The 113,179-nt window shown below is 55.5% G+C and carries 118 protein-coding genes, 1 tRNA gene, 1 other RNA gene and 1 pseudogene (2 of these 121 only partly in view); 76 read left to right on the top strand and 45 right to left on the bottom strand.

Annotated features, from left to right (window positions below; translation table 11 throughout):
- The 3 genes in view from citF to citG are tightly spaced (each overlapping or abutting the next) and all read left to right on the top strand, a layout consistent with a single transcriptional unit that may run on beyond the window.
- Positions 1-1,201: the 3' portion of a citrate lyase subunit alpha gene (citF, locus tag INF61_RS14355; RefSeq protein ID WP_163371320.1), read on the top strand. It extends 323 nt beyond the left edge of the window; 1,201 of the gene's 1,524 nt are visible here — the last part of the coding sequence; its start codon lies beyond the left edge, outside the window; its stop codon occupies positions 1,199-1,201.
- Positions 1,198-1,737 carry a citrate lyase holo-[acyl-carrier protein] synthase gene (gene citX, locus INF61_RS14350; protein WP_032649492.1) on the top strand — a complete coding sequence of 180 codons (540 nt, stop codon included), beginning with the start codon at positions 1,198-1,200 and terminating at the stop codon, positions 1,735-1,737. Before citF ends, citX begins: the two co-directional genes overlap by 4 nt.
- Positions 1,715-2,518 carry a triphosphoribosyl-dephospho-CoA synthase CitG gene (citG, locus tag INF61_RS14345; protein WP_032649490.1) on the top strand — a complete coding sequence of 268 codons (804 nt, stop codon included), beginning with the start codon at positions 1,715-1,717 and terminating at the stop codon, positions 2,516-2,518. The genes citX and citG overlap by 23 nt, the downstream gene beginning before the upstream one ends.
- A gap of 81 nt (positions 2,519-2,599) precedes the next feature.
- On the opposite strand, the gene INF61_RS14340 is transcribed toward citG, so the two are convergent.
- From INF61_RS14340 to mutY, 4 genes are all read right to left on the bottom strand, one after another.
- Positions 2,600-3,856 carry a nucleoside permease gene (locus tag INF61_RS14340; protein ID WP_015571846.1) on the bottom strand — a complete coding sequence of 419 codons (1,257 nt, stop codon included), beginning with the start codon at positions 3,854-3,856 and terminating at the stop codon, positions 2,600-2,602.
- A 272-nt stretch (positions 3,857-4,128) separates the two neighbouring features.
- Entirely contained in the window at positions 4,129-5,205 is a 1,077-nt protein-coding gene (gene mltC / locus INF61_RS14335; protein ID WP_017382930.1) for a membrane-bound lytic murein transglycosylase MltC, read from the bottom strand.
- Positions 5,206-5,329: 124 nt separating this feature from the next.
- Positions 5,330-5,602, bottom strand: a complete 273-nt coding sequence (locus tag INF61_RS14330; protein ID WP_003862425.1) for an oxidative damage protection protein — start codon at positions 5,600-5,602, stop codon at positions 5,330-5,332.
- A 26-nt stretch (positions 5,603-5,628) separates the two neighbouring features.
- Positions 5,629-6,681, bottom strand: coding sequence for an A/G-specific adenine glycosylase (gene mutY / locus INF61_RS14325; protein WP_169810064.1), 1,053 nt, complete (start codon positions 6,679-6,681; stop codon positions 5,629-5,631).
- Between the two features lie 144 nt (positions 6,682-6,825).
- On the opposite strand from mutY, the gene trmB reads away from it, so the two are divergent.
- Genes trmB through INF61_RS14310 form a run of 3 tightly spaced genes read left to right on the top strand, consistent with a single transcriptional unit; the run spans position 6,826 to position 8,644 of the window.
- Positions 6,826-7,545, top strand: a complete 720-nt coding sequence (gene trmB, locus INF61_RS14320; RefSeq protein ID WP_015571843.1) for a tRNA (guanosine(46)-N7)-methyltransferase TrmB — start codon at positions 6,826-6,828, stop codon at positions 7,543-7,545.
- Entirely contained in the window at positions 7,545-7,871 is a 327-nt protein-coding gene (locus INF61_RS14315) for a YggL family protein (RefSeq protein WP_003862421.1), read from the top strand. Before trmB ends, INF61_RS14315 begins: the two co-directional genes overlap by 1 nt.
- 56 nt (positions 7,872-7,927) lie before the next feature.
- The gene (locus tag INF61_RS14310) at positions 7,928-8,644 is read left to right on the top strand and encodes a DUF2884 domain-containing protein (RefSeq protein WP_015571842.1); all 717 of its coding nucleotides are present in this window, start codon (positions 7,928-7,930) and stop codon (positions 8,642-8,644) included.
- 81 nt (positions 8,645-8,725) lie between these two features.
- Here the strand turns inward: INF61_RS14310 and INF61_RS14305 are convergent, their stop codons facing one another.
- The 6 genes from INF61_RS14305 to INF61_RS14280 are packed head-to-tail and all read right to left on the bottom strand — an operon-like array spanning position 8,726 to position 12,441.
- The gene (locus INF61_RS14305) at positions 8,726-9,064 is read right to left on the bottom strand and encodes an endonuclease domain-containing protein (protein WP_047726774.1); all 339 of its coding nucleotides are present in this window, start codon (positions 9,062-9,064) and stop codon (positions 8,726-8,728) included.
- 56 nt (positions 9,065-9,120) lie between these two features.
- Positions 9,121-10,269 (bottom strand): radical SAM family heme chaperone HemW, encoded by a 1,149-nt coding sequence (gene hemW, locus INF61_RS14300; protein ID WP_017382926.1) that lies wholly within the window; start codon positions 10,267-10,269, stop codon positions 9,121-9,123.
- Entirely contained in the window at positions 10,262-10,855 is a 594-nt protein-coding gene (locus tag INF61_RS14295) for an XTP/dITP diphosphatase (protein ID WP_015571839.1), read from the bottom strand. Before INF61_RS14295 ends, hemW begins: the two co-directional genes overlap by 8 nt.
- Before the next feature lie 3 nt (positions 10,856-10,858).
- On the bottom strand, positions 10,859-11,155 hold the full coding sequence (gene yggU / locus INF61_RS14290) for a DUF167 family protein YggU (RefSeq protein WP_003860023.1): 297 nt from the start codon (positions 11,153-11,155) through the stop codon (positions 10,859-10,861).
- Complete coding sequence (locus INF61_RS14285) at positions 11,152-11,718, bottom strand: YggT family protein (protein ID WP_015571838.1); 567 nt, start codon at positions 11,716-11,718, stop codon at positions 11,152-11,154. Before INF61_RS14285 ends, yggU begins: the two co-directional genes overlap by 4 nt.
- Before the next feature lie 21 nt (positions 11,719-11,739).
- Complete coding sequence (locus tag INF61_RS14280; protein ID WP_017382925.1) at positions 11,740-12,441, bottom strand: YggS family pyridoxal phosphate-dependent enzyme; 702 nt, start codon at positions 12,439-12,441, stop codon at positions 11,740-11,742.
- Positions 12,442-12,458: 17 nt separating this feature from the next.
- On the opposite strand from INF61_RS14280, the gene INF61_RS14275 reads away from it, so the two are divergent.
- Positions 12,459-13,439, top strand: a complete 981-nt coding sequence (locus INF61_RS14275; RefSeq protein ID WP_032669250.1) for a type IV pilus twitching motility protein PilT — start codon at positions 12,459-12,461, stop codon at positions 13,437-13,439.
- 9 nt (positions 13,440-13,448) lie between these two features.
- Here the strand turns inward: INF61_RS14275 and ruvX are convergent, their stop codons facing one another.
- The 8 genes from ruvX to metK all read right to left on the bottom strand — a co-directional run bounded on the left by ruvX (position 13,449) and on the right by metK (position 20,588).
- Complete coding sequence (ruvX, locus tag INF61_RS14270) at positions 13,449-13,865, bottom strand: Holliday junction resolvase RuvX (RefSeq protein WP_006811925.1); 417 nt, start codon at positions 13,863-13,865, stop codon at positions 13,449-13,451.
- On the bottom strand, positions 13,865-14,425 hold the full coding sequence (locus INF61_RS14265) for a YqgE/AlgH family protein (protein WP_006811924.1): 561 nt from the start codon (positions 14,423-14,425) through the stop codon (positions 13,865-13,867). The genes ruvX and INF61_RS14265 overlap by 1 nt, the downstream gene beginning before the upstream one ends.
- Positions 14,426-14,499: 74 nt before the next feature.
- Entirely contained in the window at positions 14,500-15,447 is a 948-nt protein-coding gene (gshB, locus tag INF61_RS14260; RefSeq protein ID WP_015571835.1) for a glutathione synthase, read from the bottom strand.
- 31 nt (positions 15,448-15,478) lie between these two features.
- Positions 15,479-16,210 (bottom strand): 16S rRNA (uracil(1498)-N(3))-methyltransferase, encoded by a 732-nt coding sequence (gene rsmE / locus INF61_RS14255; protein WP_017382923.1) that lies wholly within the window; start codon positions 16,208-16,210, stop codon positions 15,479-15,481.
- Between the two features lie 51 nt (positions 16,211-16,261).
- Complete coding sequence (endA, locus tag INF61_RS14250) at positions 16,262-16,969, bottom strand: deoxyribonuclease I (RefSeq protein ID WP_193547869.1); 708 nt, start codon at positions 16,967-16,969, stop codon at positions 16,262-16,264.
- 94 nt (positions 16,970-17,063) lie between these two features.
- On the bottom strand, positions 17,064-17,561 hold the full coding sequence (locus INF61_RS14245) for a SprT family zinc-dependent metalloprotease (protein WP_032649479.1): 498 nt from the start codon (positions 17,559-17,561) through the stop codon (positions 17,064-17,066).
- A 58-nt stretch (positions 17,562-17,619) separates the two neighbouring features.
- On the bottom strand, positions 17,620-19,017 hold the full coding sequence (gene galP / locus INF61_RS14240) for a galactose/proton symporter (protein WP_193547868.1): 1,398 nt from the start codon (positions 19,015-19,017) through the stop codon (positions 17,620-17,622).
- Positions 19,018-19,433: 416 nt separating this feature from the next.
- Positions 19,434-20,588: a methionine adenosyltransferase gene (gene metK, locus INF61_RS14235; protein WP_003860037.1), complete on the bottom strand. Its 1,155-nt coding sequence runs from the start codon at positions 20,586-20,588 to the stop codon at positions 19,434-19,436.
- Between the two features lie 660 nt (positions 20,589-21,248).
- Here metK and yqgB point away from each other — a divergent pair.
- From yqgB to speB, 3 genes are all read left to right on the top strand, one after another.
- Positions 21,249-21,380: an acid stress response protein YqgB gene (gene yqgB, locus INF61_RS14225; RefSeq protein ID WP_057979949.1), complete on the top strand. Its 132-nt coding sequence runs from the start codon at positions 21,249-21,251 to the stop codon at positions 21,378-21,380.
- 8 nt (positions 21,381-21,388) lie between these two features.
- Positions 21,389-23,365 (top strand): biosynthetic arginine decarboxylase, encoded by a 1,977-nt coding sequence (speA, locus tag INF61_RS14220; protein WP_017382922.1) that lies wholly within the window; start codon positions 21,389-21,391, stop codon positions 23,363-23,365.
- Positions 23,366-23,651: 286 nt separating this feature from the next.
- A complete protein-coding gene (gene speB / locus INF61_RS14215) occupies positions 23,652-24,572 on the top strand; it encodes an agmatinase (protein WP_003860040.1) in 921 nt (306 codons plus the stop codon).
- Positions 24,573-24,575: 3 nt separating this feature from the next.
- Here speB and INF61_RS14210 read toward each other — a convergent pair whose 3' ends face one another.
- A complete protein-coding gene (locus INF61_RS14210; protein WP_047638184.1) occupies positions 24,576-25,787 on the bottom strand; it encodes an MFS transporter in 1,212 nt (403 codons plus the stop codon).
- A 415-nt stretch (positions 25,788-26,202) separates the two neighbouring features.
- Here INF61_RS14210 and INF61_RS14205 point away from each other — a divergent pair, with 415 nt between their 5' ends.
- From INF61_RS14205 to INF61_RS14140, 14 genes are all read left to right on the top strand, one after another.
- Positions 26,203-26,526, top strand: coding sequence for a non-heme iron oxygenase ferredoxin subunit (locus INF61_RS14205; RefSeq protein ID WP_003860044.1), 324 nt, complete (start codon positions 26,203-26,205; stop codon positions 26,524-26,526).
- A complete protein-coding gene (locus INF61_RS14200) occupies positions 26,523-26,831 on the top strand; it encodes a recombinase-like helix-turn-helix domain-containing protein (RefSeq protein WP_017382919.1) in 309 nt (102 codons plus the stop codon). Before INF61_RS14205 ends, INF61_RS14200 begins: the two co-directional genes overlap by 4 nt.
- Positions 26,832-26,841: 10 nt before the next feature.
- Positions 26,842-27,864, top strand: coding sequence for an aromatic ring-hydroxylating dioxygenase subunit alpha (locus INF61_RS14195; RefSeq protein WP_193547867.1), 1,023 nt, complete (start codon positions 26,842-26,844; stop codon positions 27,862-27,864).
- Positions 27,864-28,613 (top strand): SDR family oxidoreductase, encoded by a 750-nt coding sequence (locus tag INF61_RS14190; protein WP_045347328.1) that lies wholly within the window; start codon positions 27,864-27,866, stop codon positions 28,611-28,613. The genes INF61_RS14195 and INF61_RS14190 overlap by 1 nt, the downstream gene beginning before the upstream one ends.
- A 12-nt stretch (positions 28,614-28,625) precedes the next feature.
- On the top strand, positions 28,626-29,414 hold the full coding sequence (locus INF61_RS14185; protein WP_062938607.1) for an IclR family transcriptional regulator: 789 nt from the start codon (positions 28,626-28,628) through the stop codon (positions 29,412-29,414).
- A gap of 78 nt (positions 29,415-29,492) precedes the next feature.
- Entirely contained in the window at positions 29,493-30,419 is a 927-nt protein-coding gene (locus INF61_RS14180; RefSeq protein ID WP_015571827.1) for a VOC family protein, read from the top strand.
- Positions 30,416-31,603 (top strand): NAD(P)/FAD-dependent oxidoreductase, encoded by a 1,188-nt coding sequence (locus INF61_RS14175; protein ID WP_045349713.1) that lies wholly within the window; start codon positions 30,416-30,418, stop codon positions 31,601-31,603. Before INF61_RS14180 ends, INF61_RS14175 begins: the two co-directional genes overlap by 4 nt.
- Before the next feature lie 25 nt (positions 31,604-31,628).
- Positions 31,629-32,885 carry an MFS transporter gene (locus INF61_RS14170; RefSeq protein WP_015571825.1) on the top strand — a complete coding sequence of 419 codons (1,257 nt, stop codon included), beginning with the start codon at positions 31,629-31,631 and terminating at the stop codon, positions 32,883-32,885.
- 10 nt (positions 32,886-32,895) lie between these two features.
- A complete protein-coding gene (locus INF61_RS14165) occupies positions 32,896-33,426 on the top strand; it encodes a cupin domain-containing protein (RefSeq protein ID WP_017382915.1) in 531 nt (176 codons plus the stop codon).
- A gap of 10 nt (positions 33,427-33,436) precedes the next feature.
- On the top strand, positions 33,437-34,207 hold the full coding sequence (locus INF61_RS14160) for an alpha/beta fold hydrolase (RefSeq protein ID WP_032669256.1): 771 nt from the start codon (positions 33,437-33,439) through the stop codon (positions 34,205-34,207).
- Entirely contained in the window at positions 34,191-34,985 is a 795-nt protein-coding gene (locus INF61_RS14155; RefSeq protein ID WP_032649463.1) for an SDR family oxidoreductase, read from the top strand. Before INF61_RS14160 ends, INF61_RS14155 begins: the two co-directional genes overlap by 17 nt.
- 9 nt (positions 34,986-34,994) lie before the next feature.
- Positions 34,995-35,765 (top strand): aspartate dehydrogenase, encoded by a 771-nt coding sequence (locus INF61_RS14150; RefSeq protein WP_047741534.1) that lies wholly within the window; start codon positions 34,995-34,997, stop codon positions 35,763-35,765.
- A gap of 9 nt (positions 35,766-35,774) precedes the next feature.
- Positions 35,775-37,244 carry an aldehyde dehydrogenase gene (locus INF61_RS14145; RefSeq protein WP_059294884.1) on the top strand — a complete coding sequence of 490 codons (1,470 nt, stop codon included), beginning with the start codon at positions 35,775-35,777 and terminating at the stop codon, positions 37,242-37,244.
- A 13-nt stretch (positions 37,245-37,257) separates the two neighbouring features.
- Entirely contained in the window at positions 37,258-38,898 is a 1,641-nt protein-coding gene (locus tag INF61_RS14140; protein WP_160176771.1) for a thiamine pyrophosphate-binding protein, read from the top strand.
- Positions 38,899-39,000: 102 nt separating this feature from the next.
- Here the strand turns inward: INF61_RS14140 and INF61_RS14135 are convergent, their stop codons facing one another.
- Both INF61_RS14135 and INF61_RS14130 read right to left on the bottom strand, forming a co-directional pair.
- A complete protein-coding gene (locus INF61_RS14135) occupies positions 39,001-40,269 on the bottom strand; it encodes an OprD family outer membrane porin (RefSeq protein ID WP_193547866.1) in 1,269 nt (422 codons plus the stop codon).
- A 210-nt stretch (positions 40,270-40,479) separates the two neighbouring features.
- Positions 40,480-41,238, bottom strand: a complete 759-nt coding sequence (locus tag INF61_RS14130) for a M48 family metallopeptidase (protein WP_017382909.1) — start codon at positions 41,236-41,238, stop codon at positions 40,480-40,482.
- Between the two features lie 272 nt (positions 41,239-41,510).
- Between INF61_RS14130 and tkt the strand changes: the two genes are divergently transcribed.
- The 5 genes from tkt (at position 41,511) to INF61_RS14105 (ending at position 48,305) form a co-directional block, all read left to right on the top strand.
- Positions 41,511-43,502 carry a transketolase gene (gene tkt / locus INF61_RS14125; RefSeq protein WP_193547865.1) on the top strand — a complete coding sequence of 664 codons (1,992 nt, stop codon included), beginning with the start codon at positions 41,511-41,513 and terminating at the stop codon, positions 43,500-43,502.
- A 356-nt stretch (positions 43,503-43,858) separates the two neighbouring features.
- A complete protein-coding gene (gene epd, locus INF61_RS14120; RefSeq protein ID WP_015571810.1) occupies positions 43,859-44,878 on the top strand; it encodes an erythrose-4-phosphate dehydrogenase in 1,020 nt (339 codons plus the stop codon).
- 49 nt (positions 44,879-44,927) lie between these two features.
- Positions 44,928-46,091 (top strand): phosphoglycerate kinase, encoded by a 1,164-nt coding sequence (pgk, locus tag INF61_RS14115; protein ID WP_015571809.1) that lies wholly within the window; start codon positions 44,928-44,930, stop codon positions 46,089-46,091.
- Positions 46,092-46,183: 92 nt separating this feature from the next.
- Positions 46,184-47,263 (top strand): class II fructose-bisphosphate aldolase, encoded by a 1,080-nt coding sequence (gene fbaA / locus INF61_RS14110; protein ID WP_017692704.1) that lies wholly within the window; start codon positions 46,184-46,186, stop codon positions 47,261-47,263.
- A gap of 187 nt (positions 47,264-47,450) precedes the next feature.
- Entirely contained in the window at positions 47,451-48,305 is an 855-nt protein-coding gene (locus INF61_RS14105) for a small-conductance mechanosensitive channel MscS (RefSeq protein WP_017382907.1), read from the top strand.
- 46 nt (positions 48,306-48,351) lie between these two features.
- Here INF61_RS14105 and INF61_RS14100 read toward each other — a convergent pair whose 3' ends face one another.
- Entirely contained in the window at positions 48,352-49,410 is a 1,059-nt protein-coding gene (locus tag INF61_RS14100) for an ABC transporter substrate-binding protein (RefSeq protein WP_053087139.1), read from the bottom strand.
- A gap of 200 nt (positions 49,411-49,610) precedes the next feature.
- On the opposite strand from INF61_RS14100, the gene argO reads away from it, so the two are divergent.
- Positions 49,611-50,246: an arginine exporter ArgO gene (gene argO, locus INF61_RS14095; protein WP_017382905.1), complete on the top strand. Its 636-nt coding sequence runs from the start codon at positions 49,611-49,613 to the stop codon at positions 50,244-50,246.
- Between the two features lie 92 nt (positions 50,247-50,338).
- A complete protein-coding gene (locus tag INF61_RS14090; protein WP_032654935.1) occupies positions 50,339-51,061 on the top strand; it encodes an oxidative stress defense protein in 723 nt (240 codons plus the stop codon).
- 42 nt (positions 51,062-51,103) lie between these two features.
- Here the strand turns inward: INF61_RS14090 and argP are convergent, their stop codons facing one another.
- The gene (gene argP, locus INF61_RS14085; protein ID WP_003860089.1) at positions 51,104-51,997 is read right to left on the bottom strand and encodes a DNA-binding transcriptional regulator ArgP; all 894 of its coding nucleotides are present in this window, start codon (positions 51,995-51,997) and stop codon (positions 51,104-51,106) included.
- A gap of 127 nt (positions 51,998-52,124) precedes the next feature.
- Here argP and rpiA point away from each other — a divergent pair, with 127 nt between their 5' ends.
- Both rpiA and serA read left to right on the top strand, forming a co-directional pair.
- Positions 52,125-52,784, top strand: a complete 660-nt coding sequence (gene rpiA, locus INF61_RS14080) for a ribose-5-phosphate isomerase RpiA (RefSeq protein ID WP_003860091.1) — start codon at positions 52,125-52,127, stop codon at positions 52,782-52,784.
- Positions 52,785-53,050: 266 nt separating this feature from the next.
- Entirely contained in the window at positions 53,051-54,283 is a 1,233-nt protein-coding gene (gene serA, locus INF61_RS14075; protein ID WP_015571805.1) for a phosphoglycerate dehydrogenase, read from the top strand.
- 154 nt (positions 54,284-54,437) lie between these two features.
- Here serA and INF61_RS14070 read toward each other — a convergent pair whose 3' ends face one another.
- From INF61_RS14070 to zapA, 3 genes are all read right to left on the bottom strand, one after another.
- Positions 54,438-55,034: a 5-formyltetrahydrofolate cyclo-ligase gene (locus tag INF61_RS14070; RefSeq protein WP_017692706.1), complete on the bottom strand. Its 597-nt coding sequence runs from the start codon at positions 55,032-55,034 to the stop codon at positions 54,438-54,440.
- Positions 55,035-55,058: 24 nt separating this feature from the next.
- Positions 55,059-55,242, bottom strand: a non-coding RNA gene (ssrS, locus tag INF61_RS14065) — 6S RNA.
- Positions 55,243-55,283: 41 nt separating this feature from the next.
- A complete protein-coding gene (zapA, locus tag INF61_RS14060; protein WP_003860096.1) occupies positions 55,284-55,613 on the bottom strand; it encodes a cell division protein ZapA in 330 nt (109 codons plus the stop codon).
- Positions 55,614-55,780: 167 nt separating this feature from the next.
- On the opposite strand from zapA, the gene INF61_RS14055 reads away from it, so the two are divergent.
- From INF61_RS14055 to INF61_RS14020, 8 genes are all read left to right on the top strand, one after another.
- On the top strand, positions 55,781-56,359 hold the full coding sequence (locus tag INF61_RS14055; RefSeq protein WP_072253007.1) for a YecA family protein: 579 nt from the start codon (positions 55,781-55,783) through the stop codon (positions 56,357-56,359).
- A gap of 31 nt (positions 56,360-56,390) precedes the next feature.
- Positions 56,391-57,704 (top strand): Xaa-Pro aminopeptidase, encoded by a 1,314-nt coding sequence (pepP, locus tag INF61_RS14050; protein ID WP_026080576.1) that lies wholly within the window; start codon positions 56,391-56,393, stop codon positions 57,702-57,704.
- Entirely contained in the window at positions 57,701-58,879 is a 1,179-nt protein-coding gene (gene ubiH / locus INF61_RS14045; RefSeq protein WP_193547864.1) for a 2-octaprenyl-6-methoxyphenyl hydroxylase, read from the top strand. The genes pepP and ubiH overlap by 4 nt, the downstream gene beginning before the upstream one ends.
- Before the next feature lie 12 nt (positions 58,880-58,891).
- A complete protein-coding gene (gene ubiI, locus INF61_RS14040) occupies positions 58,892-60,094 on the top strand; it encodes an FAD-dependent 2-octaprenylphenol hydroxylase (protein WP_023295388.1) in 1,203 nt (400 codons plus the stop codon).
- Positions 60,095-60,491: 397 nt separating this feature from the next.
- A complete protein-coding gene (gcvT, locus tag INF61_RS14035; RefSeq protein ID WP_017382898.1) occupies positions 60,492-61,586 on the top strand; it encodes a glycine cleavage system aminomethyltransferase GcvT in 1,095 nt (364 codons plus the stop codon).
- Positions 61,587-61,609: 23 nt separating this feature from the next.
- A complete protein-coding gene (gcvH, locus tag INF61_RS14030; protein WP_006811885.1) occupies positions 61,610-61,999 on the top strand; it encodes a glycine cleavage system protein GcvH in 390 nt (129 codons plus the stop codon).
- Positions 62,000-62,126: 127 nt separating this feature from the next.
- Entirely contained in the window at positions 62,127-65,000 is a 2,874-nt protein-coding gene (gene gcvP, locus INF61_RS14025; RefSeq protein ID WP_193547863.1) for an aminomethyl-transferring glycine dehydrogenase, read from the top strand.
- Between the two features lie 70 nt (positions 65,001-65,070).
- Positions 65,071-65,814, top strand: a complete 744-nt coding sequence (locus INF61_RS14020; RefSeq protein ID WP_150325973.1) for an SDR family oxidoreductase — start codon at positions 65,071-65,073, stop codon at positions 65,812-65,814.
- Between the two features lie 2 nt (positions 65,815-65,816).
- Here INF61_RS14020 and INF61_RS14015 read toward each other — a convergent pair whose 3' ends face one another.
- The 6 genes from INF61_RS14015 to INF61_RS13990 all read right to left on the bottom strand — a co-directional run bounded on the left by INF61_RS14015 (position 65,817) and on the right by INF61_RS13990 (position 71,734).
- Positions 65,817-66,317 (bottom strand): protein disulfide oxidoreductase, encoded by a 501-nt coding sequence (locus INF61_RS14015; RefSeq protein ID WP_193547862.1) that lies wholly within the window; start codon positions 66,315-66,317, stop codon positions 65,817-65,819.
- Positions 66,307-66,909 (bottom strand): DsbA family protein, encoded by a 603-nt coding sequence (locus INF61_RS14010; protein WP_045141943.1) that lies wholly within the window; start codon positions 66,907-66,909, stop codon positions 66,307-66,309. Before INF61_RS14010 ends, INF61_RS14015 begins: the two co-directional genes overlap by 11 nt.
- 1 nt (position 66,910) lies before the next feature.
- Complete coding sequence (locus tag INF61_RS14005) at positions 66,911-68,920, bottom strand: protein-disulfide reductase DsbD domain-containing protein (protein WP_193547861.1); 2,010 nt, start codon at positions 68,918-68,920, stop codon at positions 66,911-66,913.
- 48 nt (positions 68,921-68,968) lie between these two features.
- Positions 68,969-69,328 (bottom strand): hypothetical protein, encoded by a 360-nt coding sequence (locus INF61_RS14000; protein WP_032660255.1) that lies wholly within the window; start codon positions 69,326-69,328, stop codon positions 68,969-68,971.
- Between the two features lie 124 nt (positions 69,329-69,452).
- Positions 69,453-70,886, bottom strand: coding sequence for a 6-phospho-beta-glucosidase (locus tag INF61_RS13995; RefSeq protein WP_193547860.1), 1,434 nt, complete (start codon positions 70,884-70,886; stop codon positions 69,453-69,455).
- A 116-nt stretch (positions 70,887-71,002) separates the two neighbouring features.
- Positions 71,003-71,734 (bottom strand): MurR/RpiR family transcriptional regulator, encoded by a 732-nt coding sequence (locus tag INF61_RS13990; RefSeq protein WP_015571796.1) that lies wholly within the window; start codon positions 71,732-71,734, stop codon positions 71,003-71,005.
- Between the two features lie 266 nt (positions 71,735-72,000).
- On the opposite strand from INF61_RS13990, the gene INF61_RS13985 reads away from it, so the two are divergent.
- Positions 72,001-72,660: a hemolysin III family protein gene (locus tag INF61_RS13985; protein ID WP_003863433.1), complete on the top strand. Its 660-nt coding sequence runs from the start codon at positions 72,001-72,003 to the stop codon at positions 72,658-72,660.
- Between the two features lie 111 nt (positions 72,661-72,771).
- Here the strand turns inward: INF61_RS13985 and ygfZ are convergent, their stop codons facing one another.
- On the bottom strand, positions 72,772-73,752 hold the full coding sequence (ygfZ, locus tag INF61_RS13980) for a tRNA-modifying protein YgfZ (RefSeq protein WP_017692714.1): 981 nt from the start codon (positions 73,750-73,752) through the stop codon (positions 72,772-72,774).
- A gap of 294 nt (positions 73,753-74,046) precedes the next feature.
- Here ygfZ and sdhE point away from each other — a divergent pair, with 294 nt between their 5' ends.
- Positions 74,047-74,313 carry an FAD assembly factor SdhE gene (sdhE, locus tag INF61_RS13975; RefSeq protein ID WP_003863437.1) on the top strand — a complete coding sequence of 89 codons (267 nt, stop codon included), beginning with the start codon at positions 74,047-74,049 and terminating at the stop codon, positions 74,311-74,313.
- Positions 74,294-74,704 carry a protein YgfX gene (locus INF61_RS13970; RefSeq protein ID WP_017382887.1) on the top strand — a complete coding sequence of 137 codons (411 nt, stop codon included), beginning with the start codon at positions 74,294-74,296 and terminating at the stop codon, positions 74,702-74,704. Before sdhE ends, INF61_RS13970 begins: the two co-directional genes overlap by 20 nt.
- 1 nt (position 74,705) lies before the next feature.
- Here INF61_RS13970 and fldB read toward each other — a convergent pair whose 3' ends face one another.
- The gene (gene fldB, locus INF61_RS13965) at positions 74,706-75,227 is read right to left on the bottom strand and encodes a flavodoxin FldB (protein ID WP_015571793.1); all 522 of its coding nucleotides are present in this window, start codon (positions 75,225-75,227) and stop codon (positions 74,706-74,708) included.
- A 101-nt stretch (positions 75,228-75,328) separates the two neighbouring features.
- Here fldB and xerD point away from each other — a divergent pair, with 101 nt between their 5' ends.
- The 5 genes from xerD (at position 75,329) to lysS (ending at position 81,422) form a co-directional block, all read left to right on the top strand.
- A complete protein-coding gene (gene xerD / locus INF61_RS13960; RefSeq protein ID WP_003863442.1) occupies positions 75,329-76,225 on the top strand; it encodes a site-specific tyrosine recombinase XerD in 897 nt (298 codons plus the stop codon).
- A gap of 28 nt (positions 76,226-76,253) precedes the next feature.
- On the top strand, positions 76,254-76,967 hold the full coding sequence (gene dsbC, locus INF61_RS13955; protein WP_023295380.1) for a bifunctional protein-disulfide isomerase/oxidoreductase DsbC: 714 nt from the start codon (positions 76,254-76,256) through the stop codon (positions 76,965-76,967).
- A 5-nt stretch (positions 76,968-76,972) separates the two neighbouring features.
- Entirely contained in the window at positions 76,973-78,706 is a 1,734-nt protein-coding gene (recJ, locus tag INF61_RS13950) for a single-stranded-DNA-specific exonuclease RecJ (RefSeq protein ID WP_017382886.1), read from the top strand.
- A 90-nt stretch (positions 78,707-78,796) separates the two neighbouring features.
- Positions 78,797-79,895 (top strand): peptide chain release factor 2 gene (gene prfB, locus INF61_RS13945; protein ID WP_096147815.1). Its coding sequence is split into 2 segments (ribosomal slippage): positions 78,797-78,871 and positions 78,873-79,895, totalling 1,098 coding nucleotides; the frame shifts between segments, so codons are not numbered across the junction.
- Between the two features lie 9 nt (positions 79,896-79,904).
- The gene (gene lysS / locus INF61_RS13940; protein ID WP_003863452.1) at positions 79,905-81,422 is read left to right on the top strand and encodes a lysine--tRNA ligase; all 1,518 of its coding nucleotides are present in this window, start codon (positions 79,905-79,907) and stop codon (positions 81,420-81,422) included.
- 48 nt (positions 81,423-81,470) lie between these two features.
- On the opposite strand, the gene idi is transcribed toward lysS, so the two are convergent.
- Positions 81,471-82,013, bottom strand: a complete 543-nt coding sequence (gene idi, locus INF61_RS13935) for an isopentenyl-diphosphate Delta-isomerase (RefSeq protein WP_003863454.1) — start codon at positions 82,011-82,013, stop codon at positions 81,471-81,473.
- Between the two features lie 163 nt (positions 82,014-82,176).
- On the opposite strand from idi, the gene actS reads away from it, so the two are divergent.
- The 3 genes from actS (at position 82,177) to INF61_RS13920 (ending at position 84,198) form a co-directional block, all read left to right on the top strand.
- A complete protein-coding gene (gene actS, locus INF61_RS13930) occupies positions 82,177-82,917 on the top strand; it encodes an amidase activator ActS (protein WP_022651807.1) in 741 nt (246 codons plus the stop codon).
- Positions 82,918-82,997: 80 nt separating this feature from the next.
- Positions 82,998-83,071, top strand: a tRNA-Gly gene (locus tag INF61_RS13925).
- Between the two features lie 500 nt (positions 83,072-83,571).
- Entirely contained in the window at positions 83,572-84,198 is a 627-nt protein-coding gene (locus INF61_RS13920) for a hypothetical protein (protein WP_193547859.1), read from the top strand.
- Between the two features lie 23 nt (positions 84,199-84,221).
- On the opposite strand, the gene INF61_RS13915 is transcribed toward INF61_RS13920, so the two are convergent.
- Positions 84,222-84,431 carry a hypothetical protein gene (locus tag INF61_RS13915; RefSeq protein WP_193547858.1) on the bottom strand — a complete coding sequence of 70 codons (210 nt, stop codon included), beginning with the start codon at positions 84,429-84,431 and terminating at the stop codon, positions 84,222-84,224.
- A 75-nt stretch (positions 84,432-84,506) separates the two neighbouring features.
- On the bottom strand, positions 84,507-85,328 hold the full coding sequence (locus tag INF61_RS13910) for an HNH endonuclease signature motif containing protein (protein WP_193547857.1): 822 nt from the start codon (positions 85,326-85,328) through the stop codon (positions 84,507-84,509).
- 1,943 nt (positions 85,329-87,271) lie between these two features.
- Here INF61_RS13910 and INF61_RS13905 point away from each other — a divergent pair.
- From INF61_RS13905 to INF61_RS13855, 12 genes are all read left to right on the top strand, one after another.
- Entirely contained in the window at positions 87,272-87,718 is a 447-nt protein-coding gene (locus INF61_RS13905) for a hypothetical protein (RefSeq protein WP_193547856.1), read from the top strand.
- 88 nt (positions 87,719-87,806) lie between these two features.
- Positions 87,807-88,004 (top strand): hypothetical protein, encoded by a 198-nt coding sequence (locus INF61_RS13900; protein ID WP_105572468.1) that lies wholly within the window; start codon positions 87,807-87,809, stop codon positions 88,002-88,004.
- On the top strand, positions 87,985-88,896 hold the full coding sequence (locus tag INF61_RS13895) for a hypothetical protein (protein WP_193547855.1): 912 nt from the start codon (positions 87,985-87,987) through the stop codon (positions 88,894-88,896). The genes INF61_RS13900 and INF61_RS13895 overlap by 20 nt, the downstream gene beginning before the upstream one ends.
- 15 nt (positions 88,897-88,911) lie before the next feature.
- Positions 88,912-89,385, top strand: coding sequence for a hypothetical protein (locus INF61_RS13890; protein WP_193547854.1), 474 nt, complete (start codon positions 88,912-88,914; stop codon positions 89,383-89,385).
- 164 nt (positions 89,386-89,549) lie between these two features.
- The gene (locus INF61_RS13885; RefSeq protein WP_193547853.1) at positions 89,550-89,930 is read left to right on the top strand and encodes a hypothetical protein; all 381 of its coding nucleotides are present in this window, start codon (positions 89,550-89,552) and stop codon (positions 89,928-89,930) included.
- Positions 89,930-92,080, top strand: coding sequence for a chemotaxis protein (locus tag INF61_RS13880; RefSeq protein WP_193547852.1), 2,151 nt, complete (start codon positions 89,930-89,932; stop codon positions 92,078-92,080). The genes INF61_RS13885 and INF61_RS13880 overlap by 1 nt, the downstream gene beginning before the upstream one ends.
- Before the next feature lie 590 nt (positions 92,081-92,670).
- Complete coding sequence (locus tag INF61_RS13875; protein WP_047039314.1) at positions 92,671-93,012, top strand: hypothetical protein; 342 nt, start codon at positions 92,671-92,673, stop codon at positions 93,010-93,012.
- 18 nt (positions 93,013-93,030) lie between these two features.
- Positions 93,031-93,624 carry a major capsid protein gene (locus tag INF61_RS22915; RefSeq protein WP_227413494.1) on the top strand — a complete coding sequence of 198 codons (594 nt, stop codon included), beginning with the start codon at positions 93,031-93,033 and terminating at the stop codon, positions 93,622-93,624.
- Between the two features lie 58 nt (positions 93,625-93,682).
- Positions 93,683-94,066 carry a hypothetical protein gene (locus INF61_RS22910; RefSeq protein WP_227413493.1) on the top strand — a complete coding sequence of 128 codons (384 nt, stop codon included), beginning with the start codon at positions 93,683-93,685 and terminating at the stop codon, positions 94,064-94,066.
- A gap of 81 nt (positions 94,067-94,147) precedes the next feature.
- A complete protein-coding gene (locus INF61_RS13865) occupies positions 94,148-94,351 on the top strand; it encodes a hypothetical protein (protein ID WP_032639582.1) in 204 nt (67 codons plus the stop codon).
- Positions 94,352-94,496: 145 nt separating this feature from the next.
- Positions 94,497-94,652, top strand: coding sequence for a hypothetical protein (locus tag INF61_RS13860; protein WP_193547851.1), 156 nt, complete (start codon positions 94,497-94,499; stop codon positions 94,650-94,652).
- Positions 94,636-95,115, top strand: coding sequence for a type II toxin-antitoxin system YafO family toxin (locus INF61_RS13855; RefSeq protein WP_193547850.1), 480 nt, complete (start codon positions 94,636-94,638; stop codon positions 95,113-95,115). Before INF61_RS13860 ends, INF61_RS13855 begins: the two co-directional genes overlap by 17 nt.
- A gap of 37 nt (positions 95,116-95,152) precedes the next feature.
- Here INF61_RS13855 and INF61_RS13850 read toward each other — a convergent pair whose 3' ends face one another.
- Positions 95,153-96,349 (bottom strand): tyrosine-type recombinase/integrase, encoded by a 1,197-nt coding sequence (locus tag INF61_RS13850; RefSeq protein ID WP_137586034.1) that lies wholly within the window; start codon positions 96,347-96,349, stop codon positions 95,153-95,155.
- A gap of 651 nt (positions 96,350-97,000) precedes the next feature.
- Here INF61_RS13850 and INF61_RS13845 point away from each other — a divergent pair.
- The gene (locus INF61_RS13845) at positions 97,001-97,543 is read left to right on the top strand and encodes a type IV secretion protein Rhs (protein WP_193547849.1); all 543 of its coding nucleotides are present in this window, start codon (positions 97,001-97,003) and stop codon (positions 97,541-97,543) included.
- 2 nt (positions 97,544-97,545) lie between these two features.
- On the top strand, positions 97,546-97,902 hold the full coding sequence (locus INF61_RS13840; protein WP_193547848.1) for a putative T6SS immunity periplasmic lipoprotein: 357 nt from the start codon (positions 97,546-97,548) through the stop codon (positions 97,900-97,902).
- Between the two features lie 21 nt (positions 97,903-97,923).
- Here INF61_RS13840 and INF61_RS13835 read toward each other — a convergent pair whose 3' ends face one another.
- On the bottom strand, positions 97,924-98,568 hold the full coding sequence (locus INF61_RS13835) for a LysE family translocator (protein ID WP_063931770.1): 645 nt from the start codon (positions 98,566-98,568) through the stop codon (positions 97,924-97,926).
- Between the two features lie 185 nt (positions 98,569-98,753).
- On the opposite strand from INF61_RS13835, the gene INF61_RS13830 reads away from it, so the two are divergent.
- The 5 genes from INF61_RS13830 (at position 98,754) to INF61_RS13810 (ending at position 102,628) form a co-directional block, all read left to right on the top strand.
- Positions 98,754-98,897, top strand: a complete 144-nt coding sequence (locus INF61_RS13830) for a hypothetical protein (protein WP_015571788.1) — start codon at positions 98,754-98,756, stop codon at positions 98,895-98,897.
- A 259-nt stretch (positions 98,898-99,156) separates the two neighbouring features.
- Positions 99,157-99,825: an isochorismatase family protein gene (locus INF61_RS13825; RefSeq protein ID WP_023295377.1), complete on the top strand. Its 669-nt coding sequence runs from the start codon at positions 99,157-99,159 to the stop codon at positions 99,823-99,825.
- Positions 99,826-100,047: 222 nt separating this feature from the next.
- A complete protein-coding gene (locus INF61_RS13820; RefSeq protein WP_045327243.1) occupies positions 100,048-101,223 on the top strand; it encodes an OmpP1/FadL family transporter in 1,176 nt (391 codons plus the stop codon).
- Between the two features lie 63 nt (positions 101,224-101,286).
- Positions 101,287-101,916 (top strand): winged helix-turn-helix transcriptional regulator, encoded by a 630-nt coding sequence (locus INF61_RS13815; protein WP_015571785.1) that lies wholly within the window; start codon positions 101,287-101,289, stop codon positions 101,914-101,916.
- Positions 101,917-102,016: 100 nt separating this feature from the next.
- Positions 102,017-102,628 (top strand): outer membrane beta-barrel protein, encoded by a 612-nt coding sequence (locus INF61_RS13810; RefSeq protein WP_045327242.1) that lies wholly within the window; start codon positions 102,017-102,019, stop codon positions 102,626-102,628.
- 59 nt (positions 102,629-102,687) lie between these two features.
- Here the strand turns inward: INF61_RS13810 and INF61_RS13805 are convergent, their stop codons facing one another.
- Positions 102,688-103,086, bottom strand: a complete 399-nt coding sequence (locus INF61_RS13805) for a hypothetical protein (protein ID WP_017382878.1) — start codon at positions 103,084-103,086, stop codon at positions 102,688-102,690.
- A gap of 171 nt (positions 103,087-103,257) precedes the next feature.
- On the opposite strand from INF61_RS13805, the pseudogene INF61_RS13800 reads away from it, so the two are divergent.
- A pseudogene (locus tag INF61_RS13800) lies at positions 103,258-105,239 on the top strand (alkyl/aryl-sulfatase).
- A 102-nt stretch (positions 105,240-105,341) separates the two neighbouring features.
- On the opposite strand, the gene INF61_RS13795 reads toward INF61_RS13800, so the two are convergent.
- Both INF61_RS13795 and INF61_RS13790 read right to left on the bottom strand, forming a co-directional pair.
- Complete coding sequence (locus INF61_RS13795) at positions 105,342-106,226, bottom strand: SDR family oxidoreductase (protein WP_032649406.1); 885 nt, start codon at positions 106,224-106,226, stop codon at positions 105,342-105,344.
- A gap of 61 nt (positions 106,227-106,287) precedes the next feature.
- Complete coding sequence (locus INF61_RS13790) at positions 106,288-106,677, bottom strand: YdeI family stress tolerance OB fold protein (protein WP_003862868.1); 390 nt, start codon at positions 106,675-106,677, stop codon at positions 106,288-106,290.
- A gap of 139 nt (positions 106,678-106,816) precedes the next feature.
- Between INF61_RS13790 and INF61_RS13785 the strand changes: the two genes are divergently transcribed.
- The 4 genes from INF61_RS13785 to INF61_RS13770 are packed head-to-tail and all read left to right on the top strand — an operon-like array spanning position 106,817 to position 109,309.
- Positions 106,817-107,320, top strand: coding sequence for a hypothetical protein (locus INF61_RS13785; protein ID WP_015571782.1), 504 nt, complete (start codon positions 106,817-106,819; stop codon positions 107,318-107,320).
- Positions 107,321-107,329: 9 nt separating this feature from the next.
- Complete coding sequence (locus INF61_RS13780) at positions 107,330-107,776, top strand: DUF421 domain-containing protein (protein ID WP_006811854.1); 447 nt, start codon at positions 107,330-107,332, stop codon at positions 107,774-107,776.
- Between the two features lie 11 nt (positions 107,777-107,787).
- Positions 107,788-108,306, top strand: coding sequence for a 2-oxo-tetronate isomerase (locus INF61_RS13775; RefSeq protein WP_017382875.1), 519 nt, complete (start codon positions 107,788-107,790; stop codon positions 108,304-108,306).
- Positions 108,307-108,322: 16 nt separating this feature from the next.
- Positions 108,323-109,309, top strand: a complete 987-nt coding sequence (locus INF61_RS13770) for an SDR family oxidoreductase (protein WP_015571781.1) — start codon at positions 108,323-108,325, stop codon at positions 109,307-109,309.
- Here INF61_RS13770 and INF61_RS13765 read toward each other — a convergent pair whose 3' ends face one another.
- The 3 genes in view from INF61_RS13765 to INF61_RS13755 are tightly spaced (at most 8 nt apart) and all read right to left on the bottom strand, a layout consistent with a single transcriptional unit that may run on beyond the window.
- Positions 109,310-110,935: an alpha-amylase family protein gene (locus INF61_RS13765; RefSeq protein ID WP_193547847.1), complete on the bottom strand. Its 1,626-nt coding sequence runs from the start codon at positions 110,933-110,935 to the stop codon at positions 109,310-109,312. It abuts the gene before it with no gap.
- A gap of 8 nt (positions 110,936-110,943) precedes the next feature.
- On the bottom strand, positions 110,944-111,954 hold the full coding sequence (cydB, locus tag INF61_RS13760) for a cytochrome d ubiquinol oxidase subunit II (protein ID WP_015571779.1): 1,011 nt from the start codon (positions 111,952-111,954) through the stop codon (positions 110,944-110,946).
- Positions 111,954-113,179 carry the 3' portion of a cytochrome ubiquinol oxidase subunit I gene (locus tag INF61_RS13755; RefSeq protein WP_193547846.1) on the bottom strand. 178 nt of this gene lie beyond the right edge of the window, so only the last 1,226 of its 1,404 coding nucleotides appear in the window; its start codon lies off the right edge, out of view; the stop codon is at positions 111,954-111,956. Before INF61_RS13755 ends, cydB begins: the two co-directional genes overlap by 1 nt.

Below are 113,179 nucleotides of genomic sequence, written 5' to 3'. Positions count from 1 at the left end.
TGGCGTCATCACCCGGATTTACACCTCCGGCATGCGCGGCAGGCTGGCGGATGCCATCTCCCACGGGCTAATGGACGAGCCGGTACAAATTCACTCCCACGGCGGGCGCGTGAAGCTGCTCCAGGACGGCGAGCTGAATATCGACGTGGCGTTTCTCGGCGTGCCGTGCAGCGATGAGTTTGGCAACGCCAACGGGACGCACGGCAAATCGTGCTGCGGTTCGCTGGGCTACGCCATGGTGGACGCGCACTTTGCCCGTAAGGTGGTGCTGCTGACGGAAGAACTGGTGCCATTCCCCAATATGCCCGCCAGCCTGGTGCAGGACCAGGTGGACTACATCGTGCAGGTGGAGAGCGTGGGCGACCCGGCGAAAATCAGCGTCGGCGCGGCGCGCGTCACCAGCAACCCGCGCGAGCTGATGATCGCCCGCTATGCGGCGGACGTGATTGAACACTCTGGCTATTTCAAACCAGGCTTCTCGATGCAGACCGGTTCCGGCGCAGCGGCCACCGCCTGCACCCGTTTTATGGAAGAGAAGATGGAGCGCAGCGGCGTGAAGGCGCGCTTCGCCCTTGGCGGCATCACCGGCAGCCTGGTGGATCTGCACGAGAAGGGACTCATCGAAACGCTGCTCGACACCCAGTGCTTTGACGGCCAGGCAGCGGCCTCGCTGGCGCGCAACCCGAACCACGTGGAGATCTCCACCAACGTCTACGCCAACCCCGGCAGCAAGGCGGCAAGCTGCGACCAGCTCGACGTGGTGATCCTCAGCGCCCTGGAAATCGACGTCGACTTTAACGTCAATGTCATCACCGGCTCCGATGGCGTGATGCGCGGCGCATCCGGCGGACACTGCGACGTGGCGGCGGCAGCCAACCTGACCATTGTGGTCGCGCCGCTGCTGCGAAGCCGCATCCCGACCGTCGTGAAGCGCGTTACCACCCGCCTCACGCCGGGGGAGAGCATTGACGTGCTGGTCACCGACCACGGTATTGCGGTCAACCCGGCGCGCCCGGAGATCCGCGAACGACTCATGGAAGCAGGGCTGAAGGTTGTAGATATCAACGCGCTGTATGAACGAGCGATTTCGTTGACAGGCGTACCGAAACCGATTGAGTTCACCGACAAAATCGTCGGGGTGATCCGCTACCGCGACGGCAGCGTGATCGACACCGTGCGACAGGTAAAGGAGGAAGTGTGACGATTGCGACACCCGTGCGGACGGGTGTCAGCCTGGACGAACTGCTGGCGGCGAAAGAGCGCCGCGCAGCGCGCCAGGCTGACATGCTTGCGCACTATCAACAACCGGTGATCTCCCTCACGCTGGTTACGCCCGGGGAGATCAAAGACAGCCTGCGCTATCGCAACACCATGGGTGTGGCGTTACAGATGTGCGACCAGCTGCTGTGGGAAAACCGCTGGCAGGTGCTGGACCGCCGGGTGCTGTGGCTACCCACCGGACCTGAAGCCTTGTGGTGCGTAGCCCATCCGGCGGCGGAAATTAAAGCGCACTGTGCAGAACTGGAGCAGACGCACCCGCTCGGCAGGCTGTGGGATCTGGATGTGATCTGCCCTCAGCACGGCCACGTCGGGCGTCAGTCGCTGGGGGCGAATCTCAGACGCTGCCTGATCTGTGACGAGCCCGCTCATGCCTGTTCCCGTTCGCGCAATCACCCCGCTGAGCAGGTTGTTTCCCGCGTGGAGAAGATGATCGATGACTGGTTTGCTCGCGACTGAACCGCGCCCGGTTGACGTGCCTGCGCTTGCCGCAGAGGCGCTGTGGCAGGAGCTGGAGCTGACGCCAAAACCGGGTCTGGTGGACAGGCTCAATAACGGCTCCCATTGCGATATGGACCATGCCTTGTTTGTCCGCAGCATTATGGCGATTACGCCGTGGTTTGCCCGGTTTGCGGAACTGGGTGAAGCACATGCGGCCAAACCTGCCGATCGGCAGTTGCGGATTCTCCGCCCGATGGGAATGGCCTGCGAGCAGGCAATGTACGCCGCCACGGGCGGGGTAAATACCCACAAGGGCGGTATTTTTGCCCTCGGTTTGCTCTGCTTCGCCGCCGGGCGTGTGAAAAATATCTCTGCGGATAGCCTCTGTTGTGAGGTAAGTAACATCTGTCGTGGGCTGGTGGCGCGGGAGCTGGTCGGGCGCAGCGGGCAGGCAACGGCGGGGGAGCGGCAGTTTCAGCTGTACGGTTTAACCGGCGCGCGCGGCGAGGCGGAAAGCGGCTTTGCGACGGTGCGTAAGGCTTTGGATGCGTGGAACGGTCAGTCGCTTCACGGCCTGCTGTTGCGCCTGATGGCGGTAAATCAGGACAGCAATCTCGTTTCGCGCGGCGGCATTGAGGGGCTGCGCTACGTTCAGGGCTACGCGCGGGAATTACTGGCTAACGGCTGGGACTGCGAGGCGTTGCTGAAGATGGATAAGGCATTGATTGAACGCAATCTGAGCCCGGGCGGCAGTGCGGATTTGCTGTCGGTGGGGTGGGTGCTTTCTGGAATAAAATAGCCGGGTGGCGCTGACGCTTACCCGGCCTACGGTTTACGGTTTGTAGGCCCGGTAAGGCGAAGCCGCCACCGGGCACAACAATCAATGCGCGATCGGCTGCGCACCGTGCGGCTCGCGCACGTGCTTGTACTTGAACAGCGCGATGAACGCGAAGAACAGCACCAGCGAGTACCCGGCGAAGATCAGCCACACTGGTTGCCAGTTGGTGATGCCGTTAGTGGTATACATCTCAACCACTTTGCCGCTCACCACGCCGCCCAGAATACAGCCGAAGCCGTTGGTCATCATCAGGAACATGCCCTGCGCACTGGCGCGGATTTCAGGCTTCACCTCTTTTTCCACAAACACCGAGCCGGAGATGTTGAAGAAGTCGAAGGCACAGCCGTAAACAATCATCGACAGAACCAGCAGCACGGTGCCGAACGCGCTCGGGTCGCCATAGGCGAACAGACCGAAGCGCAACATCCAGGCGGCGATACTGATCAGCATGACGTTCTTGATACCGTAGCGGCTCAGGAAGAACGGGATGGTCAGGATGAACAGCGTCTCGGAGATCTGCGAGATGGACATCATCACCGACGCGTGTTCGACGATAAAGCTCCCGGCAAACAGCGGATCGTTATCGAAGCTGTGCAGGAAGGTATTACCGAACATGTTGGTGATTTGCAGTTCCGCGCCCAGCAGCATGGAGAAGATAAAGAAGATCGCCATGCGCTTGTTTTTAAACAGTGCGAAGGCGTCCAGGCCAAGCATGGTGCTCCAGCTCTGGTTTTTCTGCTGATTAGATACCGGAATGGTGGGCAGTGTCAGGGTGAACAGCGCCAGCAGTACGGAGAGCGCCGCGCCGATGTAGAGCTGCATATGGCTCAGCTCGAAGCCCGCGAAGCTCACGCCCCACATCGCCATGATAAAGCCGATGGTGCCCCAGATACGGATTGGCGGGAAGTCGGTGACGATATCCAGACCGGCAGATTTCAGGCGATAGTAGGAGATGGTGTTGATCAGGCCAAGCGTTGGCATATAGGCCAGCGAGTTAAGCAGGATCACCATGAACATCGCCCCCGGCGTGGTCACTTCGGCCGCCATAAACAGCGTCCCCGCACCCACCAGGTGGCAAAGCATATACAGCCATTTCGCGCTTAGCCATTTATCCGCCACGATACCGAGCAGCGTTGGCATGAAGACAGCCGCAATACCCAGCGAGCTGTAAACGGCACCGATCGACGCACCATCGAACTTGAGCGTCACAAACATATAGGAGCCGAGTGTAGTCAGCCAGCTACCCCACAGGCAGAACTGCAGAAACGACAAGATTTTAAGCTGCAGCTTAAGGTTCATGTTACTTTCCTCACAAGTGAGCGGGAGATATGTTGTTTTGGGAACATTCAGGGTTGTTATTTGATGCAATTCTATCAGTTGGCAACGATATGTTTTGTTACCTCCCGCAAAAAAATGCAATCCACATTAATTTGCAGTCTGGATTGTGATGCAAATAGCATTTTCGTATGGGTGGGATGAGATGGGTGCGGTCTGATGTCCCCTCACCCTAACCCTCTCCCAGAGGGAGAGGNNCTCTCCCTCTGGGAGAGGGCAGGGTGAGGGGTAGTTTTCTAGCGGCGACGGTAGTTCTTCTGCGCCGTATTCACCTTATACAGATAGCGGCGTGATTCCGCAGACGGGTGGCGGGTGGTGAGGGTTGAGTAGACATCCCCCGGCGCCATGCTGTTGATGATGTTCGCGGCCTGCACTTTGTCATTTGAGAAGACGCGCAGCACGCTGCCCGCGCCACCGTTATAGGCGGTGATCACCGCATAGCGGCGTGAGGTTGGGTTATCAATCCCGCCCAGGTAGACATTGTTCAGCATCGCCAGGTAGGCCGTACCGGTATCAATGTTGCTTTGCGGATCGAACAGGTAGCTGCGGCTCGGCGTGCCGGATTTCCCCTGTGCGCGGAACACGTCTTTACCGGCGCTGTGCTGTACAACCTGCATCAGCCCCAGCGCGTCGGAACGGCTTACCGCGTAGGGGTTGAACGAGGACTCGGTCTGCATAATCGCCAGGATCAGCGACTCATCCACGCCATACTTACGCGACGCCTGACGCACCATGCCCAGATACTTATGCGCACGCTTGTCGAGGTGGTTCGGCACCAGGTTGATCGTGACGCTGTAGATCACTTTCAGGCCGTTGGTGCGGCTTTTCAGGCGCGTTTGCAGCAGGTAGTCGGCAAATTTCGTGGCGCGGCCTTCCCAGCGGATCGGCTGACCGGTCTGGTCAACGACCTGGCCATACAGAAACGGCTCTTTGGAGATGGTGATGTCATCGGCATCAGAGTAGAGGTCGATAGACCCCGGATCGTCGCCCATCAGCAGGGTTTTGATGATGGCCTGACGTAAATGCGCCGCAGGTTCAGTCCCTGCGATGGTTTCAACCGTAATCGTACCGTCATCGAAGTTGATGTGGCTACGGGTCTGATAGGCGTCGGTGTACTTAACGTAGTCCTTCGGTCCGGCAATAAGAACTTCGTTAAATCCCCATATGTTCTCGATGTTGTGGGCAAACTGCCCCATCAAAATGTCAAAACCGTTGGTGTCCTTGACCCAGGCTTCGTTGTATTCATCGCCTTTTTTGGAAGAACAAGACACAAGCAACGGCGCAACAAGGGCTAGCGCTAAAAGTTTTTTCATCATTCCGGGAGTGCGTGTTGTGTTTGCTTTGGGGTTGCTGTTGCCGGGTGGCGCTGCGCTTACCCGGCCTACAAAACCGTAGGCCCGTGCAAGCGCAGCGCCGCCGGGCAGCAGCCGCAGAGTATTATTTTTCCGGTGGCGTATAGCCTTCGATATGGACGTCTTTACCCTCGAACAGGAAGTTCACCATCTCCTGCTCCAGCAGTTTGCGGTGTTCCGGGTTCATCATGCTGAGCTTTTTCTCGTTGATCAGCATGGTCTGCTTCTTCTGCCACTGTCCCCAGGCTTCTTTGGAGATCTCGTTGTAAATGCGCTTACCCAGGTCGCCCGGGTAGAGCTGGAAATCCTGGCCTTCAGCGTCGCGCTGTAGGAAAGTACAAAAAATGGTTCTGGCCATACTCATTCCTCTTTGTCTTGCCGATGCTAAACCATTGCACCGACACGTAATTGCTGTAACAGGCGCTCCACGGGAGCCGCCAGCCCGACTGATGGCGGTTGCGCTAAGTTATACCAGAGAGCGTTGCCTTCATCCATGCACGACGTGAATGAGGACACGGGAAGCCACATCGGCACAATATCCAGATGGAAATGGCTGAAGGTATGACGGAACGCGTTGAGTTGCGTCAGGGTATCGGCCGCAATGCCGCGCTGTTCAAGCCATGCCCGAAGCGAGGCTTCATCCTCAAACTGTGGGAAGCAGTATAGACCACCCCACAGGCCACTCGGCGGGCGCTGAGCGAGAAACACCTCGTCGCCATGCTGCATCAGCAGCATGTACCCGGTGCGTTCAGGCAGCGTCTGCTTCGGTTTTTTCCCCGGATACTGCGCCCAGGTGTGGTTCGCATACGCCACGCAGAGGTTGTTTACCGGGCAGAGTTCGCACTTCGGTTTTGAACGGGTGCAGACCATCGCACCCAGATCCATCATCGCCTGGTTAAAACGCGCCACCCCTTCCGCCGGAGTGACCGCTTCACTGATCTCCCACAGGCGTTTCTCAACCTCTTTCTTGCCCGGCCAGCCATCTACGGCGTAGCAGCGTGCGAGCACGCGCTTGACGTTGCCGTCGAGAATAGGGAAATGTTTGCCTAAAGAGAGGGAGAGGATTGCGCCTGCGGTTGAACGCCCGACGCCGGGCAAATCCGCCACCTCGTCAAAGGTTTCCGGGAATTTACCGTTGTGGCGGGTGGCGACCTGCTGTGCGGCTTTGTGCAGGTTGCGCGCGCGGGCGTAATAGCCGAGGCCTGTCCACAGGTGCAGTACCTCGTCCAGCGGCGCGTTGGCCAGATCGGTGATTGTCGGGAAGCGCGCCATAAAACGCTCGAAGTAAGGAATGACCGTCGCGACCTGCGTTTGTTGCAACATCACCTCGGAGAGCCATACTTTGTAAGGCGTTTTTTCAATTTGCCAGGGCAGGGTTTTACGCCCGTATTTGTCGTACCAGTCCAGCACCTGGGCTGAAAATTGAGAGGCTTGCATGGTCATCGATTCGCTTAATCAGGGACGCAGATTGCAGCACAGCGTCAATCTGCTGTAAACCGGATCTTTCCCATGCTTGCATAGAAGCCTTAACTTTGGATAATGCCCGTTTCCCGAACATTCTCACAAGCAGACAACTCTTTTATGAAAAACGACGTCATTTCACCGGAATTTGATGAAAACGGTCGCCCGCTGCGCCGTATTCGCAGCTTTGTCCGCCGTCAGGGGCGCCTGACAAAAGGGCAGCAACACGCGCTGGACAACTACTGGCCGGTGATGGGCGTTGAGTTCAGCGAGCAACCGCTCGACTTCACCGACCTGTTTGGCCGCGACGCGCCAGTGACGCTGGAGATTGGTTTTGGCATGGGCACCTCGCTGGTGACCATGGCAAAAGCGCGCCCGGAGCAGAACTTCCTCGGTATCGAAGTACACTCGCCGGGCGTCGGCGCGTGCCTGGCAACGGCCCACGAAGAGGGCGTTGAGAACCTGCGCGTCATGTGTCACGACGCGGTGGAAGTGCTGCACAAAATGATTCCTGACAATTCTTTGAACATGGTTCAGCTCTTTTTCCCTGACCCATGGCACAAAGCGCGTCATAATAAACGCCGTATCGTTCAGGCGCCGTTTGCCGAGCTGGTGAAAAGTAAGCTCAAGCTGGGCGGCGTTTTCCACATGGCAACCGACTGGGAACCTTATGCGGAACATATGCTGGAAGTGATGTCGTCCCTGGACGGGTATAAAAATCAGTCTGAAAGCAACGACTACGTACCGCGTCCGGATTCACGTCCGGTGACAAAATTTGAACAGCGTGGCCATCGTCTTGGTCACGGCGTATGGGACTTAATGTTCGAGAGGGTGAAATAATGGCAAAGAATCGTAGCCGTCGACTGCGTAAAAAGATGCACATCGAAGAATTCCAGGAAGTGGGTTTCTCCGTTGCCTGGCGTTTCCCGGAAGGCACCAGTGTGGAACAGATCGATCAGGACGTTGATGCGTTCATCAACGAGGTGATCGAGCCAAACAAGCTGGCCTTCGACGGTAGCGGCTATCTGGCGTGGGAAGGTCTGATTTGCACCCAGGAAGTGGGGAAATGCACCGAAGAGCATCAGGCGCTGGTACGCAAATGGCTTGAAGACCACAAACTGGAAGATGTCCGCGTTAGCGAACTTTTCGACGTTTGGTGGGACTAATAAAGCAAGAACGGGCCAGCATTAGCTGGCCCATTTTGTCTGAGGGAGTGTTAAAAATGCGCAAAACGTTGCTGGCTGTTGCTTTACTGGCAATCGGAACCACCGCCCATGCGGAGTATAAATGTAGCGTCACCCCGCGTGATGACGTGGTGCTGAGTCCGCAAACCGTGCAGGTTAAGGGCGAGAATGGCAATCTGGTGATTACGCCGGATGGCAACGTGACCTTTAACGGCAAACCGCAAAACCTGACGGCCGCCCAGCGCGAGCAGGCGATGGACTACCAGGCCGAGTTGCGTACCGCGCTGCCCTGGATCAACGATGGCGCGCTGACCCGCGTTGAAAAGAGCCGCGTGGCGCTGGATAAAATCATCACCAAAGAGGTGGGGGAGAGCAGCAATATGCGCACCCGCCTGACGAAGCTGGATAAACAGCTGAAAGAGCAGATGAACCGTATTATCGAGACGCGCTCTGATGGCCTGACGTTCCACTATAAGGCGATCGATCAGGTGCGTGCCGACGGTCAGCAGCTGGTGAACCAGGCGATGGGCGGCATTCTCCAGGACAGCATCAACGAGATGGGCGCCAAAGCGGTGCTGAAGGGTGGCGGTAATCCGTTGCAGGGTGTACTGGGTAGCCTGGGCGGACTGCAAACCTCGATTCAGAACGAGTGGAAGAATCAGGAAGCCGATTTCCAGCAGTTCGGCAAAGACGTGTGTAAACGCGTGGTGTCGCTGGAAGACAGCCGGAAGGCGCTGGTGGGGACGCTGAAGTAATATTTGTGCGCACTGGGCCCTCACCCCAGCCCTCTCCCCAGGGGAGAGGGAGTTAGAGTTCCCTCTCCCTGTGGGAGAGGGTTAGGGTGAGGGCATCAGGCATTGCAGTCGTTGAAGAATGATATTTAACACTTCATCTTCGTTAACGCGAAATTCATTATTCCAGAACCGTACGACTTCCCATCCGTTCGTATTCAAAAACGCGGTACGACGTGAATCATAGTTCTCCTCATCCTGATGTTGCCCACCGTCCAGCTCAATAATCAGCTTCGCCTTAAAGCAGGCAAAATCCACGATATACGGCCCAACCGGCATCTGACGACGAAACTTATACCCGAAGAAACGACGACCTCTGAGCAAATACCAGAGGCGTACTTCTTCGGGTGTCATTTGTTTGCGGAGTTGTTTTGATTTTTCCATCCCCACACTCTGCCAGCCTTTCCCTCAGCCAGCAGAACGGGATGTAAAATTCTGAATCAGCCTTCAGGATTTTCAGCGAGGAACAGCTCAAGAAGGGAGTTTAAGAACAGCTTGCCGTGCTCGGTGATCTGCCAGGACTCATCACACTCGGTCAGATACCCCTGCGCCAGCGCCTCGTCAATCTGCGGACGAATCACTGACTCCGGCAGCCCGGTATAACGCGTAAATTCCGCGCGCGGTGCGGCTTCCAGCAGACGGAAGCGGTTCATAAAGAACTCAAACGGCTTATCCGCCGCCTCGACGTCGTGCTGACGCTCCAGGTAGCGGCCTTCCATATACCCGCGCGGGTGACGCGTTTTGGCGGTACGCAGAATGCGTCCGTCCGGGAAGGTCACTTTGCCATGTGCGCCGCAGCCAATTCCCAGATAATCACCAAAACGCCAGTAGTTCAGATTGTGCTGACACTGATAGCCCGGCTTCGCATACGCCGACGTTTCGTATTGCTGATACCCCGCCGCGGTCAAAAGCTGGTGGCCCTGCTCGAAGATATCCCACAGCGCGTCATCGTCCGGCAGCACCGGAGGACGGGAACCAAACAGGGTGTTAGGCTCAATGGTCAGCTGATACCACGACAGATGCGGCGGATTCAGTTCAATCGCCTGACGCAAATCGTCCAGCGCTTCTTCGAGCGACTGATCCGGCAGGCCATGCATCAGGTCGAGGTTAAAGCTGCGCAGCCCAAGCCCCGTTGCCAGGTTTGCCGCGCGCTTTGCCTCTTCCGGGCCGTGGATACGCCCCAGACGCTTCAGCTTTGGCTCGCTAAAGCTCTGCACGCCGATAGAGATACGGTTCACGCCCGCACGCTGATACTCGACAAAACGGTCGGCCTCAACGGTACCGGGGTTGGCTTCCATCGTAATTTCAGCATCCACTGCCAGGTTCAGGCGTGCGCGCACGCCATCCAGCAGCGTCTGCATCGCCGGGCCTGAAAGCAGGCTCGGTGTACCGCCACCAATAAAAATGGTCTTCACTTCACGTCCCTGTGCGTACGATACATCAGCATCCAGATCGGCCAGCAGATGCGCAACGTAATCATCGTGCGGCACTTCGCCCTTCAGCGCGTGCGAGTTGAAATCGCAGTACGGGCATTTCTGCACGCACCATGGGATGTGAATATAAAGACTCAGAGGCGGCAAATTAGCCATTACGCAGTGCTTCCAGTAACAGTTTCAGGGCGCGTCCACGGTGGGAGATCGCGCTTTTCTCTTCGCGGGTGAGTTCCGCAGCGGTTTTTCCCTCGGTCGGGACAAAGAAAATCGGGTCGTAACCAAAGCCGCCGTTGCCCGCCGCTTCACGGGTGATCACGCCCGGCCAGCTGCCGTGACAGACAATCGGCGTGGGATCTTCCGCGTGACGCATGTAGACCAGCACGCAGTGGAACTGCGCGGTACGCTGTTCGTCAGGGACGTCTTTCAGGGCCACAAGCAGCTTTTCCAGATTCTGCTGGTCGGTGGCGTCCACCCCGGAATAGCGGGCGGAGTAAATCCCCGGAGCACCGCCCAGAAAATCCACGGCCAGACCGGAGTCATCGGCTATCGCGGGCAGTCCGGTGATCTGCGCGGCGTGGCGCGCTTTCAGAATGGCGTTTTCGATAAACGTCAGGCCGGTCTCTTCGGCGGAGTCCACGCCCAGCTCGGTCTGAGCCACCACGTCCAGCCCAAAATCATTTAATAGCGAGGCCAGCTCGCGCACTTTACCGGCGTTACCGGTGGCGAGAACAACTTTCTGCATGGTTTAGTCCTGTTCTGTCAGAGCCGCGACTTCCGTCGGGATAGATTGCGGGTTAAGGATTTTTACCTGTTTATGCCGGCCAAGTTCACCTTTCTCAATGATGACCTGGCTTTTAGCGACGCGAAACTGTTTAGCCAGATATTTGGTCAGATGCGCATTCGCCTGGCCGTCAACCGGCGGGGCAGTGATGGCGACTTTTAGCTCGTCGCCATGCAGCCCAACAATACTGTCGCGGCTGGCTTTCGGCTGAATGTACAGCCGTAAAACCAGCCCGTCGGCGCAGGGGCTAACTGCACTCATAACGCCATCCACAGCCCCGGCAGCAGCATATTACCCGTCGCCTGTAACAGTTCCGCGATACCCATATTCAGCACGTACAGCAGCAGAACGAGAAGCATCGGGGAGAAGTCGATTCCGCCCATTGCAGGCAGCAGGCTGCGAATCGGACGCAGCAACGGTTCGGTCAGCTGAATCAACGCGTACTCCACCGGGCTACGGCCCCGGCTTACCCAGCTCATGATCGCCATCACCAGCAGGACCCAGAAGATCAGCGAACCGACGGTTTTAACCAGGATCAGAACGGCTGAAATCCAGATAATCGGCTGGAAAGTGATGACCATAAACAGCACGATCGCTTTGATAACGCTCAGAATAAACGCCATCAGCAGAGATGAACTGTCAATTGGCCCCATTGCCGGAATGACGCGGCGAAGCGGCCCCACAACGGGCTGCGTGATTTTCACGATAAATTGTGAGAATGGATTGTAAAAATCACAACGGGCCCACTGCATCCAGACGCGCAACAGCAGCGCCATCGTATACAGTTCAATGACCGTTGAAAGCAGGAAAGTCAACGTCTTCATGGCGTTCCTCAGGTTTCCTTATTATTGGGGGTAATCGCGCGCACCGAAAATTGCCGTGCCGATGCGCACCATGGTGCTGCCTGCCGCGATGGCGGCTTCCATATCGTCCGACATGCCCAGAGAAAGCGTGTCTACCGTGTCATAGCGCGCCTTAAGCGCCTCAAATGCTACAGCCATTTGCTGTGCCACGGCAAACTGCCTTTCATAACTTGACTCTGGCGCCGGGATAGCCATCAGCCCGCGCAGGGTTAAACGCGGCAGCGCCGCCACGTCCGCCGCCAGCGCATCCAGTTCGCCCAGCGTAATGCCGGACTTGCTGTTTTCATCACTGATGTTGATTTGAATCAGCACGTTAATCGCTGGCATCTCCGCCGGGCGCTGGTCGCTCAGACGGGTAGCGATGCGCAGACGATCGATGGTGTGGCACCAGTCAAAGTGCTCTGCTACCAGACGGCTTTTGTTCGACTGTAGCGGACCGATAAAGTGCCATTGCAGGTCTGTATTTCCCCGTTCCCGGAAAGCGCGAATTTTATCCACGCCTTCCTGCACATAGTTTTCACCAAAGGCACGATGACCGGCGGCTATCGCTTCTGCGATGGCGCTCGCAGGCTTGGTTTTGCTGACTGCAAGCAACGTAATTTCTTCTGGAGCACGGCCGCAACGCGTTGCCGCGGCTGAGATTTTGTCCCGGACCTGTGCCAGGTTATGCGCAATGTCGTTCATTTTCCGAGGAGTAGTCTATGGATGTGGAAGAAATTGTGGCCCTTAGTGTAAAGCATAACGTCTCCGATCTACACCTGTGCAGTGATTCGCCACCGCGCTGGCGCAGGTCAGGCCGTCTTGAACCTGCGCCGTTTCCGCCCCCGGATGTGGAGGCGTTATTAAAAGCGTGGCTCAACGACGAACAGCAGGGCGCATGGTGGGCAAACGGGCAAGTGGATTTTGCCGTTACCCTCGCAGGCCGTCAGCGGCTGCGCGGCAGTGCGTTTAAGCATATGCTCGGCGTTTCGATTGCGCTGCGGCTGTTGCCGCTGACGTGCCCGCAGCTCTCTGCGCTAGGTGTGCCGCGAGCGATCCCGGAACTACTGTCCAATGACAATGGCCTGATTCTGGTCACCGGCGCCACCGGCAGTGGGAAATCGACCACCCTGGCCGCGATGGTCGATTTCCTCAATCACCATACGGACGGGCATATTCTGACCCTGGAAGATCCGGTGGAGTTTATGTACCAGAGCGAACGTTGCCTGATCCAGCAGCGGGAGATAGGCCAGCACAGCCCGTCCTTTGCCGAGGCGCTGCGCAGCGCGCTGCGTGAAGATCCGGATGTGATTCTGCTTGGCGAGCTGCGCGACAGCGAGACGATACGCCTGGCGCTGACGGCGGCGGAAACCGGCCATCTGGTGTTAGCCACGCTGCACACGCGCGGCGCGGCGCAGGCGATCGAGCGCCTGGTCGACACCTTTCCGGCGCAGGAGAAAGATCCGGTGCGTAATCAGCTGGCGGGAAGCCTGCGTGCGGTCCTGGCGCAGAAGCTACGTCAGGATGTCCAGGGCGGGCGCGTGGCGCTGTATGAGCTACTGGTGAATACCTCGGCGGCGGCAAACCTGATCCGCGAAGGCAAAACCTGGCAACTGCCGGGCATTATTCAAACGGGGCAGCAGGCGGGAATGCAGAACTTTGAGCAGAGTCTGGCGGAGCGACGGGCGCAGGGGCGGCTGTAGCCCCGGCGCTCAGTAACCCTGTTCGAAATAGCTTTCGAGAATAATGACGGCTGAAGCTGAATCCACGCTGCCTTTGTTCAGCGCCCGGAAGCCACCGTGCTCGAACAGGCCAGCGCGTGCCTCGACGGTGCTCAAACGTTCATCGTGCAGCTTAACGGAGACGCCAAAGCGGCCATGGATTTTGTTCGCGAACTTGCGCGCGCGGGCGGTAAGCGGTTGCTCGGTGCCGTCCATGTTTAGCGGCAGGCCGACAATCACGTCGTCCGGCTGCCACTCTTTGAGCAAGCGCTCAATAAGGTTCCAGTCCGGCGTGCCGTCGTTAGCTTTCAGCGCCGTGAGCGGGCGAGCGGTGCCGGTGATCCGTTGACCCACAGCGACGCCGATGCTTTTGGTGCCGAAGTCGAAGGCGAGAAGGGTGCCGCTCATTACGCGTGCCCCGCAACGCCAGGCATGGTCAGAATATCAATGCCAATCAGTTTTGCCGCGTCACGCCAGCGATCGGCGATAGGGGTTTTAAACAGGATATTCATATCCGCAGGGGCTGTCAGCCAGGCGTTGTCCAGAATTTCTTGTTCCAGCTGCCCTTTTTCCCAGGAGGCGTAGCCGAGCGCAACCAGCACCTCAGAAGGCTGACTGGCAGTGCCTAGCGTTTCAAGCACGTCGCGAGAGGTGGTGACGACGGTGTTATCGGAGATACGAATGCTGGACGAGAAAACCGGCGGGGTATGCAGGATAAAACCACGATCTTCTGCAAGCGGGCCGCCGAGCATCACCGGTTTATCGAGACGGATTTCCGGCAGCCGCGCTTCAGCAGGGATTTTCAACTTGTCCAGAATGCCTTCCACCTGGAGGTTTTCCAGCGGCTTATTGATGATAATCCCCATCGCGCCGTCTTCGTTGTATTCGCAAATATAGACCACGGAGCGGCGGAAAATCGGATCCTGGAGAGCAGGCATGGCAATAAGAAAGTGATGCTGTAAATTCATTGTCAGAGGTACTGTTTCCTGGTTTAAAAAGCGACAGCGCCCAGTATGGGGATAAACACAGGCGCTGTCACAGGTTATTTCTGTAAACGTTTTTCGATAGCGTCCATCAGCATTCCGGTGATCGAGATCGGGAATTCCGCTTCGATTTCACGAATGCAGGTCGGGCTGGTGACGTTCACTTCGGTCAGGCGATCGCCGATGATATCGAGGCCGACGAAGATCAGGCCTTTGGCTTTCAGCGTAGGGCCGACGCGGCGGGCAATTTCCCAGTCGCTTTCGCTTAACGGACGCGGTTCGCCACGGCCGCCAGCCGCCAGGTTGCCACGGGTTTCCCCACCCTGCGGGATACGCGCCAGGCAGTAAGGCACCGGCTCGCCGTCTACGACCAGCACACGCTTGTCGCCGTCTTTAATGGCCGGCAGATAGTTCTGCGCCATGCAGTAGCGGGTTCCCAGCTCGGTCAGCGTTTCGGCAATCACGCCAATGTTCGGATCGCCCTCTTTCACGCGGAAGATCGACGCGCCACCCATACCGTCCAGCGGCTTCATGATGATGTCGCCGTGCTTCTGCCAGAATTCTTTCAGCTGCGTTTTGCTGCGGGTGACGAGCGTTTCCGGCGTCAGGTCAGAGAACCATGCGGTATAGAGCTTCTCGTTGCAGTCGCGCAGGCTCTGCGGCTTGTTGACGATCAGCGTTCCTTTCTCTTCGGCACGCTCAAGGATATAGGTGGCGTAAATGTATTCGGTGTCGAACGGCGGATCTTTACGCATCAGGATCACGTTAAGGTCGGCCAGGGCAATATCCTGCTCGGTACCGAATTCGTACCATTTTTCGTAGTTCTGCTCGACGTTAACGATGCGGGTGCGTGCGCGGGCTTCACCGTTGATCAGGTAAAGATCGTTCATCTCCATATAGTGGAGTTCATAGCCGCGACGCTGCGCTTCCAGCAGCATAGCGAAGCTGGAGTCTTTCTTGATGTTAATGTTTGCGATGGGGTCCATCACGATGCCGAGCTTAATCATCTTCTTCTCCGGTTATGGGTCAGGCTTTGCTTCAACCCAGATCGCCAAATCGCACCTGTAGCGCGGTAATGGCGGTGAGTGCCGTTGTCTCAGTGCGCAGAACGCGAGGTCCCAACAGAATATCAGTAAACTGGTAACGCGCCGTCATGGCAATTTCGTCAGCCGACAGGCCGCCTTCCGGGCCAATCAGCAGGCGTACACGCTCAACGGGCAGCGGCAGCGTATTGATGCTGGCGCTGGCGCGCGGATGAAGATTGAGCTTAAGCCCGCTTTCCTCTTCTGCACACCAGTCCTCCAGATCCATCGCCGGGCGGATCTCAGGGATACGGTTGCGGCCGCTCTGTTCGCAGGCCGCAATGGCAATTTTTTGCCACTGCTGGATCTTTTTGTTCAGACGTTCCGCATCCAGTTTAACGCCGCAGCGCTCAGAAAAAAGTGGCGTAATGAGGCTTACACCCAGTTCAATGGATTTCTGAATGGTGAACTCCATCTTTTCCCCACGCGACATCACCTGGCCCAGGTGAATGTGCAGCGGGGATTCCCGGTCGTCCACGTCGCCACGCAGCACCTTCACGTGCACGCTTTTTTTATCGGCGCGCGTAATTTCAGCGTCGAAAACCTGATTAGAGCCGTCAAAGAGCTGGATGGCCTGACCTGCCCCCATGCGCAGCACGCGACCTACATGGTTTGCGGCATCATCAGACAGGGCGATTTCGCCGCCTGGGGTAATCAGTTCAGGGTGATAGATGCGAGGGATGCGCATAGTCAGAAATTCCATGTGTCATGCGATATAAGCGAATTGCCGTAGTGTAGGTTAGCTCTTTTGCGCCTGGCAAGCCCGCTGGACGTAAGGGTTGTGATTCCCCTGGACTTTGGCGATACGTTCGTCGCGCTGGCATTCCCAGTCCGTCACCGGGTAGAGCTTGTCCCAGGCATTGAAGAGCTGCGTCTGCTGGCGGGAAAGATTGAGATCGTAGCGGTCGCGCATATAGAAATAAGTGCGGGCGATGCTGCCGCGCGCGCGGGCAGGCGGTTCGGCGACTTTCTCTTTGAAATCGACCTTCATGGCGCACTGACCGTACTGGCCTTCGCCACCGTTCCACTGGCTGTACATGAAGTTTCCGCGGTCGCCATTGACCTCACCCACGGCGGGTTGCAGGTTGTGCATATCGCTTTCCATCTGGCGGTAGACCGGATCTTTTGCGCAATTTTTACGTCCACCGTCCTGCCAGCACTGGCGCTGGTGGCCAAACTGCCAGGCCGGAACAACGTGTTCCCATTCGATTCGGCTGGCGCGATTCTCGTTCTTGCGCACCTTATAGCCGCAGGATCCCAGATCCACGACCCCTTTCTTACCCTGCCAGTTAATTTTACAGCCGCAGTAGAAATCACCCGGTACGTCGGCGTTAATCTTTACGCCCGCGGTTTTTGCCTGAGAGAAACTGTGAATACCGTCGGCCAGAGCATGGCCGGAGAGCGCTGTCGCCAGAAAAGCGATCGCGAGAGAAACATTACGGGACATCTTACACTCCGTGTCAAAACGAGCCCGCAACGTAACGAATGTTGTTCCCGTATGCAATCAGTCAGATCAGGAAAGTTCCTGAAAGTTCGAGTGATTATTCCGCAACCAGCGGTTCGCCGCATTTAACGCAGCGATAGGTCGCCTCGCCGCGCACCACGCGGTTATGGCGGCGGACGGTAAGCTGGTGCTGCTGACACTGGCAGCGGTAGGGGAAGGTATTGCGGCGTACCGATTCCAGCTCGAACTGATGGGTGCGGCGAGCCGGAACCCCGAGCACCGCCTCCATCATCCATTTCCACTCTTTGCCGTGCGGCGTGACGCGGCCAAAGTGTTTCCACACCAGCAGGTGCGCCAGCTCGTGCGGCACCACTTCGTCGATAAACGCCTGCTGGTTTTCCATCATCAGTACCGGATTCAGGCGGATCTCATACGATTCCAGCCAGGCGGTGCCTGCCGCGGTGCCACGCTGCTGATAGACCAGCTTCGGTTCAGGATAATTGCGGCCGAGCTTCAGGTTGGCCTGGGCGAGTTTTTCCCGCAGGCTGCGCATGACGGCTTGCTGAATGGCGATGGGGAGACGGGGAGCTTTCATAGGGGCAGAGCATAAAGCGGGAAGCGGGGAGGCGCAAGAGGCGCCTCCCGCAGGAGGATCAGTCGTGTGCGCCGATTTCGCGCAGAGGACGACCTTTCATCAGGTTACGTTCAATGTGTTCCAGTGAAACATGTTTGGTTTCAGGAACCAGCCAGATAGTGAGAACGATAAAGAACAGGTTCAGACCGGCGTAGACCCAGAAGGTATTGGCGTTACCCAGGGTATTGAGCATGGTCAGGAACGTTGCGCCGACGATCATGTTGGCAATCCAGTTGGTTGCGGTAGAGCAGGTGATGCCAAAATCACGCCCTTTCAACGGCTGGATCTCAGAGCACAGCACCCAAATCAGCGGACCGGCGCTCATCGCAAACCCAATGATAAACATCAGCAGCATCGCCACGGCGAAGTACTGTGCCGTTGGGGAATGAATGCCCATGTGCATCATGGTACCCAGCACGCCCATCCCGACGGCCATCACCAGGAAGCCCAGCGTCAGGGTTGGCTTACGTCCCCAGCGGTCCACCAGACCGATAGCGATAAAGGTCGCCAGCACGTTGGTCAGGCCGACGATCACGGTGCCCCACATCTGCTCGGTGGTGTTGGTGTAGCCCGCCAGTTCGAAGATTTTCGGCGCGTAATACATGATGACGTTCATCCCGGTGAACTGTTGCATGATCTGTAACAGCACACCGAGGAACACCGCGCGACGGAAGTTGCTGTTCTCTTTAAACAGCGCCCAGCCGGACTGTTTGACCTTCAGGCTTTCGCGGATCTCTTCCAGCTCGTTTTTAGCTTCGGCGCTGGTATCACGCAGGCGTAAGAGCACGCGTTCGGCATCATGGAAGCGGCGTTTGGCGGCGAACCAGCGTGGACTGTCCGGCAGGAAGAAGACGCCAATCAGCAGCAGGATGGCAGGAATGATGATTACGCCCAGCATCCAGCGCCATGCGCCGCTGTAGCTGAATGCGGTATCCGAGAGATAAGCCCCCAGAATACCGATGGTGATCATCAGCTGATACATGGAAATCATGCTGCCGCGGATTTTTTCCGGAGCGATTTCAGACAGGTACAGCGGGGCAGTATAAGACGCCACGCCCACTGCCAGACCGAGCAGCACGCGGGAGATGATCAGCACTTCAACGTTAGGCGCAGCGGCAGAGAACAGTGAGCCAGCAACGAACAGGATCGCGCCGATCATCAGGCTCTTTTTACGCCCGAGCTTAAAGGAGAGCCAGCCGCTACCGACCGCGCCGACGGCGGCACCGAACATCATGGAGCTAACCACCCATTCCTGAGTGTGTGCGCTAATCTGGAACTCATCGGTGATGAAAGGTAATGCACCGGCAATTACGCCAATATCCAGGCCAAAGAGTAATCCTGCCAGAGCGGCGAGGAAGCAGACGAAGAACGTCATTGCCTTATTGGACGTATGCCCCTGTTTATTATTGTCAGGCATTATGCCCTCCAGTTGGGTTATCAGTTTTTACGATATTAAGAGTAGGTGAGCGGCTCATAAAAATATGTGAGTCAAATCACAACGGTGTAATCGGTTACACTAGCTTGTAACTGTAAAAATAATTAAAGCTTTGAAAATATAGAGGTAAATTAATTGATATGCATCGCGTTTGCACAAATTTCAGACTTAACTGAAAGGGAATGTAACAGCAGAAGAAATGCGATCATGCAAAGAGAATATTCTGAAAGCGGGGTATAGAGAGTGAGGTGTAAACGGTTCCAAACATTGCCGGGTGGCGGCTGCGCCTTACCCGGCCTACAAAAACTCACTACCCGTAGGTCGGGTAAGGCATAGCCGCCACCCGACATAAAAAAGGCCAGCACAAAGGCTGGCCTGTTTAAGCTACTGGCAGTCGATTATTTCAGACCGGCAGCATCACGCAGCAGGGCGGCTTTGTCGGTTTTTTCCCATGGGAAATGTTCGCGGCCAAAGTGACCGTACGCTGCGGTTTCCTGGTAGATTGGGTGCAGCAGATCCAGCATCTGAATCAGACCGTATGGACGCAGGTCGAAGAACTCACGCACCAGCAGGGTCAGCTGTTCAGAAGGCACTTTTTCAGTACCGAAGGTTTCCACCATGATGGAGGTTGGCTCAGCCACGCCGATAGCGTAGGAAACCTGGATCTCACAGCGGTCAGCCAGACCGGCAGCAACGATGTTTTTCGCCACATAACGTGCAGCGTACGCCGCAGAACGGTCAACTTTAGACGGATCTTTACCGGAGAATGCACCGCCGCCGTGACGTGCCATGCCGCCGTAGGTATCTACGATGATTTTACGACCGGTCAGACCGCAGTCACCCATTGGGCCGCCGATAACAAAGCGTCCGGTTGGGTTGATGAAGAATTTGGTCGCAGAGCTCAGCCATTCAGTTGGCAGAACCGGCTTGATGATCTCTTCCATCACCGCTTCTTGCAGGGATTTCTGGTCAATCTCTTCAGCATGCTGCGTGGAAAGAACCACTGCATCGATACCGACGATTTTCCCGTCGTCATACTGGAAGGTCACCTGGCTTTTCGCATCCGGACGCAGCCACGGCAGGGTGCCGTTTTTACGCACTTCAGCCTGACGCTGCACCAGACGATGGGCGTAGGTTACCGGCGCTGGCATCAGCACGTCGGTTTCGTTGGTTGCGTAGCCGAACATCAGGCCCTGGTCACCCGCGCCCTGTTCCAGCGGATCGGCACGGTCAACGCCCTGGTTGATATCCGGAGACTGTTTGCCAATCGCGCTCAGTACGGCGCAGGAGTTGGCATCAAAGCCCATATCAGAATGTACATAGCCAATCTCACGCACCGTGTTACGGGTGATCTCTTCGATATCAACCCATGCGCTGGTGGTGATCTCACCGCCAACCAGAACCATGCCGGTTTTGACATAGGTTTCACACGCTACGCGCGCCTTTGGATCCTGCGCGAGGATCGCATCCAGCACCGCATCGGAGATTTGGTCAGCAATTTTATCAGGATGTCCTTCTGATACGGACTCGGACGTAAACAGGTGTTTTGCCATGTTTTATTTCACCTAAGAGGAATTTGGTTAGCTCAAGCTGCTGTGTGGAATAGCCATAGGAGATAATTCTACCAAGGCCTACAGGATTTTGACACTGGCAGTCTGAGTGTTAATCGGTATGGATGGATTAACATCTGGACGTCTATTTTAGGTCACTTCTTCACCTGATTTCCAGTTTTTTTTGACTCACCTCTCACTGTGTTGAAAACGCTGCTGGAAATTTTTCCTGACGACGCTGGCAACATGCGCATTTTTGTTTTGCTTTTTAGCGACCTTCTCGGTATAAAACGCGGCGCGCGGCTCATATAAAATAAGCGCTCGATGAACACATCGTGTCGCCACTTCCAGCCGGGTTAAGCAGTGAACTTTTAGCTTTGGCTTGTGGTCCGTTTCAGCAGAGGCGGCCGTGGAGGTGATACGAGATAATGAACCATCGTTTTCCGCTCATTCAGCGCAGCCGTTCTGGCGCGCATTTGATTCCCACCCGCACTTCTGGTCTAAACACCTGCCGATGTTATACCCATCTCGGTGCTTCTCAGGATTCCAGAGCCGGTCACGCTTTGTGAAAACTGAACAAGGGCGCTCTTGTTAATACAGGAGTTTTCTCGTGGTTTCGCCGAACCTTGTCATACAGAGTTCGGATACGTGTTTTACAATGATATGAATAAGAAACCGGTCGCACGGTCTGGATTTCAGCATACTCTGCTGGGAAATGGAGCCGTTAATGGGTTGTTATCGCCGTATAACGCTGCGATAGTAGTCAACTGTTTTACACTTAATACAAAGAGTTGAGGTTCGCTATGTCTGACGACATGTCTTCGCTTTCGCCTTCGTCAGCAGGCGAACAGGGTGTACTACGTTCTATGCAGGAGGTTGCGATGAGCTCCCAGGAAGCCAGCAAGATGCTGCGCACTTACAATATTGCCTGGTGGGGCAATAACTACTACGACGTTAACGAGCTGGGCCACATCAGTGTCTGCCCGGATCCGGACGTCCCGGAAGCGCGCGTGGATCTCGCTAAACTGGTGAAAACCCGTGAAGCGCAGGGTCAGCGCTTGCCTGCACTGTTCTGCTTCCCGCAGATCCTGCAACATCGCCTGCGTTCTATTAATGCCGCGTTCAAACGCGCGCGGGAATCGTATGGTTATAACGGCGACTATTTCCTCGTTTACCCGATCAAGGTCAATCAGCACCGTCGCGTGATTGAGTCCCTGATCCACTCCGGCGAGCCGCTGGGCCTGGAAGCAGGCTCTAAAGCGGAGCTGATGGCGGTTCTGGCGCACGCGGGCATGACCCGGTCGGTGATCGTCTGTAACGGCTATAAAGACCGCGAATACATTCGTCTGGCGCTGATTGGCGAGAAGATGGGCCACAAGGTCTATCTGGTGATCGAGAAGATGACCGAAATCGCGATCGTGCTGGAAGAGGCCGAGCGTCTGAACGTGATCCCACGCCTTGGCGTGCGTGCGCGACTGGCGTCGCAGGGTTCCGGTAAATGGCAGTCTTCCGGCGGTGAAAAATCCAAGTTTGGCCTCGCGGCGAACCAGGTGCTTCAGCTGGTGGAAATTCTGCGCGAGCGCGGTCGTCTGGACAGCATTCAGTTGCTGCACTTCCACCTCGGCTCGCAGATGGCCAATATTCGCGACATCGCCACTGGTGTGCGTGAATCCGCGCGTTTCTACGTTGAGCTGCATAAGCTCGGCGTGAATATTCAGTGCTTTGACGTGGGCGGCGGCCTGGGCGTGGACTACGAAGGGACCCGCTCGCAGTCTGACTGCTCGGTAAACTATGGCCTGAACGAATATGCCAACAACATCATCTGGGCGATTGGCGATGCCTGCGAAGAGCACGGCCTGCCGCACCCGACGGTAATCACCGAATCCGGCCGCGCGGTCACTGCACACCATACGGTGCTGGTCTCTAACATCATCGGCGTTGAGCGTAGCGAAATCACCGAAGCCACGCCTCCGGCAGACGATGCTCCACGTTCCCTGCAAAGCATGTGGGAAACCTGGCAGGAGATGCACGAGCCGGGCACGCGTCGTTCCCTGCGCGAATGGCTGCACGACAGCCAGATGGACCTGCACGATATTCACGTCGGCTACTCGTCAGGCACCTTCAGCCTGCAAGAGCGCGCGTGGGCGGAGCAGCTCTATCTGAATATGTGCCACGAAGTGCAGAAACAGCTCGATCCGAGCAACCGCGCGCACCGTCCAATTATCGACGAGTTGCAGGAGCGTATGGCGGACAAAATGTACGTCAACTTCTCCCTGTTCCAGTCGATGCCGGATGCCTGGGGTATCGACCAGCTGTTCCCGGTTCTGCCGCTGGAAGGGCTGAACCACGCCCCGGAACGCCGCGCCGTGCTGCTGGACATCACCTGTGACTCCGATGGCGCAATTGACCACTACGTCGATGGCGACGGTATCGCAACGACGATGCCAATGCCGGAGTACGATCCGGAGAACCCGCCAATGCTGGGCTTCTTTATGGTGGGGGCGTATCAGGAGATCCTCGGTAACATGCACAACCTGTTCGGTGATACCGAAGCGGTTGACGTGTTTGTCTTCCCTGACGGCAGCGTGGAGGTTGAGCTGTCCGACGAAGGGGACACCGTGGCGGACATGCTCGAATACGTTCAGCTGGATCCGAAAAAACTGCTCACCCAGTTCCGCGATCAGGTGAAAAACACCGGTCTGGACGATGCCTTGCAGCAGCAGTTCCTGGAAGAGTTTGAAGCGGGTCTGTACGGGTATACGTATCTGGAAGACGAGTAAGAAAACCTCCCTCTCCCTGTGGGAGAGGGGCGGGGTGAGGGCATCAGGCCGCTGTGCCGCCGATGCCCGGTGGCGCTGCGCTTACCGGGCCTACGAATGTAGGCCGGAGAAGGCGAAGCCGCCATCCGGCAGAATGCTATACTCACTTGAACCCATATGGATTAACGGCGATAATTCGCCCCAATATGCGATTTACGAATCAATCCCTTCCTCGTCGGGTTTAACGACGCGGAGGGGATTTTTTTTCATCTGTTTTTAATGTATCGACTTTATAAGAGGTCAGGACATGAGCACTTTAGGTCATCAGTACGATAACTCTCTGGTATCTAACGCGTTTGGTTTTTTACGCCTTCCGATGAACTTCCAGCCGTACGACAGCGATGCGGACTGGGTGATCACCGGCGTACCGTTCGACATGGCAACGTCCGGTCGCGCGGGTGGACGTCATGGCCCGGCGGCGATCCGTCAGGTTTCCACCAACCTGGCCTGGGAGCACAACCGCTTCCCGTGGAACTTCGACATGCGCGAGCGCCTGAACGTGGTGGACTGCGGCGATCTGGTGTACGCCTTCGGTGACGCGCGTGAAATGAGCGAAAAATTGCAGGCGCACGCCGAGAAGCTGCTGGCGGCCGGTAAACGCATGCTCTCCTTCGGCGGTGACCACTTCGTGACCCTGCCGCTGCTGCGCGCCCACGCGAAGCACTTCGGCAAAATGGCGCTGGTGCACTTCGATGCGCACACCGACACCTACGCGAACGGCTGTGAATTCGACCACGGCACCATGTTCTATACCGCGCCGAAAGAAGGCCTGATCGATCCAAACCACTCCGTGCAGATCGGCATCCGCACCGAGTTCGACAAAGACAACGGCTTCACCGTACTCGACGCGGGCCAGGTGAACGATCGCGGCGTGGACGATATTCTGTCTCAGGTTAAGCAGATCGTCGGCGATATGCCTGTCTACCTGACCTTCGACATCGACTGCCTTGATCCGGCATTCGCACCGGGTACCGGTACGCCGGTGATCGGCGGCCTGACATCAGACCGCGCCATCAAGCTGGTGCGCGGCCTGAAGGATCTGAACATCGTCGGGATGGACGTGGTGGAAGTAGCTCCGGCCTATGACCAGTCCGAGATCACCGCGCTGGCCGCGGCGACCCTGGCGCTGGAAATGCTCTACATCCAGGCGGCGAAAAAAGGCGAATAAGCCTTACGCGCTGATTGCTGCTGCGCGCCGCATGCGCAGCAGCAACATTCCCCCGGCAAGCAGGGTGACAACCTGCGAGACGACCAGCACCGAAAAGCCTGAACTGACCGACCCCACCGATCTCATCACCATCCCCATCAGCAGCGGAATAAACGCCGCGCAGATATTGCCGATCCCATTGATTATGCCGTAAGCGCTGCCCACGGCGTCCCGGGCGGCGTGATGCTGGATTACCGCAGGAATAGCCGCTCCCTGAAGTCCCCAGAACACGTTGGCAGACAGCATAAAGAGCGCCAGCCATGCGGGTTGATGGCTGAGCATCAGTGCGATCACGGAGAGTGCCGTCAACGTACCGCCCACCACAAACAGTACCGGCGCCTGTTCCGGCCGCATTTTGTCGAGCAGCACGCCACCCAGAAACTTTGACCCCAGGCTGAGCAGGAAGGGGATCGCCGCAAGCCAGCCCGTGGCATGCAGCGAGAAGTGGTGCTCGTCACGCAGCCATGCGGGTAACCAGGCGCTGCTCCCCCAGAGATAGCTCAGGGTGGCGATTTCAACCAGCAGGATCCAGCCCAGCAGCGGCGTCTGCCAGGCCAGCGTGAAGGTGTGGACAAACCCCGGCTTTTTCGTGGTCGGGAGCTTGCGCGGCGCGGGCAGAAAACGCCAGATTAAGCCGCCGCCGAGGAGAAGGTTGATTGCCGCCAGTGCATAAAACGACCCGGCCCAGCCCAGATGCGACATCAGCCAGGTCACCAGCGGAAAGCCCACGGCCAGCCCGAGCGAGACGCCCAGCGCGGTCACGGCGTTGGGTTTGCCGATCTCTTGCGCGCTAAAGTTATCGCTGATAAAGCGCGTTTTCAGTGAAAAAAGCGGTCCCTCCGCGATCCCCAGAATCACGCGGGCGAAGAGCATTCCCGTCAGCGAGCCGAGCAAAGGTGAAGCCGCGCAGACCGCGGCCCAAATCGCAATGCTGCTTAATAATCCCTGCCGATAATGAAGTTTGCTTTCAATAACCGGCGTTAATAATAAAGCGGAAAATCCATAACCCAGAAGAAAGCAGGTCATGAGCAGGCCCTGTAACATTCTGTTTTCATTTAACTGAAAATGTTCGGCAAATTCCGGGTTTAAAATCATTACCGAGATATTTACCCGATCGACGTAGGAAATAATAATGAGTAATAAAAGCGCAATCGTGCCTTGCCATCTTGCCGTCATCATGTCCGCCTTACGTTTTTTGTAACTTATATTTTTCATCAATGTGATTGTCACGGGGCTAAAATGATTCACCTGTGAAACTCTTTGTTTATTAAAGATAAATTAAAAATTCGTTTCACAGGTGAAACGCGAAAGAGGTGACGTTCATTTATTTTTAGAGAGTAAAAAGAAAAGAAGTCAATATCTTTTATTGAAAATAAGAGACCATTAAAAAAACGTATTTCTCACGCTGCAATAATGAAAATTTCATATCGCTGCATTTTTTCGTGATCCCTTGCACACTTAGTTAATTAATTGCCGATCGATTAACAAATTCGTCACATTGTCGCTTGACGAAACATTCATCGCTTTTATATTGACCGTATTAAATAAGAAACAGAGTTTCATATATGAAACAAAAGCCTGGAGGATCGTGATGAGCTGGATAGGCGTATGTGACGCAGAGCAAGTACAGGAAGATTTCCCTTTTAGCGGCAACGTCGACGGTAAAGAGATCGGCGTTTACCTGATCGACGGTGAATATTACGCGCTGGAGGACGTATGCCCGCACGCCTATGCCCTGCTGAGTCAGGGCTTCGTGGAAGACGGCAAGGTGGAATGCCCGCTGCACGAGGCGGTGTTCGACGTCAAAACCGGCCAGTGTCTGCACGGCCCCGGAGGACGCAACCTCAATCGTTACCCGGTTCGGGTCTTTGAAAACCAGATTCAGATTACCTTCGTTGAGGAGACCGTGGCATGAGCGACACGCTGAACTACAACCCGGCGTTGCCGGAAAGCCGCCAGTTTACCCCGCCGGCAGAGGGCGGTAATGGCGCCATTCATAAGCCGGGTGATTACACCAACCTGATCTGGCAGACCCGCAGCCGCGAGCCGGAAAGCTGGGAAGTGAAGCTGATTGCGACGCTGGAAGATCTCTTCGAGCAGGGCGTTGAAACCTTGCCGGAGCTGGTAAGCGGGCTGAACGCAGTGCGTATGCACGACCAGCAGGGCGAGCCGTGGAGCGACGCCAGCTTCCAGGCATTCTTACAGGTTAACGGCTACTGAGGGCAACGCGATGACGACGACCGTACAATATTATCTGGATAAAGGCCTGCGCGGCCTCTGGTATCCGGTGCTGGCGAGCTGGGAAGTGCAGTCTGCGCCGGTGGGCATCACCCGCCTGGGCGAGCAGATTGTGGTCTGGCGCAATAAAGATGGCCAGGTTCAGGCGCTGGAGGACCGCTGTCCGCATCGCGGTGCGCGCCTGTCGATGGGCTGGAACCTCGGGGACCGCATTGCCTGCTGGTATCACGGCGTAGAGGTGGCGGGCAACGGCGAAGTGAAAGACGTGCCCGCCGTGGATAAATGTCCGCTGGTCGGCCAGCAGTGCGTGCGCAGCTATAACGTGCAGGAGGCGCACGGCGCCATCTTCCTGTGGTTTGGCGTCACCGCGGACCAGCAGCCGGACGAACTGACCTTCCCGGATGAACTCGCCGACACGGAAAACTTCAGCAACTTCCTCTGCACCGCCGCGTGGAAATGCAACTACCAGTACGCGCTGGAAAACGTGATGGACCCGATGCACGGCACCTATCTGCACTCCTCGTCGCACTCGATGGCGGAAGGGGATCGCAAGGCCGACATGGTGCTCCAGCCGACCAAAACCGGTTTTATTTTCGAGAAGAAAGGGCAGAGCGGCGTCAATTTTGACTGGGTGGAGCTGGGCAACAGCGGCACCTGCTGGATGCGCCTCTCTATTCCTTACAAGAAGCGCTTCGGACCGGGCGGCCACTTCTTTATCGTCGGCATGGTGGTGCCGGAAGATAACGACAACTGCCGCGTCTTCTTCTGGCGCATCCGCCGCGTGCAGGGCTGGCAGCGCGATATGTGGCGCTTCATGTACCGCAACCGTCTGGAAAAACTGCACTGGGAAGTGCTGGAGCAGGACCGTGTGGTGCTGGAAAGCCTGGCGCCAAACGCGCGCGATCATGAATACCTGTATCAGCACGACGTTGGCCTCTCGCGCCTGCGCCGCATGATGCAAAAGGCCGCCAAAGAGCAGCTGGCGATGCGTGAAGCACAGCAGGGAGCCGCCTGATGAATGGGCTGCTAAGCGGCAAGCGCATCGTGGTGACCGGCGCCGCGCGCGGGCTGGGCTACCACTTTGCCCAGGCCTGCGCGGAGCAGGGTGCGAAGGTAGTGATGTGCGACATCCTTCAGGGCGAGCTGGCCGAAAGCGCCCACGGGCTGAGCGAGCAGGGCTATGCGATCGAATCGCACGCTATCGATCTGGGCGATCCGCATTCTATTGAGCAGGCGTTTAGCGCCATTGGCGAGCAGGGGCCGATTGACGGCCTGGTCAACAACGCGGCGATGGCAACGGGCGTGGGCGGCAAAAACATGCTTGATTACGATCCGGATCTCTGGGATCGGGTGATGAGCGTCAACGTGAAAGGCACCTGGCTGGTGACGCGCGCCGCCGTGCCGCTGCTGCGCGAAGGGGCAGGCATTGTGAACGTGGCGTCCGACACCGCGCTGTGGGGCGCGCCGCGCCTGATGGCCTACGTTGCCAGCAAGGGGGCCGTGATTGCCATGACCCGTTCAATGGCGCGCGAACTGGGGGAAAAACGTATCCGGATCAACGCCATCGCACCGGGGCTAACCCGCGTCGAGGCGACGGAATATGTCCCCGCCGAACGGCATCAGCTTTACGAAAACGGTCGCGCATTAACGGGGGCGCAGCAGCCGGAGGATGTCACCGGCAGCGTGGTCTGGCTGCTTAGCGATCTGTCGCGATTCATCACCGGACAGCTGATCCCGGTCAACGGCGGTTTTGTCTTTAATTGAGGTAGGGCGATGATGGCAAACGATCGGGAAGTGAAGTATCTGGTGCCGGGGCTGGAGCGCGGTTTACAGCTGCTGTTGGCCTTTGGCGAGCAGCATCGCGAACTGTCCTTTGCCGAGCTGCACCGGCTGGTGGATATGCCGAAGGCCACCGCCTATCGCGTGGTACAGACGCTGGAGTACATGGGATTTCTGGAGCGCAACACGCGCACCAATACCTTTTCGCTGGGCATGAACGTGCTGCGTCTTGGCTTTGAGTACATCGCCTCGCTGGACGTGGCGCAGGTCGGCCAGCCGGTGATCGAGCAACTGCGCGACGTGAGCCAGTGCAGCAGCCATCTGGCGATCCGCGACGGGCGCGACATTATCTACATCGCCCGCGTCAGCGCCGCCGGGTCGCGCATCAACCAGGTCAGTATTGGTACCCGTCTGCCGGTGCACTGCACCTCGCTGGGCCGCATGCTGTTGACCGATATTTCCCGCGCTGATTTCGAACAGCTGTTCCCGCATGAGCGTCTGCCGGGCAACACGCCGGGGCAGCTTCACGACCGCGAAGCCCTGTGGCAGATGGTGCAGCAGGACAAAGCCCGCGGGTATGTCATCGGCGAATCCTTCTTCCGCCACGGCATCTCTTCCATCGTCTACCCGGTGTATGACCGAAGTGGCCGCGTGGCGGCGGTGGTCAGCATTTTGGTGCCGTCGGAGGAGATCCCGCAGAGCGACCGCGAGCGCCTGCAAAACGAGGTTCGCCTCGCGGCGGATAAAATTTCTGGCTTCTTAGGGTATTTGTCACAGGCCAGTTAAATCAGTGAGTTAACGTCAGGCGCTTGACTGCGTCGGGCATGTTTTACGCCCAATCTGGGCCAGATGAGGCAACGAACGATGAGTGTAACCGGAATTGAAAAGCTGGAATTTGGTGTGGAAGACCTGACGCACTGCGCCAAATTTATGCGTGATTTTGGCCTGACGGGCGATGCCAGCGGCCAGCGTTTCACCACCCTGAGCGGCGCGCGCGTGGAGCTTAACCCGATCGACAGCCCCGACCTGCCGCCCGCGTTTGAAGCGGGTAACACCCTGCGCCGCATGACCTGGGCGGTTGCCAGCCAGTCTGATCTGGACGCGCTGCGCCCGAAGCTGGCGCAACAGCCAGGTTTTCGTGAAGTGGGCGACGCGCTGGAGTGCCTGGACCCGAACGGCATGACGCTGCGCGTGCAGGTGACCCAGCAAACTGACGTGGAGCTGAACGTCGAGCCGATTAACCAGTGGGGCGATGCCCGCCGTATCGACACCCCCAGCCCGGTTTACGATCGCGCCCAGCCGATCAACGTGGGGCATGTGGTGTTCTTCGTGGAAGAGCTGGCGGCAGTGGAGAAATTCTACCGCGAGGTGCTCGGCTTCCAGGTCTCGGACCGCTATATCAACCGCGCCGTGTTCCTGCGCTGCGGCGTGCGCGGCGGCCATCACAACCTGTTCCTGCTGCAACTGCCGAACCGCAAGCGCGGCCTCAACCACGTGGCCTTCACCGTGCGCGACATCCACGAGGTGATCGGCGGCGGTATCGCGATGAATAAACATGACTGGAGCACCTTTATCGGGCCGGGCCGTCATCCGGTGTCGTCGGCGTACTTCTGGTACGTCAACAGCCCGACCGGCGGGGCGTTTGAGTATTACACCAACGATGATTATCTGACGGAAAACTGGCAGCCGCGTGAGCTGGAGCATTCGCTGGTCTCCTTTACCGAGTGGGCGGTGGAAGGCGGGATTGACCACGACACGCGCCGTCAGCAGAAAAAGCCGGAGGCGGTATGACGTCGCGCATTGTCATTATCGGCGGCGGCCAGGCGGGCGGCTGGGCGGCGAAAACCCTGCGCGATGAGGGTTTCGACGGCGAGATTTGCGTGGTAGCGGAAGAAGAGTGGGATTTCTACGAGCGCCCGCCGCTGTCAAAAGCGTCTTTGCTGGAGCCGGACGCGGCGCTCCCAAGGCTGTTTAGCGACGAGGTGCAGCAGGCGCTGAACCTGGCCTGGTACCGGCCGCTGCGCGCTGAATCTGTCGATCGCGATGAGAAAAAAGTCGTTCTTAGCAACGGCGAGCATCTTAGTTACAACATCCTTTTAATCGCTACCGGCGGTCGGGCGCGCCTGCCTTCGCAGGCGTGGGCCAGCCATCCGCAGGTCTATACCCTGCGCCACTGGCAGGACGCGCAGCGCCTGAAAAGTCGTCTGGCGGAAAGTAAAAAACTGGCGATCGTCGGCGGCGGCTGGATCGGACTGGAGATTGCTGCCTCGGCGCGGAAAAGCGGCGTGGCGGTCACCCTGTTCGAGCAGCAGCCCGCGCTGTGCATGCGCTCGGTGAGCGGCGAGGTGTCGCAGCGCCTGGAGGCCATCCACCGCGAGCAGGGGGTGGAGATCCGTACCGGCTGCGGTGCGCTGGAGCTGGAGGACGACGGCGGCCTGCCGGTCATCCACTGCGACGGCCAGCGTGAAACCTTTGATGCGGTCGTGGTTGGGATCGGCGTCGATCTCAATCTGGAGCTGGCGCGCGATGCGGGGCTGAAAACCGGGCGCGGGATCGTGGTGGATGCCCAGGGACGCACGTCGGATCCGTTCATCTTTGCCGCAGGAGATGTCGCCCAGCACCATCACTACGGGCTGTGCATCCAGTCCTGGGCCTTCGCCCAGAACCAGGCGGTGGCGACGGCGAAAGCGATGCTCAACCCCGATGCGCCGGGCTATGACGACGCGCCGTGGCTATGGTCGGATCAATACCAGCACAACATCCAGATCCTCGGCATTCCGCAGCCGGGCAGCAGAACGGTAGTGCGTGAAGAGACGCTGTACTTCTCGCTGGACGACAACGGGAGGCTGACGCAGCTGGTGGCGTTCGACGATGCGCGTACCGTCAAGCTGGCGAAGCGCTGGATGGCGGCGGGGCGGGATCTGTCCGACGTGCCGCTCGCCGACCCGACCTTTTCACTGATGTCACTGCGATAGCTAACCCGCACCCGTAGGGGGAGAGATGACCACACTAGAGACTAACACCGCACCGGTTGAGGCGAGCGGTGAGGGGACCCGCACGCCCGAAAAAGCGGTGCGCTGGGCCATCCCGCTGTCGCTGCTGGCCTGCGTGCTGCTGGCGTTTTTCGACAAAATCAGCATCGCGGCGCTCTTTTCGGATACCCATTTCCAGCAGGCGATGGGCATTGATTTCGACACCACGCGTCTCGGCATTTTGATGAGCGCTTTCCTGCTGAGCTATGGCTTCTCATCGGTGTTTTTAAGCGGTTTAGGCGACAAAATCGCGCCGCTGCGCCTGCTCACCGGGATGATGGCGGTGTGGTGCGTGCTGATGGTGGCGATGGGCTTTACCCATAACTACACGCTGATGATCGTCCTGCGTATTCTGCTGGGCGTGGCGGAAGGACCGCTGTTCCCGCTGGCCTTCGCCATCGTACGTCACAACTTCCCCCAGCATTTGCAGGCGCGCGCCACCATGCTGTGGCTGCTGGGGACCCCGGTGGGCGCGGCGATTGGTTTCCCGCTTTCCCTCTGGCTGCTGAACACCTTTGGCTGGCAGAGCACTTTCTTTGTGATGGCCATGCTTACCGTGCCGGTGCTTATCTTTGTGCGCATTGGTCTGCGCGGGATCCGCCTGGAGGCAAAACCCGGCACCTCGCAGGCGTCCCGGGACGAGCGGCGCGCGGCGCGGCGTGAGCTGTTCGTCAGCCCGCACTTCTGGATCATCTGCATCTTTAACATCGCTTTCCTGACCTACCTGTGGGGCATCAACGGCTGGCTGCCGGGCTACCTGATCAAAGGCAAAGGCATTCATCTGGAGCACGCGGGCTGGCTGTCGTCGATGCCGTTCATCGCCATGCTGGCAGGGGAAGTGATTGGCGCGTGGCTCTCGGACAGGGTCGATAAGCGCGCGGCGGCATGCTTTATCTCCATGGCGGGGGCGGCCGTCGGGCTGGCGGCGGTGATGCACCTTGATACCCCGCTGGCCGTCATCGCGGCGATGAGCTTCAGCACCTTTATGTGGGGCACCGGCGCGCCCAACATTTTCGCCCTGCTGGCGAAGGCCACCCATCCCCGGGTGAGCGCCACGGCGGGCGGTATCTTCAACGGGCTGGGAAACTTTGCGGGCGCGCTGTCGCCGGCGGTGATGGGTGCGCTTATCGCCTTCACCCACAGCATGGATTCCGGGCTGATTTTTCTGGCGGTGATGGCGGCGGTGGGCTGCGTCCTGTTACTGCCGCTGCTGAGACGTTACTGAGGAGAGTGTCATGACTGATTCAACCGTAACCAACAAAACGGGCATCAAACCTGACCATCTGACGATGGAAGAGTGGGTCGAGTCGCGCATCGCGCGCTTCGAAGGGCGTAAATACGACTGGAACGCGCTGAAGTTCCAGGCCGATTTTGACCCGAAATACCGCCGGGCGCAGATGCGCTACATCGGCACTGGCGCAACCGGCGTGGCGAACGACACCAACACCGTGCAGGCGGACCATTTTACCTTCTCCACCATGGTGCTGCCGTCGAAGTGCGAAGGACCGCTGCACCTGCACGACGACGTGGAAGAGGTGTTCTTCATGCTCAAGGGGCAGATCACGCTGATGATCCAGGACGGCGACAACTACACAGAAACCGTGCTGCGTGAGCGTGACCTGATCTCCGTTCCGCCGGGCATCTATCGCGGCCTGTTTAACCACGGCGAAGAAGAAGCGCTGATGTGCGTCATGCTGGGGACCAACAAGCCGGAAATCCCGACCTATCCGTCCGACCATCCGCTTTCCAAAGTGAAGCGGAACTAAGGGGGGCATGATGACGGGTTTTCGTGAACAGGGAAGCGGCATTCCGCTGATGCTGCTGCACGGGATCAGCTCCGGCGCCGCTTCCTGGCACAAGCAGATGGCGCTGAACGATTTTCGCGTGCTGGCGTGGGACATGCCCGGTTACGGCGAAAGCCCGATGCTGGCCGTAGCGCGGGCAAACGCGGGGGATTACGCCGACGCGCTGGCGGCCATGCTGGATCGCGCCGGTGTCTGGCAGACAGTGCTGGTCGGCCATTCCCTGGGGGCGCTGGTGGCCAGCGCCTTTGCGGCAAAGTTCCCGGATCGCGTCATTCATCTGGTGCTGGCCGACGCCGCGCAGGGGTACGGCAATGCCGCGCCGGAGCAGCGGGAGCAGGTATGGCGCAACCGCGAGCAGCAGATGGCGCTGGGAGGCGACATCCTCGCCCAGACCCGCGCCGCGAAACTGCTGCGCCCCGGCGCGCGCGCGGAAGATATCGCCACCGTCGCGGCGGGCATGCGGGCGCTGCGCCCGGAAGGCTACCTCGCTGCCGCATGGATGCTGGCACATGACGACATTCACGGCTGGCTTAAACGCTACTCCGGCACGTTTGAAGTCTGGTGCGGCGAGCAGGATGCCATCACCCAGCCGGAACTGGTTCAGGGTCTGGCGCTGCGCTACGGCATGCCGTTTATCGCCATTCCGCAGGCCGGGCACGCCAGCTATCTCGATAACGACGCGTTTTTCAACCAACAGCTTTTACGCATTAACGAAGAGGTGCGCGATGAATGCACAAATTGACGGGCGCGTAGCGGTCGTTACCGGCGGTTCTTCCGGCATTGGCTTTGAAACGCTGCGCCTGCTGCTGGGTGAAGGGGCGAAAGTCGCCTTCTGCGGCCGTGACCCGGACCGGCTCGCCAGCGCCCATGCGACGCTGCAAAACGAATTTCCTCACGGGGAGATTTTTGCTTACCGCTGCGACGTGCTGAACGCCGACGAAGTTCAGGCCTTTGCGGATGCGGTACAGGCGCGTTTTGGCGCGGCGGATATGCTGATCAACAACGCCGGGCAGGGCTACGTGGCGCACTTCCATGACACCCCGCGCGAGGCGTGGCTGCACGAAGCCGAACTCAAACTGTTCGGGGTGATTAACCCGGTGCAGGCGTTTCAGCCTCTGCTGGAGCAGTCCGACATTGCCTCTGTTACCTGCGTGAACTCCCTGCTGGCGCTACAGCCGGAGGAGCACATGATCGCCACCTCTGCCGCTCGTGCCGCGCTGCTGAACATGACGCTGACGCTGTCGAAAGAGCTGGTGGGAAAAGGTATTCGCGTCAATTCCATTCTGCTCGGCATGGTGGAATCCGGCCAGTGGCAGCGCCGCTTTGAACACCGGGCGGACAAAAGCCAGAGCTGGCCGGAATGGACGGCGGATATCGCGCGCAAGCGCGGCATTCCGATGGCGCGCCTCGGCAAGCCGCAGGAGCCCGCGCAGGCGCTGCTGTTCCTCGCTTCGCCGCTGGCCTCGTTTACCACCGGCGCGGCGCTGGACGTTTCCGGCGGCTTCTGCCGCCATTTGTAAGGACACATCATGAAAAAGGTAATGTTGATTGGTTTTGGCGCCATGGCGCAGGCGGTGATTGAGCGCCTGCCCGCCGGCGTGGCTATCGGCTGGATCGTGGCGCGCGCGTCTCACCATGCCGCCATTCACGACCAGTTTGGCGATGCGGTTGAGGCGCTGACGTCGCCGATGGCGTGCGCACAAACGCCGGATCTGGTGCTGGAATGCGCCAGCCAGCAGGCGGTGGCCCAGTACGGGGAAGAGATCCTGCGTCGCGGCTGGCATCTGGCCGTCATTTCCACCGGCGCGCTGGCGGACAGCGCGCTGGAGCAGCGTCTGCTCGCTGCGGGCGGAAAAATGACCCTGCTTTCCGGTGCGGTGGCCGGTATCGACGGGCTGGCGGCGGCGAAAGAGGGCGGCCTTGAGCGCGTTACCTATCAGTCGCGCAAAAGCCCGGCCAGCTGGCGCGGCAGCTATGCTGAGCAGCTTATCGATCTGAATGCGGTGACAGAGGAAAAGGTCTTTTTTGAAGGCAGCGCCCGCGAGGCGGCGCGGCTGTTCCCGGCGAACGCCAACGTGGCGGCGACCGTGGCGCTCGGCGGCGTCGGGATGGACGACACCCGCGTGCAGCTGATGGTTGACCCGGCAACGAAACGCAATACCCACACGCTCCACGTGGAAGGATTGTTCGGCGAGTTTCATCTGGAGCTGAGCGGACTGCCGCTGGCTTCTAATCCTAAAACCTCCACCCTGGCGGCACTGAGCGCGGTGCGCGCCTGCCGCGAGCTGGCCCTGAGCTGAGGAGAGACGATGGACGATCTGAAGATTTTTATCGGCGGCCAGTGGCGACACGGCGGCGGCAACCCGATGCAGAGCCACTTCCCGGCAGACGGGTCGATCAACGCGACGCTGAACGCCGCCAGTCTGGATGACCTGGAGGAGGCGGTAGACGCCGGAGAGCGCGCCTGGCGCGATCCCGCATGGCGTAACAGCCTGCCGCATATGCGCGCGAAGATCCTGCATAAGGTTGCCGATCTCATTGAATCCCGCGTCGACGCGCTGGCGCAGATGCAGAGCCGTGATAACGGCAAGCCGCTGGCGGAAGCGCGCGGGCTGGTGATGAGCGCGGCGGGAACGGCGCGCTACTTTGCCGCCGCCTGCGAGCTGCTGGAAGGGGAACTGCCCACGCCGCGCCAGCCGGATCTGCTGACGCTGAGCCGCTATGAGCCGCTCGGCGTGGTGGCGGCCATCACGCCGTGGAACTCGCCGATTGCCAGCGAAATGCAGAAGGTCGCACCGGCGATTGCCGCCGGGAACGCGGTGATCCTCAAGCCGGCCGAAGCCACGCCGCTGATGGCGCTGGAGCTGGCGCGGATTTTTGAACAGGCCGGGCTGCCCGCCGGGCTGCTGAGCGTGCTGCCGGGCAAAGGCTCGGTGATTGGCGATGCGCTGGCGCGTCATCCTCGCGTGCGCAAAATTTCCTTTACCGGCGGTACCACCACGGGCCGTCATCTGGCGCACGTGGCGGCGGAAAAACTGATCCCGGCCTCGCTGGAGCTGGGCGGCAAATCGCCGACCATTGTGCTGGAGGATGCTGATATCGAACAGGCCGCGCGCGGGATCTGCTATGGCATTTTCAGCTCGGCGGGGCAGGCGTGTATCGCCGGATCGCGGCTGTTTATCCACGAGAGCATTTACGCCCCGCTGATGGCGAGGCTGCTGGAATTAACTCGCGGGCTGCGCGTCGGACACCCGTTTACCGACGGCGTGCATGTCGGACCGCTGATCGGCGAAAAACATCGCCAGAGCGTGATCGAGTACGTCGAACTGGCGAAGCGTGAAGGGGGCCGCGTGCTGTGCGGCGGCGAGATCCCCGCCGATCCCGCTCTGGCAAACGGCAGCTTTTTCCAGCCCACGATTATTGAAGGGTTGAGCAACAGCGCCCGCGCCTGTCAGGAAGAGATCTTCGGCCCGGTGCTGGTGGCGATGTCGTTTGCCGATGAAGCCACGCTTATCCGCGAGGCGAACGACTCGGTTTACGGCCTGGCGGCGGGGATCTGGACGCGCGATACCGGGCGCGCCCTGCGTCTCAGCGAGCAGCTGGAGGCTGGCACGGTGTGGATCAACACTTACAAGGTTTTTGCGATTTCGACCCCGTTCGGGGGCTTTAAAGAGAGCGGTCTGGGCCGCGAGAAGGGTATTCAGGGGCTGAAAGCCTGGATGCAACAAAAGAGCATTTATCTGGCGACGGGTAACAGCGTCAACCACTGGTGCGACTGAGAAAGGGTGAGCAATGAGTGAAATGATAACCGTCGGCGACGCCATCGCCAGAACGCTGGAGCAGTATCAGGTTGAGGCCATCTACGGCGTCATCTCTATTCACAACCTGCCGATCGCGGATGCGGTTGGGCAGCGGGGCAATATCCGCTTTGTGCCCGCGCGCGGTGAAGCCGGTTCCGTCACCATGGCCGACGCCCACGGGCGCTTTTCCGGCCTCGGCGTGGCGCTGACCAGCACCGGCGCGGGGGCGGGTAATGCGGTAGGCGCGCTGGTGGAAGCCATGAATGCCTGCACGCCGCTGCTGCATTTAACCGGGCAGGTAGAGAAAGCCTGGCTGGACGCCGACACCGGGTTTATCCATGAAACCCGTGACCAGCTGACCTTCCTGAAGGCCAGCTCAAAACGGGCGTACCGCATCAGCAATGCGAATCAGGCGATAGCCATTCTGCATAAAGCTATCCAGGACGCGCAGACCCCGCCGTGCGGACCGGTCTCGGTGGAAATCCCGATTGATATTCAGGGCGCCAAAATTCCGCTGTCGCTGGTGACTAAACCGGTTAAACCGGCATCGGTTCCAGCCGTGGATACCGGAATGGTTGACGCGCTGTGGGCGCAGCTCCAACAGGCGAAACAGCCGCTGCTGTGGCTGGGGGGCGGGGCGCTGGGCAGCGCTGAGGCGGTTAAAACGCTGGCGGATGCGGGCATCACCGTGATTTCCAGCACCCATGCGCGCGGCGTGCTGCCGGACAGCCACCGCGCCAGCCTGCGGGCGTTTCACAACTCGCCGTCGGTGGAGGCGCTGATCGCGCAGTGCGATTTTACGCTGGTGGCCGGTTCTCGCCTGCGCAGCAACGAAACCCGTTCCTGGACGCTTGAGCTGCCTTCCCCGCGGGTGCAGATCGATATCGACCCGGCGGCAGCAAGCCGTAACTACCTGATGGATAGCACGTTGATAGCCGATTGTTCAGCGGTGCTTGGCGCGCTGGCTGCAAAAGTACAGGGCCGCGAGTGGGGCAACGCACAGTGGGATATGCAGGTGCAGCAGGCGGTCGGGCAAGCCGAACAGGGGCTGCGCGAGCAGTGCGGCGCCTATGCGAAGCTTAACGACGCCATAGCAAAAGCCCTGCCGACAGACGGCCTGCTGGTGCGCGATATCACCGTGTCCGGCAGCCTGTGGGGTAGCCGCCTGTTCAGGGCTAACGGTCCGATGATGAACATTCACTCCCTCGCCGGGGCGATTGGTATGGGGCTGCCGATGGCGATCGGCACCGCGATTGCCAACCCGCAGCGCAAGGTGGTGGGGCTGGTGGGCGACGGCGGCCTTAGCCTCAATTTAGGCGAGCTGGCGACGCTGGCGCAGGAGAAAGCCAACGTGACGCTGCTGGTCATGAACGACGGCGGCTACGGGGTGATGCGCGGTATTCAGGATAAGTATTTCGGCGGGCGTCAGTATTATAACGCGCTGCATACGCCGGACTTTACCCTGCTGGCGCAGGCGATTGGCCTTCAGGCGTGGAGCGTTGAGCGGGCAGAGGATTTTGATGCGGTGATGACGGAGGCGCTGGCGATGCCGGGGCCGTCGGTAGTGGAAGTGCGGATGGGGCAGATTGGCGCCCTTAAGTTTGCGGGGCCGCCGCAGAAGACGCTTTACTAGCAGTGCAGTGCGGTCTGAAGCCCTCACCCCAGCCCTCTCCCAAAGGGAGAGGGTGACAGCGTTCCCTCTCCCTTTGGGAGAGGGTTAGGGTGAGGGGGTAAATCAGAACACGTTAAACGGGTATTCCACGTAAGCGCGGATCTCGTCCCCGCCCACGTTGTACTCGCTGGCGTTGCTGGAGACGCGCAGTACGGAGTAGCGCAGCTTCAGCTTCAGATCTTTCGCCGGGCCATCCTGCACCTGGTACTGGATCTGGTTAAACCACTCGTGCTCTTTGCCATTGCTGGTTTCAGAGGTTTTGATGTTATCGCCGCGCACGTAGGCGGTGGTCCAGCTCAGGCCCGGTAAACCAAGGCCGCCAAAGTCCAGACCGTAGGATGCCTGCCAGGAACGTTCATCTTCGCCGTTGAAATCAGACCAGTAGGAGTTCGCCAGCCAGATGGTGTTACCGCCGTCACCCACGCCGCCTTTGTCGCGATAGCCGCCGTAGTTGTAGCCGGTACTGCCGCTGCTCTGCTGGTACGCCACTTTGAACGTGTGAATGTCCCAGATATAGCTCGCTGCCAGGCTCCAGATGGTGTTGCTGCGGCCCGTGTCGAGGCTGTCCGCGTAATGCTGGTCGAGACGGGAGTTATAGCCGTTGAAGTCGAGCACCAGCTGCTGCCCGGTACTGAACGGCTGTTTGAAGTTCATGCCCAGGTACTGCTTGTTCATCACCTCTTCGTTATGAGAGGCGTACAGCGCGCCGCTGAACTGGTCGTTAAACTGATAGCTCGCACCGCCGAAGGAGAGGCTCTTCAGTCCGCTGTCGTGGCGGTCATCGCTTTTACGCTGCTCGTCTGTGAAGTAACCGGCGTTGACTTCCAGACCGTCGATCTCTTTCGAGGTCAGCAGGGTGCCGGTGTAGCTTTCAAACAGCAGGCGGGAGCTGTCGGATGTAATGATTGGCAGTTCAGGACGCTGGTTCCCGTAGCTCAGCACGGTATTGGAGATGCGCATTTTGGCGGTTGCGCCAAACTTTGCCAGATCGGATTTTGCCCGGCCGTCGTCTTCCTGCTTAAAGAAGTCGATGCCGCCCGCGCCGCTCTTGCCGCGGCCACCGTCCAGACGCACGCCATACTGCGCGATACCGTCCACGCCGAAGCCCACCAGCCCTTCGGTATAGCCGGATGCAAACGTGGCGATGATCCCCTGACCCCATTCGGCTTTGTCCTGCTGGCCCTGATGGTAGTCGCGGCTGATATACGCATTGCGTAAAAACAGATCCAGATGGCTGTCGTCAATAAAACCGTTGCTGTCGGATTGCTGGCTTGCGGCGGCAGGTAATGCGGCAAATAAACTTAAAGCAATTAATGATAATTCTTTTTTCACGGAGGGAACGTCTCTGTCTGGATATATTAATTTGAATAACTGCGGAAAAGATAATTACCGGAAAAAGTTACCTTTGCAATAATTATGTGACCAGACATTTCAGTGTGACAGGGCAGATTTGGCGGGCCTTTCAGGGGTGTTATCGATACGTGCTTTTAAGTTAACAATTCATGCGAAATAAAAAGGAGGCAAAACTGCCTCCTTCTGAAATTATTTAATTCCGTCTGCCGCCATACGGTCGCGAATATGCTGTGCACGCTCTTCCGAAGCCGGGTGATCGTCAAACATGGAGCTTTGACGGCCCTCCTCCAGTTTCGCCAGTTTTTCGAAGCTGGTAGCTAAACCCGATGGATTGATGCCGCGTTTGCGCAACAGATCGTAAGAGTAGTCATCCGCTTCCGACTCCTGACGCTGGGAGAACTGCGAGTTCACCAGTTTTTCGCCCACGTCGCCCAGCTGCGACTGGGACAGGCTGCCGACGATGCCGCCCGCAGAGGCCGCCGCTGCGCGCACGGCATTGGTGCCCAGCGCAACCTGCATCCCTTTCTTCACGTGACCCAGTGCAACGTGACCCATTTCATGGCCGATCACCGCTTCCACTTCGTTGTCGGTCATCATGTCCATCAGGCCGCTGTAAACGCGGATACAGCCGTTCGCCATCGCAAAGGCGTTGACGTCTTTCGCCATATACACCTTGTAGTTCACCGGCTGACCGTTAATGTTGTCGCCCAGCGCGGAAGCAATCTTGTTCAGACGCTGCGTGTAGGTGCTGTTTGCCGGGGCAAGCGTAGCTTTTCCATCCATATCCTTACAGGCCTCGTCGCTCAACGCTTTCACCTGCGCATCGCTCAATGAGTAGGCCTGAAAAGCTTCTGCGCCTGAGGTCATCAGGCCGTTAGAATCCATATTCTGACAGCCGCTTAGCAGGAGCGTTGTTCCCACAGCCAGCCCGATTGCACGCATTTTCATGATGTTGCTTCCGTACTCGTTAATCTGAATTAATTCCGAAAAATGCACCGTCAACGAAGCCGGTGTCGGGCTAAGTATAAGGAATATCGACAGGGGCGGGCGAGCAGATTGCGCAACATGCGAGCATGATCCAGAGATTTCTTAAGCTGCAAAAGAATGGTCCATGTACATGCCCTGCGGCTTGGGTTACATTGTTGGCACTTTTTTCCGGCGTAGCCCAAAACGCGCTGTCGTCAAGGGCATGGCCTTTAACAGTCCGATCTGGAGTTAAAATGTCCTCACGTAAAGAGCTTGCTAATGCTATTCGTGCGCTGAGCATGGACGCAGTACAGAAAGCCAAATCCGGCCACCCGGGCGCCCCTATGGGCATGGCTGACATCGCCGAAGTCCTGTGGCGTGATTTCCTTAACCACAACCCGCAGAACCCGGCATGGGCAGACCGCGACCGTTTCGTGCTGTCTAACGGCCACGGCTCTATGCTGATCTACAGCCTGCTGCACCTCACTGGCTACGATCTGCCAATCGAAGAGCTGAAAAACTTCCGTCAGCTGCACTCCAAAACTCCAGGTCACCCGGAAGTGGGCTACACCGCTGGCGTTGAAACCACTACCGGTCCGCTAGGTCAGGGCATCGCTAACGCCGTAGGGATGGCGATTGCAGAGAAGACCCTGGCGGCGCAGTTTAACCGTCCTGGCCACGACATCGTTGACCACTTCACCTACGCCTTCCTGGGCGACGGCTGCATGATGGAGGGCATTTCTCACGAAGTGTGCTCCCTGGCAGGCACCCTGAAGCTGGGTAAACTGGTTGCGTTCTACGACGACAACGGCATCTCCATCGACGGTCATGTTGAAGGCTGGTTCACTGACGACACCGCCGCACGTTTCGAAGCCTACGGCTGGCACGTTGTGCGCGGCGTTGATGGCCACGATGCTGACTCGATTAAACGTGCCGTAGAAGAAGCGCGCGCCGTGACCGACAAACCGTCCCTGCTGATGTGCAAAACCATCATCGGCTTCGGTTCTCCGAACAAAGCGGGCACTCACGACTCCCACGGCGCACCGCTGGGCGACGCGGAAATTGCACTGACCCGTGAAGCGCTTGGCTGGAAACACCCTGCCTTCGAAATCCCGTCTGAAATCTACGCTCAGTGGGATGCGAAAGAAGTGGGCCAGGCGAAAGAAGCGGCCTGGAACGAGAAGTTCGCGGCATACGCGAAAGCCTTCCCTCAGGAAGCGGCTGAATTCACCCGTCGTATGAAAGGCGACATGCCGTCTGACTTCGACGCGAAAGCGAACGAATTCATCGCGAAGTTGCAGGCGAACCCAGCCAAGATTGCCAGCCGTAAAGCATCTCAGAATGCGATCGAAGCGTTTGGCCCTCTGCTTCCAGAATTCCTCGGCGGCTCCGCTGACCTGGCGCCATCAAACCTGACCCTGTGGTCCGGATCTAAGCCAATCAACGAAGATACTGCCGGTAACTACATCCATTACGGTGTACGTGAATTCGGGATGACCGCGATTGCCAACGGTATCGCTCTGCACGGTGGCTTCCTGCCGTACACCTCTACCTTCCTGATGTTTGTGGAATATGCACGTAACGCCGTGCGTATGGCTGCGCTGATGAAACAGCGTCAGGTGATGGTCTACACCCACGACTCTATCGGTCTGGGCGAAGACGGCCCTACCCACCAGCCAGTAGAGCAGGTGGCTTCTCTGCGCGTGACCCCGAACATGAGCACATGGCGTCCATGTGACCAGGTTGAATCTGCGGTGGCGTGGAAATACGGCGTTGAGCGTCATGATGGCCCGACCGCACTGATCCTCTCCCGTCAGAACCTGGCGCAGCAGGAGCGTACCCCAGAGCAGCTGGCAAACATCGCGCGCGGTGGTTACGTGCTGAAAGATTGCGCAGGCCAGCCTGAGCTGATCTTCATCGCGACCGGTTCTGAAGTTGAACTGGCCGTTGCCGCATGGGAAAAACTGACTGCCGAAGGCGTGAAAGCGCGTGTGATTTCTATGCCATCTACCGATGCGTTCGACAAGCAGGATGCCGCGTACCGCGAATCCGTACTGCCTAAAGCGGTCTCCGCTCGCGTGGCAGTGGAAGCGGGTATCGCTGACTACTGGTTCAAATACGTTGGCCTGAACGGCGCTATCGTCGGTATGACCACGTTTGGTGAGTCTGCGCCGGCTGAACAGCTGTTTGAAGAGTTTGGCTTCACCGTTGAGAACGTTGTCGCTAAGGCGAAAGAACTGCTGTAATTGCCGTTTTGCCCGGTGGCGCTAACGCTTACCGGGCCTACAAATGGCATAAAATGTAGGCCGGGTAAGCGTTAGCGCCACCCGGCTTTTTTGTATGCACGATTCCTCAGACATGTAACTGCTCTGTAAATTATTCCACCGAAAATGTGATGCAAGTCATATAGCTCGCTTATTCATCTGGACAGAGATTCCTTTTATTCCCCGATTCGCTTATTCTTGCTGAAGCGTTTCAGTCGATTAAATGTTCGACAATTGACCAATCAATCGCAGTTTGTGACAGCAAGGATTCCCCTTCGGGCGTCGCTGGATTACTCTTTCAGCCACCTCAAACTCAGGGATAGCTTTGCAGGAGATCTATGACCGTACGCGTAGCGATTAATGGCTTCGGTCGCATCGGACGCAACGTGGTTCGTGCTTTATATGAATCCGGGCGTCGTGCGGAAATCACCGTGGTGGCAATCAATGAACTGGCGGATGCTGCGGGCATGGCGCATTTGTTGAAATATGACACCAGCCACGGTCGCTTTGCCTGGGATGTTCGCCAGGAAAGGGAACAGCTGTTCGTCGGTGACGATGCCATCCGCGTGCTGCATGAGAACAGTATTGAAGGGCTGCCCTGGCGCGAACTGGGTGTGGATGTGGTGCTGGACTGTACCGGCGTGTACGGTAACCGTGAACATGGCGAAGCGCATCTGAATGCTGGCGCGAAAAAAGTGCTGTTCTCCCATCCCGGCAGTAACGACCTCGACGCCACCGTCGTGTTTGGCGTCAACCAGCACGAGCTGCAAGCTGAACACCGCATTGTCTCCAACGCCTCCTGCACCACCAACTGCATTATTCCGGTCATTAAACTGTTAGACGATGCGTATGGCATTGAATCCGGCACCGTGACCACGATTCACTCCGCCATGCACGATCAGCAGGTCATCGACGCCTACCATCCGGATTTACGGCGCACTCGCGCGGCGAGCCAGTCCATCATTCCGGTGGATACGAAACTGGCTGCCGGGATCACCCGTATTTTCCCGCAGTTTAACGACCGTTTCGAAGCGATTGCCGTGCGCGTGCCGACGATAAACGTCACCGCAATCGATCTTAGCGTGACGGTGAAAAAACCGGTAAAAGCCTGTGAAGTCAACCTGTTGCTGCAAAAAGCGGCACAGGGAGCATTTCATGGTATAGTTGACTATACGGAATTACCGTTGGTCTCAGTAGATTTTAACCACGACCCGCACAGCGCCATCGTGGATGGCACGCAGACGCGAGTCAGTGGTGCGCACCTTATTAAGACGCTGGTCTGGTGTGATAACGAATGGGGCTTTGCTAACCGAATGCTCGACACCACGTTAGCCATGGCCGCAAAAGGTTTCAGGTAGAGCGCACCTTGCGCTTGCAAAACTTTAAGAATCAACGAGAGGATTCACCATGTCTGTAATTAAGATGACCGATCTGGATCTGGCAGGTAAACGCGTTTTCATCCGTGCCGATCTGAACGTACCGGTTAAAGATGGCAAAGTGACCAGCGACGCGCGTATCCGTGCATCTCTGCCAACCATTGAACTGGCTCTGAAGCAGGGCGCTAAAGTGATGGTCACCTCCCACCTGGGCCGTCCAACTGAAGGCGAGTACAACGAAGAGTTCTCTCTGCTGCCGGTTGTTAATTACCTGAAAGACAAACTGTCCAGCCCGGTTCGCCTGGTGAAAGATTACCTGGACGGCGTGGAAGTTGCCGAAGGTGAGTTGGTTGTTCTGGAAAACGTTCGCTTCAACAAAGGCGAAAAGAAAGACGACGAAACCCTGTCCAAAAAATACGCTGCGCTGTGCGACGTATTCGTGATGGATGCATTCGGTACGGCTCACCGTGCGCAGGCATCTACCCACGGTATCGGTAAATTCGCAGACGTCGCCTGTGCAGGTCCGCTGCTGGCTGACGAACTGGAAGCGCTGGGTAAAGCTCTGAAAGAACCTGCTCGTCCAATGGTCGCTATCGTTGGTGGTTCTAAAGTTTCTACCAAACTGACCGTACTGGATTCCCTGTCCAAAATCGCTGACCAGCTGATCGTTGGTGGTGGTATCGCGAATACCTTCGTTGCTGCGCAAGGCCACAACGTGGGTAAATCCCTGTACGAAGCGGATCTGGTTGACGAAGCCAAACGTCTGCTGAGCACCTGTGATATTCCGGTTCCAACTGACGTTCGTGTAGCTACCGAGTTCTCCGAAACTGCTACTGCAACCCTGAAGTCTGTTAACGACATCAAAGATGAAGAGCAGATTCTGGACCTGGGCGACGTTTCTGCACAGAAACTGGCTGAAATCCTGAAAAACGCAAAAACTATCCTGTGGAACGGTCCTGTCGGCGTGTTCGAATTCCCGAACTTCCGCAAAGGGACTGAGATCGTGGCTAACGCTATCGCAGACAGCGAAGCGTTCTCTATCGCAGGCGGTGGTGACACCCTGGCAGCTATCGATCTGTTCGGTATCGCTGACAAGATCTCCTACATCTCCACTGGTGGCGGCGCATTCCTCGAATTCGTGGAAGGTAAAGTCCTGCCAGCAGTAGCAATGCTCGAAGAGCGCGCTAAGAAGTAAGCCATTCAGGGGCAGGGAAACCTGCCCAATTTTCAGCGCGCTTATCAGAGCTCGCACCTTTTCTAACGGCCGAAGATACAGGACTAAGCAACATGTCTAAAATTTTTGATTTCGTAAAACCTGGCGTTATCACTGGTGATGACGTACAGAAAGTGTTCCAGGTAGCTAAAGAAAACAACTTCGCACTGCCAGCAGTTAACTGCGTAGGTACCGACTCCATCAACGCCGTACTGGAAACCGCTGCAAAAGTTAAAGCACCGGTTATCGTTCAGTTCTCTAACGGCGGCGCTGCGTTCATCGCAGGTAAAGGCGTGAAAACTGACGTTCCTCAGGGCGCTGCTATCCTGGGTGCTATCTCTGGCGCACATCACGTTCACCAGATGGCTGAGCACTACGGTGTTCCGGTTATCCTGCACACTGACCACTGCGCGAAAAAACTGCTGCCATGGATCGACGGTCTGCTGGACGCAGGTGAAAAACACTTCGCAGCAACCGGTAAGCCACTGTTCTCTTCTCACATGATCGACCTGTCCGAAGAGTCTCTGGAAGAAAACATCGAGATCTGCTCTAAGTACCTGGCGCGTATGTCCAAAATGGGCATGACCCTGGAAATCGAACTGGGTTGCACCGGCGGTGAAGAAGACGGTGTGGACAACAGCCACATGGACGCTTCTGCTCTGTACACTCAGCCAGAAGACGTTGATTACGCTTACACCGAGCTGAGCAAAATCAGCCCACGCTTCACCATCGCAGCGTCCTTCGGTAACGTACACGGCGTATACAAACCAGGTAACGTGGTTCTGACTCCGACCATCCTGCGTGATTCTCAGGAATACGTGTCTAAGAAACACAACCTGCCGCACAACAGCCTGAACTTCGTCTTCCACGGCGGTTCCGGTTCTTCTGCTCAGGAAATCAAAGACTCCGTAAGCTATGGCGTAGTGAAAATGAACATCGATACCGACACCCAATGGGCAACCTGGGACGGTATCCTGCAATACTACAAAACCAACGAAGCTTACCTGCAAGGTCAGCTGGGCAACCCGAAAGGCGAAGACCAGCCGAACAAGAAATACTACGATCCACGCGTATGGCTGCGCGCTGCCCAGACTTCTATGATTACTCGTCTGGAGCAGGCATTCAAAGAACTGAACGCGGTTGACGTTCTGTAATTTGAGCTGTTCATAGCGTCAAGAAGGTCCGCATATGCGGGCCTTTTTTTATGCCTTTTCAATAGCCTGATGCCTCTGTTTTTGTGATCTGTTTGGCAATATCATGGCTTTTTGTTTACCCTTTACTGACCTGCCTGTCTCCGTGTGGGATAGATTTTGTGGTTTTTATGAGCATAAGGAAAGATAAATGGAAGATCTCGGTGTTGTAGATAGCATCAATAACGCTGGCTCCTGGCTGGTGCGCAACCAGGCGCTCCTGATTAGTTACGCTGTGAATATTGCGGCGGCAATCGCCATTATTATTGTGGGGATGATCGTTGCCCGCACGGTTTCCCGGGGCGTTAATCGCGTAATGCTATCCCGTCATATCGATGCAACCGTTGCTGATTTCCTATCTGCGCTGGTGCGTTACGGGATTATTGCGTTTACCCTCATTGCGGCAATGGGGCGGGTCGGTGTACAGACCGCTTCGGTCATTGCTGTACTTGGTGCCGCTGGTCTGGCCGTAGGTCTCGCTCTTCAGGGCTCGCTGGCTAACCTTGCAGCTGGCGTACTGTTAGTGACGTTCCGTCCTTTCCGTGCCGGAGAGTATGTTGATCTCGGTGGCACTGCGGGCACCGTGCTGAACGTGCAGATTTTTTCTACCACGCTGCGTTCGGCAGACGGCAAAATCGTCATTGTGCCAAACAAGAAAGTGATTGATGGCAACATTACTAACTTCTCTCGTGAGCCGGTTCGCCGTAATGAACTCATTATCGGGGTTGGCTATGATTCAGATACTGAGCTGGTGAAAAAGCTGATTACCGATATCATCGAATCAGATGACCGCATTCTTAAAGATCGCGAAATGACCGTTCGCCTGAACGAGCTGGGCGCGTCATCCATTAATTTTGTGGTGCGCATCTGGAGTAAAAGCGGCGATCTGCAAAACGTTTACTGGGACGTGCTGGAGCGCATCAAGCGTGATTTCGATGCCAACGGTATCAGCTTCCCTTATCCGCAGATGGATGTGAACTTCAAAAAAGTGAAAGAAGCTGACTAACGCTCGTCAGTTCAGACAACGCCCGCATTGTATGCGGGCGTTGAGCCTATCGCTTTTGCCGGGCGTTAGCCTCCAGCAATAGGCGTAGCTCGTGCATCAATTTGCCTGCGTCCGTATTACCCTTACTTTCCTGTTGCCGTACCCATTCCTCCTGAACCTCTTGATATCGCGTTGCTTTCTGCCATTCCAATTGCTCATCACGGCTCAGAAGATGAAGCTTAGCGCCTTCGTTTTCCAGACGCGTGGTGAGAGAAGCCAGCCCGCTGTCCAACGCAGCACCGAGTTGTTTCTCCGTGGTTTCGGCTGCACGACGAATAGCAAGACGATCCCGCTCGTCCAATGCGTTTAAGGTGTCCTTATTTATAACCAGAAGGTAGACATGCCCCAGCCAGAGCGCAGGAGAATAATGAATGTAGGGCGCCGCGCGCTGCGCATGTATGTCATCTCCGCTGTCGAGATTCACCATAAGGCCATTCAACTGTCCCGTGCGCAACGCGTCGGTAATCTTGTCATTCCAGGGCATTGCCAGGGTAGCTCCGCCAGCATTGCGCAAAAATGACTGGTGCCAGAAGCTGGCGGTTCGCCATTTTGTTCCCTCTAGCTGCTTCAGCTTAACGTCTGGCTGACGGGTAAAGAACCCGACCGGATAACCCAGGAAGAACTGCAAATTCACCAGGTTATTCTGCCCAAGCTCGCGGGCAAACTGTGGGTATTGCTGGAACACGCGATGAAAGAAGCGCACCTGGGCCTCGCCGTTTGCAGGCCCCAGGGGAAAGCTTTTGAATATTTGATGAAGCGGCAGTTGCTCAGCCGTATATTCAGGGACAACGATGCCAATATCAGCTCTGGTTCCCTGGCCAAGCGTACTTAGCGCATTGTAACTACTTGATATATCACCTTTCCAGTGGGCTTCAATTTTCAGGCGGCCTTGCGATTCTTTTTCAATCTCACTAAAGAAAACGTTTTTGATAAATTGCGTACGCATATTGCCGTACGGTTCATGGTCCGTGTAGCGAAGTATCTTTCCTGCACTCGCTATGGCCGGAAATGCAGTTAAGAGCGCAAATATGGCGGAGATGACCATTGCAACGCCTTGATGTTTCATATGATTTCCTGTGAGAATTTTTCGGCCTGGGGCATTACAGCATACGCCGGGTCGCGAGAGGGCAGGTTTTATAAAATCTTAATATTGTATACAGCAGGGTTTTATTAGTGATTCTAATTAACCATTAAAATTTTAAATTTTATCTAATGATGGTCACGCAGTATAGTCTGCACGTAGAGAAAACTGCCTGAGAGTTATCAATGTTAACTTACTATTTTCAAGGGCTTGCATTAGGTGCGGCCATGATCCTTCCCCTTGGTCCACAAAATGCGTTTGTGATGAACCAGGGCATTCGCCGCCAGTATCATCTGATGATTGCCCTGCTGTGCGCGGTGAGCGATTTGCTACTGATTTGCGCCGGGATTTTTGGCGGCAGCGCCTTGCTGATGCAGTCGCCGTGGCTGCTGGCGCTGGTTACCTGGGGCGGCGTAGCGTTTCTGCTGTGGTACGGGTTTGGCGCCCTGAAAACGGCCATGAGCAGCAATCTTGAGCTGGCGAGCGCCGAAGTGATGAAGCAGGGGCGCTGGAAGATTATCGTCACCATGCTCGCCGTGACGTGGCTTAACCCGCACGTTTATCTTGATACGTTCGTGGTGCTCGGCAGCCTGGGTGGACAGCTGGACGTTGAGCCCAAGCGCTGGTTTGCGCTCGGTACGGTCAGCGCCTCCTTCCTCTGGTTCTTTGGTCTTGCGATCCTGGCGGCATGGCTGGCGCCACGTCTGCGCACCGCTAAAGCGCAGCGCATTATCAATACCCTGGTTGGGCTGGTGATGTGGTTTATTGCCTTCCAGCTGGCGAAAGAGGGGATTCATCACGTACAGGGACTGTTCAACTAAGCGTTGTCTTATGGACATCTGAACAAGACCCGCTAAGCTTGCTGGCATGAGCCCTGTTAACAGGGCACTCTTCGCAACATGGAGGAATGACAGTGAAGTTTAAGGTGATGGCCCTGGCGGCATTAGTAAGTTTAGGTACGGTGTCGGTGCAGGCGAATGAACTGCCAAACGGCCCGCACATTGTCACTTCAGGCACGGCAAGCGTGGATGCGGTACCGGATGTTGCAACCCTGGCAATCGAAGTGAACGTGGCGGCGAAAGATGCTGCTTCCGCCAAGAAACAGGCAGACGATCGTGTTGCGCAATACCTCTCTTTCCTGGAACAGAACGGTGTCGCGAAAAAAGACATCAGCTCTGCGAACCTGCGTACCCAACCGGATTACGACTACCAGAACGGCAAAAGCATCCTGAAAGGCTATCGCGCCGTGCGTACTGTGGAAGTGACTGTACGCCAGCTTGATAAGCTCAACGGATTGCTGGATGGTGCGCTGAAGGCTGGGCTGAACGAAATTCGTTCCGTCTCGCTGGGCGTTGCGCAACCGGAGAAATATAAAGACGAAGCGCGTAAAGCGGCGATTGATGATGCCATTCATCAGGCGCAGCAGCTGGCATCCGGCTTCAAGACCAAGCTCGGTCCGGTTTACAGCGTGCGCTACCACGTTTCAAACTACCAGCCAAGCCCGATGGTGCGGATGATGAAGGCGGACGCCGCGCCGGTTTCTGCTCAGGAAACCTACGAGCAGCCAACCATTCAGTTCGACGATCAGGTTGATGTGGTGTTCCAGCTGGAGCCGACTGAAAAGCCCGCTCAGTAACCCGTAGGCCGGGTAAGGCGAAGCCGCCACCCGGCTAGTTTTTCAATCCTGTCTTAACACCTTATGCCCAAACGCCAGCAGCGCGTCAGTGACGTTGCGCATCATGCGGCTTTCCGGCGCAAAACGGTGCCAGTACAGCATCCGGCGCTGATACAGCCCCGGGGTTAAATCAATCAGCTCACCGCTTTTCAACTCTTTCTCAATCTGCAAATGCGGGATCATGCAGCAGGTGGTTCCCTGACGCGCGAGCTGTACGAAGGCTTCGGACGAGTTAACGATATGACACGGTACGCTGCCCGGCGGCAGATCGAAGTTTTGTTGCAGGAAGGCCTGATGCATATCGTCCAGATGGTCGAAAGCGACGGCAGGCGCTTTCAGCAGCGCGGCGCGGGTCACACCGTTCGGGAAGTAGCGCTCGGCAAAGGCTTTTGAACCGACAAACAGGTAATCCAGCGCGCCCAGCTGATCCACCAGACAGCTTGGCAACGCCTGAGGCTGAATACTGACGGCACCAACCACTTCGCCACGGCGCAGGCGCTCCTGGGTGCGGGTTTCGTCTTCAACCTGGAGATTCAGGCGGATAGGGGAGTCGGCCAGCACCGGCGCAAGGGCCGGCAGCAGCCACGTTGCCAGACTGTCGGCGTTCACCGCCAGCGACAGCAGCAGCGGCGTGGAGCCGGTCTGTTCATCGCCCAGCCACTCATCTTCCAGCAGTTCAACCTGACGCAGCAGGGCGAGGAGCTTTTGTCCTTGCTCCGTCGGACGCGGCGGCACGGTACGCACCAGCAGCGGCTGCCCGAACATGTTTTCAAGCTGTTTGATACGCTGTGATACGGCGGACTGGGTGATGCACAGCTTTTGCGCCGCGCGCTCAAAACCGCGTTCACGAATAACTGCATCAAGTGCCTGTAGTGTTCTGTAGTCCGGACGTTTCATTGCTCTGGCTGACTCCTTAATTTTGCTTAATCTGCACTATGACACAATTTTCCCTTCGTGGCAGACGAAATCCATTCGACGTGTTCTATAATGCGCCCTGAGTTTTCACACCACAGGCAAAACGATCATGACGCAGGATGAACTGAAAAAAGCAGTAGGATGGGCCGCTCTCCAGTACGTACAGCCGGGTACCATTGTCGGTGTTGGTACGGGGTCGACGGCGGCGCACTTTATCGATGCGCTGGGCACGATGAAGGGGCAGATCGAGGGCGCGGTTTCCAGCTCCGATGCTTCCACGGAAAAGCTGAAAAGCCTCGGCATTACCGTTTTCGACCTCAACGAAGTGGACCGTCTGGGCATTTACGTTGATGGCGCGGATGAAATCAACGGCCACATGCAGATGATCAAAGGCGGCGGCGCGGCGCTGACCCGCGAAAAAATCATCGCTTCCGTGGCGGATAAGTTCATCTGCATCGCGGACGCCTCCAAGCAGGTCGACATTCTGGGGAATTTCCCGCTGCCGGTCGAAGTGATCCCGATGGCGCGCAGCGCCGTGGCACGTCAACTGGTGAAGCTGGGTGGTCGTCCGGAATACCGTCAGGGTGTGGTGACCGACAACGGCAACGTGATCCTCGACGTTCATGGCCTTGAGATCCTCGATGCCATTGCGCTGGAAAATGCGATCAACGGCATTCCAGGCGTCGTTACCGTAGGGTTATTTGCCAACCGTGGCGCGGACGTGGCGCTGATCGGCACGGCTGACGGTGTAAAAACCATCGTAAAATGATCTGACGGGGGGAGCGCTCCCCCCGCTAAAAAAATTTTGAAAAGCTAAATTCGGTGACTTGTGTCACGTTTTTCCGCCTCTTTTGCCGATCCTGCCACGTTCGTAATTATCCGCAGCATTTTCCTCTGCCATTTTGCTCTGTATGACTTTTCTTCAGAGTGCCGACGCAAACGTTCATATTGCTGCAATAGTTTTTTTTGATATGTTGGCTGCACGGGATTTATATCCAGCACAACATCAGTTCAGATAAAAACAGGGTCGGGTAAATGGCAAAGGTATCACTGGAGAAAGACAAGATTAAATTCCTGCTGGTTGAAGGCGTGCACCAGAAAGCGCTCGATAGCCTTCGCGCAGCAGGCTACACCAACATCGAATTTCACAAAGGCGCGCTGGACACTGAAGAGCTGAAAGCGTCCATCCGTGATGCCCATTTCATTGGCCTGCGATCCCGTACCCAACTGACTGAAGACGTTATTGCTGCGGCGGAAAAGCTGGTGGCGATTGGCTGTTTCTGCATCGGCACCAATCAGGTTGATCTGAATGCCGCCGCAAAACGTGGTATCCCGGTCTTTAACGCGCCGTTCTCTAACACCCGTTCCGTGGCGGAGCTGGTGATTGGCGAGCTGCTGCTGCTCCTTCGCGGCATTCCGGAAGCTAACGCCAAAGCGCACCGCGGCGTGTGGAATAAGCTGGCTGCGGGCTCCTACGAAGCGCGTGGTAAAAAGCTCGGGATTATCGGTTACGGCCACATCGGTACGCAGCTCGGTATTCTGGCGGAATCCCTCGGCATGCACGTGTTTTTCTACGATATCGAAAGCAAGCTGCCGCTGGGTAACGCGACGCAGGTGCAGCATCTTTCAGACCTGCTGAACATGAGCGACGTGGTCAGCCTGCACGTGCCGGAAAATGCGTCCACCAAAAACATGATGGGGGCGGAAGAGCTGGCGCTGATGAAGCCGGGCGCTCTGCTGATCAACGCCGCGCGCGGTACGGTGGTCGATATTCCTGCACTGTGCGATGCGCTGAAGCGTAAGCATCTGGCGGGTGCGGCGATTGACGTATTCCCGACGGAACCGGCCACCAACAGCGATCCGTTCACTTCTCCGTTGTGCGAGTTCGACAACGTGATCCTGACGCCGCACATCGGCGGTTCTACTCAGGAAGCGCAGGAGAATATCGGCCTGGAAGTGGCGGGTAAACTGAGCAAATATTCCGACAACGGTTCAACGCTCTCTGCGGTGAACTTCCCGGAGGTGTCTCTGCCGCTGCACGGTGGGCGTCGTCTGCTGCACATCCACGAAAACCGTCCTGGCGTGCTGACCGCCATCAACCAGATCTTTGCTGAGCAGGGTGTTAACATTGCCGCGCAGTATCTGCAAACTAACTCGCAGATGGGTTATGTGGTGATTGATATCGAAGCGGATGAAGATATCGCCGAGAAAGCATTGCAGAGCATGAAGGCCATTCCGGGGACGATTCGCGCGCGCCTGTTGTACTGATGGTGCGGTCTGTGGTGTCGGGTGGCGGCTGCGCCTTACCCGACCTACAGTTGTCGTGCGGTTTGTATGTCGGGTGGCGCTTACGCTTACCCGACATACAATGTTCGAGGATTTATGTAGGCCGGGTAAGGCGTAGCCGCCACCCGGCTTTGTTCTACCAGGTCCAGGTTTTACTGGGCGTCACCACCGCCGGCAACGGCACATCCCATTTCTCTACGGGTAATGCCTCCACGCCCTGGCAATCATGCGCATACCCCACCGGCTGCAATCCGTACTGCTGCCAGTTTTGTAGCGTCCTGTCATAGAATCCCCCGCCCATGCCCAATCGCTGGCCCTGCTCGTCAAACGCCACCAGCGGCGTAATCAGCACATCCAGCCCGGAAAGCGGGAGCACGTCGCGCACGTCGAGTTTGGGTTCGGTGATTTTCAGACGATTCACCACCAGCTCGCTGTGCGGATGGTAGTGCAGAAACAGCAGATTGCCCGGGCTAAAGGGATGCAGAACCGGCAGGTAAACTTTTTTCCCGGCGCGCCAGAGCTGGTCGATAAGCGGTTGGGTATCCAGCTCACCATCAAACGAGAGAAACAGGGCGACGGTGTTTGCCATCACCACAGGGGGATAGGCCATCATGCGGGCGGCGGCCTGCTGAGCAAACTGTGCCTGTTGCTCGGCGCTTAGAGCGCGACGACGCTGGCGAATAAGCTGACGGATGTCCTGGCGTGAAGCAGAAACTTCAGGGAGTTGAGTCATGGTAGTCGGTAGAAGAAAAGAGAGGGAATCTCCGAGATGCCGCCGCAGGCTGTAACCCTTGAACCCTTGGTTCAAGGTGAATGTGTCGTCATAGTTTTAAGGCTTCTCGGACGAACCGAGCATGCTCACCAACCATGGAGCGCCACATTCTTGTGGTATGAAATATCGGCTCAGGGGACTGGCCCGCTTGCGAACATCTCAGAGAAATTTTGTCTTCACAGTTACTCTACCATAGTCAACTGAGAAGTGTTATTCAAACTTTGGTCCCGGTCTTTCGGGACTGCGACCTTGATCAAGCAATGCCTGTTCTATGGTCTGCTGGAGCATTTTAATGCGCTGCTCCATGCTTGCCGCGTAATCGCGGGTCTTCGCTTTTTCCTGAGTCAGTTCATAGCTGATGTTCAACGCGGCGATGAAAACCAGCTGCTCAGTATTTGTGACTCTAGTGCGTTCTTTTAGATCTTGCAACCGCTGATTCAAATCGTCCGCAGCCTGATTCAAGGCATCCCTTTGTTCAGGCGGACAATTCACTCGCAGTGAACGGCCAAAAATCTGGAGATCGACGGGTTGTGCAGACATGCCACCTTCCTGCTGATTGACTGCGCTGCCTTCGCTTACTGCCCCGGGGGCTGCGAAGGGGCGACACTATAGCTACCCTGATGTGAAGATACAAGCCCTTTTCTGGTATCACCAGGGTCCAAAGTGGTAGCATATCATGAATATCCTCCCTTTGATGACGAATGCGTATGTCTATACAGAACGAAATGCCTGGTTACAAGGATTTAAACCAGTTACTGAACCAGCAGGGAGTCGGTCTGACCCCTGCCGAAATGCACGGTCTGATCAGCGGCATACTGTGCGGCGGAAACAGCGACAGCTCATGGCAGCCGCTGATCCACGACCTCACCAACGAAGGGCTGGCGTTTGGCCACGAACTGGCGGAAGCGCTGCGTAAAATGCACGCCGCAACCAGCGATTCCCTGGAAGACGATGGCTTTCTTTTTCAGCTTTATCTGCCTGAAGGCGACGATGTCAGCGTCTTCGATCGCGCTGATGCGCTCGCGGGTTGGGTAAACCACTATCTGCTTGGCCTGGGCGTAACCCAGCCTAAACTGGATAAAGTGACCGGCGAAGCGGGTGAAGCGATCGACGATCTGCGTAATATCGCCCAGCTCGGCTACGATGAAGACGAAGACCAGGAAGAGCTGGAGATGTCTCTCGAAGAGATTATCGAGTACGTGCGCGTGGCGTCTCTGCTGTGCCACGACCACTTTACGCGCTCGCAGCCGACCGCGCCGGAAGTTCGCAAGCCAACATTACACTAAGAAAAATAACGCACAGGAGGGTGTCATGGTTATCTCCAGTCAAGAGTATTCTCGCCGTCGTCAGGCGCTGCTGGCAAAAATGCAGCCGGGAAGCGCTGCCCTGATTTTCGCCGCGCCGGAAGTGACGCGCAGCGCCGACAGCGAATACCCCTATCGCCAGAGCAGTGATTTCTGGTACTTCACCGGGTTTAACGAGCCGGAAGCGGTACTGGTGCTGATTAAAAGCAATGACACCCACAACCACAGCGTGATTTTTAACCGCGTGCGCGATCTGACCGCGGAAATCTGGTTTGGCCGCCGCTTAGGACAGGAGGCGGCGCCAGAAAAACTGGGCGTGGACCGCGCGCTGGCCTACAGCGAAATCAACCAGCAGCTCTACCAACTGCTGAACGGTCTGGACGTGCTCTATCACGCGCAGGGCGAATACGCGTATGCGGATGACATTGTTTTCACCGCGCTGGATAAGCTGCGTAAAGGCTCACGTCAGAATTTGTCTGCACCCGCCACCCTGACGGACTGGCGACCGATGGTGCATGAGATGCGCCTGTTCAAGTCTGAAGAAGAGCTGAACGTGATGCGCCGCGCGGGCGAAATCAGCGCCCTGGCGCATACCCGCGCCATGGAAAAGTGCCGTCCCGGTATGTTCGAGTACCAGCTTGAAGGGGAAATTCACCATGAATTTAACCGTCACGGCGCGCGCTTCCCGTCCTATAACACCATCGTAGGCGGCGGGGAAAATGGCTGCATTCTGCACTACACCGAAAACGAAAGTGAACTGCGCGACGGCGATCTGGTGCTGATTGACGCCGGCTGTGAATATCAGGGTTACGCGGGCGACATCACCCGTACCTTCCCGGTGAACGGTAAATTCACCTCCGCGCAGCGTGAAATCTATGACATCGTGCTTGAGTCTCTGGAGACCGCGCTGACGCTGTTCCGTCCTGGCACCTCCATCCAGGAGGTTACGGGCGAGGTGGTGCGCATCATGATTACCGGGCTGGTGAAGCTCGGCATTCTGAAAGGCGATGTGGACACCCTTATAACCGAAAACGCCCATCGTCCGTACTTTATGCACGGCCTGAGCCACTGGCTGGGGCTGGATGTGCATGACGTCGGGGCATACGGTCCGGAACGTTCGCGCGTGCTGGAGCCTGGCATGGTGCTGACCGTTGAGCCGGGGCTGTACATCGCGCCGGATGCCGACGTGCCGGAACAGTACCGCGGGATCGGCATTCGTATTGAAGATGATATCGTCATCACCGAAACCGGTAACGAAAACCTGACCGCGACCGTGGTGAAAAAAGCCGACGACATCGAGGCGCTGATGGCGGCGGCACGCGGATGAGCGTAATCATCGTTGGCGGAGGCATGACCGGCGCTACTCTGGCGCTGGCTATTTCGCAGTTAACCCAGGGCCAGCTTCCGGTGCATCTCGTCGAGGCGGTCGCGCCGCAGGCGGCCGATCATCCCGGTTTCGACGCCCGCGCTATCGCGCTGGCGCAGGGAACCTGTCAGCAGCTTGCGCGTATTGGGATCTGGCAGGCGATAGCGGATTGCGCAACGGCGATCGGCACCGTTCACGTCAGCGATCGCGGGCATGCCGGGTTTGTGACGCTGGATGCCCACGATTACCGGATCGAGGCGCTGGGGCAGGTTGTCGAGCTGCATAACGTAGGGCTGCGGCTGTTCCGTCTGTTACAGGACGCGCCTGGCGTCACGCTGCACTGTCCGGCGCGCGTCGCCAGCTTTAGCCGTCGTGACGAGGCCGTCAGCGTGACGCTGGACAACGGCACCACGCTGGAGGGGCAACTGCTGGTGGCGGCAGATGGTTCACGCTCCGCGATCGCCACGCAGTGCGGCGTCGAATGGCGCTCTGGACCCTATGGGCAGGCGGCGGTCATCGCTAACGTCTCTACGGCTGGCGCGCATAACGGCAGGGCATTTGAGCGCTTCACGGAGCACGGCCCGCTGGCCATGCTGCCGATGTCGAACGGGCGCTGCTCGCTGGTATGGTGCCATGCGCAGGATCGGGCCGATGAGGTTCTCTCCTGGTCCGACGAACGTTTTTGTTCCGAGCTGCAAAAAGCCTTCGGCTGGCGGCTTGGGCGCATCACCCATGCCGGAAAACGCGTGGCCTATCCGCTCGCGCTGACGACCGCATCGCAGACTGTCTCCCATCGCGTCGCCCTGGTCGGCAACGCCGCGCAGACGCTGCACCCCATCGCCGGGCAAGGCTTCAACCTTGGCCTCCGTGACGTGATAAGCCTGGCAGAGCTACTGGCCCGGACGTGGAGCGAACAACAGGATTGTGGCGCATACTCGGTGCTGAGCCATTACCAGAAACGACGCCAGGCGGACAAAGCGGCGACCATTGGCGTCACCGACGGTTTAGTCCACCTGTTTGCCAATCGCTGGGCACCGCTGGTTGCGGGTCGCAACCTTGGGCTGATGGCGATGGAACTGTTCATTCCGGCACGTGACGTGCTGGCGCAGCGGACCCTGGGTTGGGTCGCGCGTTAAGGAGTATTGACCGTGCAAAATGTTGATGTCGCCATTGTGGGCGGCGGAATGGTAGGACTGGCGCTGGCCTGTGGTTTACAGGGCAGCGGCCTGCGCGTGGCCGTGCTTGAGCAAAAAGCGCCGCAGCCTGTGGCGCAGGATGCACCGCCGGAGCTGCGCGTCTCGGCGATCAATGCCGCCAGCGAAAAGCTACTGACGCACCTTGGCGTCTGGTCTGAAATCGTGGCGCTGCGTGCCAGCTGTTACCATGGCATGGAAGTGTGGGACAAAGACAGCTTCGGCCATATCGCGTTTGACGATGAAAGCATGGGCTACAGCCACCTTGGACACATCGTTGAAAACGCGGTGATCCACCACGCGCTGTGGCAGAAAGCACAGCAGTGCAGCGACGTCACGCTGATCGCACCGGCGAAACTTCAGCAGGTGGCGTGGGGCGAAAACGACGCGTTTATCACTCTTGAAAGTGGCGACATGCTGACCGCGCGTCTGGTGGTGGGTGCCGACGGCGCCAATTCCTGGCTGCGTAACAAAGCGGATATTCCGCTGACCTTCTGGGATTACCGCCATCACGCGTTGGTGGCCACAATCCGCACCGAAGAGCCGCACGGCGGCGTGGCGCGCCAGATTTTCCATAATGACGGCATTCTGGCCTTCCTGCCGCTTGCCGATCCGCATCTCTGCTCCATCGTCTGGTCCTTAGAGCCGGAGAAAGCGCAGCAGATGCAGGAGGCGACGCCGGATGCCTTCAGTCAGGCGCTATGCGTGGCGTTTGATAACCGTCTGGGCCTGTGCATGCTTGAAAGCGAACGCCAGACGTTTCCGTTAACCGGTCGCTACGCGCGTCAGTTTGCCGCGCACCGTCTGGCGCTGGTGGGGGATGCGGCGCATACCATTCATCCGCTGGCCGGGCAGGGGGTGAACCTCGGCTTTATGGACGCGGCTGAGCTGGTTGAAGAGCTGCGTCGCCTGCATCGGGAAGGCAAAGATATTGGTCAGCATCTGTATCTGCGTCGCTACGAGCGCAGCCGCAAACACAGTGCGGCGATGATGCTGGCGGGTATGCAGGGCTTCCGCGAGCTGTTTGCCGGAGCGAATCCGGCGAAAAAACTGCTGCGCGATATTGGCCTCAAGCTGGCCGACACCCTTCCCGGCGTAAAACCGCAGCTTCTTCGTCAGGCAATGGGCCTCAACGATCTTCCCGACTGGTTACGTTAATCTCGATCCCCGTCACACTTTATTTTCCCGGCCTCCGCGCCGGGGAAATTTCCTCGTTTGAAATAATCTAATTTCACGTCATTTTTCGCATTAGAAAATCTAATCTTACTATTTTTATGTTACGGAAATTCGGCCCGTTTTTCCGCACGAAATATCACCATCTGCTAAATTCTGTTAGAACATTGTTAATTTTATGCGGGTTTAATCGCATTTTCCCAGTGAATAACTCTGTAGGCTTTTCAGCGATTTTTGGTTATAAGCTAATGTGATGACCCGTTTTACCTTATGGTTAACCGCCGGTTTCGGTGGTAAGTTCAGGTAAAAGAGAACGTTTGCGTCGGCCCCCGATCGCGAGGCCGACACCGGGTTTCACGGTGAATTTTTCAACGAGGAAAAGATGGCTCAACAGACTCCTTTGTACGAACAGCACGTGTTGTGCGGCGCCCGCATGGTGGACTTCCACGGCTGGATGATGCCGCTGCACTACGGCTCGCAGATTGATGAGCACCACGCGGTGCGCACCGATGCCGGTATGTTCGACGTGTCTCATATGACGATTGTCGACCTGCGCGGTAGCCGCACCCGGGAGTTTTTGCGTTATCTGCTGGCAAATGACGTCGCCAAACTGAAGACGCCGGGCAAAGCGCTCTATACCGGCATGCTGAATGCCTCGGGCGGCGTGATTGATGACCTTATCGTCTATTACTTCACTGAAGATTTCTTCCGCCTCGTTGTAAACTCCGCCACCCGCGAAAAAGACCTCTCCTGGATCACCCAACACGCCGAACCTTATGCCATCGACATCACCGTCCGTGACGATCTGTCACTGATCGCCGTGCAGGGGCCGAACGCGCAGGCGAAAGCCGCGTCTCTGTTCAGCGACGAGCAGCGCAAAGCCACCGAAGGCATGAAGCCGTTCTTCGGCGTGCAGGCGGGCGATCTGTTTATCGCCACCACCGGCTACACCGGTGAAGCGGGCTACGAAATTGCCATGCCAAACGAGAAGGCCGCTGATTTCTGGCGTGCGCTGGTGGAGGCGGGCGTGAAGCCTGCGGGCCTGGGCGCGCGCGATACGCTGCGTCTGGAAGCGGGGATGAACCTCTACGGTCAGGAGATGGACGAAGGCGTCTCTCCGCTGGCGGCCAACATGGGCTGGACCATCGCGTGGGAACCGGCTGACCGTGATTTTATTGGTCGTGAAGCGCTGGAGATGCAGCGCGAGAAGGGCACTGAACAGCTGGTTGGCCTGGTGATGAAAGAAAAAGGCGTGCTGCGCGGCGAGCTGCCGGTGCGCTTCACCGATGCCGATGGCAATCATCGCGAAGGCGTGATCACCAGCGGAACGTTCTCCCCGACGCTCGGCTACAGTATTGCCCTGGCACGCGTGCCGGCGGGGATTGGCGAAACGGCGGTGGTGCAGATCCGCAACCGCGAAATGCCGGTCAACGTGACCAAACCGATTTTTGTTCGCGCCGGTAAGCCGGTCGCCTAACTATTTTTATCAGGAGAACTTCAATGAGCAATGTGCCAGCAGAACTGAAATACAGCAAAGAACACGAGTGGCTGCGCAAAGAGGCGGACGGCACTTACACCGTTGGGATCACCGAGCACGCGCAGGAGCTGCTGGGCGACATGGTGTTTGTTGACCTGCCGGAAGTGGGCGCAACCGTGAGCGCAGGCGACGACTGTGCGGTGGCGGAATCCGTTAAAGCGGCCTCTGACATCTACGCCCCGGTGAGCGGTGAAATTGTTGCCGTGAACGACGCGCTGAGCGACTCCCCGGAGCTGGTCAACAGCGAACCGTATGAAGGCGGCTGGATCTTCAAGATCAAAGCCAGCGACGAAGCGCAGGTTGCCGCGCTGCTGGATGCGACCGCGTACGAAGCACTACTGGAAGACGAATAACGTTGTGCCGGATGGCGCTGCGCTTATCCGGCCTACAGGTCAACGTAGGCTCGGTAAGCGTTAGCGCCACCGGGCAACAGCGTTACAGATAACTACGATTCACTGCACGTTTCAGGAACCATCGCTCATGACACAGACTTTAAGCCAGCTTGAAAACCGTGGCGCCTTCATTGAACGTCACATTGGGCCGGATGCTCAGCAACAGCAGGAGATGCTGAAGACAGTTGGCGCGGATTCATTAAACGCACTGATCGGCCAGATCGTGCCAAAAGACATCCAGCTTGCTACGCCGCCGCAGGTAGGCGAGTCCACGACGGAGTTCGCCGCGCTGGCGGAGCTGAAGGCCATCGCCGGCCTTAACAAGCGCTATAAGTCTTACATTGGCATGGGCTACACCAACGTGCAGTTACCGCCGGTGATCCTGCGTAACATGCTGGAAAACCCGGGCTGGTACACCGCTTACACCCCGTATCAGCCAGAAGTCTCCCAGGGCCGTCTGGAAGCGCTGCTGAACTTCCAGCAGGTGACGCTGGATCTGACCGGTATGGATATCGCCTCTGCCTCGCTGCTGGATGAAGCGACCGCCGCCGCCGAAGCGATGGCGATGGCGAAGCGCGTGAGCAAGCTGAAAAACGCCAACCGCTTCTTCGTGGCGGCGGACGTGCATCCCCAGACGCTGGACGTGGTGCGCACCCGTGCGGAAACCTTCGGCTTTGAGGTGATTGTCGACGACGCTGAAAAAGTGCTGGATCACCAGGACGTCTTCGGCGTGCTGTTGCAGCAGGTGGGCACCACCGGGGAAGTGCACGACTACGGCGCACTGATCGCCGAGCTGAAATCCCGTAAGGTTATTGTTAGCGTCGCCGCTGATTTTATGGCGCTGGTGCTGCTGACGGCGCCAGGCAAACAGGGCGCGGATATTGTCTTCGGCTCAGCTCAGCGTTTCGGCGTGCCGATGGGCTACGGCGGCCCGCACGCGGCGTTCTTTGGCGCGAAAGATGAATTTAAACGTTCCATGCCAGGCCGTATTATCGGCGTATCGAAAGATGCCGCCGGTAACACCGCGCTGCGCATGGCGATGCAGACCCGCGAGCAGCATATCCGCCGCGAGAAAGCGAACTCCAACATCTGTACCTCGCAGGTGCTGCTGGCTAACATTGCCAGCCTGTACGCGGTGTTCCACGGTCCGGCTGGCCTGAAACGTATTGCCAGCCGCATCCACCGTCTGGCCGATATCCTGGCCTGCGGTCTGCAACAGAAAGGTCTCAGACTGCGTCATGAACACTATTTCGATACCCTGTGCCTCGAGGTGGCAGACAAAGCGGCCGTGCTGGCGCGCGCCGAGGCAGCGCAAATCAACCTGCGCAGCGACATTCACAATGCGGTCGGCATTACGCTGGACGAAAGCACCACCCGTGACGATATCCTGACCCTGTTCAACGTATTGCTGGGTGACGCACACGGTCTGGACGTTGATACGCTCGACAAAGAGGTTGCGCTCGACAGCCGCTCCATTCAGGAAAGCATGCTGCGCGACGACGCGATCCTGACTCACCCGGTGTTCAACCGCTATCACAGCGAAACCGAGATGATGCGTTACATGCACTCTCTGGAACGTAAAGATCTGGCGCTAAACCAGGCGATGATCCCGCTGGGCTCCTGCACCATGAAGCTGAACGCCGCGGCTGAGATGATCCCAATTACCTGGCCTGAATTCTCTGAGCTGCACCCGTTCTGCCCGGCTGAGCAGGCGGAAGGGTATCACATGATGATCAACCAGCTCTCCGACTGGCTGGTGAAGCTGACCGGGTACGACGCGCTCTGCATGCAGCCGAACTCCGGTGCGCAGGGTGAATACGCTGGTCTGCTGGCGATCCGTCACTATCACGAAAGCCGCAACGAAGGCCACCGTGATATCTGCCTGATCCCAAGCTCTGCCCACGGTACCAACCCGGCTTCTGCCCAGATGGCAGGAATGGAAGTGGTGGTTGTGGCGTGCGACAAAAACGGCAACATCGATCTGGCCGACCTGCGCGCCAAAGCCGAGCAGGCGGGCGACAAACTCTCCTGCATCATGGTGACCTACCCGTCCACCCACGGCGTGTACGAAGAAACTATCCGTGAAGTGTGTGAAGTGGTGCATAAGTTCGGCGGCCAGGTTTACCTCGACGGCGCAAACATGAACGCCCAGGTGGGCATCACCTCTCCGGGCTTTATTGGCGCGGATGTGTCGCACCTGAACCTGCATAAAACGTTCTGCATTCCGCACGGCGGTGGCGGCCCGGGGATGGGTCCTATCGGCGTGAAAGCGCACCTGGCACCGTTTGTGCCGGGCCACAGCGTGGTGCAGATTGAAGGCATGCTGACCCGTCAGGGCGCGGTCTCCGCGGCACCGTTCGGCAGCGCCTCTATCCTGCCAATCAGCTGGATGTACATCCGCATGATGGGCGCGGAAGGGCTGAAGCAGGCCAGCCAGGTGGCGATCCTCAACGCCAACTACATCGCAACGCGTCTGAAGGACGCCTATCCGGTGCTCTATACCGGCCGCGACGGTCGCGTGGCGCACGAATGCATCCTCGATATTCGTCCTCTGAAAGAAGAGACGGGCATCAGCGAGCTGGATATCGCCAAGCGTCTGATCGACTACGGCTTCCACGCGCCAACCATGTCGTTCCCGGTAGCGGGTACGCTGATGGTTGAGCCGACCGAATCTGAAAGCAAGGTGGAGCTGGATCGCTTTATCGACGCCATGCTGGCGATCCGCAGCGAAATCGACCGCGTGAAAGGCGCGGAGTGGACGCTGGAAGATAACCCGCTGGTGAACGCGCCGCATACACAGAACGAACTGGTGGCAGAGTGGAACCACGGTTATACCCGCGAGCTGGCTGTCTTCCCGGCAGGTGTGGCAAACAAATACTGGCCAACCGTGAAACGTCTTGATGATGTTTACGGCGACCGTAACCTGTTCTGCTCCTGCGTGCCGATGAGCGAATACCAGTAACGTTGTTCCTGTAGTAACGTAGGCCGGGTAAGGCGAAGCCGCCACCCGGCTTTTTTATTGGGAGAAAAGAATGGCAATTGCACTGGTCACCGGCGCCAGCCGGGGTATTGGTAAAGCCACCGCGCTACAGCTGGCAAGCGAAGGCTACACCGTTGCGGTGAATTTTCATCACAACATCAAAGCCGCGACGGACGTCATTAATCAGATCGTGGACGCGGGCGGTAAAGCCTTTGCCGTACGCGCGGATATCAGCGATGAAGCGCAGGTGATGGCGATGTTCGACAGCATCGATCGCGAAGGTGAGCCGCTCGCCGCGCTGGTGAACAACGCCGGGATTTTGTTTGAACAATCCACCATCGAAAATCTCTCCGCTGAACGTATTAACCGCGTGCTGGCTACCAACGTCACCGGCTATTTTCTCTGCTGCCGTGAAGCGGTTAAGCGCATGTCGCATAAACACGGCGGCAAGGGCGGCGCGATTGTGAATGTCTCCTCGGCGGCATCACGGCTGGGCGCGCCGGGGGAATATGTGGATTATGCCGCCTCAAAAGGGGCGGTGGATTCCCTGACCACCGGCCTCGCGCTGGAGGTGGCGGTGCAGGGCATTCGCGTTAACTGCGTGCGGCCAGGCCTGATTTATACCGATATTCACGCCTCCGGCGGCGAGCCGGGGCGTGTGGATCGGGTGAAGTCGATGTTACCGATGCAGCGTGGCGGTCAGCCGGAGGAGGTCGCCCAGGCCATTGTCTGGCTGCTGAGCGACAAAGCCTCCTATGTCACCGGTAGCTTCCTGGAGCTGGCTGGCGGGAAGTAACGCTACGACGCCAGCCACAGCCGCAGGCGCATTCCCCAGCCGCTGGTCCAGCCGGTGGTGATCGACTTCACCTCACCGTGAGAGATCACCACCAGCGTTGGCGTAGCCTTAACGTCCCACTCACGCGCCAGTTCTCCGCTGGCGTCGTTGACCGTGGGCATCGTCGCCTTCTTCTTCCTCATCCAGGTTTCGAGCGTCGCGTTATCGCCCGAGCGCAGCGCAACCGACATCACGTTACCCCCGTCCGCGGCAAGCGCCGCCACCGACGGCGTGGTGTAGCGGCAGACGCTGCACCATGTCGCCCAGACGTAGACCAGCAGCGGTCGCTCCTTACTCATGGCGATAAGATCGACGGGCTGGCCGTCGAGGGTGTGCAGTGCCGTCGCGGAGAAATTCTGCGGCAGCGCGGGCTGGCGGAAATAGTCCACCGCCAGGCTCACGGCTACGCCAATCAGCAGCCATACGCCCAGCTCGCGCAGCAGGCGCGGAAGCTTACTTGCCACGGGCGTTTGCCAGCTGTTCTTTGACCAGCCCCTCCAGGTCGTCATACGGAATTGCGCCCGCCACCATCTGGTCGCCGATAATGGTCGCCGGGGTACCCTGAATATTCAGCACCTGCGCCAGGATGAGGTTCATCTTTAGGCTGTCCATGGTTTTATCATCCGTTTTAATGCTGTCCGTTCCGGTCTTTACCTTCGCGGCGGCGATGCTGGCGTCATCGTGATAGCCCTTTTTCATCATCAGCCGCTGGTGGAGCGCCCAGAATTTATCCGGCGCCTGCTGCCACGTTGAGAGTGCCGCTTTCGCGGCATTTACCGAGCTTTGTCCCTTGAACGGCAGCAGTTTGACGATGAGCTGCACGTCGGGATTTTCCTGCACGATTTTCTCAAGCATTGGGTCGAACTGCTTGCAATACGGGCAGTTGTAGTCAGTGAAGGAGACGATGGTCAGCTTCGGCGATGTCGCGCCGGTTCGCGGGCTGTTGGGGTCGTTAAACAGCAGTTTTGCCAGCTGGTCGCTGGAAGCGTCATCAGAAGGTGCGGCGAAACCGAACGTTGATAACGACAGCAGAAGTAAGGCAACGAAGGCTCTCATGTTATTTTCCTTTTGCATCGGACAGGGTGCTCAGCACCGCTTCGCGGCTTAACAACGCAGGCAGCACGTGGCCCTGCGGTAATCCCGGTCCGTAGATCTGGTTAAACGGTACGGCGGCGCTGCCGCGCGTGGTTAAGAACTGGCTGATGGTATCTGAGGGGCGGCTCCAGTCGCCGCGCAGGGCGACAACGTCCGGGGAGGAGAGCGCATCCTGCACGTCGTCGCGCAGCAGCACGTTGTATTTATTGGCTTTACAGGTCACGCACCAGTCGGCGGTCACGTCGACGAACACCCGTTTGTTCTCCGCCAGCGCGCGGGCAATGGCCTGCTCGCTGAGCGGCTGCCAGTGAATACGATCGCGGCGGGAACCCTCGCCGCCGGAACCGGATACAAACGCGACCGCCCCGGCCACCACTACAGCTAATACCCCGGCGCGCAGTGCCGTTTGCCAGCGGTAGCGCCAGGCGGTGACCAGCAGCAGCGTAAGGATCAGGAACACGCCCAGCGTGATGACGGGCAGGCTGCCAATGTGCACCGTCAGCAGGCTCAGCAGCCACAGCGATGAGCCGAGCATCATCATCCCCAGCACTACGCGTACGACGTTCATCCAGCGTCCCGGACGCGGCAACCGCTGGGCCAGCCCCGGCCAGGCCGCCACCAGCAGCCACGGCAGGCTCATGCCGATACCCATCGCCAGGAAGATCCCCCACAGCAGGGGAAGCGGCGCCGCCAGCGCGACCGAGACCGCCGTACCCAGGAACGGCGCGGTGCAGGGCGTCGCCAGCAGCGTGGCAAACGCGCCTTGCCAGAAATGACCCGCAAGCCCGTTGCCGCCGCGCGTGGCGAGGAAGGTGCTGGCGCCGGAAGGGAGACGGATTTCAAACAACCCCAGCAGGCTGGCGCTGAAAAGCACCATCACCAGCGCCATCGCGCCAATAAACCACGGATTCTGGAACTGGATCCCCCAGCCGAGCGCCTGATTGCCTAAGCGTAAAACCGTCATCATCAGCGCCAGCGCGAGGAACGAGATCACGATCCCGGCTACCGACGCAAGAAACTGTCGGCGTACCTGACCCCGCGCCTGCCGTTCGGTTTGCATCAGCGTGCCCAGCTTCATGGCCAGCACGGGCAGTACGCAGGGCATGACGTTAAGGATCAGACCGCCCGCCAGCGCCATCAGCAACACCCAGCCTAACGAGAGCGTCGGCGCGGCGTTCCCCGGCTGAATGCTCAGGCTGGACTCCTGTGCCTGCCCGCTATCGGCCAGAACCAGCGACAGGGTTTTGCCGCTGAGGTTGGGCGCGGCCTCGCCCCAGCTGTCCGTCACGGGCACGGTGGCGACCAGCGAGTCACCGCGCACGGTGAGGGCCGGTTTGCCGAAATCAACATCATCCATACCGTCGATAAACAGGGACGGCGCCTGCCAGCCTGTGTCACGCTGCGCCGTTACGGTCAGCTTGCCGGGGGCATAGGTGGCGTTAAGCGTTGAGGTCAACCCGCCGCTGAGCGGAAGGGTGCCCATGGCCCGACTGAAATCGTAATCAAAACCGGCGCCTGCGGATGCGGTCATGTTCAGCGAAAACGGGTAGTCGGTAAGAATACAGACGTTGCTACAGGTGGAGAGCGTCAGTACGCCGCTCAGGATCTTCGGGACGTCGCCCCGCAGAGTGATGGGAAAGCTGACATCGCCGTGGTAGCCCTGCGTGGTGATGCCCGCGACGTCGAAACGCTGCGGCACAGGCCAGCGCCAGATCGCCTCGACGGGCTGATGCCATTTAATCGCGGGGGCGACGCCGCCTTCGCCCGGCGAGCGCCAGTAGGTTTTCCAGCCTTTTTGCAGGGCGACGTCCAGCAGCAGGCGGGTTTCGCCAGTGCTTTCGGGTTGCGCACGCAGCCTGACGCTGGCGTGCTGATTATCGGCGGCGCGCAGCCAGCCGCTGTCGGCAGCCTGGCTGAGGGGCAGCCATAGCCAAAGCAGGCAGACCAGCAGTCGCCTGAATACAGTAAACATAAATTTTCTCCGTAAATGATGAATTAACCTGAAGTAACAGGCGAAGGCTCATTCACGGAAGACGCATAATCGCAGATGCACCCTTAACCGGGGCGGGGAGATAACGCGGGGAGGCCACTGCCGTTCGCGGCGCGGTGGACTGGCTGCCAGCAACGCCAGCAGCAGGGTGACGGCAATCAGGGCGCCTTCAAATAAAACAGGCGGGACCGACATCAGCGACTTGGCGCTAAGCTCACACGGGGTTACCGGTGCGTCGGCACTCTCCTGTCCCTGCTGGACAGACTGGCTCGTGGTGGTGACGTTCATGACAAGCGCGTGCATCCCGGCCATCCGCTGGGCGGTGCATATCAGCACCACCAGGCAGGCCAGGGCTACAAGCAGGATAGCGTTGCGTTGTCGCTTGATCATGTTCGCCTCAAATATTCAGGACGCCTATATTATCGGGCGAACATATTTTGGCAACGCAAAAGCTGTAAAGAAGTGTCTGGAAGATAAGCGGTTTGCCCTCTCCGCTTGCAGAGAGGGCGAGCCATTACAGCGTTTCGCCGTTGCTGGCAATGACGGTTTTATACCACTCAAAGCTCTTCTTACGGGAGCGGGACATGTCACCGTTACCGTCATCGTGCTTGTTGACGTATATAAAGCCGTAGCGCTTACTGTACTGGCCGGTGGTGAAGGAGACGCAGTCGATGCAGCCCCACGGCGTGTAGCCCATCAGATCCACGCCATCCCAGGTCACCGCCTTCATCATCTCTTCCACGTGGGCGCGCAGGTAGTCGATGCGATAGTCATCGTTGATGCTGCCGTCCTCTTCCACGGTGTCGTAGGCGCCGAAACCATTTTCCACGATAAACAGCGGCTTCTGATAACGCTCGTACAGTTCACACAGCGAATAGCGCAGGCCTACCGGATCAATCTGCCAGCCCCAGTCGGACGCCTTGACGTGTGGGTTCGGCACGCTGCCCTCGAAGCCGGAAATGGCGTCACCGGTACCGCCTTCCGCTTTGACCGCGTTGGTCATGTAGTAGCTGAAACCTAAGTAATCGCAGGTGCCTTCACGCAGGATCTGCTCGTCGCCCGCTTCCATTTTGATGGAGAAGCCACGGCGTTCCCACTCGTTCAGCACGTAAGACGGGTAGTAGCCGCGCAGCTGTACGTCGGTAAAGACGTAGCGCTCGCGCATGGATTCCTGAGCGAACATGACATCTTCTGGCTTGCAGGAGTACGGATAGAGCGCCACCATCGCCAGCATGCAGCCGACTTTCATTTCCGGGTTAATGCGGCGTGCGGCTTTCACCGCCAGCGCGCTGGCCACGAACTGGTGGTGCAGCACCTGGTACATGGTCTCTTCCGGGTTGTCGTGCTCGGTATAGACCACGCCAGAGCAGCAGTAGCCGAACAGCGGCGCACGCCAGTTGCGCTGGTTGTTGATTTCGTTGAAGGTCATCCAGTATTTGACCTTATTTTTGTAGCGCTCAAATACCACTTCCGAGAAGCGCACAAAGAAATCTACCACTTTACGGTTGGTCCATCCGCCATATTCCTGAACGAGGTGCAGCGGCATTTCAAAGTGGGAGAGGGTGATCACCGGCTCGATGTTGTACTTCAGCAGTTCATCGAACATGTCGTCGTAAAACTTCAGCCCCTCTTCATTTGGCTGAGTTTCGTCGCCTTTCGGGAAGATGCGCGTCCAGGCGATGGAGGTACGGAAACATTTGAAGCCCATCTCGGCAAACAGCCTGATGTCTTCTTTGTAATGGCCGTAGAAGTCGACGGCTTCGTGGTTGGGGTAATATTTGCCTTCAATCACTTCCTGCGTGATTTCTCGCGGAACGCCGTGTGCGCCGCCGGTGAGCACGTCGCAGATGCTTGGCCCTTTGCCGCCTTTGTTCCAGCCGCCTTCAACCTGGTGCGCCGCTACCGCGCCGCCCCATAAAAAATCTTTCGGTAAGGTGAGTTTTTTCATCTTTGCTATTCTCAATTCAGGACTTATTGATTTCGAGTCTAGCAAAGCGGAATTAAATGTCACGATATAACATTTTGCGGAAATTGTAATTTGTCACATCAAAAAAACAGGATGTTTTATTCTGTTAATTTCTTCGCCAGTTTCCGGCCTAATGATTCCAGAATATAGATGACGGGAATTTGCGTGGTGATATCGTAAACGCCGCCAATGCGCGTTTGCGGGACATGCCAGGAGAGGTTAAAGTCCGCCAGCTTTGCGAGACGTGAATGTTCGTGGCTGGTGACTGAGAGCACCTTGCAGTGGTGCAGGCTGAACTGGCTGGCGAAGCGCAGGATCTCCTCGGTTTCGCCGGAGACGGAGAGTACAATAGCCAGCGCATTTTTAGCCATGTCGTTAGTGACCGGGAAATAAGGATCGTCGATATGGTTGCTGAATTTCCCGATATTTGAAAAGAAACGTGCGCCATATTTTGCCAGCGATCCGGAGGTGCCCGCACCGACAAAAATAATTCGTTCAGATGATAAAATAATATCGACCGCGTTATCTAATAGCGCATCAAACTCTTCGTTATTTACGCTTTTAAAGAAGCTGATGATTTCACTGGCACCAAAATTCGCCTGCTGCGGCTCGTTCTGCTCCAGATAGAGTTTAAAGCGCACCCGAAATTCCGAGTAACCATCGCAGTTGAGCTTGCGGCAGAAGCGCAGGATAGTGGTAGTGGAAACGCCCGCCGCATCCGCCAGCTCGCGGATGGTCATGTACATCACTTTATCGCGGTTCTTAATGACATAGTTGTAGACCATCATTTCCAGATTGTTGAGGCTGGCAATGGCGGAATGGCTGAACATACTCACAATGGCTAAACTCGCTGTCGGACACTATTCCTGAAGCATACCATGATGACGAAGGACGGGAGACGGATTTATCTCCTTGATTACTTAGATGTTAATGAAATCATTTACACCTGTGCGGTGGATTGTTTTTATATTATGCTGATTTATAAGGATAAATCTTGAATGTGGATTTATTTTAGCTAACAGGTGTTCACTGGAATCATTCTCAGTTAGCATGGACTGGCGATGAATAATCATCTTTTGTTTTCCCGGAGTTAAGTATGGTGAGCAGACCATTAATCGCACAGGGATATTCGCTGGCTGAGGAAGTAGCCAACAGTATAAGCCACGGCATTGGCCTGGTTTTTGGGATTGTCGGCTTAGTGTTATTGCTGGTACAGGCAGTGGATACCAACGCCAGCGCGATGGCCATTACCAGCTACAGTCTGTATGGCGGGAGTATGATCCTGCTTTTCCTGGCCTCAACGCTGTATCACGCTATTCCGCATCAACGGGCGAAGATATGGCTCAAGAAATTTGACCACTGCGCTATCTATCTTCTTATTGCGGGTACCTATACGCCGTTTTTGCTGGTGGGGCTCAACTCACCGCTGTCGCGTGGTCTGATGATTGTGATCTGGAGCCTGGCGCTGCTGGGGATCCTGTTTAAGCTGACTATTGCGCACCGGTTTAAAGTGTTGTCGCTGGTTACCTATCTGACAATGGGCTGGCTGTCGCTGATTGTGGTGTATCAGTTAGCTATTAAGCTGGCGGTGGGGGGCGTGACGCTTCTGGCGGTGGGCGGGGTGGTCTACTCGCTGGGCGTGATTTTCTACGTCTGCAAGCGTATTCCGTACAACCATGCCATCTGGCACGGCTTTGTGCTGGGCGGCAGCGTGTGCCACTTCCTGGCAATTTATCTGTATGTTGGGCAGGTGTAGTTTTTTTGTAAGGTGCGGTCTGATGCCCTCACCCCGACCCTCTCCCACAGGGAGAGGGAGAATATCAACACCGTAGGCCCGGTAAGCGCAGCGCCACCGGGCGATACAGCATCAATCTTCCAGAGAATACGGCAGCGGCTCAATGCTGAGCGTGTTTGCATCATCCCGCACGCGGAACACGCTGTCGGGCTCCATATCATTATTCATGACAACCTGCACCAGCAGGCGGCCATCATCGAGCTGGACGGCGGCTAACACGGTGCCGGTACGGCGCCAGTTTTCGCCCATCTTCATCTCAAGATCTTCACCCGCTTCCGGCACACGGCTGGCGTGACCAGCCAGCGTCCACAGGGCGCGTTTGTTCGCGCCGCGGAATTTCGCACGCGCCACCATTTCCTGACCGGTGTAGCAGCCCTTCTTAAAGCTGATACCGCCCAGCGCCTGGATGTTTGTCGCCTGCGGGATAAACTGCGCGCTGTTTGCCGCGTCAATCACCGGCAGGCCCGCTTCGATGTTCAGCGCCAGCCACTGCTGGCTGTTGTTGAGCTGTGCTTCACCGCGCAGGGCATCAGTGACGCGTTCCGCCGTTGCTTCGTCGGTTACCAGCAGGAAGCGCTCCGCCGGGTGTTCGAACCACAGAATGGAGGTCGCTCCCTCGCTGACCAGCTGTTTTTTAGCATCCGGCAGCTCGGCAAACAGGTTTTTCAGCGCTGCACGCGCCTGGAAACCCGCGACCCCCAGCAGAACGTGTTCATCGTCCGGGGCGATGGTGACTTTAGAAAAGACCGCGTATTTTTTCAGCTCTTTAAGCTGGGCGTCACGCAGGCTGCGGCGCTCAATAAAGGCGAATCCGTCCTGACGGCGGAACAGACGCAGGTTGCTCCACATTTTGCCTTTTGGATCGCAATGCGCGGCCAGCAGATGCTGGTGCTCAGTCAACTGCGCCACGTCCGCCGTGACCTGGCCTTGCAGGTATTTTTCACTGTCCGCACCAGTCAGTGTCGCCAGTGCCCAGTCATCAAGAGTAATCAGCGTCAGCGGCAGACGCGCAGAGGCGGCGGGCTGGCGAGGAGAAAATGGTGTAAATGCCATAGTGATGTCCTGAATTGCTTAACGCTTTGATAATACCTAATGGTAAAAGAGACTGTATTCAATGCAAGCGCTTTCAGCAGGCCATTCGTGCCATTACGCGGTTATGCGTGGCGCTACGCAAAATAGTGTAATCCGCTGTCTTTATAAGGATTATTCAGGGAGCCTGCTCGAGGTTCGCAATATTCCAGTAAAGAAACGGTCAAAAACACGTTACACTAGCAGGTGTTCCCGGAGAGCAATAATGAATACCAAACGGGATACCGACTGTGCCAAACGTAATGCAGGAAACAGAACATGGATATTAACAACAAGGCCCGTATTCACTGGGCGTGCCGTCGCGGCATGCGTGAACTTGATATCTCCATCATGCCTTTCTTCGAGTATGAGTACGACAGCTTAAGCGATGACGATAAGCGCCTGTTTGTCCGTCTGCTTGAGTCTGACGATCCGGATTTATTCAACTGGCTGATGAATCACGGCAAGCCCGCCGACACCGAGTTGCAACGGATGGTGCAATTAATTCAAACACGGAATCAGGAACGTGGTCCTGTGGCAATCTGATCTTCGCGTCTCGTGGCGCTCACAGTGGATGTCCTTACTGCTCCACGGGCTGGTGGCGGCACTGGTGTTATTGGTGCCGTGGCCGCTTAGCTATACCCCTCTGTGGTTGCTATTGCTGTCGTTTGTGGTGTTTGACAGCGTGCGCAGCCAGCGTCGAATCAACGCCCGTCAGGGTGAAATTAAGCTGCTGATGGATTCTCGCCTGCGCTGGCAGGGAAAAGAGTGGGAGATGATGGGGACGCCGTGGATGCTTAATACCGGGATGATGCTACGGCTGCGTCGGGTCGAGGATAACCGTCGCCAGCACCTGTGGCTGGCCGCAGACAGTATGGATCCTGCGGAGTGGCGAGATCTGCGCCGGTTGATCGTGCAACAGCCGACGCAGGAGTAAATCAGCTGAACTGCTCGGCCATCTCACCCAGAATCTGCTCGCACCAGCTCTGGAGGCGCTCGTCGCTAAGATCGTACTGGTTGGTTTCATCCAGCGCGAGCCCGACAAACAGCTGACCGTCGGCAATAATCGGTTTTTGACTGGTGAACTCATAGCCTTCCGTAGGCCAGTAGCCGATAAAGGTCGCGCCCTTTGGCGCCAGTTTGTCGTGCAGCATGCCGAGTGCGTCAAGGAACCACTCCCCGTAGCCCAACTGGTCGCCCATGCCGTACATCGCAATGATTTTGCCTTCAAAATTGACTGAATCGAGCTGATCCCAGATGGCTTCCCAGTCTTCCTGAATCTCACCAAAGTCCCAGGTAGGGATACCCAGAATCAGCACATCGTACTGCTCCATCAAGGCAACCGCGTCATCTTTCAGGTTATGCAGCGTCACCAGTTCCGGGCCAATGATGTCACGAATTTTCTCCGCCGCCATTTCGGTGTAGCAGGTGCTGGAACCATAGAACAGACCAATATTCATCGCGTAACTATCTCAATTCTTGCTATGACTTTGCGCGTAGTGTACCAGAAACCGATGGCATTCAGGCATAATGGCCAGATTGCAGAACCAAAGGGGCTGATGTGGAAAAGGATCTCGCACTCATCGAACAGTTTCTCGACGCGCTGTGGCTGGAGAAAAACCTCGCTGAAAATACGCTCAGCGCCTATCGTCGGGATCTCACGCTGCTGGTCGAGTGGCTGGCACATCGTGGGCTGACGCTTGAAAGCGCGCAAAGCGATGACCTGCAAGGGTTACTGGCTGAGCGGATGGAAGGGGGGTACAAAGCCACCAGCTCTGCACGTCTGCTGAGCGCCATGCGCCGCCTGTTCCAGCACCTGTACCGCGAGAAGATCCGCGCGGATGACCCCAGCGCACTGCTGGCATCGCCTAAACTGCCTCAGCGGCTGCCAAAAGATCTCAGCGAAGCACAAGTTGAGAGATTATTACAGTCGCCCGCAGTTGACCTTCCGCTGGAGTTACGCGATAAAGCCATGCTTGAACTATTGTATGCCACGGGCTTGCGCGTTTCCGAGCTGGTGGGCCTGACGATGAGCGATATCAGCCTGCGTCAGGGCGTGGTGCGCGTTATCGGTAAAGGGAACAAAGAACGGCTGGTGCCGCTGGGTGAAGAGGCGGTCTACTGGCTGGAGACGTATCTGGAACACGGGCGTCCGTGGCTGCTGAACGGCGTCTCCATAGATGTATTGTTCCCGAGCCAGCGCGCGCAGCAGATGACGCGACAAACGTTCTGGCATCGCATTAAACATTACGCCACACTGGCGGGTATTGACAGTGAGAAGCTGTCGCCGCACGTTTTGCGTCACGCCTTCGCGACTCATCTGTTAAACCACGGCGCTGATTTACGCGTGGTGCAGATGTTGCTTGGACACAGCGATCTTTCAACGACGCAAATATACACCCATGTCGCGACGGAACGCCTGCGGCAGCTACACCAACAGCACCACCCTCGCGCGTGAGTGCCGACGAATTGTTACAGGAACAAATATGAAAAAGTCTTTAGCGCTGCTCACCCTGCTGGCAGCTTCGATTTCCGGTATTGCCCATGCGGACGATGCCGCCATTAAACAGTCTCTGACGAAACTCGGCGTCGCCAGCAGCGAGATCCAGCCAGCGCCGGTGGCTGGCATGAAAACGGTGCTGACCAACAGCGGCGTGCTGTACGTGACCGAAGACGGCAAGCACATCATTCAGGGGCCTATGTACGACGTGAGCGGCGCGCAGCCGGTGAACGTCACTAACCAGCTGCTGATGAAAAACCTGAACGCGCTCGAAAAAGAGATGATTGTCTACAAAGCGGCGCAGGAAAAGCACGTTATTACCGTCTTCACCGACATCACCTGCGGCTACTGCCACAAGCTGCATGAAGAGATGAAAGACTACAACGCGCTGGGCATTACCGTGCGTTACCTGGCTTTCCCACGCGCCGGCGTGCAGAGCCAGCCTGAGCAGGATATGAAAGCGATCTGGTGTGCGAAAGACCGCAACAAGGCCTTTGATGACGCGATGAACGGCAAAGGCGTGAAGCCCGCGTCCTGCGATATCGACATCGCTAACCACTACGCGCTGGGCGTACAGTTTGGCGTGAGCGGTACGCCAGCCATTGTGCTGAGTAACGGCTACGTGGTGCCGGGCTACCAGGGGCCAAAAGAGATGAAGGCGTTCCTCGACGAGCACCAGAAACAGATGGGTGGTAAATAATTCGCGTGAAAGCCCCGATAAAACTGCGCCGCCGCGATGCGGGTGAAACCGCGGATTTACCAGACACGCTTCCGCTGCTGTTAAAGCGGCTGTACGCCAGCCGTGGCGTGCGTACGGCAAGCGATCTTGAGCGCAGCGTCAAAGGCATGCTGCCCTGGCAAGCGCTGAGTGGCATCGAAAAAGCGACTGAAATGCTCTACGACGCGTTCCGGGAAGGCACGCGGATTGTCGTGGTGGGCGATTTCGATGCCGACGGCGCAACCAGTACCGCGCTGAGCGTGCTCAGCCTGCGTGCGCTGGGCTGCGATAATGTGACTTACCTGGTGCCGAACCGGTTTGAAGACGGCTACGGCCTCAGCCCGGAAGTGGTCGATCAGGCCCACGCCCGTGGCGCACAGATGATCATGACCGTGGATAACGGGATCTCTTCTCATGCGGGGGTCGATCATGCCCATGCGCTGGGGATCCCGGTACTGGTCACCGATCACCACCTGCCAGGCGAAACTCTGCCTGCCGCCGAAGCCATCATTAACCCGAACCTGCGCGACTGCGATTTCCCGTCGAAATCGCTGGCCGGAGTAGGGGTGGCGTTTTATCTGATGCTGGCGTTACGCACGTTGCTGCGAGATAAGGGCTGGTTCGAATCGCGCGGGATTGCCGTGCCGAACCTCGCGGAGTATCTCGATCTGGTGGCGCTGGGAACCGTGGCGGACGTGGTGCCGCTCGATACCAATAACCGTATTCTCACCTGGCAGGGCTTAAGCCGCATTCGGGCAGGTAAATGCCGTCCGGGGATTAAGGCGCTGCTGGAAATTGCCAACCGCGATCCGCTGAAGCTTGCGGCAAGCGATTTAGGCTTTGCCCTCGGCCCGCGCCTGAACGCGGCGGGGCGGCTGGATGATATGTCGGTTGGCGTTGCGCTGCTGCTGTGCGACAACATCGGCGAAGCGCGCGTGCTGGCCAGTGAGCTGGACGCACTCAACCAGACCCGTAAAGAGATTGAGCAGGGCATGCAGGCCGAAGCGCTGACCCTGTGCGAAAAGCTGGAGCGCAGCGGCGATACCCTGCCGGGCGGGCTGGCGATGTATCACCCCGAATGGCACCAGGGCGTGGTGGGCATTCTGGCGTCGCGCATTAAAGAGCGTTTCCACCGCCCGGTGATCGCGTTCGCCCCCGCCGGGGACGGCACGCTGAAAGGCTCCGGTCGTTCCATTCAGGGTCTGCATATGCGCGATGCGCTGGAGCGTCTGGATACGCTGCATCCGAACCTGATGATTAAGTTCGGCGGTCACGCGATGGCGGCAGGCCTGTCGCTGGAAGAGGCGAAGTTCGACGAATTCCAGCGTCTGTTTGGCGAACTGGTCACCGAGTGGATCGATCCGGCTCTGTTGCAGGGTGAAGTGGTTTCTGACGGTGAGCTTTCACCGGCTGAAATGACCATGGAGGTGGCGCAGATGCTGCGCGATGCCGGCCCGTGGGGGCAGATGTTCCCGGAGCCGCTTTTCGACGGACGTTTTCGTTTGCTGCAACAGCGCATCGTGGGCGAACGCCATCTCAAAGTGATGGTGGAACCGGTCGGCGGCGGACCGCTGCTCGACGGCATCGCCTTTAACGTTGATACCTCCATCTGGCCGGACAACGGCGTGCGCGAGGTTGAGCTGGCCTATAAGCTGGATATTAACGAGTTCCGCGGTAACCGCTCCCTTCAGATCATCATCGACAATATCTGGCCAATTTAGCGTCAGTAATCTCTATAAAAAAGGGCGTGGATTCGGTACAATCCCGCTCTTATCACCGCATTTTGACAAGCTCATAAAAGAAAACAGACCATGTTTGAAATTAATCCGGTAAAAAACCGCATTCAGGACCTCACGGAGCGCTCTGACGTTCTTAGGGGGTATCTTTGACTACGATGCCAAGAAAGAGCGTCTCGAAGAAGTAAACGCCGAGCTGGAACAGCCGGACGTCTGGAACGAACCTGAGCGCGCTCAGGCGCTGGGTAAAGAGCGTTCCTCCCTCGAAGCCATCGTAGATACGCTGGATCAAATGGCGCAGGGTCTGGAAGATGTTTCTGGGCTGCTGGAGCTGGCTGTCGAAGCCGACGACGAAGAAACCTTTAACGAAGCCGTGGCAGAGCTCGACGTGCTGGAAGAGAAGCTGGCGCAGCTGGAATTCCGTCGCATGTTCTCCGGCGAATACGATAGCGCTGACTGCTATCTCGATATTCAGGCAGGTTCTGGCGGTACCGAAGCGCAGGACTGGGCGAGCATGCTGATGCGCATGTACCTGCGCTGGGCGGAAGCGCGCGGTTTCAAAACCGAGATTATCGAAGAGTCCGAAGGTGAAGTGGCGGGTATCAAATCCGTCACCATCAAGATTATTGGCGATTACGCTTACGGCTGGCTGCGTACCGAGACCGGCGTTCACCGCCTGGTGCGTAAGAGCCCGTTCGATTCCGGCGGCCGTCGTCACACCTCCTTCAGCTCCGCGTTTGTCTACCCGGAAGTCGATGAAGATATCGATATCGACATCAACCCGGCGGACCTGCGTATCGACGTTTACCGCGCATCCGGCGCGGGTGGTCAGCACGTTAACCGTACGGAATCTGCGGTGCGTATTACCCACATTCCAACCGGGCTGGTAACACAGTGCCAGAACGACCGTTCCCAGCATAAGAACAAAGACCAGGCCATGAAGCAGATGAAAGCGAAGCTTTATGAGCTGGAGATGCAGAAGAAAAATGCTGAGAAGCAGGCGATGGAAGACAACAAGTCCGATATCGGCTGGGGCAGCCAGATCCGTTCTTACGTCCTTGATGACTCCCGCATCAAAGACCTGCGTACCGGGGTTGAAACCCGCAACACGCAGGCGGTGCTGGACGGCAGCCTGGACCAATTTATTGAAGCAAGTTTGAAAGCAGGGTTATGAGGAACCAACATGTCTGAACAACAAGCACAGGGCGCTGACGCGGTAGTCGATCTTAACAACGAACTGAAAACCCGCCGCGAGAAGCTGGCAGCGCTGCGCGAGCAGGGCGTGCCTTTCCCGAACGATTTTCGTCGTGACCACACCTCAGACCAACTGCACGCAGACTTCGACGGTAAAGAGAACGAAGAGCTGGAAGCGCTGAACGTTGAAGTGTCCGTGGCGGGCCGCATGATGACCCGTCGTATCATGGGCAAAGCGTCCTTCGTGACCTTACAGGACGTTGGCGGCCGCATTCAGCTATACGTCTCTCGTGACGACCTGCCGGAAGGCATCTACAACGAGCAGTTCAAAAAGTGGGACCTCGGCGATATCCTGGGCGCGAAAGGTAAACTGTTCAAAACCAAGACCGGTGAACTGTCTATCCACTGCACCGAACTGCGTCTGCTGACCAAAGCCCTGCGCCCGCTGCCGGACAAGTTCCACGGTTTGCAGGATCAGGAAGCGCGCTATCGTCAGCGTTACCTGGATCTCATCTCTAACGATGAATCCCGTAAGACCTTCAAAATTCGCTCCCAGATCATGGCCGGTATTCGCCAGTTCATGGTTAACCGCGACTTTATGGAAGTAGAAACCCCGATGATGCAGGTGATCCCAGGCGGTGCCTCTGCCCGTCCGTTCATCACCCATCACAACGCCCTGGACCTGGACATGTACCTGCGTATCGCGCCGGAACTGTACCTGAAGCGTCTGGTGGTTGGCGGTTTCGACCGCGTGTTTGAGATCAACCGTAACTTCCGTAACGAAGGTATCTCCGTACGTCATAACCCAGAGTTCACCATGATGGAACTCTATATGGCGTATGCGGATTACAAAGATCTGATCGAGCTGACCGAATCTCTGTTCCGCACACTGGCGCAGGACATTCTGGGCACCACCCAGGTGCCTTACGGTGAAGAGGTGTTCGACTTCGGCAAGCCGTTCGAAAAACTGACCATGCGCGAAGCGATCAAGAAATACCGTCCGGAAACCAACATGGCGGATCTGGATAACTTCGACTCTGCGAAAGCGATCGCTGAAAGCATCGGTATCAAGGTTGAGAAGAGCTGGGGCCTGGGTCGTATCGTGACCGAGATCTTCGAAGAAGTGGCCGAAGCGCACCTGATTCAGCCGACCTTCATCACCGAATACCCGGCGGAGGTGTCTCCCCTGGCGCGTCGTAATGACGAGAACCCGGAAATCACTGACCGCTTCGAATTCTTCATCGGTGGCCGCGAAATCGGTAACGGCTTTAGCGAGCTGAACGATGCAGAAGATCAGGCGCAGCGCTTCCAGGATCAGGTTAACGCGAAAGCGGCAGGCGACGACGAAGCGATGTTCTTCGACGAAGACTACGTGACCGCGCTGGAGCACGGCCTGCCGCCGACGGCTGGCCTGGGTATTGGTATCGACCGTATGGTGATGCTGTTCACCAACAGCCACACCATCCGCGACGTGATCCTGTTCCCGGCGATGCGTCCGGTGAAATAAGCCGTTAAGACGTAAAAAAAGCCCCGTGCGTTTATCGCCGGGGCTTTTTTATTGCGCCGCGAAGGCGCTGAGTTTTTCACGCGCGGTGTTCGCTTCCTGCACCATCCACGGGCTAAATGCCCACGGTGTGGCGTCCAGCGCGCGGAATAGCGCGTCCAGCTCCACCCACTGATACTCCATCACTTCATCGTCATTGATTGCGAGGGTATTCGTTACGCGGGCGGCATAGACCGGGCAGATTTCGTTTTCAACGATCCCTGACGGGTCGGCTTCACGGTAGCGGAACTCCGGGGCAATGGGGGTGATGTCTGTGATTTCGGCGCCGACTTCAAAGCGGCAGCGGCGGATAATCGCTTGCTCTGTCGCTTCGTCGGCCTGTGGATGACCGCAAACGGAGTTGGTCCATACGCCGGGCCAGGCTTTTTTACTTAAGGCGCGACGGGTGATCAGACATTCTCCGTTAGCGTTAAACAGCCATGAAGAGAAGGCCAGGTGTAGCGGGGTGTGTGACGTGTGAGCGGCGTACTTCTCCTGAGTGCCAATCACTTTTCCCTGGTCATTTACCAAAATAACGTGTTCTTGAATACTCATTGATGCTCCAGTGCCAAAATGCTTAATGGTTCAGCACCATCAGCGGAATTATTATACTGCATTCTTATGCGAACGGTTTGGCCCACAGAGCGGAAAAGGGCATGACCCGCATCAGTTTGGGCTGCTATCATAGTGCGCCATTCACGCTGACCGAGGAGCTGTTTTGTTTGCAGGAAGCCTGACGAGAAACCCGATCATTGCCGTTTTCTGCCTGACGCTGACGCTACTTGTAGCAGGATGCTCGGGGAGTAAATCTTCGGATATGGGCAGTTATTCCGGTGCAGTCTATACCGTTAAGCGCGGGGACACGCTCTACCGCATCTCACGCGCCACGGGAACCAGCGTGAAGGAGCTGGCGCGCCTGAATAATATTTCTCCACCGTATACTATTGAGGTAGGGCAGAAGCTCAAGGTTAACGGCGGTTCCTCCTCAGGGAAAAAGTCCTCAACGCGTAAAACAGCCAAAGTCACGCCATCCTATCAGGTGCCTAAATCATCCTGGCCGCCGGTCGGTCAGCGCTGCTGGATCTGGCCTGCAAGCGGAAAAGTGGTTGCGCCGTACTCGCTCTCGGAAGGTGGCAATAAAGGTATTGATATCGCTGCCGCACGCGGCACACCGGTTTACGCTTCAGGGGCCGGGAAGGTGGTCTATGTCGGTAACCAGCTTCGTGGATACGGTAACCTGATCATGATTAAGCATGGTGAGGACTACATTACGGCGTATGCGCATAACGACACGATGTTGGTCAATAACGGGCAGAACGTGAAGGCGGGGCAGAAGATTGCGACCATGGGCAGTACCGGGACGGATACGGTCAAGCTGCACTTCCAGATCCGCTATAAGGCCACGGCCATCGATCCGCAGCGTTATCTTCCGGCGCAGGGCAGTAAGCCGAAGTGCTAAGTGATTATTTAATCGCCACTTAGTGGGGTAAAGGCTTGTATGAAGAGGCGTAAGGTCTATAATGCCTTACGCACCTCAAAGCGGGCGTAGTTCAATGGTAGAACGAGAGCTTCCCAAGCTCTATACGAGGGTTCGATTCCCTTCGCCCGCTCCAATCTCCTGATAAATCAACAAGTTATGATTTATCAGTTAGTTACGTTGCCCCGCTTTAGCAGGTACAACTTAAACTACCCATTGTTCTACGCCCGCACCTGTCGCGTGATTGGTCTGTGGTACAAGGGAGCATATCATCACGCTGGCGGTGGTTCCAAGTTCTTACCGCGACAGTACAACAACGAACAAAAAGCCGCATACCCGGCATATCTCCCGAAACAGATTGATCACACGCATTTAAGCCCGATGTGTGGCCGTATGAACCACGTAAACAGGTGAAAAGTGGTAAACGTACCTGCACACGACATGCAGGCTCTGCCAGCGCTTCGCTCACGCTCCGAAAGGTACACGAGCATCCTGATAAGGTGTGATCCCTCTGACAATCTGATGATGTCGCTACGCTCCGTTTATCTCCTTACCACTAACGGGGCTTTATGGATTCTATTGTATAAAATCATATGGTTGCGTAAAATCTTTAAAAATTTCTCATACAGAGTGTCTATGAAAAAGCTTGAATGGGGTAAATACGCGCTGATCTACATTGCGGGGTTTCTGACCAGTTTCAGCGGCGCTTTAGATAGCCTAGTGAAAATTCCTTCGTCATATAAGGAATTGAAGAAGACATATATTTACGATAGCGAATTTTTAACAGGTCAATGGTCTACAAATGCTGAATACTTAGCGGACAGTGGGGAATTAGGATTAGATCCTTCACAACCAAAAATGACTTTGAGTATGGAGGCATCTGAGGACGGAAGCGCGAGCGGTGAATTGATGAGTGAAAAAATCTGTGACGCTCTACCGCTTACATGGGATATCAGGCTTGAAGCCGACGCACCAACATTCCGTGATTTCTTCTTTAACCGGAAGTTTTATTTGAAGCAGTTGCATGAAGGCAGAATGCAAACTGTTGCAGCATTGGAATTAATTAACGAGGATAGAAAGCGTGGTGCAATGACGTTTAAAGTTATTGGTGATGGTACAGGTGCATTACCTAAGCAAATAACATTGGCTAAAAATCTCCCTCAGTTTAAGTCTGATTACAAAGAGTTGTCCGATTATTGCGCAGAATCACCGATGAAATTCTGGAAAGATTATTACCATAAACAAGGCAAAAAATCCCCCTAATTATAGGGGACTACCCTTACTTTTTATTTTTCGTTGTCTTCAGTCTGGAACGTCTTCGAGTACGGGCAGGATTGCGAGCGAGTCACCAGCGTAAACAGATAAATGCTGTTTTCGTAAATACATAGCAGTTTCCCGCCCTTTAACTCTTGTTTGTCAGGGTTGCTCATGGTGATTTTTCCTGCATGAGCCGATAGCGGCAGCAGGGCCACAACACATAGTAAAATCTTCTTCATTTTCACAATCCCCCTCGTGGATTGCACCTAAACCTAATTTGTTCAATCTAATTTAATGACATGGTTCAAAATTAATTAACTCTGAGATGAGTTATTCCAAAGCCTTAACCAGTGCTTTAGGCTATAATCATCGTTATAGCCGATTAATGATGACACCATTTCTTCTATCATTTTTTCTACGTCAGCAGAGACTGAACCACCAAGCAAGGTAGTAATAATCGTTCCACCTGTCCCTGGTCCATCTGGTTCAAGCTGCGCACGATGCCAACGATAGCGGTTAGAAATTATCTCTGAGAAAAACTCATGAGGTTCTTGATTGTCGAATGCGTTTGGGGAGTAGAATTTCGCTAATCCTACAAGGATCCCTTGTAAACCATCGATATAGTCATAATTTGCTTGATTCATCACAGCGGTAATCCCAGTGTCCCAATCTGGCTGAGCCTGGGACAATAGTTCACGGCGAATTGCTGGAAGTGAGTCCAAATATGCGTAGAGGTCATTATCGGAAGGGGAAATAAGCATTGGAGGTTCCTCAGTAAAACTCTCGCCAATTACCTTACTTATGGCAAAACTATCAGCTTTTTCTCGACGTTGCTTAACCCGTACTAACCAGTCATCACGATATTTTTTAACTACCGATGCTGTCAAATGTTTCCCAAAACCTCCTCTTATTTGTGTTTCGTCATGGCAATCGAAACAGAGCACACTTAGATTCTCGAAGGCATTGTTGCTTGGGTCTTCATCGATATGATGAATTTGTACCCTTTTACCCCTGATGTTACAGACACAACATGTTCTATCAGATGCGAATAAGATTTGTGCTGACAAATCCGATGATATTGGTGTTCTTTTTTTGGTCATGTCTAATTCAGCTAAAGAAATGAGCAATGATGGCACATTACATCATTATGAGAATGTTGGAAATGTGCCAAGCTGAAAAAGTATAAGGTGATCCAAAAAGTTATTTTTTTCCCTAAATATCATAGGGCCGCCACACACAGCGTCGTACTACACCACGCTACCCCGTTGAGCATCATCTCAGGGAAAACTTGACACAGCAGGGCCTTTTGCTGTTCATCTTATGCTCTATTTAACATAATGGTCCTTACGCGTACTTGACTAAAATAGTCAGGTATTGCTTTTCGGAGCGTTGATGCGAAGCGGGGTACACAACAGCGATTTCATCAACAGAAGGAAAGCATTCGGGAGGATGTGAGGGGAGTTCTCTTGTTCAAGGATTTTGGATGAGTTTGGCTGGTCACCACATAATTTCAGGTTTCAGGCCTTTGAAGTCGCCAGTGCATCAAATTCCATAAAAGCACATCTTTCTATTCGCCAGCAGAAACAGGGCTACAACGGCGACGTTACCACAACGGGGTGAAGGACTATCATCACCTGGCGATATTCACCGAGCCAGGCCGCCACTGTTTCGTACCATTTCCCACAACAATGTAAACAGCCCACCCACCAATCCCTTCTACGCTTCACCAGAAGCCCGTAGCGGCGTTATCTTCACACAATCGTGACTGAATCACCCATATCACAGCACCCCGCTGAGAGGCTCTCACAGGCCCAGGAATGGACGATTTTTCATTGATTTTGCACGAGAAATTATTATTTTTCGGTCTGGAGAGCGGATCGGTGATTGTGTTTAGCTGCGCCACAGATGACAGATCTGCCTAGGCCGCACCATTACTGGCTTCGCTGCATTCACCACACCATAACGCTCATAGGTACAGACTTGTGTTTTGTACGCTTAGCGACCACTTCAGCATGATTAACTACGGATTATAGGCTATTTGAGGTGCATTTAATCTATTTTGTTCGCAGGATAGCCTATGTTAAAGATCATCCACCAAATTTTCACAGAAAACCAGTATAGGGTTGCCAATCTTCAGCCAGCGCGGAGAATGGTCGGTACTTTCAGATGAAAGCGGGGGAGGGAGATGATCAATTCTCGGAGCGGATCAGGTGTCTGGACCGCCTCAGGTGTTGCCGTTGGTTGTGCCATTGAAGCATGACGCGGACATATCAAACCAGAAGTTTTCATCGGTGCGTTCGTCGCGTGGATGACTTGGAAAATTCTCACCCGGTGATACCTGCACGATTTTCGAGTAGGGATAGCATAGTGTCTCGGGTAGATCCTTTAGCAAAGTTTGTACATGGCTTTTAGCAAAATTTGTACACTAATCATATAAATTAAAATCAAAACAAGGTCTTTAAAACCTAAAAGACCTATGTACAAAGTTAGTACATTAATAAAATAAAGAAGAAAACCAGAAGATAGATTGAACCTGCGTTCAATTGTTGGGTGTTAAAGAGTGATGCTTCTGCATCGCTACGCTCTGTGACTCGGGTAACCTGACAGGCTACGCCAGAGAGCTACGCTCTCACTCTGTGTGGAAGCTGCGAACTTGTTCGCCTTATGTGGATCGGAGCACGGCGTAGAGGACTGCTTTGCATCTGTCCGGTTCACTCCGGGGCGGCGCGGATTAACTAACTGACCTCCTCAACGCCTCTCTACGGCGTTTAAATGGTGGTGGTGATGAGTATGTACTCCTATGGTGACAAGTCCCGCAGAACTCGTTACAGAGCGATTTAGCCCTATTGACAAAGACTTCGGGAATTGATAAGTTGATGATGAGGTATTATAAAGTTTGCTAAAATAAAGCTTTCTTTTTGAAGTGAAAACTGATATAATAGATAGGTAGGGTAATGATTTTCCTACGAATCCTCGAATAATTCTGCCGTCATCACGACATCCCTTGTCAATCTCACGGCAATACAAAATTGGTACAAAAAGACCTCCGCTAATAATTTTAACAAAAACGGAGAACCCAATGAATAAACCGAAATCCCAACGTCTCGACCTGACCACTATGACAGGCGAGCAGATCGCTGATCTCATCCTGAACGGCAAATACACCAAGTCCGCGTTATGGGCCTTCATTAGTAGGAACGGTGGCGCGGATGCTGTTCATGCTCGCTTCCCACAGATCGCCGTCTGCTTGCAAATTCTGAAACAGGAACGGAAGAAGGCGAAGCAGGCGCGAGCGTTTAAAACTGTGCTTAAGCCGCTAAGCGAGAAATACGCCGAGGGTTACAGCCTGACTGAAATCCTGGCACCAGTACTCCAGGGTTACCGCACTCTATATCGTGAAAAACTCAATCTGGACCTGACACCGGAGCAGGTGATCCTACTCTTGATCGCCACTGATGGTGTGGAACGTCTGGAATCCTACGGTTACACCTGTGCGGGTGAATTCCCGACCGCAACCGCAGCCTAACAACACTGAACAAAACATGAGCCGGTTCGCCTTCTGGGCGACCACTGGCGAGGTTTCTTTTGTACCCAAATCGAGGAGGACAACTTGCATGAATATCAAATTCCAGCAGCACGTTTATCAAGCTCTACTGGCTGAGGCCATCCGTCAAGATAAGCCACTCGCGCGGCTCTGCAACGAGATTTTGGAGAAGGCCGCAAACATTTTCGACAACATACCAGACATCAAACCAGCATTAGCCAGCAAGGCGAAACCTAACGGAGAAACGAATGAGTACAAACGATACTGAGTTTTATTTCACAAATTTTAAACGTCTTCAGTTCGCAACGCATATTGTGCGCCTGGATACTGGGGAAGAAATCAAAAGTTTCAAAGAGATAGCAGGTATTTACGGGTACATGCGTGATCAGTACGAGAGCTATAGCAATAAAAAACTGGAGTTTTTCGAATCCCTCGAGAGTATAGGCCTCCATTTTCATGGAATGGATCGACGCACCGTTAAAAAATTTATAGATGTGCTGAACGCCATCGGCCTTGTCAACTCAGTGAAACAAAAACAAAAGGATTATGGATACGACCGTTATCACCACACTGTGATCCCCTTGGAGAAGATCGCGGATAACCTCATTTTCTATGGTCCAGAGAAGATGAGTGGCGGGCCACTTGCTGAAGGGATGCTCATCCGTGAGTTGGAGAAGAAGAAGCCGCGCGGAACGCCTAAAAAGAAAAAAACAGCACAGCCAAAAAACGAGGAGAAAAAAGGCGATGACGAATCTGATCAGGGCAATGCTGAACAACGAGACGGTGTACCTGACATTCATAGCGATCGGCATGATGATGTTTCCGCTAATGATGCGGTGAACGAACGGTACTATGCCGATCTTGATACCCTCAACAACTGGGTAGAAGGTTACGACGATGAAGGATTTATGGCCTATGGTGCGATGTGGGGGATAGCAAAACCTGGTGCGATAACAGATCTGATAAAGAGCCATATCAGAATCATCCAGAGCGATGGATACAAAGGATCGAGGTCTGCCGCTAACGATACTTCATCCGGTCCTGATGCTTATTACAAACAGCAGCAGGCGCGAAGAGCAACCGAAGCGAAACAGGCTACTAATACCCCGCAGCAGCAAGAGGATGAGCAGCTTGAATTTAATGATCACGAACCGTTTTAGCAATTGGAGGAATAATTGTGTGATGTTGCCAACGGCCTGAGCGCCGAAGAAGAAATCCAGCTATCCCGCCTGTTCTCCATTCTGGAGAAACCGACATATAAATCCCGATCCAAACTTTCCGATCCGGAAACACAACGCAAAGCACGTTTATTGCTTAATCGTGGATTTTCACCGCATATTGTCGCAAATACCCTAGATCTGCCGTTCGCTGAAGTCTGGCGGCTCGCACGTCAAAAACAAGCGGTGACCTGGGCGATGATGACACCGACAGCCCGGACAGAATTTGTCTGTGAAATGTGGTCACATCGGATGCACCCGGAACAGATCCGCAAGCGTTGCGATGGTCTGTCATACGTCAGCCTGAGATATTACCTGCATAACGCCGGGATCACTGACGCTGAAATGTTGGGTTACTACCCAGACGTGTTCGCGAATATCTGCAAGCTGCCGACAGTGAAGAAGAAGCGCACTAAGCGTAAGGCCCGTTAGGGTGAGCGTTAACGTTCATCACTTTGTGACCGGATCGCCAATCCAAATAATCCCACATCGGGAGCCAATGAACTTTGAAGCAATCCTTTCTTACCTGCCCGTTGTCTGGCTGGCGTATCGCTGCGTCCGTGATGGGCTGATCCTACTTTGGAGACACCATAAAAATGACATTGAACTGCATTAAAAATGCTCTGTTTGCCGCCATGCACGGCATGACACCGGAGGAATACGAACTCCAAAAGGCGCGGGACAATCTGAAGAGCGTCACCGACAACTTTCTGGATCAACATCCGGAGTTGCTCAAATCAGCCTCGTCTGACACCCCCACGGATAAACGGGGCGAAGCCCTCTCACCAATGCGAGACACCTTTGGTGCTGAACAACAGATTAAAAAATCTTTGGGTGCTGATAGCCGTCCGGTTGTCTCACATACCGCTGACCACATCGATCCTGAAATGCTGGCGAAAGCTAAAGCAGCGGCTGCTGCACTCGCAAAATCCGATCCTAGTCGATACGGCAATATCATCAAGCAGCAGGGGGTGTAATGAGTGGGACCAATAAGATTGTTACCAGCACCGTTAATGAAATCTCCTGGATCACAGACGATGCCTCATATCAAAAAGCCAAAAAGAAGATAATTTCGCTTAAGGCTGCTCATGAGAAACCAGCTAAAGCGCTTGAGAAGGCCCAGAAGCGGACCGCTAAGAGTGAAGGCAAATCAGCACTAGCCGCAGCGAAAGCCCAGACAGCGAAGCTACGCCAGGCTGAACAACTGTCAAAACAGCAGCAGAAACAAGCTCAGATTCAAGCCAAAATGGAACGGGATGCAGTTGCTCATGCCAATAAAATGACCTCATTACAGGCTCGCCAGTTATCCCAACAGGAACAGGCAGCACGTCAAAATGCCCGTTTAGCAGCAATATCTGCAAAAGTGCAGGCCGCAGCCAGATCACGAGCGATGATCTACAACCCAAACTTGGGCGGTCAACATTACGATCCTGGTCTTGTTTCCCGTCAGACTGACGCAATGAACCGTGGTCACGGCGCTGTTGCTGCTGACATCGCAGCCACCAAAAAGGCGATGGCCCTGGAGGAGAAGCGCCAGCGTGAGAAAGAGGCGGCTTTTAAACGACAAATCACCGCTCACGATACACTCCGCAGGGCAAGCTTGACGATCAGCCATATCGAAGCTGCATCCCTGGCTGACAAAATGAAAGCGGTGCAGGCCATTAAAGAGGCCACTAAGGGGTACGCCGAGCAGCGTTATACCATCGCAGAAATGCGCCATGAACTTGCTAAAGCGACTCTGGAAACCAGACGCCAGGCGCGTATTAACCGCCAGATTGTTAAAGATAAAGCGAAAGCCGAGCGAGCAGGGCGCATCAATGCTCAACGTCTGACCCGTGAACGTAGCGAACGTGGTTATGGTGGCCTTGCTGCCACTGGTGTAATTGCAGGTGGTGCCCTGATTGGCTCAATGGGTGTTGCTCGTGTTGGTCAGACCTTACAAGGGAGTTTAGAACGCAACCAACAGATGAAGGCTCTACAGTCGCAGGGTATTTCACGTCTGGAATATGAAGCCGTGCGTGATGTTGTCGCTAACAAAACCGGCTTTAATGTCTCGCCTGACAAGATGCTGGATTTCCAAGCCGACTTTAGAGATAAGGTGGGCCAGTTAACGGCTAACGGAGTCTGGAAGACCGACAAGAGCGGCAAGGCGACGTTGTCCGGTGGTGGTGAACTAGGCGACCTTATCAATGCCATCGATGGCAAATCCAATGCAGCGACGGCGAAGCGCGTTGTTAAGGAACTGGACCGGCTCGATTTCAATACGTTCCTTGTGTACCTCAAAGATCTCCAAAAAACGTTCAGATTTTCCGATAAAGAATTAGCTGCATTCGGCGAGAGTATCAACGACGCGAGCAAGGTTTTACCCGCCTTTGCTGATGGTGGTGATGCTGTTCAGAAACGCATGGATGACCTCGCCCGTAATGGTTACGCCCTGTCAGACGCGCAGCAGGAACAGTTAAACCGTTTGGGTGCTCTCTCTGTTGAATATTCCAGGATCAGTAATTCGTTGAGTGATATTTTTTCCAGCGGTTTCACATCTGGCCTTGGAGAATACGCAACCAATACCGACAACCTAAGTAAAGGTATGGCGGGCCTCGTTCCTATTATGGATAGTTTTGGGAAAGCCATAGGCCAAGCGACTGCTGATATGTTGTCATTTGCCGGAAGGGTGGGCCAACGTGTCAACGAGGGTGCAACACTGCCGGATGCAGTCTACAACACCGTTGTGGATGACTCTGCAAATAGCACCGCCGATTGGATTAAGGAAAAGACAGGATTTGATCCACGTAGCATCGGTCAAACGCTTAAGCAGATTTACCCGTGGCTGGATAGTTCCGCTCCGAGCAATATCGGCTCAGGCACGGCGTATTACGATCCAGCGCTAGCGTTGAATGTTCCTGGCCTGAACTATCTGACACCCCAGAAACCAACATTCACGGTTCCGACAATTGATAGCATGACGCAGCGACAACCGATCCCTGTCAGTGTGACCGGACAGGCTGAGATTAAACTCTCACCGCTTGATGTTAACGTTAATGATGGTGCGATTAATGGTCTGATTGATACAAAGCTGAGGAGCTATGAGCAGGCACAGAACAACATGATCCTTGGTATTGCTCAATGATGAAACAGAGGGCGGCGAATTCGTCGCCCCTATCTCAACACCGCAATGCGCATGTATCAAATTTAGCGATAAATCAAAGAGCTCTCGTGAAATTTGTTGTAAATGATAATTATTCGTGATAAAATAATTGCATAGGGTGATGATTTGAATTGTATGTGCGTACAACAGCCGTTGTCATTCCTTCTCCTTACGAAATATAAAGCAGGCTCTGTGACACCGTTCAGAGCCTCTTTTCTAAAGTACATCCAATGACCTGCACTCTCACAGAAAGGCTACGCCATAGCCGCTGGGTGTACTCCAGAAAAGATTTCCACCCAAGGTGGATTTGCCAAAAGTCCTGTCCTCCTCGACAGGCTGTCAGCCGGACACTAACGGCATCAGGTGGCAACGTTTTTGGGCTTCCTTACCCATTCTTTGGAGCGTTGCCGCCTCCTTATTCCTACCAGTGAAATCCACACCGGACCTCTTTCCGTCCGGTCACTTTTTTCATCGGAACAATTCGAAAGGCTGGCCCTGTCGCCGTTTACGGCTCAAGCAGGCGCTGGCCTTTTGTTTACATAGCTATGTGAAATTTAACGGGAGTTAATTATATGAAAATGGGAAGCCTTGAGCGCTCTTACAATGACGTGATCGCGTATGCAGCCGATCCGAATTTTGACCGCAAGACTATTACTGTCGATCTAGCTGTAGAAGTCCAGCCGGGTAGTTGCATTACCAGCACTGGAGCTGCTTATGTCTCTGGTGATGACTGCCTGCTGGTCCTGAGCCACCACAGGGCGGAAGATGCTGCTCATATCATCGTTGCTGATCGCGGGATTTACATCAAACAAGACACCATCACCGCTGTTATGGGCGCTACCGCTGGCGCTAATGCTATTGCCGCACTCACCAAAACGGGCGCAATCCGTACTAGCGCACCGGACGCAGAATAATAATAAGGAGAAGACAACATGGGACTATCAACCAATTTCAGCTACGCGGATTACACCAATACTTTTATTAACATGGATGCAAAGAACACTTTGCTGTCCACGCTTAATGTTTTCAATGATCGACAGACTTCGGCTAGTCCAAAGGTGAGCCTTGATATCATTGATGAAGTCGCCCAGAAGGTGGCAAGCTCTGTAAACCGTTACGGCTCAGAGTGGTCCAGCATTCCTAAGCGTAGCTCTAGCAATCACCTGATCGAAGCTCCGCTTTATGCTTATCAGGACCGTATTACAGCGGCAGACGTGCAACCATACCGCAAACCAGGTTCCGACCTGCAAATGTCTGTAATGGATGCGGTCACTTCTTCTGCTGTCGCAATGCACGATAAGTACATGCGTACCCGTGAGCGGATTTTTGCTGATGCGCTTTTTCGTAATACCGTCGAAGCGACCTACACCCAGCAGCCGATCATTTCCTGGGAAGATGAATTTGGATACCAACAGGCAACCGGAACGATCAAAACCAGCGTTAGCGCTGGTGACCCACTTCGCAGCCTCGATGATGCTGTAACCGCTGCTAAAGTGCGCATGGGGGGGCCTTGCTGGTCAGCTTGACGGCTTTATCCTGTTTGCAGGTAGCAATGTTTATCGTGGCATTAAGTATCACCCAGACGTGCGCCAGAATGTTCAGTTCGGTGTGCTTGATCGTGATGTTCTGTTTAATAAAGAAGTGCTTCCGGCATTCTCAACATTCATCATTGAAAATGTTCGAGTAGTGGAGGTCACGGATCAGGCACTTTACGGAATTGGTCCGGATGAATCCTTCCTGGTTCCACGTTTCAGCCGCCCACTGTCCTCTGATATTGCTCTACCTTTCGGTTATGTAGCAACGGCTACCAGCCGCAATCTTGATCTGGCATTTGCTGATCCGGTTGATTTCCGTATCTGGAGCGTACAGGACAAGTTTAAGAACGTGGAGCTATTCGCGGAAAGTTCCATCTTGCCTGTTGTGTACCGTCCGGATTTCGTTACAAAACTGACGAACGACGCAGCGTAACACAGCGGATTTTGGGGCTGACCAATTGGCCCCGCCGTGAAGAATGGCCTGAAAAGGCGAGGCAAAGAAGAGGTGATTACTATGAAAATTCAATTCCAGACGAATAACGGTTTCCCATTGCTGACTGTCGCAGACGAGCGCGTTTTAGATTTTCTGAACGTTAGCGCTGTGTGTCGGTTCCTGAAGGTTCCGCGCTCTTCGTTCATGATGGACGTTGAGCAATACGGGCTTGAGAAGGCAATCAGTGAAGCCCTGTTGAAGTTAAGAAAGAATAAAAATTGTTAATAATCAATATGTTGATTTTTGTTGTCAAAAGAATCATTGTGTTTGTTTTTCGCGCATTTACTTGACACTCTGGCGTGGGTTGCTTAATCTGTGCTCATAAACAAATAAGTTGCAAAGACACGTACCAGAAAGCAGGAGGTACAAAATGACAAAAGCAAAAGTAAGACCCGTATCTACTGGTATGGACAGGGCTGCAATGCTCGCTCTTGTTAAGACCACAAGAGATGTTGCTCGTAATAGCTCTGAAAAAACTGATGCTCGCTTAGCGGAGTTTAGCAAAGTTCATGCCGCTTGCAATTGATGTAAAATGTTGTGAAAAACTCGCCAATGACGGCGATTTTTTGCCTTTTTATCAAGAGTTTGAAGATTACAAGCGCAAAAGCGACGACTCAGAACAACCCCGCCCAAGTAACAAGATGCAACAAAGCTATGCTTCAATCTCCGGATTGTTTGGACGCGACAGGGCAAATGTTGACGAGACAAGCCCTTTCTATCAAAGGCAAGAAGGGCTAAGCCATCTCCATGTGCGTCAAGAAGACAGCATTTGGGAAGATGATGCTGGTGATCCTCTCATCCAGTGGAAGTGTACTAGCAACAGTTACATTATATATTCATACTTTGTCCATAACTTGGTTCGCTATTACTTTGTCGTCGACTTTATTGATGATGAAGCGCACGCGAATTGGGATAATCAAGAAGCGATTCAAATGTGGATTGCTGACGCTAAAGCCTATCGTTTATCTATAAAAGAAATCGCAGCCTAGAGAGCCGGGTAGCCCCCGGCTTTTTTGTATCTGCGTTTTATAATCCCTCGTAACTCACTAACTCCACATACTCTGATAGTTCCTTCATCCCCGCGCCTTTGCTGTAGGTTCTGAATGCTTCGGTTTTCGCTTTCTGTTCGGTGTGTCCGGTTATGGCCCCGATACGTTGTTCTGGCACCCCTGCACGGTCTAAGCAGGTGATGAACATTCCCCGTAAGCTGTGGAAACATTGCCGATCTGTAGCGGTTGGCAATGTGCTGTCACGTAGCCGGGTAAACTTTTGGCTGTACCACGGACCCCGCTTACCATCCTTCCGAATGATGTTATTAGACTGAGCCAGAAGATATTCACCGCTGTTATTTGCCAGATGCTTATCAACAATCCCCATCAGCAGCGAGTGGATCGGAACATACCGCACCCCGGCTACAGTCTTGGACTTGCTGACAAAGAAACATCTGACACCCTCCAACATTACAATTTCATCCCGCTTGATGCTGGCGATCTCATCAAGTCGCATTCCTGAATACAGCCCAATCAGTATGACATCGCGTAGAACGTCATCCGCTTCTCTGACAAGTGTTTGCAATTGTTCAGGTTCAAACGGCTGATAACTTTCTATCGTGCGACGTGCTTCGAGGTTATGACCGTGAAACGGGTTACTGTCTGGTATCGCGTCGTAGCGGCGTTTGGCGAACTCGTACAGACTCCCCAAAGAGGTTAACCAGTTTTGCACGGTCTGCGGAGCTGCCTTTTTCTGTTGGTCTTCGATGAAGTCTGTAACCGTTCTGCGTCCTATCTTGTTCAGACTAATATCAACTTTACCGATACTCTGGAGAAACACTTCCACCGCTCGGGCTGATTTGCTGAGTGTGGAAAATGCCCGGCGCTCACTGTAGACCGTCATGTATTCATCACGGATGACTGCCAACGTTGGGATAGGGGAGATTGCTACAGGTGCACTCTTGGCCTGTTTGATTGTGGTATGGAGAGTGCTGATCGCATTCTGGATGCGAATGTCTTCGCGATCAGGATTCAACAGGGCTTTCAGGTTGTTGAACTCAATCAACATGTGATTTCTGAAGTGGCGAGCCTTAAGTATGTCCTTTGTCCCTGTGGATTTTCGCCATGCCCGTTTATTGTCGAACAGGTGACGCATATATGCAGGTACAAAGACCTGAAAGATCCATACGCCCGAATGACTTTGAAAAAGATACTGATTGTTCTTGATAGACATGATTTCGATCCTCTAAAATCACGCCATCAGGTACAGCCATATGTACAATGTCGGGATGGAGTAACGAGAGCTTCCCAAGCTCTATACGAGGGTTCGATTCCCTTCGCCCGCTCCAGATCTCTCCCCTCGTACGAACGCCTTAAAATCATTCTCTATCAGCAGCTTAAATAATTATCTGTTTTAGCCGCCTATGAGTTATGCCATCGTGATCCGCCCTTGGTAACTGTCACGCTAAGTTACATGGTGAGAAGACAAGATAACTCAGCGTTGGTGTCAGTTGCATCCTCACACCGCGATAGCAAAACGTGAAGAAAAAGCCACACTGGTATTGTTATGTCATCGACAGATTGCTCAGACGCATTTAAGCCCGATGTGCGCCTTATGAGCCACGTAATAACCATAACTACAAACGACCTGTAGGCTTTATTAACGTTTCAGCCACGCTCCCGCAAGGGTACACGGTTATCCTGATAAGGTGTGATCCCTCTGACGGTCTGATGTTGTCGCCTAACGGCTCCGCTTGTTGCTGTATCACCAACGGGGAGTAGTGTTTGCACCGTCACTGTGTTTAATAAATGGCTAATGTTCGCGTATAGACTATTTCGACTTATGATTTTACGATGTAGATAAATCATACAAGGAGGATAGTTTATGAGCGCATATGCAGAGGAAGGAACATTGCGCCGGATGACCTTAGGCGAGATTGCAATGGCTCGCAGAGTGTTCGGTGATTCGATAGTGTATAGCCGTGTCTGGATTCATTGCGACAGCTATTTACCGTTCGGCCTCCAGAAACAGAGCTACGCGATGACTCCCAACGGGGAGTTGTGGTACAGAAAACAGATGTACAGGGAAGACTTTTCCGCAAACTCGGTTTTTGTTGAAGATAAATATGTTTTCATCCATGAATTGGGGCATGTCTGGCAACACCAACACGGGCAATGGGTGAGAATGCGGGGTGCGTTTAGCTGGGCTGCTGAATATACCTACAGGCTGGATAAAGAAAAGCTCACTGATTACTCTCTTGAGCAGCAAGCCTCTATTTTAGCTGATTACTGGTTACTGCTGGTTTATGGGATTAGTAAGTGGTCTTATTATCAAAGGCCTGGGCGCATGGGGATGTACAGAGGCGTAGATAAGTTGCAGGATGTCCCTTCGCTTTACCAAAAAATCGTAACAGGGAAGGGGTGTTAAACATGAAGAACAAAATGTTGCTGGGTGTTGTATTCCTCTTGACGGGATGCCCTGGGCCTGGTGATCGAATGGTAGATCGTGAATCTACAACGGCATTTATCAAAGATAATCAAGTTTGTGTGGTGTCACCACTGGAGCCACAGGAACGGATCACTGCTATCCAAATCAACAGTGATAATAGCGACTCTCTTCACAAGATTTTTGATGACAAGCCCGTGTATGTTCAAAAGGGCGGGTGTCTTCCTGTGTTCGGATTTAAGTTTGCACCTGGAGAGCGGTATAACTTCGCGTATGACGTCCAATCTGATAAATCAGGGTCACATTTAGTCACTGCTGAATTTTCTTATCCCAAAGAATAAGGGGCTGAACGCCCCATATTCTTAACGGCGTGTAAACGCCAACCTGAGCCCTAATCCAATGAATGTTACACCAACAATTCTATCCAGTATTTTCTGCAACCTTCTGTTTTGCGAAACGGTTCCAGCTGCACTACCTGCAAGTACGGCGAACGTTAAATCAGTCATAAAAGCGATCAATGCGTAGGTCATACCCAGGAGTAGAAAAGAAGCTGTCTGGTGCTCGCTTCCAGGCGCAACGAATTGAGGGAAAAAGGAGATGAAGAATAACAGTACCTTCGGGTTGGTTAAGGTAGTTATGAAACCTTTAGTAAGTAGACTCGTCAGAGTTGCTTTTGCCTTAACGCGTTCAGCTTCGTTGTGATTAGTGGTTTGCTTTGTCAGCGTTCCCCAAATCATCTTACTACCGAGATACATCAGATAAGCCGCACCGAGAGACTTAATGATGGTGAACATCATCGGAGATGCTGTTATCAACGCGGTTAATCCCACAGCGCTTGCAATTGCATGTGTGCAACTACCTAATGCTACTCCAGCGGCAGAGATAATTCCCGCTCGTCTTCCATTAACCACGCTTTGACCTACCACGTAGGCTATATCAGGCCCAGGTGTAACGGAAAGGAGAAATACAGACAGGGCGAAAAGCCCAAAATGAGTTATGTCCAGCATAGCTATCTCCGGAAAAAATTAAGCACCTCCATGCTAACACTGAATTTTTATGCGTAAAGGGTGATTTGCTATGCTTTTAATCTTCTTCTGCTAAACGACGAATCACCCATGGCATAACACGCTAAGTTGCACATTTCCTGTACCCTGGATACCCTGAGATTAATCCTAATAACTCAAGGGTGAGTATGGCTACCGGGAAGAGAAAGAACCAAAAGGAATCACCTGAAGAAGAGTTAGATCGCTTGCTGGATGAGCTTGAACTCACAGAGGAGCAACGGGAGTTTATCGAATCCATGCGGGAGGATAAGGGCGATCCCAGTAGTGAGTAACGCTTGCCTTCAGCCGAACGAATACGAATGGCCGCATAACGGCATTGTAAAGATCTCTTCTCCTCACGAGGGCTTTCCGTCAGCGTCGATGGCTCAGCGTACCGTGCCAGAAATTGTCCTGAAATGATGCGGTATTCAGACCGGATCGGACTACTATTCATTATGATTTATCAATGCATTATACCCTGACCATGTGCATGTAAAATCGCGGAGCCGGGAGAGTTGACGGCAATGTAAAAGAAATCATGAGGAAAGAAATATGGCTGCTACAAACGGTATGATTGATACTGATGACGCTGTAATTTTACTCATCGACCATCAGAGTGGCTTATTTAACACGGTACGTGATGTGCCTGTACCAGACCTTCGTAATTATGTGACAGCGATAGCCAAAGTTGCCACGCTTTTAAATATCCCGGTGATCACCACGGCCTCTGTTCCTGACGGTCCCAATGGCCCGCTCATCCCGGAAATTCACAAATATGCACCCCATGCCGTGTATGTTCCACGCACCGGGCAGATTAATACCTGGGATAATCCGGCGTTTGTGAAGGAAGTGGAAAAGACGGGCAGAAAGACCCTGATTATTGCCGGCACGCTCACCAGCGTCTGCATGGCGTTCCCTGCGGTTAGCGCTGTCCAGGAGGGGTATAAGGTTTACTGTGTTGTGGATGCCTCGGGGAACTGGTCCAAAATCGCGACCGATACCACCATCGCGCGCGTGGCTCAGGCGGGGGCGATCCCTACCGATACGTTTGCCATTGTCGCTGAATTAATGAGAACCTGGAACCGCGCGGAAGGTTCTCGCTTTGCTGAGATCCTGGCAGAGCATGTCTGTCCGGAATATAAGTGCCTGATTGAAAGTTTCGGCAAAGCTCAGGAAATTGCCAGAACGGGCCCGGAAACCAATCTGGAGCATTATAAGTAAGGCCGGATAAACCTGAACAAAATTCCTGGATTTTATCGTCCTGTACCTGAGCGTATTACAGGTGCAGGACGTAGCGGCGTCGTATTCCGGACGTCGCTGAATTGTCAGAGATATTAAGAGGGGCTGAACCACGCATAATTTAAAATTAAACCCTCTTCCTTTTTACGTCATCAGGCGCCCCTGTTATATCTGTCGGCAAATTTTTTATTTCCCGGATCGCAGATGAAAACACGACTCCTCCTGTGCGCGGGCTTATTTGCCGCCTCCAGTGCCCATGCCAGCGCCCTCTATTTTTATGAAGCCGGCACCGAAGATACCGCGCTTGCCGGAGCAGGGCAGGCGGCTCGTGCGCAGGACGCCTCGACAATCATGACCAACCCTGCTGGCATGACGCGCCTGCCGGATCATATGGTCACCGGTGGGTTACAGGTTATGGATGGCTCCATCGACAACCAGCTGGATAACCATGCCCATCAAAGCCCCGGCGACGTGATGAAAACCATCCCGAATGCCAGCGCCTTTTATAGCCAGAAGATAAACGATGATCTTTATGCCGGGATCGGGCTTTACGGTAATTACGGTCTGGGGATCGATTACGGTAGCTGGGCTGGCGACAGGCTGATTAAAAAGAGTACCCTGGTTGCAATGACGCTCAGTCCGTCACTGGCATACAAGCTCAACGACCGACTCTCAATAGGGGCGTCCGCCAACGTTAATTACGGTTATTTCTCGCTGACCCGCAACGTTAATGATGATGACTATCGGCAGCATGATGAGGACTGGGCCATGAGCTATCGGCTTGGGCTACTCATGCAACTGACCGACCAGACGCGAGCCGGTATTACATGGAACAGCGAGACGAACTATCGCTACTCTGTTAACGGCAAAGCTCGAGTACAGAATGGTGCCTACGACCTCCCGGTGTCGGCACAAATCAGCGCGCCGCAGCAAATCATGCTCAGTTTTGTGCATGATATTAACCCTCGGTGGTCGGTTATGGGCGATCTCGGCTGGCAGGACTGGAGCCAGTTCGGTGCCCCGCAAATCGTCGTTGGGGATCGGCAACTGAACAACGTCAGCCGCATGAAGGATACGTGGCACGGCGCGGTGGGCGTGCAGTATCGTCCAACACCTCAGTGGCGACTGAATACCGGTGTGGCGTTCGACAGCTCTCCGTATGAGAGTCAGAGTGATGTGGCCTTAACTTTACCCACCGGGGATGAGTGGCGATTTGGCACGGGAGCCCAGTATCAGATCACCCCGGCCAGCAATATTGGTATTGCCGTGTCGTATCTTCATATGCAGTCGTCGCACGTGAAATCCCCGACGGCGTTTGCCGGAAGTTACGATCATCCTTATCTTTGGTTTGCCAGCGTCAACTACAGCTATCAGTTTTGATCGGCTAACCGCTTAAAATATATGGTCTATAATGGCAGATATTGAATGTCAGAAGGTTGTACCATGCATATTTTACCGCCTGTTCGACCCGAAAAATCCATCGAAAGACTGACTGCCATCCTTGAGCCGATAGCGGAGAAAGTGCACGTTGTTCCGCGTAAGCGACTCACCTGGTTACGGAAGGGGAAACAGCAGATGTACCTCTTTCTGGAAGGAGAGCTGTCCCTGCTGCGGGCTTCGGATGGACTGGTGGTAGTGACCGTTTACGAGCCGCATTTGTTTGGTATTGCAGAGATGATCCAGCCTACGCAGGGGCACCTTCTCCGTGCTGAAAGAGAGTCGACTATTTTACGTCTCGATGCGGACAAGGCGGCTGAGTTGTTTCGTGCCGAGGGCGTCTGGGAGGATGTCGCCGCGCTGCTCTCATACCATACGGCCTATTTAATATTCCGTGATGCCCAGGTACTCCAGCAGCGTACCTATTCCGTTATTCGTAACCACCTTCAGGAAATGATTTTGCTCCCGGAAGAGACGCGTTTGCGTACCACGATTCTGGAATATATCCAGGATCGTACGCTGCTCTCTCGCAGCAGTATACTCAATGTATTATCTGCCCTTAAGCAGGGGGAATATATCGCCTTTAAGCGCGGTGGATATCTGCTTGAGGTCAGACATTTACCCGAGTCATTCTAGCGGAAGTTTAAAATTAAACAGAAATGCAATTAACGCTACCGTTAATTTTCTATATCGTTTGCTTTCTCAGATTTAACATTATCAAGTAAACGGTATATTTATGAAAAAGACAGTTATCGCATTGATTATGGCTAATGCATTTACCGCCACTTCCGCGTTCGCCGCCGCTGATGCGGGCACCTGGTATAGCGGGGCGAAATTCGGCTGGTCTCACTATTTTGATACCAATATGGGTTCAAAAGCGTTTGAGAACACGCATTCCGATCACTTCGATTTTAACCATGATAATGTCGGCGGGGGTGTTTATACGGGTTATCAGATTACCCCATGGCTTGCGGTAGAAGGTGGTTATGATTATTTAGGTAACATGCAGATTAAAGGTCAGCATGGCGCCGGGGCGCAAATGAAGACGCAGGGGCTGCAAATGTCTCTGAAGGCCAGTTATGCCCTGTCCAGTGACTGGGATATTTACGGCCGTGCCGGCGCAATGGGCTATCGCGCTGAATCCGATGTAAGTGGTCACAATCGTTTTGAAACCGGTGTGCGCCCGCTTGCAGCCGTGGGTACTGAATACGCTTTCAATAAAAACTGGGCGGGCCGCCTGGAATATCAGTGGGTAAGCAACGTGGGCAATGTTAACCAGATCGGCGTGAGCAGCGACCTGAGTTCCGTCACCGCAGGGCTTAGCTATCGCTTTGGTCAGTACGACTGATGCCCGTGATATGCCCATTAATAAAAACCCGGCTGCTTATGTTGCCGGGTTTTTTATTTTCAGCTGGTGAATAACGGTTCAAGAATGATATGAATATTTTGCAGGCCCGTGACATTATTATCTTTCAGGTATTGCTGATTAACCATATCTAACTGTTCCAGTTTGGTCAGCGAGGCATAGACGCGTTGAACGTCACTGTCCGCAACAAAAATTTCTTTTGCGGTGGTGTCTTGTAGATACTGTGATTTTACGCTGCGCGTTAAGGTCTCGATCTGCTGTTTATTTTCCTGATAAAGAGATGCGATATGCGATATCTGTACCTGCGGCGGTTTTTCCCCCGGTAACACCAGTGGAATTTGCAGATGATTAATTTTTTCAACATTGTCTGGTTGGGGAGAACTACAGGCTGTTAATGTGCTGAGGGTTAATACAGCGAAAAAGAACGGCAGGCTCTTCATCGAATCACTCCGGGGAAATAACTGGACTCAGCATTATCCCTTAAGGACGCAGCGACGAAAGAATAAACTAATTTATTTATAAACGTTATTTCCATAGGTTAAAGATAAGCCTGGTGATAGCCTCCTTTCCCCCCATGTACCGCCAGCGTGAATATAACTCCTCGAGGAAGTATGAAATTTAAAACTCTCGTTAGTGCGATAGCCGTTGCTGGTCTGCTATTAGTGTCGTTGACCTCATTGCCTGTCCTGGCACAAAAGGAAGGGAAGGGAGCCACTGCCCATACGAAAGAGATGAATGATGCACTTTATGGTCAACTGCCCTTCTTTGATAAGACCGATTTCCGAAATGCGCACAAAGGCTTTATTGTCCCGCTGCCACCCGCGGTGATTAAAGGCGAAAAAGGCGCCGTTATCTGGAACCCCCAGAAATACGCTTTTATCAAAGAAGGGCAAAAAGCGCCGGATACCGTCAACCCGAGCCTGTGGCGTCAGGCGCAGCTGAATACTATTGGCGGTCTGTTTGAGGTCACGGAAGGCGTCTACCAGATCCGTAACCTCGATCTGTCGAATATGACGATTATAGAGGGCAAAGAGGGGATCACGGTTATCGATCCGCTGGTGTCTGCGGAAACGGCCAAAGCGGGCATGGATCTTTACGTTCAACATCGTGGCAAACGCCCGGTTGTTGCCGTTATTTATACCCATAGTCATGTCGATCATTATGGCGGCGTGCGTGGTGTAGTCGATGAAGCGGGAGTGATAACCGGCAAAGTGAAAGTCTATGCTCCAGCAGGTTTTATGGAAGAGGCGGTATCGGAAAATATCATGGCCGGAAATGCCATGAGCCGCCGTGCCAGTTATATCTACGGAAACCTGTTAAAGGCCAATGTAAAAGGTCAGGTAGGGGCGGGTCTGGGGACGACCACCTCAGCCGGGACGGTCACGCTTATCGCGCCCACCCACGCCATTACCAAAGACGGGCAGAAAGAGATCATCGACGGTCTCACCTATGATTTTATGCTGGCGCCGGGGTCGGAAGCGCCGTCTGAAATGCTCTGGTATGTGGAAGAGAAAAAGCTGATTGAAGCAGCAGAGAACGTCACTCACACTCTGCACAATACTTACTCGCTGCGCGGGGCGAAAATACACGATCCGCTGGCATGGTCAAAATACATCAATAACGCCCTCGATCGTTGGGGGATAAAGCGGAAATTATTATCGCGCAGCACCACTGGCCCACATGGGGTAATAAGAAAGTGGTGAAGCTGATGAAAAGCCAGCGTGATATCTATCGCTATATCAACGACCAGACGCTGAGGCTGGCGAATAAAGGGCTGACGAGGGATGAGATAGCCGCTAATTTCGCCCTGCCTTACGGGCTGGCGAAATCCTGGGCAGGCCGTGGCTATTACGGCTCGGTAAGCAACAATGTCAAAGCCACCTATGTCTACTATCTTGGCTGGTTCGACGGCAATCCGGCGACGCTCAATGAACTGCCTCCGGTCGAGGCGGCGAAAAAATATGTCGATTACATGGGCGGAGCCCGCGCGATCCTTGAAAAAGCCCGGGTTGATTATGCCCGGGGAAATTACCGCTGGGTGGCGCAGGTAGTGAGTAAAGTCGTTTTTGCCGATCCCAATAATAAGGCGGCGCGCGAACTGGAAGCGGACGCGTTTGAACAGCTGGGATACCAGGCTGAGTCAGGACCCTGGCGTAACGCCTACCTCACCGGTGCGCAGGCGTTGCGTAACGGCGTGAAGAGGATGCCGACGCCCAATACCGCCAGCCCGGATGCGGTCCGTGCCATGTCGACTGAGATGATTTTTGACTACTTCGGCGTTCACCTTAACGGCGTCAGAGCCGCGAATGCCAGAGGGATTTTTAACGTTGATCTGGGCCGCGAGGGCGGCAGGTACAAGCTGGAGCTGGAGAATGGCGTGCTGAACCATAGCGCCAACGCTCAGGCACAAGATCCGGATGCAACCATCACGCTCAGCCGCGAAACGCTGAATAAAATCATCCTCAAAGAGACCACGTTGAAAAAGGCGCAACAGGCAGGAGAGGTGACGATCGTCGGCAATGCCGCGAAGGTAAACGAAATGCTGCGCTGCATGGAGAGCTTCAGCTTCTGGTTTCCTGTCGTCACCCCTTAAACGTAAAAAAGGCTGCTTTCGCAGCCCTTTAGCTTTCGCCTGCAACAATTTGCCGGGTGGCAGCTTCGCCTTACCCGGCCTACACTCTGCGCGCCTTGAGCGCTAGATGACGCCATCCCCGCCGTCTGAACACCACACCTGCCCGGAGGTGTATGAACACTCATCCGAGGCCAGGGTGACATACAGCGGTGCGATCTCCACGGGCTGTCCCGGGCGTCCCAGAGGGGTACTCTCGCCAAAATGTTTCACTTTTTCCTGTGGCTGCCCACCGCTGGGCTGAAGCACGGTCCAGTAGGGTCCCGGCGCGACCGCATTCACGCGGATCCCCTTCGGTCCCAGCTGTTTCGCCAGCGCTTTGGTGAACACCGCGAGACAGGCTTTGGTCTGCGCATAGTCAAGCAGTACGGCGCTCGGTTTCACCGCCTGTACAGATGAGGTGTTAATGATGGAAGCGGGGGCTTTCATGTGGCGCAACGCCGCCTTTGTGATCCAGAAAGGCGCATAGACGTTGGTCTTAAAGGTCGCGTCAAAATCTTCCGTGGTCAGTTCTTCCAGCGACTCACGGTACTGCTGGCGGCCTGCGTTATTCACCAGGATATCCAGCCCGCCCAGTTTTGAGACGGCCTGCTCCACCAGGTTCTGACAAAAAGTTTCGTCCCGCACATCGCCCGGAAGCGCGACGGCATTCCGTCCTTCCGCTTTAATCAGGGCGATGACTTCCGCTGCGTCTTCTTCCTCTTCCGGCAAATAGTTAATCGCGACATCTGCCCCTTCGCGGGCATAGGCAATGGCTACCGCGCGTCCTATGCCGGAATCGCCCCCGGTAATTAGCGCCTTCTTACCGGCAAGACGACCATGCCCTTTGTAGCTCTTCTCGCCGTGGTCGGGTACGGGTTCCATCTCTGAGGCCAGGCCCGGTGGCGTCTGAGGCTGCTCCGGGAAAGGTGGCGTTGGGTAAGCGTTCGTACGTTGTTCATTATCACTCATAGCTAACTCCTTGTTAGGGGTGAGATTTGATGGATAGTTACAGCGTTAACGCTTCGCTGAATTATTTTTGCAAGTGGCTGACCCGCACTACGGGTGGGGATGATTTTTTATCGAGCGAGCCGCTAATACTGATCATGTTGTCAGGTTCCACGGTTCTGTCGTCAAATACGGCTTTCGGGATAATAACGTCGATTTTCCCAGTTTTATCCTGGAAAACGTATTTATCGCCATTGCCATCAATAAGATTGCCGCGCAATGAAATAGAGGCACCATCATGCATCTCTTTCGCCTGAGTAATGGTCATAATGCGCGCATCATCGGTACCACGATAACCGCTGTCCAGCGCATGCGGCGGTGGCGGCGCGTCACCCTTTTGTAACCCGCCGTTATTATCTGCCCATGCAGTAGGGATAATTAATATTAACAAGGCTGAAATCACTGATAATTTCATCTGATATCCTTCATTTTGGATGTCTTGACTTATTAAGTATTGTTGCTATTCCTTTATGTGGCAAATGTGATAAGTCTTAAAAGCATTTGCACAGGAAAATCATAAATTTCGGCAATTAAGCGAAACGGTGACCACAGCCATGGAACCAAAAAATGAAAAAGTGCCTGGGATAAAAGAGAGTAGCCGTTTACTGACGTTTGAGTATGCATTTCGCCAGGTGGGTTTTATTGTGCTGTTAGCTATTATCGTGGCCGCGATAGCCGGCCTGTTTTCCAGCGGTGCGGTCAGCGACGTGGAGAAAACAAACGAAGCAAAATCCCTGACCCTGAGCTATGAGCGCTTCGGTCGCCGCCAGACCGAATCGCGGATGGCACTGACGTTTCCGGTGACGTCTGAGGGGAAATATACCCTCAGCATGACCAGCGAAAGCAGCGACGCGTATGAGCCAGGCAGCGTCTGGCCACAGCCGGACAGCATGTACAGCCGGGGGAATACCCTGTTTCTCGTCTACGATCGTTTACAACAGACCGATAAATTTACCGTTTTGTTATTTATCACGCCGTCAAAAGCAGGGAAGTGGACAAACAGTATCCGCGTAAACAACGAGCCAGATATCCATTTCTGGCAGTTTATTTACCCCTAGGAGTCAAATATGGACATGGTTTTTCGTGCCCTGGCAATTTACCTGTTTCTGGTCATTGTGTTTAAAGTTGCCGGGCGACGCGCTCTGCTACAAATGACCAGTTTTGACCTTATTTTGCTCTTAATTATCAGTGAGGCGACACAACAGGCGCTGCTTGGCGAAGATTTCTCCGTCACCGGAGCAATGATTACAATAACGACGCTGGTGGTTGTGGATATTATTTTTGGCCTGCTGAAAAAATATTTTTCCACTGTTGAGAATATTCTTGATGGCACGCCGGTGATATTGGTGGAGAACGGTGTTCCCCTTGCCGATAAACTGAAAAAGGTCGATGTGTCCTGTGATGATATATTGGTATCAGCCCGCCAGAATCACGGTATTACAGAATTGAAGGAGATTAAATACGCTATTCTTGAGCGTAATGGTCATATTTCTATTATTCCTGACGAAAATTAAGGGGCAATGCGATGAGCAACCTTATTCACGACAGCAACAGCACCATCAGCGAGCTGACGAAAAAGCTCGCCACTCAGCTTACGGACAGAGGTTTGCGGTTAACCACCGCAGAGTCCTGTACCGGCGGCAATCTCGCGGTTGCGCTTTGTGCCGAAGAGAACACGGCGGAATTTTATGACGTTGGCATGGTGGTGTTCAGCGATGCGGCGAAGGAGAGGATCCTCGGCGTGCGGCACGAAACCATTGAGCGCTTCACCGCCGTCAGTGAACAAACGGTGACCGAGATGGCCGCTAAAATTCGCGAAATTGCCGAGGCGGATATCGGCCTTGCCATCAGCGGCTATGCGGGACCGGAAGGCGGAGACGATGGCACCGCAGCCGGTACGGTCTGCTTCGGCTGGAATATTCGCGGAAAGACGGAAACCCGCACCGTGCTGTTTTCCGGTGAATGTCAGGATGTGGTGGATAAAGCGGTGCGTTATTCCCTGTCTGAACTGATCGAAATACTCTCCGGCTGGGATAACGTCTGAAACAAGGGGAAAGGCTATGGCTGTGATCGTTATTACCGGCGGTACGGCGGGCGTGGGGAAAGCCACGGCGCTGCACTTTGCCAAAGCGGGCTACGATGTGGGCATCATTGCCCGCGACGAGCAGAGCCTGCGCTCCACAGAAGAGGAGTTGCGCCGTTTTGGGATCAACGCCCGTGCCGTTCAGGCCGACGTGGCCGACAGCAAGGCGGTGACCGATGCTGCTAACGAGATTGAATACCGGCTTGGGGCCATCGATGTCTGGGTGAATAACGCTATGGGCGGGATGCTGGCGCCGTTTCGCACCATGTCGCCTGAGGAGTTTCGCCGCGTCACCGAGGTGACCTATCTGGGCTATGTTAACGGCACCCGCGCCGCGCTGGAGTTAATGACCCCACGCGATCGCGGAACGATTATTCAGGTTGGCTCCGCGCTGGCCTACCGTTCCATTCCCTTGCAGTCAGCCTACTGCGGGGCGAAAGCCGCAATCCGCGGATTTACCGATGCTGTGCGCACCGAACTGATGCATGAAAACAGCCGGGTGCAGATCGCAATGGTACAGATGCCGGGCCTCAATACGCCGCAGTTCGAGTGGGCGAGGAATAAATTTGCCTGGGCGATGCGCCCGGTTCCTCCCGTTTTTCAGCCGGAAGTAGCTGCCAGCGCTATTTTTAAGGTGGCGCAGAAACCGGTGCGGGAACTGTGGGTGGGCAGCAGCACCGTCCAGTCGATTGTCGGGCAATTTCTTTTCCCCGGCTTTCTGGATCGGCTGATGGTTAAAAAGGCCTGGGAAGGGCAGATGACCGATACGTTAAATGCGGATGACCGTCAGGACTATCTGGATCAGCCGGTTAACGACCTGCATAAAATCCACGGGCACTTCACCGACGAAGCAAAAGAGCGCGCTATCAGCGTCACCTCCGGCATGCCGGGGAAAGTGCTGCTCGGCTCCCTTGCCGTCACGGGCGCGATCGTGGCCCGTCTGCTGCTCTCGCGGAGACGATAATCAGCGCAGTGCGGTACGATCGGTCCAGAACCAGCGGTAGCCATAGCCGCTGAGGTTAAGCGCGACGGTTTTGCCGCACACCAGCGCGTCGTCGTAACGTTTGTCCGCCAGGCAGGCGGTCCAGGTCGCATGCCGGATCCCTCTGGCGGTAAAATTAACGGGCTTATCGCTGAAGTTAACGAAGGTCAGAATGCTGCGCGTGTCGGTTTCGTAATAGATCCCCAGTACCGCATCGCTGTCGATATTAATAAGACGAAACGGCGCGACGCCGATCTCAGGGAATTCCGAGCGCGTATTGGCGATATCGATAATGCAGTGCAGGAGTGAGTTGCGGTGCAACAGCGAATCCGCCACGTTGATTTTTTGATAGCGGTACGGGCCGTGGTCAATCATCGGGGCGACAAAAGTTTCCGGGTCGGCATCTGAGAAACCGCCGCCTTGCGATCCGGCCCACTGCATCGGGGTGCGTACGGCGTAACGCTCCTCAAGATCCAAATCATCCCCCATGCCAATCTCATCCCCGTAGCGCATGACCGGTACGCCCGGTAGCGAAAACAAGACCGCATGGCAAAAGGCCAGCCGCTTTCGATCGCCATTAAGCATCGGCGCCAGACGGCGGCGGATACCTCGCTGATACACACTCATCTCTTCGTCAGGGGCAAAGGTATCGATGACGGTCTGCTTCGCTTTTTTTCCTATCCCTTCCAGATCCAGCTCATCATGATTGCGCAGCCAGTTGGCGAAGCAGCAGGAGTCCGGCGGCACAATCATCTTCTTCACCGCGTTGCGCAGCGGTCGTGCGCTCTTCTCTGCCAGGCTGACGTAAAAGTACTTATTGAGCCAGAAATTCAGCACCAGGTTGAGCCGGTCGTTCTGACCAAAATAATCTTTGTAGGCCTCGACCTCCACGTCGACTTCGCCGAGCAGGATCGCGTCCGGGTTACGCTGCCCGATAAGACGGCGCAGATGCTCCAGGATCCACAGGCCGCGTTTTTCATCCCCACGTCCGGCCTGTTTTGTCAGGTGCGATGCCGCATCCAGGCGAAAGCCCGACACCCCGAGCTTTAGCCAGAAGATGATGATGTTCTCAATCTCCTTTAGCACCGCAGGGGAGGCGAGATTGAGATCCGGCTCGTGGTGATAAAACATATGCCGGTAGTATTGCCCCGCCTCGTAGTCCCATGTCCAGATGCTCTTCTCCACGCCGGGGAACATCGGTGGCGTATCGTCGTCGTCCGTGTCGGACCACAGGTAATAGTCACGGTAGGGTGACTGGGGGTTGCGGCGGGCCTGTTGAAACCAGGGATGCGCATCCGAGGTATGCTGTATCAGCAGCTCAATAATGACCTGCATCCCCAGCTCCCGCGCCTGTTCAATAAAGGCGATGATATCGTTGAGCTTGCCGAAGCGGGGATCGACCTGCAAATGGTCGCTCACGTCATAGCCTTCATCGAGAAAAGGCGTGAGGTAAAACGGGGTGATCCAGATAACCGTCGCGCCCATCCGGCGGATGTAGCGCAGCTTCGCGGTGATTCCGGCGATGTCGCCACAGCCATCGCCGTTAAGATCGTAAAACAGGGCGGTATCAATCTGGTAAATAATGGCGCGTGTATGCCAGCCTGCCATAGCAATCCTTAATGATAACCTTCGGTATCAGACACTTTGCCCCGGAAGACGTAGTAGCTCCAGGCGGTATAAACCAGGATCACCGGGATGATTAACAGCGTACCAATCAGCATAAACAGCTGGCTGGCAGGCGGCGCGGCGGCTTCCCACAGGGTGATGTGCGGCGGAATAATGTGTGGCCACAGGCTGATGCCCAGGCCGCTAAAGCCGAGGAAGATCAGGCCCAGCGTTAACAGGAACGGACGGGCATGGCTGTCGGGATTGCGCGTCAGCCGCCAGATCCACAGGCTGAATACCGCCACCAGAACCGGAACTGGCAGGAACCAGAAGAAGTTAGGCAGAGTAAACCAGCGCTCGGCGACAAACTGCCAGCCGAGCGGGGTCCAGATACTTACCACCGCAATAACGGCAATCAGCGCCAGCAGCACGTGGCGGGTCAGCTCGCGCATCCGGTTTTGCAGCGCGCCTTCGCTTTTCATGATCAGCCACGTGGTAGCCAGCAGGGTATAGGCGACAATTAAGCCCAGCCCGCAGAACAGATTAAACGGGGTGAACCAGTCCAGCGAGGAGCCCACAAAGCGACGCCCTTCCACGTCAAAGCCGTTGATCATCGCGCCAACCACGATCCCCTGGCTGAAGGTTGCCAGCAGGGAACCGCCGGCAAAGGAGTAGTCCCAGAATTTGCGGTGTGAAGGGGTCGCCTTAAAGCGAAACTCAAACGCCACCCCGCGGAAAATAAGCCCGATCAGCATGGCTGTCAGCGGGATGGTCAGGGCATCGATAATCACTGCGTAGGCCAGCGGAAACGCGCCGAACAACCCTGCACCGCCGAGAACCAGCCAGGTTTCATTTCCGTCCCAGACCGGGGCGACGCTGTTCACCATCACGTCGCGCTCTTTGGCATCGCCCACAAAGCTGAACAGCATGCCGATACCGAGATCGAAACCGTCCATGATGATGTACATCAGCGTGGCGAAGACAATAATGGCAAACCAGATGACCGGGATATCGACGCCCATCAGATCTTCTCCTCTTCCGGAACGGACTCGGCGGCGGACAGCGGACGGGCAGGAGTGCCCGACGTATTAGACGTTAGCGTGCCCACAGGCTGCGGACCTTTTTTAATCAACCGGGCGAGATACACATAACCCACGCCAAACACCGAACAGTAGACCACGATAAAGGCCAGCAGGCTGATGCTCATCTGCAACGTGCTGTGCAGAGACACCGCATCTATCGTGCGCAGATAGCCGTAAACGACCCACGGCTGGCGGCCCACTTCGGTGGTGACCCACCCGGCGAGCAGCGCGAGCAGTCCGGCAGGCCCCATACAGAGGGCTAACCAGTGGAATGGCCGCGAGTGATAGAGTCGACGGCGATAGCGCAGCCAGACACTCAGCACGCCAAGGGTAATCATCAGCAGCCCCATGCCGACCATAATGCGGAAGGACCAGAAGACGATGAGCGAGTTAGGGCGGTCCTCTTTCGGGAAATCCTTCAGCGCCGGGACCTGTTTATCCAGGCTGTGCGTCAGGATCAGGCTGCCGAGCGCGGGAATTTCAAGCCCGTATTTGGTGCGCTCCTCTTCCATATCCGGTACGCCAAACAGCAGCAGCGGGGTGGCCTCGCCGGGCGGGTTTTCCCAGTGGCCTTCAATCGCGGCGATTTTGGCAGGCTGGTGCTCAAGCGTATTCAGGCCGTGCATATCCCCAACCACGGCCTGAATGGGCGCGACCAGCAGCGCCATCCACATGGCCATGGAGAACATTGTGCGAATAGCGGGCGTATCGTTACCGCGCAGCAGATGCCATGCCCCGGATGCGCCCACAAACAAGGCGCTGCACAGGAAGGCGGCGATGGACATATGGATCAGGCGGTAAGGGAATGAAGGGTTAAAGATAATGGCCAGCCAGTCTTCGGGAATGACCTGACCGTTCTGAATACTGAAGCCCTGCGGGGTGTGCATCCAGCTGTTAGAGGCGAGGATCCAGAAGGTGGACATCAGCGTGCCCAGCGCCACCATGCAGGTGGCAAAGAAGTGCAGGCCGGGGCCGACCTTGTTCCAGCCGAACAGCATCACGCCTAAGAAACCAGCTTCCAGGAAGAAGGCGGTTAAGACTTCATAGGTGAGCAGAGGGCCGGTTATGCTGCCTGCGAACTGGGAAAAGCCGCTCCAGTTAGTCCCAAACTGGTAAGCCATGACCAGCCCGGAAACCACGCCCATACCAAAGTTGACGGCGAAAA

This window comes from Enterobacter cloacae complex sp. P18RS (assembly GCF_014982105.1).
Classification (GTDB): Bacteria; Pseudomonadota; Gammaproteobacteria; order Enterobacterales; family Enterobacteriaceae; genus Enterobacter; species Enterobacter hormaechei_C.
The sequence above is the reverse complement of the archived record's forward strand: the minus strand, read 5'-3'. Positions and strand labels throughout refer to the sequence as shown.

What these genes read in the sequence shown, in the direction of transcription:
- ruvX (WP_006811925.1), bottom strand. Translation starts at nt 13,865, where the DNA reads ATGAGCGGCACCCTTCTCGCCTTCGACTTCGGCACCAAAAGCATCGGC.
- lysS (WP_003863452.1), top strand. Translation starts at nt 79,905, where the DNA reads ATGTCTGAACAACAAGCACAGGGCGCTGACGCGGTAGTCGATCTTAAC.
- INF61_RS13995 (WP_193547860.1), bottom strand. Translation starts at nt 70,886, where the DNA reads ATGAAAAAACTCACCTTACCGAAAGATTTTTTATGGGGCGGCGCGGTA.
- INF61_RS14185 (WP_062938607.1), top strand. Translation starts at nt 28,626, where the DNA reads ATGGCAAACGATCGGGAAGTGAAGTATCTGGTGCCGGGGCTGGAGCGC.
- citG (WP_032649490.1), top strand. Translation starts at nt 1,715, where the DNA reads ATGACTGGTTTGCTCGCGACTGAACCGCGCCCGGTTGACGTGCCTGCG.
- INF61_RS13820 (WP_045327243.1), top strand. Translation starts at nt 100,048, where the DNA reads ATGAAAACACGACTCCTCCTGTGCGCGGGCTTATTTGCCGCCTCCAGT.
- dsbC (WP_023295380.1), top strand. Translation starts at nt 76,254, where the DNA reads ATGAAAAAGTCTTTAGCGCTGCTCACCCTGCTGGCAGCTTCGATTTCC.
- rsmE (WP_017382923.1), bottom strand. Translation starts at nt 16,210, where the DNA reads ATGCGCATCCCTCGCATCTATCACCCTGAACTGATTACCCCAGGCGGC.
- INF61_RS13790 (WP_003862868.1), bottom strand. Translation starts at nt 106,677, where the DNA reads ATGAAATTATCAGTGATTTCAGCCTTGTTAATATTAATTATCCCTACT.
- INF61_RS13825 (WP_023295377.1), top strand. Translation starts at nt 99,157, where the DNA reads ATGGCTGCTACAAACGGTATGATTGATACTGATGACGCTGTAATTTTA.
- INF61_RS14145 (WP_059294884.1), top strand. Translation starts at nt 35,775, where the DNA reads ATGGACGATCTGAAGATTTTTATCGGCGGCCAGTGGCGACACGGCGGC.
- INF61_RS14170 (WP_015571825.1), top strand. Translation starts at nt 31,629, where the DNA reads ATGACCACACTAGAGACTAACACCGCACCGGTTGAGGCGAGCGGTGAG.
- INF61_RS14010 (WP_045141943.1), bottom strand. Translation starts at nt 66,909, where the DNA reads ATGAGAGCCTTCGTTGCCTTACTTCTGCTGTCGTTATCAACGTTCGGT.
- INF61_RS14020 (WP_150325973.1), top strand. Translation starts at nt 65,071, where the DNA reads ATGGCAATTGCACTGGTCACCGGCGCCAGCCGGGGTATTGGTAAAGCC.
- gcvP (WP_193547863.1), top strand. Translation starts at nt 62,127, where the DNA reads ATGACACAGACTTTAAGCCAGCTTGAAAACCGTGGCGCCTTCATTGAA.
- INF61_RS13765 (WP_193547847.1), bottom strand. Translation starts at nt 110,935, where the DNA reads ATGGCAGGCTGGCATACACGCGCCATTATTTACCAGATTGATACCGCC.
- INF61_RS13835 (WP_063931770.1), bottom strand. Translation starts at nt 98,568, where the DNA reads ATGCTGGACATAACTCATTTTGGGCTTTTCGCCCTGTCTGTATTTCTC.
- INF61_RS13795 (WP_032649406.1), bottom strand. Translation starts at nt 106,226, where the DNA reads ATGAGTGATAATGAACAACGTACGAACGCTTACCCAACGCCACCTTTC.
- tkt (WP_193547865.1), top strand. Translation starts at nt 41,511, where the DNA reads ATGTCCTCACGTAAAGAGCTTGCTAATGCTATTCGTGCGCTGAGCATG.
- INF61_RS13905 (WP_193547856.1), top strand. Translation starts at nt 87,272, where the DNA reads ATGAATAAACCGAAATCCCAACGTCTCGACCTGACCACTATGACAGGC.
- epd (WP_015571810.1), top strand. Translation starts at nt 43,859, where the DNA reads ATGACCGTACGCGTAGCGATTAATGGCTTCGGTCGCATCGGACGCAAC.
- INF61_RS14305 (WP_047726774.1), bottom strand. Translation starts at nt 9,064, where the DNA reads ATGGAAAAATCAAAACAACTCCGCAAACAAATGACACCCGAAGAAGTA.
- INF61_RS14100 (WP_053087139.1), bottom strand. Translation starts at nt 49,410, where the DNA reads ATGAAACATCAAGGCGTTGCAATGGTCATCTCCGCCATATTTGCGCTC.
- INF61_RS14310 (WP_015571842.1), top strand. Translation starts at nt 7,928, where the DNA reads ATGCGCAAAACGTTGCTGGCTGTTGCTTTACTGGCAATCGGAACCACC.
- INF61_RS14190 (WP_045347328.1), top strand. Translation starts at nt 27,864, where the DNA reads ATGAATGGGCTGCTAAGCGGCAAGCGCATCGTGGTGACCGGCGCCGCG.
- INF61_RS14070 (WP_017692706.1), bottom strand. Translation starts at nt 55,034, where the DNA reads ATGACTCAACTCCCTGAAGTTTCTGCTTCACGCCAGGACATCCGTCAG.
- galP (WP_193547868.1), bottom strand. Translation starts at nt 19,017, where the DNA reads ATGCCTGACAATAATAAACAGGGGCATACGTCCAATAAGGCAATGACG.
- INF61_RS13865 (WP_032639582.1), top strand. Translation starts at nt 94,148, where the DNA reads ATGAAAATTCAATTCCAGACGAATAACGGTTTCCCATTGCTGACTGTC.
- INF61_RS14330 (WP_003862425.1), bottom strand. Translation starts at nt 5,602, where the DNA reads ATGGCCAGAACCATTTTTTGTACTTTCCTACAGCGCGACGCTGAAGGC.
- INF61_RS13775 (WP_017382875.1), top strand. Translation starts at nt 107,788, where the DNA reads ATGAGCAACCTTATTCACGACAGCAACAGCACCATCAGCGAGCTGACG.
- INF61_RS14315 (WP_003862421.1), top strand. Translation starts at nt 7,545, where the DNA reads ATGGCAAAGAATCGTAGCCGTCGACTGCGTAAAAAGATGCACATCGAA.
- INF61_RS13805 (WP_017382878.1), bottom strand. Translation starts at nt 103,086, where the DNA reads ATGAAGAGCCTGCCGTTCTTTTTCGCTGTATTAACCCTCAGCACATTA.
- INF61_RS14200 (WP_017382919.1), top strand. Translation starts at nt 26,523, where the DNA reads ATGAGCGACACGCTGAACTACAACCCGGCGTTGCCGGAAAGCCGCCAG.
- INF61_RS14000 (WP_032660255.1), bottom strand. Translation starts at nt 69,328, where the DNA reads ATGATCAAGCGACAACGCAACGCTATCCTGCTTGTAGCCCTGGCCTGC.
- INF61_RS14160 (WP_032669256.1), top strand. Translation starts at nt 33,437, where the DNA reads ATGACGGGTTTTCGTGAACAGGGAAGCGGCATTCCGCTGATGCTGCTG.
- argO (WP_017382905.1), top strand. Translation starts at nt 49,611, where the DNA reads ATGTTAACTTACTATTTTCAAGGGCTTGCATTAGGTGCGGCCATGATC.
- INF61_RS13985 (WP_003863433.1), top strand. Translation starts at nt 72,001, where the DNA reads ATGGTGAGCAGACCATTAATCGCACAGGGATATTCGCTGGCTGAGGAA.
- cydB (WP_015571779.1), bottom strand. Translation starts at nt 111,954, where the DNA reads ATGGGCGTCGATATCCCGGTCATCTGGTTTGCCATTATTGTCTTCGCC.
- rpiA (WP_003860091.1), top strand. Translation starts at nt 52,125, where the DNA reads ATGACGCAGGATGAACTGAAAAAAGCAGTAGGATGGGCCGCTCTCCAG.
- INF61_RS14295 (WP_015571839.1), bottom strand. Translation starts at nt 10,855, where the DNA reads ATGCAGAAAGTTGTTCTCGCCACCGGTAACGCCGGTAAAGTGCGCGAG.
- INF61_RS14130 (WP_017382909.1), bottom strand. Translation starts at nt 41,238, where the DNA reads ATGAAAATGCGTGCAATCGGGCTGGCTGTGGGAACAACGCTCCTGCTA.
- gcvH (WP_006811885.1), top strand. Translation starts at nt 61,610, where the DNA reads ATGAGCAATGTGCCAGCAGAACTGAAATACAGCAAAGAACACGAGTGG.
- ubiH (WP_193547864.1), top strand. Translation starts at nt 57,701, where the DNA reads ATGAGCGTAATCATCGTTGGCGGAGGCATGACCGGCGCTACTCTGGCG.
- hemW (WP_017382926.1), bottom strand. Translation starts at nt 10,269, where the DNA reads ATGGCTAATTTGCCGCCTCTGAGTCTTTATATTCACATCCCATGGTGC.
- INF61_RS14055 (WP_072253007.1), top strand. Translation starts at nt 55,781, where the DNA reads ATGTCTATACAGAACGAAATGCCTGGTTACAAGGATTTAAACCAGTTA.
- gcvT (WP_017382898.1), top strand. Translation starts at nt 60,492, where the DNA reads ATGGCTCAACAGACTCCTTTGTACGAACAGCACGTGTTGTGCGGCGCC.
- INF61_RS13990 (WP_015571796.1), bottom strand. Translation starts at nt 71,734, where the DNA reads ATGTTCAGCCATTCCGCCATTGCCAGCCTCAACAATCTGGAAATGATG.
- sdhE (WP_003863437.1), top strand. Translation starts at nt 74,047, where the DNA reads ATGGATATTAACAACAAGGCCCGTATTCACTGGGCGTGCCGTCGCGGC.
- INF61_RS14180 (WP_015571827.1), top strand. Translation starts at nt 29,493, where the DNA reads ATGAGTGTAACCGGAATTGAAAAGCTGGAATTTGGTGTGGAAGACCTG.
- INF61_RS14195 (WP_193547867.1), top strand. Translation starts at nt 26,842, where the DNA reads ATGACGACGACCGTACAATATTATCTGGATAAAGGCCTGCGCGGCCTC.
- trmB (WP_015571843.1), top strand. Translation starts at nt 6,826, where the DNA reads ATGAAAAACGACGTCATTTCACCGGAATTTGATGAAAACGGTCGCCCG.
- INF61_RS14205 (WP_003860044.1), top strand. Translation starts at nt 26,203, where the DNA reads ATGAGCTGGATAGGCGTATGTGACGCAGAGCAAGTACAGGAAGATTTC.
- argP (WP_003860089.1), bottom strand. Translation starts at nt 51,997, where the DNA reads ATGAAACGTCCGGACTACAGAACACTACAGGCACTTGATGCAGTTATT.
- yqgB (WP_057979949.1), top strand. Translation starts at nt 21,249, where the DNA reads ATGAATAAGAAACCGGTCGCACGGTCTGGATTTCAGCATACTCTGCTG.
- INF61_RS22915 (WP_227413494.1), top strand. Translation starts at nt 93,031, where the DNA reads ATGGGACTATCAACCAATTTCAGCTACGCGGATTACACCAATACTTTT.
- INF61_RS14340 (WP_015571846.1), bottom strand. Translation starts at nt 3,856, where the DNA reads ATGAACCTTAAGCTGCAGCTTAAAATCTTGTCGTTTCTGCAGTTCTGC.
- INF61_RS13855 (WP_193547850.1), top strand. Translation starts at nt 94,636, where the DNA reads ATGCCGCTTGCAATTGATGTAAAATGTTGTGAAAAACTCGCCAATGAC.
- INF61_RS14005 (WP_193547861.1), bottom strand. Translation starts at nt 68,920, where the DNA reads ATGTTTACTGTATTCAGGCGACTGCTGGTCTGCCTGCTTTGGCTATGG.
- INF61_RS13860 (WP_193547851.1), top strand. Translation starts at nt 94,497, where the DNA reads ATGACAAAAGCAAAAGTAAGACCCGTATCTACTGGTATGGACAGGGCT.
- speB (WP_003860040.1), top strand. Translation starts at nt 23,652, where the DNA reads ATGAGCACTTTAGGTCATCAGTACGATAACTCTCTGGTATCTAACGCG.
- speA (WP_017382922.1), top strand. Translation starts at nt 21,389, where the DNA reads ATGTCTGACGACATGTCTTCGCTTTCGCCTTCGTCAGCAGGCGAACAG.
- INF61_RS14285 (WP_015571838.1), bottom strand. Translation starts at nt 11,718, where the DNA reads ATGAAGACGTTGACTTTCCTGCTTTCAACGGTCATTGAACTGTATACG.
- idi (WP_003863454.1), bottom strand. Translation starts at nt 82,013, where the DNA reads ATGAGTATTCAAGAACACGTTATTTTGGTAAATGACCAGGGAAAAGTG.
- INF61_RS14140 (WP_160176771.1), top strand. Translation starts at nt 37,258, where the DNA reads ATGAGTGAAATGATAACCGTCGGCGACGCCATCGCCAGAACGCTGGAG.
- INF61_RS13780 (WP_006811854.1), top strand. Translation starts at nt 107,330, where the DNA reads ATGGACATGGTTTTTCGTGCCCTGGCAATTTACCTGTTTCTGGTCATT.
- fbaA (WP_017692704.1), top strand. Translation starts at nt 46,184, where the DNA reads ATGTCTAAAATTTTTGATTTCGTAAAACCTGGCGTTATCACTGGTGAT.
- INF61_RS14280 (WP_017382925.1), bottom strand. Translation starts at nt 12,441, where the DNA reads ATGAACGACATTGCGCATAACCTGGCACAGGTCCGGGACAAAATCTCA.
- mltC (WP_017382930.1), bottom strand. Translation starts at nt 5,205, where the DNA reads ATGAAAAAACTTTTAGCGCTAGCCCTTGTTGCGCCGTTGCTTGTGTCT.
- INF61_RS13900 (WP_105572468.1), top strand. Translation starts at nt 87,807, where the DNA reads ATGAATATCAAATTCCAGCAGCACGTTTATCAAGCTCTACTGGCTGAG.
- serA (WP_015571805.1), top strand. Translation starts at nt 53,051, where the DNA reads ATGGCAAAGGTATCACTGGAGAAAGACAAGATTAAATTCCTGCTGGTT.
- INF61_RS13810 (WP_045327242.1), top strand. Translation starts at nt 102,017, where the DNA reads ATGAAAAAGACAGTTATCGCATTGATTATGGCTAATGCATTTACCGCC.
- INF61_RS13840 (WP_193547848.1), top strand. Translation starts at nt 97,546, where the DNA reads ATGAAGAACAAAATGTTGCTGGGTGTTGTATTCCTCTTGACGGGATGC.
- zapA (WP_003860096.1), bottom strand. Translation starts at nt 55,613, where the DNA reads ATGTCTGCACAACCCGTCGATCTCCAGATTTTTGGCCGTTCACTGCGA.
- pgk (WP_015571809.1), top strand. Translation starts at nt 44,928, where the DNA reads ATGTCTGTAATTAAGATGACCGATCTGGATCTGGCAGGTAAACGCGTT.
- metK (WP_003860037.1), bottom strand. Translation starts at nt 20,588, where the DNA reads ATGGCAAAACACCTGTTTACGTCCGAGTCCGTATCAGAAGGACATCCT.
- INF61_RS13845 (WP_193547849.1), top strand. Translation starts at nt 97,001, where the DNA reads ATGAGCGCATATGCAGAGGAAGGAACATTGCGCCGGATGACCTTAGGC.
- INF61_RS13920 (WP_193547859.1), top strand. Translation starts at nt 83,572, where the DNA reads ATGAAAAAGCTTGAATGGGGTAAATACGCGCTGATCTACATTGCGGGG.
- INF61_RS14275 (WP_032669250.1), top strand. Translation starts at nt 12,459, where the DNA reads ATGGATGTGGAAGAAATTGTGGCCCTTAGTGTAAAGCATAACGTCTCC.
- fldB (WP_015571793.1), bottom strand. Translation starts at nt 75,227, where the DNA reads ATGAATATTGGTCTGTTCTATGGTTCCAGCACCTGCTACACCGAAATG.
- INF61_RS14155 (WP_032649463.1), top strand. Translation starts at nt 34,191, where the DNA reads ATGAATGCACAAATTGACGGGCGCGTAGCGGTCGTTACCGGCGGTTCT.
- INF61_RS13785 (WP_015571782.1), top strand. Translation starts at nt 106,817, where the DNA reads ATGGAACCAAAAAATGAAAAAGTGCCTGGGATAAAAGAGAGTAGCCGT.
- INF61_RS14245 (WP_032649479.1), bottom strand. Translation starts at nt 17,561, where the DNA reads ATGAAAGCTCCCCGTCTCCCCATCGCCATTCAGCAAGCCGTCATGCGC.
- ygfZ (WP_017692714.1), bottom strand. Translation starts at nt 73,752, where the DNA reads ATGGCATTTACACCATTTTCTCCTCGCCAGCCCGCCGCCTCTGCGCGT.
- mutY (WP_169810064.1), bottom strand. Translation starts at nt 6,681, where the DNA reads ATGCAAGCCTCTCAATTTTCAGCCCAGGTGCTGGACTGGTACGACAAA.
- endA (WP_193547869.1), bottom strand. Translation starts at nt 16,969, where the DNA reads ATGTCCCGTAATGTTTCTCTCGCGATCGCTTTTCTGGCGACAGCGCTC.
- gshB (WP_015571835.1), bottom strand. Translation starts at nt 15,447, where the DNA reads ATGATTAAGCTCGGCATCGTGATGGACCCCATCGCAAACATTAACATC.
- INF61_RS13815 (WP_015571785.1), top strand. Translation starts at nt 101,287, where the DNA reads ATGCATATTTTACCGCCTGTTCGACCCGAAAAATCCATCGAAAGACTG.
- INF61_RS14105 (WP_017382907.1), top strand. Translation starts at nt 47,451, where the DNA reads ATGGAAGATCTCGGTGTTGTAGATAGCATCAATAACGCTGGCTCCTGG.
- INF61_RS13770 (WP_015571781.1), top strand. Translation starts at nt 108,323, where the DNA reads ATGGCTGTGATCGTTATTACCGGCGGTACGGCGGGCGTGGGGAAAGCC.
- INF61_RS13830 (WP_015571788.1), top strand. Translation starts at nt 98,754, where the DNA reads ATGGCTACCGGGAAGAGAAAGAACCAAAAGGAATCACCTGAAGAAGAG.
- INF61_RS14210 (WP_047638184.1), bottom strand. Translation starts at nt 25,787, where the DNA reads ATGACGGCAAGATGGCAAGGCACGATTGCGCTTTTATTACTCATTATT.
- INF61_RS14165 (WP_017382915.1), top strand. Translation starts at nt 32,896, where the DNA reads ATGACTGATTCAACCGTAACCAACAAAACGGGCATCAAACCTGACCAT.
- INF61_RS13880 (WP_193547852.1), top strand. Translation starts at nt 89,930, where the DNA reads ATGAGTGGGACCAATAAGATTGTTACCAGCACCGTTAATGAAATCTCC.
- INF61_RS14175 (WP_045349713.1), top strand. Translation starts at nt 30,416, where the DNA reads ATGACGTCGCGCATTGTCATTATCGGCGGCGGCCAGGCGGGCGGCTGG.
- INF61_RS13915 (WP_193547858.1), bottom strand. Translation starts at nt 84,431, where the DNA reads ATGAAGAAGATTTTACTATGTGTTGTGGCCCTGCTGCCGCTATCGGCT.
- INF61_RS13895 (WP_193547855.1), top strand. Translation starts at nt 87,985, where the DNA reads ATGAGTACAAACGATACTGAGTTTTATTTCACAAATTTTAAACGTCTT.
- INF61_RS13850 (WP_137586034.1), bottom strand. Translation starts at nt 96,349, where the DNA reads ATGTCTATCAAGAACAATCAGTATCTTTTTCAAAGTCATTCGGGCGTA.
- INF61_RS13885 (WP_193547853.1), top strand. Translation starts at nt 89,550, where the DNA reads ATGACATTGAACTGCATTAAAAATGCTCTGTTTGCCGCCATGCACGGC.
- INF61_RS14265 (WP_006811924.1), bottom strand. Translation starts at nt 14,425, where the DNA reads ATGAATTTACAGCATCACTTTCTTATTGCCATGCCTGCTCTCCAGGAT.
- yggU (WP_003860023.1), bottom strand. Translation starts at nt 11,155, where the DNA reads ATGAGTGCAGTTAGCCCCTGCGCCGACGGGCTGGTTTTACGGCTGTAC.
- INF61_RS13875 (WP_047039314.1), top strand. Translation starts at nt 92,671, where the DNA reads ATGAAAATGGGAAGCCTTGAGCGCTCTTACAATGACGTGATCGCGTAT.
- INF61_RS14150 (WP_047741534.1), top strand. Translation starts at nt 34,995, where the DNA reads ATGAAAAAGGTAATGTTGATTGGTTTTGGCGCCATGGCGCAGGCGGTG.